Below are 114,916 nucleotides of genomic sequence, written 5' to 3'. Positions count from 1 at the left end.
GCCGCATCGGCCGCCGCGGACATTTCCGACGGACTTCTCGCGGACCTCGGCCATATTCTTGAGAGAAGCGGCGTCTCAGCCGAAATCGAGTGGGAGAAGATTCCGACCTCGGTGGCGCTTCAGTCGATGACGCCCGCAAGGCAGCATGAGGCGGCGCTCGCCGGGGGCGACGACTACGAACTCATCTTCACGGCGCCGCCCTCGAGCGCCGAGCGGATTTACGAGGCGGGACTCCTTTCCGGGACGCCCGTCACGCGCATCGGCCGCGTGATCGAGCGCACCTCGCGCGCCGTCACGGTGAGAACGCCCGACGGGCTCCCCGTCCTCCTCGTGACGGAGGGGTTCGACCACTTTAGGAATGAGGAGTAACGCGTGAGCGCGACAGGAAAGTACGATCCTGCCAACCCGGCCAACCGGCTGAGGCTTAATCCCAAATGGGCCTTCGGATCCCTCTCCGGGCTGATTTCCACCTTCTTCGGCGTCGGGCTCCTCCGGCCCGCCCCGGGAACCTGGGGGTCCTTCGCCGCCATGCTCCTTTTCGGACTTCTCTCGCCCCTGGTCGGGCGGGAGGCGTGGCTCGTCCTCACCGTGCTTCTCTTCGTGCTCGGGTCCTGGGCCTGCGAAAAAGCCGGGCGCACCGTTGGCGTCATGGATCACGGCGGCTTCGTGGTCGACGAGGCGGTCGCCGTCTGGGCGATCTGCCTCGCGCTTCCCGCCGGCTGGGGCTGGTGGTTCGCGGCCTTTGCCGTCTTCCGCTTCTTCGACATCGTGAAGATCTGGCCCGCGTCGTGGATCGACCGGCGTCTGAAGACCGGGTTCGGCGTCATGCTCGACGACCTTTTCGCGGCGCTTTATGCGTGGGCGGCCATAGAGCTCGCCCTTGCGCTCTACTGGAGGATTTATGGATAAGCTTCGCAGCCAGGCGGAACTCGCCGCAGAGATTCTTGCCGCCCGCGCAAAGGAAAAGAAACGCGTCGTCGCGACGGCCGAAAGCCTGACGGGCGGACTCGTTTCTGAGCTCATTACGGGCGTTGCGGGGTCCTCGGCCTGGTTCGACCGCGGGTTCGTCACCTATCAGCCTGAAGCCAAGGTCGAAATGATCGACGTGCCTGCGGAAATGATCCGTACGGAGGGCGTCGTTTCCGAACCCGTTGCCGAAGCGATGGCGCGCGGGGCGCTCGCCTCCTCGAAGGCGGACCTTTCGGTCGCGCTCACGGGCGTTGCGGGCCCCTCGGGCGGGACGCCGGAAACGCCCGTCGGCACCGTCTGCCTCGGCTGGGCCGAGCGCACCGATTCGGGCGCGATCGTCACCTCCGTGCGCACGATTCATGCGCCGGGCGACCGGAGAGCCGTGCGGCTTGCCGCCGCCATTACGGCGCTCCAGGGGCTCATTGCCCTCATCGACGGGGCTGATCCCATGCGGATGCCTTCGGAATACGATTAAAGTCTTCTGATTCCCGCTCCCAGCTCTTCATCCCTATCCCTCTTTGATTTCCCCACGGAACCCATCATGTCGAGTTCGCTGGACATCCTGATCCTTCTCATCCTGATTCTCCTCAACGGCGTTTTTGCCATGAGCGAAATTTCGCTCGTCACGAGCCGCCGCGCGCGGCTCGCGCGCATGGCCGAGGAAAAAGCGACGGGCGCCGCCCGCGCGCAGGAACTGAATGCCGACCCCACGCGGGCCCTGTCCACCATCCAGGTGGGCATCACCTCGATCGGCATTCTTTCGGGCATCGTGGGCGAATCCGCGCTCGCGCAGCCGATGGCCGCGCTCCTGATTTCCTTCGGCATGAGCCCGGAGAGCGCCAAGGCGATCGGCGTAGTGATCGTGGTGGTGCTCATCACGTACTTCTCGATTGTGCTCGGCGAACTCGTCCCGAAGCGCATCGGCCAGATGTCGCCCGAGCGGATTGCCTGCCGCATCGCGCCCCCGATTCATTTCCTCTCCGTCATTGCAGCCCCCTTCGTGAAGCTCCTGTCCTTCTCGACCAAGTGGCTGCTCGAACGCTTCGGCGTGAAGGACACGGGCACCTCGCAGGTGACCGAGGAGGAAATTCACGCCATGATCGAGGAAGGGAAGGAGTCCGGCGTGATTGAAACGGCCGAGCGCGACATGGTGCGCAACGTCTTCAGGCTCGACGACCGTCAGGTGGCCTCCCTCATGACGCCGAGAGCCGACATCAGCTGGATCGACATCGATGATCCGGTTGAGGAGAACGTGGAGAAAATCCGCTCCTCGCGCCGCTCGCGCCTCCCGGTCTGCGAGGGCGGGCTTGAAAACGTTAAGGGCGTCTGCTCGACGAGGACGCTTCTGCAGCAGATTCTTGAAAACGGCAAGCCTGACTTCAAGAGCAACCTCTCGCCCGTCAACTACGTGCCTGAGTCCCTCACCGGCATGGAGCTTCTCGAGCACTTCAGAAAGACGGACGTGCCGCTTGCGCTCGTCGTCGACGAATACGGCGAAGTGATGGGGCTCGTCACTCCCCGCGACGTTCTCGAGGCCATTGCCGGCGAATTCAAGCCTGAACTCCCGGGCGACGGCTGGGCAAGCCGCCGCGAGGACGGCTCCTGGCTTCTCGACGGCATCATTCCGGTGCCGGAACTGAAGGACGTATTGAATCTGAAGCGCGTTCCCGAGGAAGAGCAGGGCCGCTACAGCACGCTCGCCGGCATGATGATGCTCCTTCTCGGAAGGCTCCCGCGCGAGGGCGACACCGCCGAATGGGGCGGCTGGAAGCTCGAGATCGTCGATATGGACGGCCGGCGCGTCGACAAGGTGATCGCGTTCCCGGCGGGCGGCCGCCCGCGTCAGGGCGCTCCCCGTCCGGGCGTTCCCGCGGGGACTCCTGAAGTTGTCCCCAGTGCGGTTCCGGAAGCGCCTCAAAAGGAAGAAAAGAAGGCTTGAAACGCCTGAGAGAGAGGTGATTCAGTATTTTTCGAACCTGTGGATAACCCTGTGGAAGAAAAAGAGGGAGACGGCTCGGCCTGTGGATAAGTCGACGGCCTCTCCCGGCAGAAAGAGAGAAGAAGCAGGCGGGCGACGCCGCTCGCCTCGATAAACCCAAAAAAGAGAAAAAAGAATGACGACGACAAAACGCATTGGCATTGCCGCCGGCGTCCTGGTGCTCCTCGCAGGGAGCGGCTTCGGCCTGGTGCATTGGGAAGGCCGCATGTGGGATGAGCGGGTGGCGCAGATTGCCGCCAATCCTCCGCAGGGCCTCAGGGTGACCTACGAGGAAACGGGCCGCACCTGGAGAACCCGCACTTTCCGGGTGCGCGCGCAAGCCGAGGGCCTTCGCGCGGTCTGGGACGGGAGTGCGGAAATGGGCTGGGGCACGCGCACCGTGCTCACCCTCAATCTGGATGAAGGCCTCGGGAGATCCATCCGGGATTCGGGCGTCTCGGGCTACCGTGATTCGATGGTGGTGGAAACGTCCGTTTCGGGCGCGATGAAGCCCGTTCTCTGGCGCCTTGACGCGCTCGAATTTAAGGACGCCGCCTCGGGCGACGTCTGCACGACCGAACCCCTTCTCGTTACGGCGCACGAAACCGACGGAAAGACCGCCGTCACGGGATCGCTCGGCGGCTTTGTCTGCCGCTTCGGCGACGGCACCGCGGCTTCCATCCGGGATCTGGTCTTAGACTTCGCCGCGCACGAGGACCGCCCCATTGCCGATTTTTCGCTCTCGGGCGGAACGTTTGATGCGGGCGAACTCAAGGGCGACAGCTTCTCCCTGAAGCTCACCTCGCGCCGGATGGACGGTGCGGACAAGTCAGCGGCACCCGCCGAAGTCCGCTGGGAAGAGCGCGCGGACGTTGAGGTAAGGAAGCCGCGAATCGAGGGCGAGGCCGCCGACCGCGTGGGATTCTCGGTGCGGCTCTCGGGCCTCACGGGCGCCTTTATTGAGAAAGTGAATCAAGCCTCCGAAGCCGCGGCGCTTGACCCGCTCGCCGGCTGGCGCGTGCTCGGCCTCTGGCGCGATGCGTTCCTCAAGAACGAAATCGGCGTGACGCTCGACGACGCCTTCTATGAAGCGAAAGGCAAAACCGCGCACCTCACGGGCACGCTTCGCCATGAAGCGTCGCCTCAGACGGGCATTCCGAAGTACGGGCAGTTCGAACTCCGGATCCCCGAGGCGCTCGTTCAACCCGCGACCATTGCCGACGTCGTGGCGAGCGGAGAGCTCAAGCTCGTGAACGGCGAATACACGACGAAGATTGAAATCACGGCGGGCGGCATTTTCGCCAACGACCAGCCGCTTGCCGGTCCCGGGATCTATCAGCTCCTGAGGTGATCCTTACTCAATGCCGCAGATGATTGCCCGTTTCTCTCAGCGTGAGAGATTCGGGCAATTCTTTTTTGAAGCGCTGATATGCTTTTGAAGAGAAAGAATCCATTCCTCTTCATGGAGAAAGGCATCATGACGGAAAGCCGGACGCAATCTATTCTGGAAGAGCTCGCACGAGAGGCGGCGGCAAGGCTTCCTCATCCGGGCGCGCTCAAAATTCAGGTGAGCGGCCTCAAAATCATCCGACGCGAGGAATCGAACCGCCTGATCGACTGCGTTTCCTCCACTTCTGTGGGGTTCATCGTTCAGGGACGAAAGGCTGCCCGCATGCTCGGCGCCAATCTTGCCTACGGCGCGGGTTCGGCCATCGTGACGAGCGTGGAACTCCCGGATTCCTTTGAGGCGATCGGCGCCGCGCGGGAAAATCCTTTTTTCGGGATCGTGCTCGATCTCGAGGAAGACGTGATGACGACGGTGCTCGCGCGCCTGCGGGACCGCCCCGTGCCCGAATGCATGTTTGGCTCTGGCGGCATTCAGGGTTCGAGAGCGGCCACCGTTTTCCCGGCAACCGAGCAGATGCTCGATGCGCTCCTGAGGCTCCTTCGGCTTGCCGACGAAGGCGCGGGCGCGGCCTTCATGGCGCCGCTTGTGAAGGAAGAGCTTTATTTCCGGCTTCTCATGAGCCCGGCCGCAGGTGCCTTCCGGGCACTCTTCAGTTCCGGGACGCCCGAGAGCCGGATTCGCGAGGCCGCGGCCTGGATGCGCGCCAACTACCGCAGGGACTTCGACGTCGCCGACACGGCTTCGCGCTTCGGCATGAGCGCGGCGACCTTCTACCGGTACTTCCGCGAAATCCTCGGCGCGAGCCCGAGGCAGTACGTAAAGACGCTCCGCCTCTATGAAGCCAAGCGCCTCATGATGGACGAAGGCATGGATGCGGCGGCCGCCGCCTTCGAAGTGGGCTACGAAAGCGCCGCCTATTTCTCGCGCGAATATAAGCGCGCCTTCGGCCTTCCGCCGAAGGCCCACGTCGAAGCCTGCCGGGCTCAGGCCGCGGATGCGGCGTAAGACTTCCCCGGTCCTTCCGAAACCGGGGAAAAGCAACGGAAGCACGGGATCCCTTCCGTCAGGATCCCGTGCGATTTTTTTGGGGGCTTAATCCTTCAGCACGTCGTTGACGACGGCAAGCGCATTGAGGGTTCTCGGGAACCCGAGGAAGGGAAGGCCCACCTCGAGCGCATCGATGAGGTTCTGCTTCAGGGCGCCGACGGCGACGTTGCCGTTCACATGGGCGCGCACCTGCGCTTCGCAGCCGCCGAGCGCGACGATGGCCGAGAAGGTGATGAGCTCGCGCTCGCGAAGGTCAAGCGCCTTGCGCGTGTAGTAGTCGCCGAAGCACCAGCCGGTGAGGTCTCTCACGAGGAGCGCCTTCTGGCTTTCGGGCGCAGTCTCATGCATGCGGCGGATGGCGTCGCCGAAGATCCCGCTCTGAACTTTGAAGCCTTCCGTAAAGCGCGTTTCGTCGGTGACGGTGCCTTCGCTCGGGATGGGGAGCTTCACGCCGCTCTCGGAGAGCGCCTTGTTGGCGGACCTGAGAACGGAAGAAACCCGCGCGAAGCCGACATAAGGCGTTGTCTGGTAAAAGGCTTCCTTCACTTCGGCGGGCGTGAGGCCGTCCCGGAGCGCAGCCTTCACGGCCGATTCGACATGCTCGGGGAGGCCGATCGCTGAGAGCGTGGCGAGCATCACCAGGTGGCGGGATTTGAGCGGGAGCGAAGCGCCGCGTTCCGAGAGCTTCGTCATGCGCGTGAGGACGGCGTCGGCATCGGGGTCCGGAGATGGTTTCGTTTCGGCTCTTGCCGGAGCGCCGGCGGCAAATGCGCCGGCCGCAACGGCGGCGCTAGAGAGAACCTTGCGGCGGGAAAGAATGGAATGCATGGTGGAAGACCTCAGAGAAGAAGACGAAAAGGCCGCAGAGCGCTTATCGGGAATGCATTCCCGGAGGCGCCGGCTTTCCATTGAAGTTTCGCCGCTCAACGTCTTTCCCCGATATCGAGGTTCTTCCAAATTCTTGCCCAAATGAATCGATCTCACCGCGCGGAAATGCTTCTCCTCTCTTCGCGCGCGAGAATGAATTCCGGAAAGAAGCACGCGGGAATCGGTCTGAAGCCGATGAATCCGCTATTAGAGGAGGAATCCATCCATGAAGATGAAGAGAATGGTCGCTGCCGCAGCGGCTGCCGGCATTGCCGCGGTCTCGGGCGCCGCAGGAGCCGAAACCATTTCAATGACGATCGGCGCCAAAACTTTTGATGTTGAAATGAACGGCACAGAGGCGGCAGCGAACCTCGTGAAGCGCCTTCCGCTCTCGCAGCCTTTCGAGAATTTCGGGAAGCTCGAGCGCATCACCTATCTGAAGCCGGCGCTCGACACGGGGAAGGACGCCCTTGCGGCGTCGCCGAAGCGCGGCGACCTCGCCTACTACATCCCGTGGGGAAATCTCTGCGTCTTCCTCATCGGCGGCAACGCCCCGAGCGACGATCTGGTGATCCTCGGTCATATGGGGGAAGACGCTCTCGCTGCACTTGAAAAGAGCGGAACGAGCCGCGTGGAGCTTCATGAGAAGAAATAACCGGATCGGCAGAGCTGAACGGATAAAGAAAAGTCCCGGAACCTCTTGAAGGCTTCGGGACTTTTTTTCGCACCGGCTCGGAGTGAGCCGGCCTCATGCGCATCGATCAGGCGCCGCGGGCCGCATTGATGGCGTCGCGGGTGGCTTCGGCAGCCTTTCTGGCGGCATCCTGCCAGTCGGCGCCCTTGCTCGCATAGAGAATGGCGCGGCCGGAATTAATGACCATGCCGGCTCCGCGGGTATCCATGCCGGCCGTGACGGCGGCCTGAATGTCGCCGCCCTGGGCGCCGACGCCCGGAACGAGAAGCGGAATGTCCGGCGCAACGCGGCGAACGGCAGCGAGCTCATCGGGGTAGGTGGCGCCGACGACGAGGCCGAGTTCGCCCGTGCGGTTCCACTTTTCCGCCGTGAGGCGCGCAACGCGCTCGAAAAGGCGTTCGCCGCCGACGTCGAGCATCTGCAGTTCGTCGCCGCTCTTGTTCGACGTGCGGCAGAGGAGGAAGATGCCCTTATCTTCGTATTTGAGGTACGGCGTGATCGTGTCCTCGCCCATGTAGGGCGAGAGCGTCACGCAGTCGGCCTTGAAGCGCTCAAAGGCTTCGCGGGCGTAGTGCTCGCAGGTCGAGCCGATGTCGCCGCGCTTCGCGTCGAGAATCACCGGGATGCCGGGATGGTTGGCATGGATGTACTCGATGATGCGCTTCAGGGCATCCTCGGCGCCTTCGGAGGCAAAGTAGGCGATCTGAGGCTTGAAGGCGCAGACGAGGTCGGCGGTGGCGTCGACGATGCCGCAGCAGAAGTCGTAGATGGCGTTGGGAGAGTCAGCGAGCTCTTCGGGGAAGCGGCTCCTGTTGGGGTCGAGCCCCACGCAGAGAAGCGTATTCTGATTGCGCCAGCGCGCCTCAAGCATTTCAGTGAATTTCATGCAAATTGCCTTTTACTCTCTCAGGACGCTCCGGACGGAAAAAGCGGAGCCCCATATGTTCAGGCGGGTATTTTCGGGGGGAGACGCTCCTTTGGTCAAGGCTCGATATCCTTTAGGGCCTTTAAGTCCCTGAGGCGCTCGCAGACGCGGAAAAACTCATGACGGTAAGACTGATGCTCCTCAAGAGTCAATTGTCCGCAAAAGTATCCGCGGCCTTCGAAGGAGACGCGCCCGCGCTAGGATGACTGAAGGATGCGAAAAGGGAGGTGAGCCCCGGGGACCCGTTCCTTTTTCTTCATCCCAGAGTTTCTAAAAGAAAAGGAGACATTATGAAGGCTCTTACCCGTCGATCCCTGATGCTCGCTGCCGGCATGCTCGCCTGCGCCGCAATTCCGACTGCCCGCGCGGCAAAGAAGCGTGAATGGCCGGCGCTGCCGGAAGTTCCTACGGATCTCAATGCTGAACGCCTTTTCGTGGAGCTCGCTGAAAACGGCGAAGGCGTGCGCTTTGAAGGCCCCAAGGGGGCGCCCGTCGTCAACATGGTCTTCGATCCGCAGTGCCAGTGGTGCGTGTGGGAGTTTGAGCAGTTCCGGCCCTTCATGGACCGCGTCACCTTCGTCTGGCACCCCGTCGCCGTTCTCAACCCCTGGAGCGAACTCCAGGGCGCCGCGATTCTTGCCGCCAAGGACCCGAAGGCGGCCTTCATGGAGCACGAGAAGCATTACCGCGATGAGTCCTTCAAGGGCCTTGACGTGAGGAAGATGACGCTCCCCTTTGAAAAGCGCGAGAAGGTCTGGGACAACTCCAAGATCTTCCGCCGTGCGGGAGGCAATTCCGTGCCCTTCGGCGTGCTGAAGACGACGGACGGCCGCTACGTGCCGATTCCGCAGGTAACGACGGCGGACTTCGCCCGCCTCTCCGGCCTGAAGGCCTGATGAGTCCTGCGTCCTGACGGGAAAATTTCTCCCCAAAAGAAAACCCGCGGCATCGCTGCTGCGGGTTTTCTTTTGGGTTTTAGAGCGGCGGCCGCTCTGCGGTCCGCCGCTTTAAGCCTCGCATGAGGATTCAGGAACTTAAGCCCTGAATTACATCATGCCGGGCATGCCGCCCATCGCGTCCATGCCGGCCGGGGCGCCCTTCTCCTCAACGGGGAGGTCGGCGACCATGCAGTCGGTCGTGAGGATGAGGGAGGCAACGGAAGCCGCGTTCTGCAGAGCCGTGCGGGTCACCTTCGTCGGATCAAGAACGCCCATTTCGACGAGGTCGCCGTACTGAGCGGACTGAGCGTTGTAGCCGAAGTTGCCTTCGCCCTGAGCAACGGTGTTCACCACGACGCTCGGTTCGTCGCCGGCGTTGGCGACGATCTGGCGAAGCGGCTCTTCCATGGCGCGCAGAACGATGCGGATGCCGGCGTTCTGTTCGTCGTTGTCGCCCTTCAGATCCTTGATGGCGAGCTTGGCGCGGATGAGCGCAACGCCGCCGCCCGGGACGATGCCTTCCTCAACCGCAGCGCGGGTGGCGTGGAGGGCGTCTTCAACACGGGCCTTCTTTTCCTTCATTTCGACTTCCGTCGCGGCACCGACCTTAATGAGGGCAACGCCGCCGGCGAGCTTGGCAACGCGTTCCTGGAGCTTCTCGCGGTCGTAGTCGCTCGTGGCAACCTCGATCTGGGTGCGGATGTTCTTCACGCGGTTTTCAATCGCGGCAGCATCGCCGGCACCGTCGATGATCGTGGTGTTTTCCTTCGAGACTTCAACCTTCTTCGCGGAGCCGAGCTGAGCAAGCGTGGCCTTGTCGAGCGTGAGGCCGACCGTGCTCGAGATGACCGTGCCGCCCGTAAGAACAGCGATGTCCTCGAGCATGGCGGTGCGGCGGTCGCCGAAGCCGGGAGCCTTGACGGCGACAACCTTGAGGATGCCGCGGATCGAGTTCACGACGAGGGTGGCGAGCGCTTCGCCGTCGATGTCCTCAGCAATGATGAGGAGCGGACGAGCAGCCTTGGCAACCTGTTCGAGCACCGGGAGAAGTTCGCGGATGTTGCTGATCTTCTTGTCGTGGAGCAGGATGAAGGGGTTGTCGAGAACAGCGGACTGCTTCTCGGGCTGGTTGATGAAGTAGGGCGAGAGGTAGCCGCGGTCGAACTGCATGCCTTCGACGACTTCGAGTTCGTTCTTGAGGCTCTTGCCGTCTTCGACGGTGATCACGCCTTCCTTGCCGACCTTGTCCATGGCTTCGGAAATGATTTCGCCGATTTCATGGTCGGAGTTGGCCGAAATGGCGCCGACCTGGGCGATTTCCTTGTTGGTCGTGGTGGGCTTCGATATCTTCTTGAGCTCGGCGATCGCAGCGGCGACAGCCTTGTCGATGCCGCGCTTCAGATCCATCGGGTTCATGCCGGCGGCGACGAACTTCATGCCTTCGTCAACGATCGCCTGGGCAAGAACGGTGGCCGTGGTCGTGCCGTCGCCGGCGTTGTCGCTCGTCTTCGAGGCGACTTCGCGGACCATCGCGGCGCCCATGTTCTCGAACTTGTCCTTGAGCTCGATTTCCTTGGCGACCGAGACGCCGTCCTTCGTGACCGTCGGGCCGCCGAAGGAGCGTTCAAGGACGACGTTGCGGCCCTTCGGGCCGAGCGTCACCTTGACGGCGTTGGCGAGAACATTGATGCCGCGAACCATCTTCGTGCGGGCATCATCACCGAAAAGAACCTGCTTAGCAGCCATTTCTGTAATCCTTAAATTTGTACTTGAAAATCTGTCTGAGATTGTCCCGAGGGCGCTTATTCAAGGACGCCCATGATGTCTTCCTCGCGCATGACGAGGAGCTCTTCGCCGTCGACCTTCACGGTCTGGCCGGAGTACTTGCCGAAGAGAACGCGGTCGCCCACCTTCACGTCCGGGGTGATGATGCGGCCGGCTTCGTCGCGCTTGCCGGGACCGACGGCGATCACTTCGCCCTGATCGGGCTTCTCGCCGGCCGAGTCCGGAATGACGATGCCGAAGGCGGTCGTCGTTTCGGCTTCAAGGCGCTTGATGATGACGCGGTCATGCAAAGGACGAATCTGCATCTTGGAAATCTCCATTTAATGAATCTTGCCGGTCGTCTGCGGGGCAGCTTTAAACCCTCTGGCAGCCGGCCGAAATGAAAAATTGCATTGCTGAGAAGCGAACGCCGCTCTAGGGGTTCGCTACCATTTACTCCCCATATGGGGACGGTCCCCGGGATTTCAAGAGGACCGGGAGAAAAATTTTTATCCTGACGTCTGAAAATGCGGAAAGGCTCAATTTTTTATAGAAAAATCATTGCTTATTCGTTGATGCTCTCGGTGCTTTCCCTGCCGGCCCTTTCGCTCTCAGCAGGGGCTGCGGAAGCGCCCGCCGCAGCGGAGGCCTCCGCCGGGGAGCCGGATGCCGGTCCGCAGAAGGAAGACGACGGGGCAGAACCCGAAGCGGCCGGAGCGCGCGCGCTTCCCCGAAGACAGGCCCTCGGGCGAACCGCGGCGCCGGAGCGCCGGGCGGAGCTTACGAAGCTCCCAGACAAGCTCCTTCAGGCCGCAAGGCGCCTGCGGGTCGATCCGGCGGGCATTGCCGTTTCCGTGGTGCCGGTTGAGGACCCGAAGCGGCCGGTTCTCAGCTGGCGCGCCGACGCGATGGAGCCTCCCGCCTCCACGGCGAAGCTCGTGACGACCCTCGCCGCGCTCGAGGTGCTCGGTTCGAGCTACCGCTGGCGCACGAACTTCTACGTGAGGGAGATGCCCGACAGGAACGGCCTCCTCAGGGGCGGCCTCTTCATACGCGGCGGCGGCGACCCGGCGCTCGTGCTCGAGGACTTTGCGCTCGAGGTCGACCGGCTCGCTCAGAAAGGGATCCGGCGCATTGACGGCAACATCGTCATCGACCGTTCGCACTTCAATATTCCGAATGTGGATCCGGGAGCCTTCGACGGCAGACGCTCCCGTCCCTACAACCTGCAGCCCGATGCGGCGCTCCTCAATTACCGGAATCTGAGCTTTGAACTCACGCCCGACGTGAAGGCGGGCGTTGCGCGCGTCGTCGTCTTCCCGCCCCTCGCGGGCGTTTCCTATCCGAAGACCATCCGGCTCGGGAAAGGCGGCTGCGGCGACTGGAAGTCGGCTCTTGCCTTCAGGGTGAATGATCTGGGGAAGGGAAAAAAGCGCGTGGTCTTCAACGGGCGCTACCCCTCCGCCTGCGGCGTGAAGAACTTCAACGTGATCGCTTTTGAGGCGAATGAATATTTTGAGCGCCTTTTCCGCGCGCTCTGGGAAAGGGACGGCAGAACCTGGCGGGGAAAGGTCGTCTCCGGAAAGGTTCCGGAGGACGGAAAGCTCTTTCTCACGCGCCTCTCGCCCACGCTCGGCGAAATAACGGCCCTCACGAACAAATGGTCCAACAACCCCATGGCGCGGCATATCTTCCTCACGCTCGGCGCTCGCCGTGTTGAGGAGGAGCTTGAGGCGAAGGCTTCTGAGGAAGAGGAGGCAGCGAAGGCCTCAGGCGCTTCCAAAAAGGACGCCAGGTCCGGGGACGACAAGCGGCTTCAATTCCCGCGCGGCGCGACGCTCGGGGATGCCCGCGCAGAGCTCTCCGACTGGATGACGAGCCGCGGCATTCCGGCTTCAGAGATCATCATCGACAACGGCTCGGGCCTCTCGCGCACGAGCCACGTGTCGGCGCGCGCCATGACGGATCTCCTTTCCGCCGGCTGGAACGGCCCCTACATGCCTGAATATCTGGCGTCGCTTCCCATCACGGGCCGGGACGGCACGATGGTGCGCCGCAAGGCGGCGCCCGAGGAAGGCCGCATCAAGACAGGGTACCTCGAAAATGTCCGCAGCATCGGGGGCTACGTGCATGCGCTTGACGGGCGCCGCTATGCGGTCTACGCGAGCGTGACGGGCGCAAAGAACGTCCCGGGCGGCATTAAGTTCCTCGATGCCGTGATTGAGTGGGTCTACGCTGGCGAGTAGCAAAAGGCATGAAAAAACGCCATAGCCTGGGGAGAGATCTCTGTAGGAATCTCTCCGGCAGCAATGGCGTTTGGCAGGAGGAAAAAGCGTCAGAAACTATTTTTCCTCAAGGGATTCCAACACGATGCCGGGCGTGAGGAGCTCGGGCAGCACCTTCACCTCGCCGTTCGGACGGTAGATGAGATAAAGCGGAACGCCGCTTCTGCCGAATTTGGAGAGCACCGCGGCAATCTCTGCATTGCGGTTCGTCCAGTCGCCCTCGAGCTTCACGTAGCCGAGCGCATTCATGCGATCGAGCACTTCCGCGCGATCGAGCGCTGCGAGCTTGTTGGCCTGGCAGGTGATGCACCAGGCGGCCGTGAAGTCCACAAAAACGGGGTGCCCTTCGGCGAGCGCCGCTTCAACCGCCTTTTCACTCCACGGGGCCCAGCCGGAATCTGCGCGGGATTCGGCCGCCGTCCGCTCGAAGAGGGAGCTTCCGGCAATGGCGGCAGAGGCTACGGCAATGACGAGCATGATCCCCATGATGGGCGTCGAGGAGGCGCGGCCCCACTGACGGCGGCCGAGAAGCCAGCAGAAGACGCCGAGCGCGCCCATGCCGCAGAGAATCAGCAGCACGCCGCGGTAGTCCGTCTGGTGCGACAGCACCCAGCAGAGCCAGAGGACGGCGAGCGCCATCGGAATCGCCATGATCCGGCGGAAGGCGTCCATCCAGGGGCCGGGCTTCGGGAGCCGTCTGGCCCACGAGGGGAAGAGGCAGAGAACGAGCCAGGGCGCGGCCATGCCGAAGCCGAGCGCGAGGAAGATGAGAAGCGCCTCAATGGCGGGCTGCGTCAGGGCGTAGCCGAGCGCGGCGCCCATGAAGGGTGCGGTGCAGGGGCTCGCGACGATAACGGCGAGGACGCCCGTGAGGAAGGAGGCGGCGAGGCCCGTCTTAGGCGCCTTGCGGACGCTTTCGGCGTCGGCAATGCGGCTGCCGAACGTGAATTCGTAAAAGCCGAGGAGATTAAAGGTAATCGCGGTAAAGAGAAGAATCAGTGCGGAGACGACCCATGCGGACTGAAGCTGGAAGCCCCAGCCGAGGGCGTGCCCCGCGCCTCTCAGCGCGAGAAGAAGCCCCGAGAGCGCGAGCATCGTCGCGAGAACGCCGCCCGTAAAGGCAACGCCGTGCCCCATCAGGTTTGTTGACGACTTCGCTCCCTTCACGAGGTCGAGGAGCTTTAAGGAGAGCACCGGGAAGACGCAGGGCATCAGGTTGAGGATGAGGCCCCCGAGGAAGGCGGAAAGAAGCGCCGACCAGGCCGTGAAGGAAAGCGAGGCGCCCGTGTTCTGAGCTGCGTCTCCCTGCGCATCGCCGGCGGAAATCGTGCGCACGTTGGCGGGCGGGAGCGGCACGGCTTCCGCTTTGAGCGGAATCCGGGTTTCGACTGCCCAGCCGCCCTTCTGAGGTCCGCCGTCCGCGACGAGAACGCCCGGGATGACATCAGCGGGCTTCGCGGCAAACTTGTCCGTTGCCGTGAGCCAGAGACGCTGGGCGCCGTTTTCCCCGGGCGCGAATTCCGGCGGCTCGGAGAGCTTCACGACGTTCTTCTCGAGCGGGAAGAAGTCGAGGCTCTTCTGAACGGCGGCGTTTCCCGCCACCGAGATCATGATGCGGTTGGCTTCGATTGAAGCCGAAACAGTGCCTGCGTCGGCGACCGTTTCAGGAACCCTCGAGAGCGATTCCGCGATATCGGCCGCTTCGGGCGTGTCTTTCCCTGCAACGTCAATCGGAAGCCTGAGCGAAACGTCCGCGGACTCCGGAACGCACATCTCGCGGCAGGCGAGATATTCGACATGGAGCCTTACCGTAGCGTTTCCGTACGCGCCGCGCGGAACCTCAACGCGGAAGGGAAAGAGCGTCGTGCCGCCGTAGCCGAAGCTCGTGAGGCCGGAGGTAATGGTGCGCGCAGGGAGCGGAAAGAGCGGATCGGTTGCCTTGAGATCCCCTGGCAGCGTGAAGGTGAATTCGGGCGGAAGCCCGGCATCGCCCGGCATCTTCCAGTAGGTGTGCCAGCCTTCCTCATGCGTGAAGCGGACCGCGAGCTGATTGACCGCCTGGGGCGTCAGCGCCGTTTTGGCGGAAACGAGGTCCACCATCACGTGAGGCGCCTGCTTCCCGCCTCCCTTGGCGGCATCAATGGCATTGATCCAGCCGTCGGAAGAGGCGGCATTGGCGCTTAAGCCCGCGGCGCAGACGAGGCCTGCGGCGAGCGTACTGAGCGCCCGCCTGAGGAGATTGGCAGCATGAAGCATGGCGTTTTGTCGGGGAATCAGATACGGGAACGGCGCGTTCTCTCAAGGCTCCCGAATGCGGGCGGAGGAACGCGCCGGACGACAGGGTGTCCGAGGCAGGCTTGCCGCCTGCCTCTGAAGCCACTGAAGATTACTTCGCCATGGAGGCGAAGACCTCCCGGGCAGCGGCGATGGTCGAATCGATCACTTCGTCGGTGTGAGCAATCGAGACGAATCCCGCTTCGAAGGTCGACGGCGCAAAGTAGCAGCCGCGGTCGAGCATGCCGTGGAAGAACGTATTGAAGGCGTGCTGGTCGGCCTTCATCACGTCGGCAAAGCCGTGCGGACGCTCGGGGAGGAAGTAGATGCCGAACATGCCGCCCACGGAGTCGGCCGAGAACGGGACGCCCGCATCCTTCGCCGCGGCGGCGAGGCCGTTGACGAGGCGCGAGGTCTGGGCGCCGAGACGATCGTAGAAGCCCGGAGCCTGAATCTTCCTGAGGGTCGCCATGCCGCAGGCGACGGCGACGGGGTTCCCCGAGAGCGTGCCCGCCTGATAGACCGGGCCGCAGGGGGCGATCTTCTGCATGATGTCGGCGCGGCCGCCGAAGGCGGCGACCGGCATGCCGCCGCCGATCACCTTGCCGAGCATGGTGATGTCGGGGGTGACGTTGAAGAGCGACTGCGCGCCCTTCAGTGCAACGCGGAAGCCCGTCATCACCTCGTCGACGATGAGGAGCGCCCCGTGCTCGGTGCAGAGGCGGCGCATCGTATCGATGAATTCCTGGCTGCCGCGCACGAGATTCATGTTGCCGGCAAAGGCTTCAACGATCACGCAGGCGATTTCGTCGCCGTACTTGCGGAAGGCGTCCTCGAGCTGCTGGGGGTTGTTGTATTCGAGAACGAGCGTGTGTTCGGTGACGGAGGCCGGAACACCGGCGGACGAGGGATTGCCGAAGGTGAGAAGGCCCGAGCCCGCCTTCACGAGAAGCGCATCGGAGTGGCCGTGGTAGCAGCCCTCGAACTTGATGATGCGGTTGCGGCCCGTGAAGCCGCGGGCAAGGCGAATGGCGGACATGCCCGCTTCCGTGCCGGAGCTCACGAGGCGCACTTCTTCCATCGAGGGAATGAGGCGCGTGATCTCCTCGGCGATTTCAACCTCGGCGCGCGTGGCGGCGCCGAAGGAAAGACCGCGGTCGACCGCGGCGTGGACGGCCTCGACGACATCCGGATCGTTGTGGCCGAGGATCATCGGACCCCAGGAGCACACATAGTCGGTGAAGCGCTTTTCCTCAACGTCCCACATGTAGGGGCCCTTGGCGCGCTCGATGAAGCGCGGGGCGCCGCCCACTGAACGGAAGGCGCGGACGGGCGAGTTGACGCCGCCGGGGATGACTTTCTGTGCGCGCTCGAGGAGCGCCTGATTGCGGTCCATGGAAATTAACTCCGGAAAGAAGAATTCGGGCGGCGTAAGCACGCGCCGCCGGGAAAGCTGGTGTTCTTTTGGTCCGCATTTTAAGTGCGGACTCTTTCTTTGTTATTAACGGCGATCCCGGAGGCGTATCAGAATGCAAGGCCCGCGCCGATCGTGAAGCTCGTCGGCATCGAGCGGACGGTGTAGCCGTCGCCGCGGTCCTCGAGGACGCCCTTGAAGCGCGCGAAATTCGTATCCATCGACCCCGTGATGAAGAAGTTCTCCGCCGCGGCCCAGGTGAAGCCGAGCGTAAGGGCCGGATGAAGGCTCCAGTCCGAGGCGTAGGCGGTTTCGCCCTTCGAGTAGCCGAAGCCCGCGCCGGCAAAGAGCCGGAAGGTCTTCGTCCAGTCCATGTTGTAGGCAAGGGTCAGGGTGTAGGACTCGATTCTGAGGTCGTTCCTTCCCGGGCCGTCCGCACGGGTGACTTCATGCGAGGAGCGCGAATACTTGAGGTCCGTCTGCCAGCTGCGGCCCGAATAGCGCCTCAGGCCGGCATTCCAGACCGTGTCGCTTCCCACGCGGCTCGGCGAATACTTCTCTCCGTTGTCGGTGTACTGCCACCCCCAGCTGCCGTAGAGGAGGTTCGGGGTCTTCACCCACGGGCTCTCGGGCGAAAGCGGCATTTTGCGGCCCTTCGCGTCGTCGAGCGTAATGGTCGAGAAGAAAAAGAAGACGTTCGTGAAGGGAATCCAGGTGCCGTAGAAGGAAACCGTGTCGGTCCCCACCTTGGCGAGCGGCAGCGGGAGCGGCACCGGAGCCCACATGTAGTCGCCCCTCATCGTGATCCCGGCGAGGTAGCCTGCGCCCACATGGAATCCGGAATTCCCGAGCGGCCAGCGGGCGACCCACGTATAGCCCGCCATGGGTTCCGGGCGATAGTTGGAGTCGACGAAGGTGATGAGGTAGAGCATGCGCTCGTTGCCCCTCTCGTCAATGATGCCGCGCGCGAGCCCCATGCCCATCGGCCAGCCGTTTTCCTCGTCGCGCTGCGGCCAGTCCCATCTCGGGTGGTTCGTGTAGGTGGGAAGAATCCAGATGGAATTCCCGTCGCTCATGATTTTTTCTGCGCCCGCCCTGGTGTCGCTCCAGAAGGAAGCCCAGTCGCCCGGGCGGTCTTCGGAGTTGCGTGCGATGCCCGCAGGGGTCGTGTCGATCAGGGAGGACCAGAAGCCCGCATGAGCGGGAAGTGCAGCGGCAAAAGCGAGCGAAGCGAGCGCGATGCGCAGTGAAGAGCGTCTCAGCATGGCCGAAAAAAGAGTGAAAACAAATAAGAGGAAAAAGGCCCTCATTTTGGCACAAGGCATCTGCCTGCGCACTTGCCTTGGCGCCGCGAGATCGTTAAAGTAGCGCTCCTGCAGCAGCTCCCCTGACGGGAGTTCCCCGGGCGGTCGTCGGCGGCATTCATGCCGCGGGAGGAAAGTCCGGACTCCGCAGGGCGCCGTAGGAGGTAACACCTCTCCGCCGCAAGGCGCGGATCAGAGCAACAGAGACGAGCCGGCTTCGGGCCGGGTGAAACGGGCAATCTCTACGGGGAGCAACATCAAATAGGCAGCCGATGGACCGGCCCGGTCCGGCTGCGGGTAGATGGCTTGAGGCGGCGCGCGAGCGTCGTCCTAGACGAATGGCCGCCGGCAGGGGACTTTCGGGTCCTTTGCCGACAGAATCCGGCTTACACGGGAGCTTCTCGGGAGCTGCTGCTCCTAATTCTTCATATGGCTTCAGAAGCCGCTCACGGGACAACGCTTTCCCCGGGGCGGCTTTTTTCGTTCTCCGCGCCTTTTTGCCCGGAGCTTTTCTCCGATCAAACTTCTATACATATCAAAGGCGAAATCTCCCTCCGTTCTCCGCAGGGTGTGGGAAAATGTGGGATTAAGTGGAGGTGTCTCTTAGGGGGAGGCCTCCCCGTCTACAGGCTTTGATCGGAAATCTCAGGTGTTTCAGGGAACTTCGCTCGTTACGCTCGACAGCAAGGGAAGGCTCGCTCTTCCCAGGCGCGTTCGGGATGAGCTTGAAGCGCAGGGCGGCGAAATCGTCGCGGCCCGCCATCCCGACGGATGCCTGCTCATTTATCCGGCTGAAGCCTGGGCGCCGCGGCGCGAGAAGCTTCTTTCGCTCCCCTGGAGCGCGAGAGGGTTCGTGCGCCTTGTGCTCGGGAGCGCTCTGGAACTCAAGCCCGATGCCGCCGGCCGCATTCTCATTCCGAAGGATCTGAGGGAGCTCGCCGGGCTCGGGCGCGACTGCGCGCTGGTGGGTCTCGGCGAACATCTCGAACTCTGGGATCGGGCTGCGCTCAGGGCGAATGAGGAAGCGTCGCTCGCCGAAGGGTTTGATCCGGCCGGATTCAATTTCTGAACGCCCGGGGCTCTCTTCCTCTCACACTCCTCGAAGCTTCTGCTTCCGTATTACTTATTTCCTTGCCGTCCGGAATCGACTCCATGTCCGCCTTTCTCCATCTCCCCGTTCTCAGTCAGGAAGCCCCGGAAGCGCTGGTGCGTTCTCCCGACGGACTTTATGTGGACGGCACTTTCGGACGGGGCGGCCACAGCCGGCTGATTCTGAAGCGGCTCTCTCCGAAAGGACGCCTCATTGCGTTCGACCGCGATCCGCAGGCGGTCGCGGCTGCGGCTGAAATCCGCGACCCGCGCTTTGAGATCATTCATGCGCCCTTCTCCTCCATGAAGCCGTCTCTTGCCGCCATCGGCATCGATGCGGTCGACGGGGTATTCCTCGACATCGGCGTTTCGTCGCCTCAGATCGACGACCCGGAGCGGGGCTTCTCCTTCCGCTTCGACGGGCCCCTCGACATGAGAATGGATACGTCTGCGGGAGAAACCGCGGCGGAGTGGCTCATGCGCGCCGATGCGGACGAGATCGCGCGGGTGATTTCAGACTTCGGCGAGGAGCGCTTCGCCCGGCGCATTGCGGGCGCGATCGTCGCGCAGAGAAAAATTGCGCCCCTTGCCACGACGGGTGAGCTCGCGCGTCTCGTTGAGGGCGCGGTGCCCAAAAACCGCCGCGACAGCGCGCAGCATCCGGCCACGCGAACCTTTCAGGCGATACGCATTCAAATCAATCACGAGCTCGACGAGCTCCGGGAGGCGCTCGACGCTGCTGCGTCGCTTCTTTCTCCCGAAGGAAGGCTCGCCGTCATCAGCTTCCATTCGCTCGAAGACCGGATCGTGAAGCGGTTCTTCGACCGCGCGCGGAATCCCGGACATGCGCTCGATCCGCGGCTCCCCGTGCCCGCAGGCTTCAACGAGGAGCCCTGGTTCCGCGATGTGGAAAGAATCCTCCCCTCGAAGCGCGAGGCGGAGGAAAACCCGCGTGCACGCTCCTCGGTGCTTCGCGCCGGCACCCGCACGGCCCGTCCCTGGGAGTCGGAGGAGACGCGATGAAAAGCGTTGCGCGCGCGGAAATCATCTGGGCGGCGGTGCTCGGCGTCGCGCTCTTTCTGAGCGCGCTCGGCCTTGTTGAGCTTCACTGGCAGGCGCGGCAGCTGTTCGTCGCGCACGAGCACGAGGCGGATGTGCACCGGAGGCTTCTGGATGATCAGGCGAACCTCGAGATGCAGGTCCGCCGTGCGTCGCTTGCGGGCAATATCGGCGCGGGCGCGGCGATGCTCGACCTCGCGGGCGCAACGGGCGTCGATACCGTGACGCTTGTGGAGGCCCCGGACGGGAGGATTGACTTCCTCCCTGAGCTTCGCCGCGAACTCGATGCGGCGAAGGCTGCCGGGGCTGCGGCCGGTTCGTCCGGCGCGTCCGGACAGGGAGCGAAGCCGTGAACCGCGTGAAGGATCTTATTTCGGCCGCCGCGCAGTCCGTCTGGAATTTCCTGAAGACGGTCATTCAGCGCGACCGGGCTGCGCGCGAGGCGCAGCCCCAGAGCGCCGAGAGCCCGCTCATCGTCATTCCGATTCCGCGCTGGCGCACGTACGTGCTCTTTCTCGGCATCACGGTCGCCTTCTTCGGCCTTGCCGGGCGCGCCTTCTGGCTGCAGGTGGTCTCGAACGACTTCCTTCAGGACGAAGGCGAAAAGCGCTATGCGCGCACGCTCACGATTGCGGGCGAGCGGGGCGAAATTCTCGACCGCAACGGCGTCGTCCTTGCGGCTTCTCAGCCCGTACGCAGCATCTGGGCGGATCCGCAGCTCTCGCAGGGGGTCTCAAAGGAAGACATCCGGAAGCTCGCCGACGTGCTCGGGCTCGATCCCGCCTATGTGGGCGGAAAGCTCAAAGCCGAGAACACGCGCTTCGTGACGATTGAGCGCAACTGCGACGTGCGCACTGCCGAAGCCGTGAGAAAGCTCGGCCTCCCCGGGGTCGGCATCAAGCCCGAGGTGCTTCGCGAATACCCGGACGGCCCCGTGACGGCGCATGTGGTGGGCTTTACCGGGCGCGACGACCGCGGACAGGAAGGCATTGAGCTCGCAAGCGACCGCCAGCTTGCCGGGAGCCCCGGCGCGCGGCGCGTGATTCGCGATGCGCGCGGCCGCATCATCGACGACATCTGGCAGAAGGAGGCCGTGCCCGGGCGCGACATTACGCTCTCGATTGATTCGCGCGTGCAGTTCCTCGCCTATGAGGCGCTGCGCGCCCAGGTTGAGAAGACCGGGGCGCTCGCGGGCGCCGTGGTGGTCGCGGACGTGGATACGGGCGAGGTGATTGCGCTTGCCAATGTGCCGACCTACGACCCGAACGACCGCTCGACCATGCTCTTCGAGCAGATGCGAAACCGCGTCCTCACCGATCAGTTCGAGCCGGGCTCGACCATGAAGCCCTTTGCTATCGCGAAGGCGATCGACCTCGGCCTCATCGATCCGACGACGACCATTCAGACGGCGCCGGGGAAGCTCACCATCAACGACCGCACGATCGGCGACACGCACGATTACGGCCTGCTGACGGTGGCGGAAATCGTCGCCAAGTCGTCCAACATCGGCACGGCGAAGATCGCGCTCGAGATGGCGCCGCAGACGCTCTGGGATATGTATACAGCTCTCGGCTTCGGACAGCCGCCCAAGATCGGCTTTCCTGGCGCGACGGCGGGGCGTCTTCGTCCGGCCAAATCCTGGCGCCCGATTGAGCAGGCGACGATCTCCTACGGGCACGGCGTTTCGGTGTCCCTCATGCAGCTCGTGCGCGCCTATACGGCGATTGCGAGGAACGGCGACGTGATCGACCTCACGCTCTACAAGCGCCGTCCCGGCGAAACGGTGACGGGCGAGCGCGTCTTCCGGCCAGAAACCGTGCGCCTCATCCGCGCCATGATGATGAAGACCATGAGCCGCGGCGGCACGGGGTCGCAGATCCGCGTCGCCGGCTACTCGGTGGCCGGGAAGACCGGTACGGCGAACAAGGTGAAGAACGGCAAGTACACGAAGGACACCGTGGCGAGCTTCGTGGGCATCGTGCCCGCCGTGAATCCGCGCTTCATCGTTGCCGTCATGATCGACGAACCCAAGAAGGGAAGCCGCTACGGCGGCACCGTGGCGGGACCTGTTTTCCGCGAGGTGGCCGAAGGGGCGCTCCGCACGCAGATGGTCTCGCCCGACGAGGAGCCCCTCTCCGGGGGCGGCGGATTCCTTACCCGCATACGGAACTGAACGAAGAAAAGAGTGAATTGAAGAAGGAGCTCCGGCATATATGACCAGAACCAACAGGGAAGTCGTCGACTGGATGCATAAGCTCGTCCACGAAGGGGCGGAAATGAAGCTCGACAGCCGCGAAGTGCGCCCGGGCGACATCTTCTGCGCCATTCCCGGCACAAAGTCGGACGGCCGCGCCTTCATCCGCGTGGCGGCCGCCCGCGGCGCCGCCGGCGTGATCTACGAGGCCGACGGGACGCCGCAGGGCGAGCACTATCCGGTAGCGTCGCTCGCGGTTTCGCACCTTGCCTCGCGTCTCGGCGAAATCGCGGCGCTCTTTTACGGCGACGCCTCTAAGGAAATGACGGGCGTTGCCGTTACCGGCACGAACGGGAAGACGACGAGCACGTTCTGGCTCGGGCAGCTCCTCACGAAGCTGGGCGCCCCGGCCGCCGTGATCGGCACGGTGGGGGTCTTCTTCAACGGCCGGCAGATTCCCGCGCCGCACCTCACGACGCCTGATGCCGTGACGCTCGAGAGCCTTTACGCAAGGCTCGCGCGCGATGGCGCAAAGGCCTTTGCCGTTGAGGCGAGCTCGGTCGGCCTCGAGCAGGGGCGGCTTTCGGGCTCGCACTTTCGCGTCGGGATCTTCACGAACCTCTCGCGCGACCATCTCGACTACCACCACACCATGGAAGCCTATGCGGATGCGAAGGAAATCCTTTTCCGCTGGCCCGGGCTCGGCGCGGCGGTGTTGAATGCCGAAGACCCCTTGAGCGCGCGCTTTGCGGCGACGGCTCAGGCGCACGGCATTCCCGTCTGGACGACGGGCCGCGAAGGCAAGGGCGAGGCGCTCTGCAAAGCGGTTTCGGCCGCGCACGCGCTTGACGCCTGCAACTGCCGCTCGACCGGCCGCGGGATGGCCTTTACGCTCCGGGCGGAGGGCGAAACCCGGGAAGTATCGCTTCCTGCGGTGGGGCTCTTCAACGTCGACAATGCCCTCGAGGTCATTGCCGCCATGCTCGCGCTCGGCTATCCCCTTGACGATGTCGTCGAGGGAGTCGCGGCGCTCGAACCCCCTCCCGGGCGCATGCAGCCTGTTTATTCGGAAGGGATGCCGCTCGGCGTCGTCGACTTCTGCCACACGCCCGATGCGCTCGAAAAGGCGCTCGAAAGCCTCCTTCCCGGCGTGCACGCCCGGGGCGGGAAGCTCTGGACGGTATTCGGCTGCGGAGGCGACCGCGACCCGGGGAAGCGCCCCATCATGGGGGCCATCGCCGCAAGGCTTTCCGACCATGTGATCGTGACGAGCGACAACCCGCGAAGCGAGGACCCTGAAAGCATTGTCCGCCAGGTAGCGGCGGGCGCCGGGGACGCAAAAAACGTGCGCATCGTGACGGACCGTCGCGAAGCCATTCATGAAGCGATTCTCGGGGCGGCGCCAGAGGATCTCGTTCTCGTCGCCGGCAAAGGCCACGAAAGCGAACAGATTCTGAAGGACGGCCCGCACCACTTCCTCGATGCGGAAGTGGTCCGGGAAGCCCTGAACGAGCGCCGCACGCGCGAGCTTTAAGCCTTCAGGCGGAGAGAAGAAATGGAAATGGATCATCCGGAAACGCTCGGCTGGCTGAAGGACGCGCTCGCAGAGGAAACTGCGGGCCTGAGGCTTCATCACCACCATCTTGAATGGAGCTGGAAGCGCATTACGACCGATTCGCGCGAAGCGGGCGAAGGCGACGTCTTCGTCGCCATCCCCGGCGAGCGCTTTGACGGCCACGACTATGCGAGGAAGGCTTCCGAGGCGGGAGCCGTCTGCCTCGTGGTTGAGCATGAAATTCACGGCGCGGATGCCGCGCAGATCATCGTGAGGAACGCGCGGCGCGCGCTCGCGCGGATCGCGCGCGCCTGGCGCGCCCGCTTTTCCTGCAATCTCACCGCCGTGGGCGGCAGCAACGGCAAAACCACCACCACGCAGATGGTGGCGGCCATTCTGCGCGAACGCTGGGGTGCGGACGAGATGCTCGCGACCGAAGGGAACTTCAACAACGACATCGGCGTATCGCATACGCTCATGGGCCTGAGGTTCCGGCACCGCGCGGCGGTGGTTGAGGCCGGCATGAATCACCGGGGCGAGATGGCGGTCCTTGCCGACATGATCCGCCCGACGGTTGCGGTCCTCACCAACGCGCAGCGCGAGCATCAGGCGTTTCTAGAAACGGTTGCCGAAACGGCAAGCGAAAACGGGCTCCTCATTGCCGCGCTTCCCGAAAGCGGCCATGCGGTCTTCCCGGCCGACGATCCGTGCTCCGACGTCTGGGCGTCGCTCGCGCTTGCGCGCGGCGTGAAGTCCTTCACCTTTTCCTTTGACCCGGCCGTTCCTGCCGACCTCATGTGCAGGCTCGATGCCGACGGAGCGCTCGCGCTCGAGGGAGAGAAGCAGAGCTTCCAGATTGCGCTCAGAATCGCAGGCCTTCACAACGCGAGGAATGCCGCTGCGGCCGCTGCCGCCGCGCTCATTCAGGATATTGATCCGGAAATCATCCGCAAAGCGCTCGAAAGCTTCGAAGCCCTTCCCGGGCGCGGCGCCCGCATGCATGCGGCGGAGCGCTTCGGCGGGGCGATCCTGATCGACGACGCCTACAACTGCAACCCCGACAGCGCGATCGCGTCGCTCAGGATGCTCGCCCGCGAAAAGGCTCCGCGGATCTTCATCTTCGGCGACATGGCCGAGCTCGGTCCCTCAAGCGAAAAGTGGCATGCCGAAGTGGGTGCGGAAGCGAAGCGCCTCGGCATTGATTATTTCTGGACGGCGGGCGAAAAGGCGCGCGCCGGGGCCCTTGCCTTCGGGACTGACGGCGACCGGTGCCGGGCATTCCGCGACCGCGACGAGCTGATTGAAGCCCTGCCGGAACTTAAGGCGGAAGGCGGCACGATCGTCGTCAAGGCGAGCCACAGCGCGGGATTCTCAAAGATCGTGGATGCGCTCAGCGGCAAATAACCGATTCCCTGACGGGAAAAGAATTTACAGACAAAACCAATCGCACTGGAATCATGCTTCTTGAACTTTTCCGCTCGCTCTCCTCGAGCTGGTCGGGCTTCGGCATCTTCAACTACCTGACGCTGCGCGCCCTTCTTGCCTGCTTTACGGCGCTCGTGATCGGCTTCGCCTTCGGTCCCTGGATGATCCGGGAACTTAAGAAGCTCCATTTCGGACAGGCGGTGCGCACGAACGGGCCGCAGACGCACCTCGTGAAGGACGGGACGCCCACCATGGGCGGCGCCCTCATCCTCTTCGGCATTACGGTCTCGACCCTTCTCTGGGCGGATCTCTCGAACCGCTTCATCTGGGTCGTGCTTTTCGTCACGCTCGGCTACGGGGCGATCGGCTGGATCGACGACTACCGCAAGGTCGTGCACCACAACCCCAGAGGCATGAGCGCGAAGGAAAAATTCGGCTGGCAGTCCGTGATCGGGCTCGTCGCCGCCTTCTACCTTGCGCTCGCGCTCTCGGTCGAGCCGGGCGGCACCTTCGCCGAGGCGCTCTCGAAGTGGTACGACGCGCGCTTCCCGCTCGACCTCACGCCCAACATCCATCTCCTCATTCCGTGCTTCAAGGACATTGCGCTCCCCTTCGGGCTGATCGGCTTCATGGTCTTCACGTACGTCGTGATCGTGGGCTCGAGCAATGCCGTGAATCTCACGGACGGCCTTGACGGCCTCGCCATCCTCCCGACCGTGCTGGTCGGCATGGCTCTCGGCGTCTTCGCCTACGTGGTCGGACGCCCCGACTTCTCCTCCTATCTGATCTTCCCCTACATTCCGGGCGCGGGAGAACTCGTCGTCATTGCGGGGGCGCTCGCGGGCGCGGGACTCGCCTTCCTCTGGTTCAACGCGCACCCGGCGCAGGTCTTCATGGGCGACGTGGGGGCGTTGGCGTTGGGCGGCTGCCTCGGCACCATGGCGGTCATCGCCCGTCAGGAGCTGGTGCTTGCCGTGATGGGCGGCGTCTTTGTGGCGGAGACCCTCTCCGTCATGATTCAGACCACCTACTTCCGGCTTTCGCACGGCAAGCGCGTCTTCCTCATGGCTCCCATTCATCACCACTTTGAACTGAAGGGCTGGAAGGAAACGCAGGTGGTGACCCGCTTCTGGATCATTACCTTCATTCTTGTTCTGATCGGACTTTCCACGCTCAAAATCCGCTGATTTCCTTTTCGAAGAGACGCATCATGTTTGATTCTTCCGATGAGGCCTATCTGAAGCTTGACGCCGCGAACGGCAGGGGCCGCCGCGCGCTTGTCGCGGGGCTCGGCGCCTCCGGGCGCGCTTCGCTCGAATACCTCCTGAAGCGCGGCTGGCTGGCTTCGGCCTGCGACTCCCGCGAGAAAGTGCCGGGGCTTCACGGGTTCCTCTGCGCGCATCCGGAAATTTCGGTTTCGCTCGGCGGCATCCCGGAGTCTCTCCCCGAGGGCGTCGACCTCGTCGTGATGTCGCCCGGCATTTCGCCGTGGTTCGGTCCTGCGGCGGCGCTCTGCGCAGCCGCCAGAAGCGCGGGCGTTCCGGTTGCGGGGGAAATTGAACTCTTCGCAGAGGAACTCGCGCACCTCCGGGAGACTTCCGGCTACGCGCCGAAAGTGATCGGCATTACCGGCACGAACGGCAAGACGACCACGACGAGCCTCACGGCAAAAATCGGCGAAGCGGCGGGCCTCAGAACCATTGCTGCCGGGAACATCGGTCCCAATGCCGTGACGGAGCTTCTGAAGGCCGAGGACGCGGGGGAACTCCCCGACCTCTGGGTGCTGGAGCTCTCAAGCTTCCAGCTCGATACGACGCATACCCTCCGGTGCGATGCGGCGGCGCTCCTCAACATCACGGAAGACCACATCAACTGGCACGGCTCCATGGAAGCCTATGCGGCGGCGAAAGCAAGAATTTTCTCGCCCGACACCGTCCGCGTCGGGAACCGCGAGGATCAGCTCGCGCTCGAATGGACGAAGAAGGGACTTGAAAACCCGTCGCTTTTGAGAATCTTCGGCGCCTCGAAGCCCGCCCGGCCCGGAGAATTCGGGCTCGAGATGGCGGCGCACGCCTCCCAGGGACTCTGGCTTTCCTCCATGGACGAAATGGAAGTGGAGATTCTCTATCTGCCGGAGTCGGAACTTCAGATCAGAGGCCGCCACAATGCAATGAATGCGCTCGCGGCCCTCGCCCTCACGGGCGCCGTCGGCGTGAGCCAGCAGGCGGCGATCGGAACGCTCAGAACCTATAAGGGCGAACCTCACCGCGTGGAGCTCGTCTCTACGGTAAAGGGACGCGACTTCATCGACGACTCGAAAGGCACCAATGTCGGCGCCGTTGCGGCCGCCGTCACGGGGCTCGCGGCTCAGGGAAGGCGAATCCTCATTCTCCTCGGGGGCGACGGCAAGGGACAGGACTTTGCACCTTTGGCCGATGTGCTCAAGGGCCGCGCCGCCTCGGCGGCGCTCATCGGCAAGGATGCGGATGAAATCGGCCGGGCGGCCGCGTCCGCGGGCGTGCCGGCTCAAAAATTCCCGACTCTGGAAGCGGCCGTCGACTGGCTCTGGAGCGAAAGCCGCGAGGGCGACGTCATTCTTTTGTCGCCCGCCTGCGCCTCCTGGGACATGTTCCGCGACTATGCGGAGAGAAGCGAGCGCTTCAGGGCTGAGGCTGCTCGGATCAGAGAGCGCGAGGAGAGTGAAGCGTGACGCGCTTTGAGGAGTTCGACGACTTTCGCCTCTCCGCGCCCGGCGTCGACTGGGAAACGATCTTCTGCGTCGCGGCGCTCCTTGCCTTCGGGACGGTAATGGTCTTTTCGGCCACGTCGTCCTCAGGGGCCGGGGATGCGCTCGCCGCCGCGAACACCGGGGAGCTCAAGCGCCATCTGGCAAGCATCGGGCTTGCCGGAGCGGCGGCGCTCGTCGTCTACCGGGTGCCGCTTTCCTTCTGGTTCCGGTGGTCCGGCATCATCGGGGGCTTGTGCATCATTCTCCTCTGCATCGTCTTTTTCCCTGTTGTCGGAAAGAGCGTCAACGGCGCGCGGCGCTGGATTCAGATTGCAGGCCTCTCGATTCAGGCGTCGGAACTCGTAAAGGTGGGCGCGCTCATCTTTGCCGCCGCCTTTACGGTGAAGCGTCAGGAATTCATGCATTCCTTCTCGCGGGGCTTTGCGCCGATTGCCATCCCGATGGTCGTCGTTGCCTTCCTTCTGATGCAGCAGCCCGACCTCGGCGCCACCGCGGTCGTGGCGGCGGAAATCATGGGGGTGCTCTTTCTGGGCGGCCTCTCCATGAACATCTTCCTCTCAGTGGGCGCGGTCGTCATCGGCTTTGTGGGGATCATGATCTACATGACGCCCTGGCGGCTTTCGCGCGTCTTGGCCTACCTCGACCCCTGGAGCGAGGAGTACGTGCTCGGGCAGTCCTATCAGCTCTCGCACTCGCTCATTGCCTTCGGGCGCGGGGAGCTCTTCGGCGTGGGCCTCGGCGGTTCGGTGGAAAAACTTAATTACCTTCCCGAGGCGCATACGGACTTCATCATGGCCGTGATCGCCGAAGAGACCGGTTTTGCCGGTGTTATCCTTGTCCTTTTCATTTTTTACTGGCTCATTCGCCGGGCGTTTGAAATCGGGCGCCAGGCAATCAAGCTCGAGCGCTACTTCGCGGGACTTCTCGCGCAGGGCGTGGGGCTTTGGTACGGCGTGCAGGTGATCATCAACGTGGGCGTAGCCTCAGGGGCGCTTCCGACGAAGGGGCTCACGCTTCCCTTCGTGAGCTTCGGCGGCTCGGCGCTCCTCTCTTCGATGATCGCCATCGGGCTCCTGCTGCGCGTCGACCGCGAAAACAAAATTCTGATGCGTGGAGGTCAGGTGTGACGACGGAAAAGAATACAAATAAAGAACGCGTTCTCGTTATCGCCGCAGCCGGCACGGGCGGGCATGTGATGCCCGGCCTTGCCGTGGCGCGCGTAATGAAGGAGCGCGGCTGGAAGATCGTCTGGATCGGCACGACAACGGGCATGGAAGGCGGACTCGTCGGGCGCGAGGGCATTGAATTCCATGCGCTCAACTTCCAGGGCGTGCGCGGCAAGGGGCTTGCAGGCGCCGTCAAGGGCGGCATCAAGATGCTGAAGGCGATCTGGGAGAGCCGGGCGCTCATCAAAAAAATCAAGCCCGATCTCGTCTTCTCGACCGGGGGCTACGTCGCCGTTCCGGTGGGCTTTGCCGCACAGAATCTGAAGCGTCCGATCGTTCTCATGAACTGCGACGCCGACCTTCTCATGTCCACCAACACGCTCATGCCGTTTACGAGCGCGCTTGCCTGCGGCTTCGCGGGAGGCGCGCGCACGTTTGCGGGGACGAAGGGCCACACCACCGGCAACCCCGTGCGCGCTGAAATTGCGGCGCTTCCGCCGCCCGCGGAGCGCCTCGCCGGCCGCTTCGGGCCGCTTCGCCTCTTTGTTTTCGGCGGGAGCCTCGGCGCTCAGGTTCTGAACGACGTTCTCCCCGAAGCGCTTGCGAAAATTCCGCCCGAAAGCCGCCCGATCGTCCTTCATCAGACCGGCCGCGGCCGCGATGAAGCCGTGCGAGAGCACTATGCGCGCTTAGGCGTCCAGGCCGAAGTCGTGCCCTTCATCGACGACATGGGCGCGCGCTACCGCGAGAGCGACCTCGTCATCTGCCGCTCCGGGGCGACGAGCTGCTCGGAACTCTGCGCCGCGGGCGCTGCCGCCGTCCTCGTTCCCTTCATTGCGAAGACGACGAAGCACCAGCTCGGGAATGCAAAGTACCTCGCCGACCGTGGCGCCGCCTGGCTCGTCGAGCAGCCGCAGTTCACGGCCGATCATGTGGCCGAACTCATTGCCGGCATGACCCGCGAAAAGATTCTCCCGGTGGCTGAAGCCGCCCGCAGCATTGCGGTGCCCGATGCCGCCAGAAACGTCGCCGACCTGATCGAAGAGACGCTCGCCGCGCGCGAAGGCGCAAAGCACTGAAGGCCGCAGAAAGACAATCATCAAAGGAAAGAACGTGAAGTTTCTCGTTAATCACCTCCACTTCGTCGGCATCGGCGGCGCGGGCATGAGCGGCATCGCCGAGGTGCTCCTCAATCTCGGCTACGTCATCAGCGGCTCGGACATTGCCCGCACGCCCGTCACCGAGCGCCTGCAGGAGCTCGGGGCCCGCATTTTTCTCGGGCACGACAAGAAGCACATCCGCGGTGCGGATGCCGTGATTGTTTCCTCGGCCGTGAAGGCCGACAACCCGGAAGTGGTCGCCGCCCGCGAGCTCGGCATTCCCGTCGTGCCGCGCGCGGTGATGCTCGCTGAACTGATGCGCCTGAGGCGCGGCATCGCGATTGCGGGCGCGCACGGAAAGACCACCACGACGTCGCTTACCGCGTCGCTTCTTGCTGCGGGCGGGCTCGACCCCACCTTCGTGATCGGCGGGAAGCTCAATTCCGCGGGCGCGAACGCCCGCCTCGGAACCGGAGAGTTTCTCGTCGCGGAAGCGGACGAATCGGATGCGTCCTTCCTCAACCTCACGCCCGTGATCTCGGCGGTCACCAACATCGACGAAGACCACATGGATACCTACGGGCATGATTTCGAACGCCTGAAGAGCGCCTTCGTCGACTTTCTCGAGCGCCTTCCCTTCTACGGCGTTGCGGTCCTCTGCATGGACGACCCCAACGTGCGCGAGATCCGCCCCCGGGTGACGAAGCCCGTGATCGGCTACGGCCTCACCCCGGAAGCGAGCGTGCGCGCGATCGACGTTGAGGCCTCGGGCACGCAGATGCGCTTTACGGTGCTGCGGCCCGATCATCCGCCGCTTCCCGTGACGCTCAATCTTCCGGGCGTGCACAACGTGAGAAATGCGCTCGCGGCCATCGCGATTGCAACGCTTGCGGGCGTGAAGGATGCCGACATCGTGCGGGGCCTTCTTGAATTCCGCGGCGTCGGCAGGCGCTTCGCGCAGTACGGCGACATTCCGATCAAAAATGCGGAAGGAAAAATCACGGGAAGCTTCACGCTGATCGACGACTACGGCCACCATCCGCATGAAATGGCGGCGACGCTTGCGGCAGTGCGGGGCGCCTTCCCGGGCCGGCGCATCATCGTGGCCTTCCAGCCCCACCGCTATACGCGCACGCGCGACTGCTTCGACGCCTTCGTGAAGGTGCTCGAGGACGTCGACGGCCTCGTCCTCGCAAACGTCTATCCGGCGGGCGAGGATCCGATCGAGGGCGCCGACAGCGAGCATCTCGCCCAGGCGATCGCCGCGCAGGGGTATCACGAGCCCGTGGTCGTCAACGTTGAGGATGTGCCTGCGAGCGTGCGCGCCCTTGCAAAGGACGGCGACGTCGTGATCACGATGGGCGCGGGTTCGATCGGCAAAGCGGCGCCGAAGATCGCCGGTCTTGCCTGATCAGAGAATTTAAGGAGAGGAATCATGGCCAGTATGCTCAGCCGCGTGGTGGTGCTTCAGGGCGGCATTTCGTCCGAGCGCGAGGTGTCGCTCCTTTCGGGAAAGGGCGTCGCGGACGCGCTTCGCGCGAAGGGTCTTGAAGTGGACGTCTGGGATCCGGCATCGGACAGCGTCGGGATGCTCGAGGAAGGCGGCTACGACGCGGCCTTCATCGCGCTTCACGGAAAGCTCGGCGAGGACGGCTCCATCCAGGGGCTTCTCAACTGCCTCGGGCTCCCCTATACGGGTCCGGGCGTTGCCGCTTCCGCGATTGCAATCGACAAGGAAATGACGAAGGCGCTCTGGGTCGACGCCGGCATTCCCGTGCCGGCGGGCGCGAGGCTTTCCGCCCGCTCGGGCGATGCGGAGCTTCTTGCCGCAATCGACGCCTTCGGGAAAACCGGGCTTGTGGTGAAGCCCGGGCACGACGGCTCCTCGATCGGCGTCACGAAGATTCTTCCCGAAGCGCTGACGCTCGACGTCCTGCGCGATGCCGTCAGGGACGCGGCCAGGCGCGATGAGGACGAGGTGCTCGCCGAGGAATACATTCAGGGCCGCGAATTCACGGTTGCGGTTCTCGACGGCGAGGCGCTTCCCGTCATTGAAATCATTGCGCCCGAAGGAAGCTACGACTTCCAGAACAAGTACTACACCGATTCGGTGCGCTACGAATGCCCGGCAAAGCTCTCCGACGAAGAGTCGAAGGCGCTTCGCGAAGCCTGCGAAAAGGCCTTCCGGACGCTCGGCTGCCGCGGCTGGTCGCGCATCGACGCCATGCGCCGTCCCGACGGGGGCTTCGCGCTCCTTGAGATCAATACGTCGCCCGGGATGACCCCGCACTCGCTCGTGCCGATGGCCGCGAGAAGCGTGGGACTCGATTACGGCGAACTCTGCCTCAGGGTGCTCGGGCTCGCTCAAACGGATTAATCGGGAAAGCACGGGGCCGTGGAGGATTTCGAAAATACGCCGAGAAGCATCTCCTACAAGGGAGAAGCGCTCGAGCAGATCCCGCTCACCGGTACGACGAGCGTGCCGGAGGACGGCGCTCATCCTCAAAAAAGGCGTTCGGGGAGCCTGATCCGGGTCCTCGCGGCTCTTCTTTTTGCCGCCGCGCTCGCGGGCGCCTATCTGGCGGCTCCTGCCGTGACGGGACTTGACTACGTCAGGATCCACCGGCTTGAGATGAAGGGCGATACGGCGAAAGTGCCGCTTCCCCGCCTCAAGGAAGTCGTCGAGCCCGAGCTCGCGGGGAAGTCCTACTTCACGACCGACATCGCGGCCGTGCGCGCGGCTGCGGAAACCGTCCCCTGGGTGAAGCATGCGTCCGTGCGGCGCATCTGGCCCGACCGGATAGAAGTCGACATCACGGTTTATGAGGCCGCGGCTCAGCTCGAGGACGGACGCCTCATCAGCATTGAGGGAAAGCTCTTTTCGGCCAACCCCGAGGAAGGCGCGGAAGCCCGGAATCTTCCGACCTTTTCCTGCGCGGCCGAGGACGTGCCGGAACTTCTGAGGCGCTACCGCCGCTTTACGTCGCTCTTCGGCGACCTCCCTTTCCGCATTACGGCGCTTTCGCTTTCTGACCGGGGCAGCTGGTCGCTCGTCATTCAGGGGCCGAGGATTCCGCCGACCAAGGTGGAGCTCGGGCGCGATACGGCGGGGGCTCCCGTTGAGGAGCGCGTGCGGCAGGTGGCGGCAGCCTATCCCCGGATGGAAGAGCTCCTGGGCGGCCCGCCCTCATCCATTGACGCGCGCTACCGGCGCGCCATTGCCGCGGGCAAGGTGGACAAAAAGGCGCTGGAAGCCTATCTGGAGGAAAATGCCCGGGCGGAGGAGAAGAAGGAGCCCGCCGCCCTTCCGGCTGAAAATCCGGCTGAAGTCCCTGAAGCTCCTCAGTCTCCTCAGGCCGGATCGGAAGCGCAGTCCCCGGACAGCGATCAGGAAGGCGCCCCGGATGCGGATGATTCCGCCGACAGCACGGAGCTTGAAGCGCAGGAAAACACTCCCACGGAACGTTCAGAAGTGAGCCATGAAGCAGCAGAAGGAAAATAAGGAATTTTTCGCCGCCCTTGATGTCGGTTCCGACAAAGTGCTCTGCCTTGTCGCCCGCCCGGGGGATGAGCCGGAAATGCTGCGCGTGATCGGCATCGGCAATACGCCGTCGTCAGGCATCAGGAACGGCTGCGTGGTGGACGTCACGGCTGCCGTGGGGTCGATCCGGCAGGCCGTGAGGGAAGCGGGCTTCACGGCGGGCGTCGAGATTACGGGCGTCTGGGCGGCGATCGGCGGCCATACGCTGAAAAGCGCCAACTGCACGGGACAGACGGTGCTGCGCGGGCGCGAAGTCACGCGCGAGGACGTCGAGCAGGCAGAATTGAATGCCCGGCAGTCCGCGCTTCGCGACATGAAGGGCGAGAGCCTTCTCAAATTGATCCCGCAGGGGTACCGCTGCGGCGATCTGGTGACCGACAAGCCCGTGGGGCTCGTCGGGCAGAAGCTCGAGGCCGACGTGCATGCGCTCTACGGCTCGAGAACGAACGCCAATAATCTGAAGCATGCCATCCAGCGCGTGGGGCTCGAACTCATCAATTACGAGCCTCACCCCTGGGCGGCCGCACAGGGAGTGCTCTCGGAAACCGAGAAGACGTGCGGCACCGCGCTCATTGACATCGGCGCGGAGACGACCTCCCTCATCGTCTTTCGCGAGGGCAGGATTCTCTTCACGGACGTTCGTCCCTGGGGGGCGGAGCACTTCACGCGCGACCTCGCAATCGTTCTCGGCATCAGCCTTGAGGACGCCGAGGCGCTGAAGCTCCGCTCGGGCGAATGCCGGCTGTCGCAGGTGCTTCCCGGCGAAATCGTGCAGATCGAGGTGCACGGCCGCACGACCAGACCTTACGCGCGGGATCTACTCGTCAAGACCCTTTCCTCGCGCGTGCGGCAGTTTTTCGGCATTTACCGCAAGATGCTCGCCGACGCGGGCGTGCTCGACCAGATCGAGCTCGTGGTGCTCACGGGCGGAGGCGCGATGCTGCGCGGCATTGGCGAGGAAGCGGAGATTATTCTCGACAAGCACGTGCGCATCGGCATCCCGGATCGGGTCGAGGGCGAAAGTCCGCTTCTGCAGCGCTCCGACGCCGCCGTCGCCGCCGGACTCGCGGTCTGCGCCCTGAAGGAAAGCCTCTCCGGCCCCGAGCGCGCGTTCGGAATGCGGCGGAGCATGAGCTTCCTCGGGGGGCTCAAGACCTTCTTTCTCGGCGACTATTGAGGAAAGGCGCCCCCTCGGAAGAGATTCCCTTCAACGGACACACAGTTTTTTTCGGCAGCGGCGGGAGGCTTCCCGCCATCCTCAGAATTCGTAGATAATTTGCAGACTTTTCCATCAGAGGTTGAAATGGCTTTCGAAGTTCTCCCTGAATTTGATCCCCTGAAAACCGTCATCAAGGTGATCGGCGTGGGCGGCGGCGGCGGCAATGCCGTCGAGCACATGATTACGCACGGCGCCAAGAGCATTGAGTTCATTGCGGCCAATACGGATCATCAGGCCCTGCAGCGCTCGAAGGCGCACGTCAATATTCAGCTCGGCAGCACCGGGCTCGGCGCCGGCGCCCGTCCTGAAATCGGCGCCGCCGCCGCGCAGGAAAAGCGCGAGCAGGTGGCCGAGGCGATCCGCGGGGCCAATCTTCTCTTCATCACCGCCGGCATGGGCGGCGGCACCGGAACGGGCGCAGCGCCCGTGATCGCCGAGATCGCGAAGGAAATGGGAATTCTCACCGTTGCCGTCGTGACGAAGCCCTTCAGCTTTGAAGGCGCCCGCCGCATGCGCACGGCCGAGCAGGGCATTGAAAACCTGAAGGCCAAGGTCGACTCGATGATCGTCATCCTCAACGAGAAGCTCGAGGAGGAATGCCCGCCCAATGCGACGATGAAGGAGTGCTTTGAGACTTCGAACGAAGTGCTCTACAAGGCCTGCGTCGGCATTGCCGAGATCATTCACACGCCGGGCACGATCAACGTCGACTTTGAAGACCTGAAGACCGTCATGAGCGAACGCGGCAGCGCCATCATCGGCCTTGCCACGGCCTCCGGTCCCGACCGCGCGCGCGTTGCCGCCGAAAAGGCCATCGCCTGTCCGCTTCTCGAAGGCGCAAACCTTCAGGGCGCCCGCGGCATGCTCGTCTACTTCACGGGCAACGACAGCCTCACGCTTGCGGAAATCCGCGAGGCGATGGGCGTGCTCAATACCTTCGTCGCCAAGCAGGCGAACGTCATCTTCGGTTCCGCCATTTCGGAAGAAATGGGCGACGAGGTGCGCGTGACCGTGGTGGCAACCGGGCTCGACCGTCCGTTCGAGCCGGGCGAAGCGCCCGATACGTCGAACGGCACGGAAGCGCCCGACGTGGGTCAGGGGCTTCCCGCCGGCGCCATTCCGCAGATTGACGGCGCGGCCTACACGGCGCCCACGCTCGGCGGGGCTTCCATTCCCGCTGAGAAGAAGGCTGCTTCCGGGACCGACGCCTCTCAGGGCGAGCGGAAGGTTCCCGAACCCGTGACCGTTCCTTCGGGCAGCGGCTATGCGATTCCGACCTATCTGCGCTCGAGCGGGAGCTAAGACCAAATGTTTTCTCAGCGCACGCTCGGCGAATCGGTTGCCGCCGTCGGCATCGGGCTTCACAGCGGCAGAAAGATCCGCCTTGTTCTGAGGCCCGCTCCGGCCGATACCGGCATCGTCTTTCGCCGCGTGGACCTCGAGCCTCCCGTCGACATTCCCGCCGAGCCCCTCAATGTGAACGACACCCGCATGGCGACGACCGTCAATGTGGGGCGCGCCGCGGTGGCGACGATCGAGCACCTGATGAGCGCCTTCAGCGGACTCGGGGTCGACAACTGCATTGTTGAGGTGAATGCCCCCGAGATTCCCGTGATGGACGGTTCGGGTGCAAGCTTCGTCTACCTCCTTCACAGCGCCGGGATCGTCGAGCAGAATGCCGCGAGAAAGTTCGTGCGGATTCTGAAGCCGATTGAGGTGCGCGAGGGCGACAAGCTCGCGAGGCTCGAACCTCATGAAGGCTTCCGGCTTTCCTTCCGGATTGCGTTCGGGCATCCGGCGATCGATGCGACCGACCAGTACGCCGACATCGACTTTTCGCGCGTCAACTACGAGCAGGCGGTTGCGCACTGCCGCACCTTCGGCTTCGTGCAGGACGTGGAAATGCTGCGCCGCATCGGCCTCGCTCAGGGCGGGTCGCTCGACAACGCCATCGTGATGGACGAATTTCGGGTGCTGAATCCCGGGGGACTGCGCGAACAGGCGGAATTCGTGAAGCACAAGATCCTCGACGCGATGGGGGACCTTTATGTGTTGGGAGCCCCGCTCCTCGCGCACTACATTGCCGAAAAGTCGGGGCACGGACTCAACAATCAGCTCCTGAGAAAGCTTCTAGCGACGCCCGATGCCTGGGAAGAAGTGACTTTCGAGCATGCGAAGGACTGCCCGGTCGACTTCTGGCCGCAGCCCGCAGCCGTCTCGCCCGAGGAAGACTCCATAAAGTCGGACCGCTCTGGCAATACGCCGCTCTGAGGCGTTGCGCTTTTGCGTTGAAAAAGGCCCGTACTCTTTCGATGAGCGCGGGCTTTTCCTTTTCCGGTTGATGGAATCGCGGGCGTCAGAGCTTTGCGAGGCGGGCGGAGAAGTCGTTCGCCCAATCATCGAGCTTTTGCGCGAGGCGCTCCGTTTCCGTCCCGTCGGCGAGCGGATTGGCCGCCATCCCCTCGACCTGAGCGAGAAGACCGGAGAGTTCGTCAAATTCCTGCGTGAAGGCCTCGTGGTTCGCGCGCCTGAGCAGCATGCGGCTGCGGATTTCCCTGAGGTCCTCCCGGCGTGCGGCATCGGCTTCAGACGGAATCAGATTCGGATCGGGCGCGCGCGGGAGGCGTTCCTTCCAGACCGGGAGAATATCCCGAAGGATCTGGAGCTTTTCCTCAAGGCTCCCGGGAGCCGCTTCAGGAGGCTTCGGCGCTTTTGCGGCCTTTTTGCTTTTTTCCTCTGCTTCGCGCTCCTTCGCGGCCTTTTCGGCTTCCTCGCGCCGGGTGCGTTCGGCATCCGCCGATTCGATCGTGAGCACCGGAATCTTCGGCGCCGCTTCACGGCGCGCGGCTTCCGCCAGCTCAAAGGCGTTGGCGAGCGACTTTTCGAGCGCAGAGAAGAGGATGCTCCGGGACGTTTTTTCGCCGGCATCCCTGGGCGACGAGAGGACGGACGAGAAATTTTTAAGCGCGTCCTCCGCCTTCTGAACGAGGGCGCGCCGTTCTCGCCAGAGACTGAGTCTTGCGAGCTGACGCTCCCTCAGCGCGCTCGTTTCGGGAGAGGCCGCCGCCTCCGCTTCGGTTGGAATGATGCTTTCGTTGGGAGAGATCCCGAGCGCGGAGAGAATGTTCCTCAAATGCTCGCGCAGGATTCCCGCGAGTGCTTCCAGCCGCACTTCGACGGGGTTTTCGCCCGGGAGCTCTCCATCCGGGAGGCTCGTGCGGAGCATCTCGGCCGCTTCCTGCAGGTATTCCGATTCGGAGGAGAGCGCATTGAGCGCGCTTTCATCCTCCGGGCGGCGAAGATCGATTTTGCGCAGTTCCGCAAAGTCCGAAGCGAGGGCCGAGGCGGAGAAGCTCCTCGGGACGCGCAGTTTCGGCCGGTCGCTCTCAAGGGTCTTTTCGAGCGCCCCGAGCTTCATGAAGGCTTCGGAGAGCTTCTCTTCAATTTCCGATCGGGAATTCCAGATGAGAAGAAGACGCGAACTCCGGGGCGAGAGCGCTTCCTCGGGCGCCTTTTCGCCTTTTTTGCGGGCTTCCGCGAGGCGCGCGACGTCGGCGGCCAGCGTTTCGTCGCCCGCAAGAATGTTGCCCGCAGGCGGAAGCCGGTCGCGGGCCTTCTCGAGGGCTTTCTTCGTGACGCGGATTTCGGCGAGGAGCCTTGCGAGACTCCCGCGGAGCTGTTCGCGAAGCGCCATATTGGGGGGCGGCGCGGAAAGGCCGGCGCGGAGCGCAAGCGCGCGCTCCTCATCGGATTCCTTTGAGGGTTCGTGCGCGCTCTCCTTCTTCTGCCTTTCCTCCTCGACCTGAGCGGTGAGGCGCTCCCTCGCGTCCTTTACGCTCCGCAGGGTGGCGGAAAGTCTGCGGGCGAACGCAATGACTTCGTCTCTGAGCGCAGGGAAGTCGACGGCTTCCTCTTCCTTTCCGGCCATTGCGCGCGACTCGAGCGCATTGAGCATGGGAAGAAGGGCCTTCCTTTCGGCATCCGCCCCGTTTGCGGCCTTTTCAAAGACCGCGCGGCGCGCGATGCGCTTGAGCATCCTCCCCCTTACGCCCGCGAGTTCCTCGCTTGCGGCTGCGGCGGCCTCTTCGGGAACAAGATGCGGGTCGGGAGCATGAGGGAGCTTTTCCCGGAGTCCCTTGATTTCGCTGCCGAGCTTCTCGAGCCGCTCGTGCTGGGCTGTAATGGCGGTGAGGACGGCGAGCGGAAGCTCTTCGGAATTGGGTTCGAGCGTATGCGCGAGCGCCCGGATCTGTTCGCGCAGTTCCGGGTTGATGAGCTTTTCGGCGGCGGAGAGAAGTTCCGCAGCGGCAATGATCGAGGGCGTTCTCACGGGGGAGGTCTTTTCGGCTTCCTCTTCCGCGGCGCGTCTGCCGCGGAGCCTGAATTCGACCCCGAGAACGGGCACCCCGTCGGCCACGAGCTTTTCAAGGAGGCGCTTTGAGAGGTTTCTTAATCGTGAGAGCTGTGCGGCGCTGTCGGTGATGAAGACCGCCTTGTTGTTCTCAATGCGCACGCCCCGGCCGGTCTCGTAGTCGAGCGCGAGTCCCATGGCTTTGATGACGGGCGCGACCGCTTTCCCGGCCCGCAGGGAGAGCGCATAGGATTCAACCAGTCCGGCCGTGCGGGAGCTTTGTTCGAGCGAGCGCTGCGGGGAACGGAAGCCCCGGCGCTTCAGCTGAAAATCGGCGGGCATTCGGCGCAATTTGGGCACGGTGGAACCTCAGAAAAAGATGCCTGAAAGAAAACTTTCCTTGCCAAATCCCGGATGCGTTAAGGTATTGATCCTCCGCAATCTGCGATAATCCTGCGGTTACGCTGTGGGAAGCTCTTGCCCGGCGGCAGGAAAGCTGCGGGCAGAGGAGACGATGAAAGCTCATCAAAGCCCGCTTCATTGAGGTGAAGAGTCTACCCAAAGTCTTCCATTCTTCCCTGAGCCGCTTCGCGGCAGCGCAACCCGTTACCGGTCCCCTTTGGCGTCCTGAGGATTCTCCCCGGACGGCCTTCTTTTGGTGCGGACCAGAGAATTCCGAGCTAAGAACAATGTTTGACGAACTTTTAACCAAGATCTTCGGCAGCCGCAACGACCGGCTGATTAAGCAGTACCAGCGCAAGGTGGCGCAGATCAATAAGCTTGAACCTGCCATCCAGGCGCTTTCGGATGCCGAACTCCAGGGAAAGACGCAGGAATTCCGCGACCGCATCGCCAAGGGGGCGACGACCGACGAGCTTCTGCCTGAAGCCTTCGCCGTGATGCGCGAAGCTTCCCGGCGCGTGCTCGGCATGCGCCACTTCGACGTGCAGCTGATCGGCGGCATGGTGTTGAACGACGGCAAGATTGCCGAAATGCGCACGGGCGAAGGCAAGACGCTCACGGCAACGCTCGCCGTCTACCTTAATGCCCTTCCCGGCAAGGGCTGCCACGTGGTGACGGTGAACGACTACCTCGCCTCGCGCGACGCGGACTGGATGGGGCGCGTCTACAACTGGCTCGGCCTCACGGTCGGCAAGATCCTCTCGCAGCAGGATACGGAAACGAAGCGCGCGGCCTACGCGTGCGACATCACGTACGGCACGAACAACGAGTTCGGCTTCGACTACCTGCGCGACAACATGGAGTACGACATCAAGGGGCGCCGTCAGAGAGGACTCTACTATGCGATCGTCGACGAAGTCGACTCCATTCTGATCGACGAGGCGAGAACGCCGCTCATCATTTCGGGTCCTGCCGACGACAATACGGACCTCTACATCAAGATCAACGAGATCCCGCCGCTCCTCACGCGCCAGACCGAGGAAAAGGGACCGGGCGACTACTGGGTGGACGAAAAGGCCCACCAGGTCTACATCTCCGAATCCGGCCACGAGAAGCTCGAGAAGATCCTTTCCGAGCGCGGTCTCGTTGCTCCCGGCGAATCGCTTTATTCGCCGAAGAACATCATCCTCATGCACCACCTGATGGCCTCGCTCAAGGCCCATACGCTCTTCCATCGCGATCAGCAGTACGTGGTGCAGAACGGCGAAATCGTCATCGTCGACGAATTCACCGGCCGTCTGATGCCGGGCCGCCGCTGGAGCGAAGGCATCCACCAGGCCGTTGAGGCGAAGGAAGGCGTGCGCATCCAGCAGGAAAACCAGACGATGGCGTCGATCACCTTCCAGAACTACTTCCGCATGTACGAGAAGCTCTCGGGCATGACCGGCACGGCCGATACGGAAGCCTACGAGTTCCAGGACATCTACGGCCTTGAGACGGTTGTGATTCCGACCCACCGGAAGATGATCCGCATCGACGAGCAGGACAAGGTCTACCGCACCGTTCAGGAAAAGTACAACGCGATCGTGAAGGACGTGAAGGCCTGCCACGAAAAGGGCCAGCCGGTGCTTCTCGGCACGACGTCGATTGAAAATTCCGAACTCCTCTCGAACCTCCTCACGAAGGAAGGCATTCCGCACAATGTCTTGAACGCCAAGCAGCACGAGAAGGAAGCCCAGATCGTTCTCGAAGCCGGCCGTCCCGGCATGGTGACGATTGCGACCAACATGGCCGGCCGCGGCACGGACATCGTGCTCGGCGGCGGCATCAACAAGGCGGTCGACGAGATCGAGCTCGATGAGTCCCTCACGCCCGAACAGAAGGCGGAGAAGATCGCCAAGGTGAAGGCCGAGTGGCAGGTGCTCCACGACGAGGTGGTGAAGGCCGGCGGCCTTCGCATCATCGGCAGCGAACGCCATGAATCGCGCCGCATCGACAATCAGCTCCGCGGCCGTGCGGGCCGTCAGGGCGACCCGGGGTCGTCGTGCTTCTATCTCTCGATGGAGGACCAGCTCCTGCGCATCTTCGGCGGCGACCGCATGCGCGCCATTGCCGACCGTCTGAAGCTCGAGCCCGGCGTCGCGATCGAATCGAAGATGCTGACCCGCATGATCGAGTCGGCGCAGCGCAAGGTCGAGGGCCGCAACTACGACATCCGCAAGCAGCTCCTTGAGTTCGACGACGTTCAGAACGACCAGCGTCACGAGATCTACGGGCTGCGCAACGAGATTCTTGAATCCCCGGATTCGTCCGAGATGGTGAAGAACCTCCGCGAGGGCTATTTCCAGGATCTCTTCAGAAGCTACGTGCCTGCCGATACGGTTGAGGAGCAGTGGGATCTCGACGGTCTCTCCGAAAAGCTCAAGAACGAATTCGGCATCGAGGTTCCGTTCCGGAAGATGCTCGACGAGAACGAGCAGACGACCGACGAGGATCTCCTCACGGCGCTTCTCGCCCGCGTGAACGAAATTTACGAAGCGAAGGAAAAGCTTGTCGGCCACGAAGCGTTCGCGAGCTTCACGCGCTCGGTGCTGCTGCAGGTCATCGACCAGCTCTGGCGCCAGCACATCGCAGCGCTCGACGCTCTGCGTCAGGGCATTTACCTCCGCGGCTACGCTCAGAAGCAGCCGAAGCAGGAATACAAGCGCGAAGCCTTCAGCATGTTCGAGCGCCTCCTCGACTCGATTCGCGAAACGCTCGTCTCGGTCGTCATGCGCGTTGAGATCAAGCTCCCTGAGGAAGCTCAGGCCGCGACGGACGCCAACATCGAGCAGGGCGAAGCGCGCGCGGATGCGGCTCGTCTCGCAGACGGCGGTTCGACCACCGATCCGATGCCGCAGGATGCGGGAAGCTCGCTTGACCTTCTTTCCGACGAGGAAAAGGAAGCACGTCTGCGCGAACTCTTCCGCCATGTCGGGCGCAATGATCCGTGCCCGTGCGGTTCCGGAAAAAAGTTCAAGGACTGCCACGGAAAGCTCCAGTAATCTGAAGCTTTTCAAGATGCCTTTCTGCGCCTGAACGAGGCGCATTCGTTCGCCCGGCTGGATTCCTGCAAAGAGGACCCGCCGGGCGATTTCATTTTCCAGAGGGGAATTTCTTCATGATCCGCATCGGGAGCAGCTTTCATGTGACGGGAATTCGGTTTCAGAGCGATCCCTCCGGAACCGTCTTCGCGGCGGATCTCAGGCGCGGAACGGAGTGGACTGCGCGCACAGCCGGCCGGACGCTTCCCGCCGGCGCCCCGCGCGAGGACGGATCTGCCGCTCGCATTCAATGGGCGGCCGCAGAGAAGCGCCGCGCATTTCCGGCAAAGCTCTTTATTTCGACATCCGTCGGCATTGCCGGGTTCGGGCCGCTTTCGGACCAGACGGCTTTGGCGCTCGAGGATGCTGCATCCGGGGTCCTGGGCGTGGAGAAGGAAAATCTTATTGCCGCAGCCGCCGGGCCGGTGCTTGAGCACTATCCCGTCGGAAGCCTGATGGAGGCGCTTCAGGCGGCCTGTGCGCAGTCCTTTCTCGACGAGCCCTGTGGCAGGGGCGCCGAAGCGCTCGGTCTCCCCTTTCGAATCGCCGAAGGGGCGCTTGAAATGGGGGCGGCGGTCTTCCATGCGGAGCGCGCCGGAGGAGAAGTCTGGATAGCGGCCGCAAGCGCGGGCATCGGGCGCGAGGTGCTGGAAGGCGTCCGGGATCGTCTCTGGCTTGCGGGGCCGGCAGCCTGGCGGGCGTCCTCCGGAATCCATCCGGGCGACGTGTTGATTCTCCTTGCCACGGGCGCTTCGCCGATCGCGGAGGTCGCTTCGGAAGAAGACCCAAGAACGGAATCGGTGATTGCGGGGCTCTCCACGGCCCTCTCGCAGCTCGTGCGGAAGCGCGCCCTCGCTGCAGGCGGGCGGATTCCCTTCGGGCTATTCGGTGCGGAAACAGCCAGGGAAGCAGAAGCCGCGGCAGGCGTGCTGGCGCGGTTTATACCCGGAATTCTTCGAAGTCTCTCCGCGGTTCAGGGAGAGAAGCGCTCAGGCGAAGCGCTCCTTGACGGCATCCGGTGCGCTCTTCTTTCTGCGCCTTTGCCGGGGCTCGAGCGCGCGCTTGTCCGCGTGACGATCGGGGAACTGATGCTTTCTCCCGGCCTCAGGGCGGCGGCGCCGCTTCCGGGGAGCCTCATCCAGGCCTGGCGCGAGGGAAGCGCAGAACTTCGGATAGACCTTGGACGCGGCGCCTGCGGCGCCGTCTTCTGGGCCTGAAGCGGCGGATCCGGAAGAGGCCGGATTACGACCTCCCGGTGCCGGATGCTTCCTTCGCCTCTTCCCGGCGTTCCTCGTTGGCAAGAACCTCCTTCATGGCGCGTTCGGCCTTTACTTCCCTCAGGAAATAAAGAAGTGCCGCGAGCGTGAGCGCGAACCAGAGCACGAAGCCGTAGGCGATGGCGTTGAGCCCGGCGCTCTTGCCGAAAATCATGATGACGACGTTTGGAATGCAGGTGCCCATGTAGCTGATGAGGTAGAGCGCGGCGAGAAGCCGCGCGCGCTCCATGATGCGCGAGCCTTCGAGCAGCATCTTGAAGGAGGCCGCTGTGAGCGCCCCCTGGGTGGCGCCGCAGACAAGCGCAAAGGCGATGAAGAGTTCCGGGAGCCGCCAGGCGACCGAGAGAAAAGTCCCGCATCCGGTGACGACGTAGAGAAGCCCCACCGGCGCAAAGACCTTGAGCGGCGGGAATTTGGCGGCGGCAAAGGCGCCGAGTGCGTTGGGGAGAACGAGCGAAATGTAGACGAGGCCCGAGAGGAGCGCGATCGGGGCGTCGGTCCCCCAGAGCCCTTCGGCAACTCTTGCGGAGAACCCCTGGAAGAAGCACGTGAGCGCAGAAGTGCCGACAAAGCCGGTTGCGGCGAGCGCTAGTCTCTTTCCGTAGCCCGGAGGCGGCATGACGGAGGGCTTCAGAATGCCTTTTTTCGCGCTTTTTGTCGTGACGGTTTCGCTTGCGAGAAATACCAGCAGCGAGACCAGGAGTTCAAGGACAAGCACGCAGAAGAAGAGCCCCCGGGTGCCTGCAATCTGCGTTTCAATGGCAACGCCCGCGCCGATGGTGGCAATGACGAAGCCCGCGAGCGGGCCCGATGAGCTTACGGCCGTGGCAAGCCAGCTGCGGCGGGGCGGCGCGCTGTCGACGCACCAGCTCATGGCGGCCGTCGTCGTGATGCCGCAGGCAAGGCCCTGAAGCAGGCGCCCGGCCATCAGAAAAGCGGGCGTATTCGCGAGAAGGAAGAAGGCGCAGGCGGCGAGTCCGAAAAGAAGGGAAACGAAAACCGCACCTCTGCGGCCGATCACTTCGGAGAGCCTTGCAAAGAAGAGGAGCGAACAGGCGTTCCCGATCACGTAGAGGAGCACCGTCATGCCGATGGCGGCAGTGGAGAGCCCGAACTCGCGCGTCCAGGTGCTCATGAGAGGCACCGGGAGCGCTGAGGCGCCGAAGGCAATAAGCACCGTAAGGGACGCGGCGGTAAAGGTCAGGCTCTGACGGGGAAGAAGGGAAGATGTCTGAGTAGACATTCAGGACTCCGGAAAAACGATTCCGGAAGTCTATGAAGGTATGGCGCCCCGGGAGTTGTCGAAAATCTCGAAGAATAGATCAAAAATCTCAATTTTCTGCCGGGCGCGCGACGAGCCTGGGGCAACTTGTTTACAGAAAGCCGTGAGGCACGCCTGCCTGAACGACATCTGCAGATCGTGCAGATTTGAACCGTCTTAAACTTGCAGAACGTGTCATTTTGATCTGTTTCATACTTGCAGATCGTGTATAAATTTTTATAGTTTATTGAAAAATATAGAAAAATAATAATAATCTGACAGAAGGTCATCCGGGACTTCAGGCATCGGCTGCCGTCATCGCTTTTATCTCGGTGAAGGGAGCTTCTCCGTCAGCTTCGCGGAGCGTGCTCTGGAGCGTGGCCTGGAGCAATTTCCGGGACTCTGCGCGGCTTTTCCTCGGCGTTATGCCTTCCTGCCGGCGGAAAGTTCTTGCTTGGAAAGAAGATCCGGCATCGCGGTACGGGAGTCGTCGTACTGAAAGACTGCGCAGATTACAGCAAGCAAAGTCGGCGCGGATAAGAGACAATGCATTCTGCGCGCGCGGAACAAATGATGCTTCCGCGCTCATCGTTGGAGAATATTGTGAGCGACAAGGTTGTTGATGTCGCCGTCGGCGTGCTGATTCGCGAAGACGGCAGAATGCTTCTCGGTTCCCGTCCTGAAGGCAAGCCCTATGCCGGCTACTGGGAATTCCCGGGCGGAAAGCTTGAAAAGAATGAAACGGTTCATCAGGCGCTTGCAAGAGAGCTTGAGGAAGAGCTCGGCATTGCGCTTGCGGACTCCACGCCCTGGTTCGTGAAGGAGCACATTTATCCGCATGCCCACGTGCGGCTCCATTTCCGCCGCTCCCACGATTTCGTGGGTACGCCCGTGCCGAAGGAAGGCCAGGAGTGCGGGTTCTACGCGGCCAATGAGCGGACCCCCGGCCTCATGCTTCCCGTTGATCAGGCGATCGTGAACCGCGTTGAGCTCCCCGAGGTTTTTGAAGAGTCTTCGGACCTCCTCACGCTGTCGCGCAACGCCCTTCAGGCGACGATCGTTCGCGACCGCAGCTACCGCTGGGTCGGCGCCCGCGCCGAAACGATGGACGATGTGTTGAAAGCCGTCGCCATGGATTACGACTTCGTCATCGTTCCGCCGGAAGCCTTTGACGGGCTTCTCGTGAACGGTGAACCGCGCATTCCGACCTATGTCGACGGTGCGCCCGCTGCCGACCTTGCGTTCTGGCAGGCGAAGGGCGCTCACGGCGTGAAGCCCGTGATTTAAAGAAAGAGCGAAAGATTCTTCCTCAACGGCGGCGCCTGCGGGCGCCGCTTTGCTTTCCGGCCTCGAGCCGATCCCGGAGTTCGTCGGCGCGCCGCGCCGCATCCTCGAATTCCTCCGGCGACATTCTGTCCGCGGATCCGGGCTCGCCCTGGATCCGGTAGCCGTCATTACCCCATTCGCCGAGGTCAATCATCTTGCAGCGCTCGCTGCAGAAGGGGCGCCAGGGATTTTCGCGGGAATATTCCGTCATCTTGCCGCAGATCGGGCAGGGAACTTTCATTTATTTCTTTCCTGAGACTTTCAGGTCTTATTGGCAAAGGCCAAGCTGGAAGGGAATGGTTTCATGCACTGCGTGAAGCTTGTGGCGCTCGTCGGGGAGCGAAAAGCGAATCCAGAGCATGTATTTGTTGGCGCTCACCTCAGGGATGAGCTTTGCTTCCTGCGGGAGCCAGACCCGCGCAAGGCTGTAGTTCTTCCCGGTGACGGAAAGCTGGAGCATCCCGTTGACGGCTTTTTCGTTCGTCACCCGGGTGCTCGAGCGCATGAGCCTGAGAATGAGATTCACGGCTCGAATGGTGGGCGCGAGCGATTCCGTGAGGGAAAGAAGTTCCTTCCTTCGTTCCTCGGGCGGGCGCGAGAGCCAGTAGTGAAGCTGCGGCATGTCGAATTCGCAGGTGCCGCCCGGCAGATGCTGGCGGGTGCGGATGAGCTGCAGCCATTCGTTGTCGCGGATGCTTTGACCCGAGCGCCCAACCACCTGAGAAACCTCGCGCGAGACGCTGCTCACTTCCTGAAGAAGTTCGGAAAGATCCTCGTCCGGAGATCCCTTTTCGCGGCACCTTGCTTCAAGCGCGCATTTCTGACGCAGAAGCTCCTGCACCAGGTCGTTTCTGAGGTCGCTTCTTGCCGCTACGTCGGCGAGATCGAAAATCGTGCCGATCGCGGCCTGATGCGCAATGGCGCAGTCCTGACTGCAGTACCAGTCAAAGCGCTTCGCGAGCGACTCGAACCGAAGAAAGAAGCGGTTCTTTTCGCTGCAGGGAAATTCGTAGAGAAGCAAGCCGGAGTTCTGCATTGGGCGGGGAGAAAATGCGTCGGGATAGCCGCGGCCCGGAGAGAGGCCGCCGTCGTCAGCACATCTTAACGGAGCCGCAATCGCGAGTGAAGCGCCGGCAAAAGATGGCAAAGATTCTTGCTCGGCTCCTTCTGAAGATGGCTCAGGCGCGAAGCTGAGGAAGAACCGCTCCAGCCCAGGAACGCACGCGTCTTTCGAAGCATTCCTTCGGGCAGTCATTCATGATGACGTCGTCTGCAGCGAGAAGCCTTTCCCGGCGCGACGCCTGAGCGGCCAGAAGGCGCTTGGCGGCTTCTGGGGAAAGCCCTGAACGCGTCCGAAGCCTTTCAATCTGAAGGGCTTCCGGCGCATCAATCACAAGAATGCGGTCGGCGCGCTCCCGTGCGGCAGGGCTTTCAATCAGAAGCGGGCAGTCGTAAATGACGACGGGGGCGTCCTTGTGCACTTCGTAGAGCAGGCGGTCCACCCTGACGGCGAGCTTCGCGTGCACGATGGCTTCAAGCTTTCTTCGGGCGTCCTTGTCGCGAAAGACAAGCTCGCGCATCTTCGGACGGTCGAGAGCGCCGTCGGGCGCTGCCATGGCGCTTCCGAACACCCGGATGATTTCGGGCATGGCCTCGCCGCCCGCAGCAGTGAGCGCGCGGGAAATCTGGTCGGCATCCACGACGGGGTAGCCCATCTCGGCCAAAATTGCCGCAGCGGTGCTTTTGCCTGATCCGGCGCCTCCGGTAAGTCCCAGAATCCAGCCCATGAAAATCCCCCGATGCAGATAAGAGAAAAGGCGCTGTTCCTTGCGAAACAGCGCCTTTGAAACCTGGTCGGGGTGAGAGGATTCGAACCTCCGACTCCTACGTCCCGAACGTAGTACTCTACCAGGCTGAGCTACACCCCGAGATCTTCATCGTTTGAACGCTTATCGATCACGTCTAACAGTGAAGGACAGCAATTCTAGCAGACTTGAATTAAAAATGGAAGGGGGAATTTGAGAAAGTGCCTTGCGGCCTCTTTCGAGTTCCTGTTCCGCTCGCGTCTTGCAACGATCAAGAGCGCCGGATCTTATCACAATGGAAGAGATTTTGTCAAAGTCTCCGTCGCCTTTTCGGACAGCCTCGTCAATGAGCGCCTGTTCCTCGGGCGTGGCGGAGGCCCTGGCATAGATGAGCGGAAGCGTCATCTTGCCTTCTCTCAGGTCGGCGCCGAGGTTTTTGCCGATGTCCTTGGCAACGCCGGTGTAGTCGAGGATGTCGTCGGCGATCTGGAAGGCGTTGCCGAGCGCGAGCGCGTATTCGGCGACGGCTTCCTCGGCTTCAGGCGAGCATTCCGCGATGGCGGCCGCCATGCGGGCGCCGGCCTCGAAGAGGCAGGCGGTCTTCCTCTCAATCACCCGGAAGTAGCGCGTCTCGTCGACCGACGGGTCGTGCGCGTTCACCATCTGGATGACTTCGCCTTCAGCGAGGCGGTTCGCGGCGTTCGAGAGCGCTTCCATGACGCGCAGGTTTCCTGCGCGGACCATCATCTGGAAGGAGCGCGTGTAGAGGAAGTCGCCCACGAGCACCGCCGCGCCGTTGCCCCAGCGCGCATTGGCGGTCGGACGGCCGCGGCGCATGGCGCTTTCGTCGACCACGTCGTCGTGCATGAGGGTTGCGGTATGCAGAAGCTCAATCGTGGCGCCGAGGTAGCAGCAGAGATCGCCCTTGTAGCCGAGCGCGCGGCATATGAGGATCAGGAGCGCCGGGCGCATGCGCTTTCCGCCAGCGCTCGTGATGTAGTCGCTGATTTCATGCATGCGGCTCACGTCGCTCGCGAGTTCGCTGCGGATCACGTCGTCGACCGCTTTCATGTCGGGCGCAATGGGGGCGAGAAGCCGGCGCACGAGCGCCTTCGGGTCTTCGGCAGAAGTGGTTTGAGTCATAGTGCTTGGTTGCTGCCTGTTTTCAGGTGTCCGGCAACATCGGAAGACGAAGCCGGAAAGAGAGAAACAAAGTATAACCAAGGGCATTGCGCCCGCCCTCTGCATGATCTCGGATAGTCGTGCGGAAAAATGGGAATTTCGCTTGACGCACCCTTCATGCGGGTGAAATAATGCGCCTCTTTCCACGCAATGGACGCGCCCAGAGTGTGTCTGCCGGGGATCCCCTCCGGCCGCACAGGCACGTCGAGTACAAAAAGGCTTCGCATAAACCTGGATTTTCAGGTTGAAGCGGGGCGGCGAGGTTTATTTACATGTACGCGATCATCAAGACCGGCGGTAAGCAGTACCGCGTCAGCGTCGGCGATTCCGTTCAGGTCGAGCTTCTCGGCCAGGACGCCGGCTCCCAGGTTACCTTCACCGAAGTTCTCGCTGTTTCCGGCGAGGACGGCCTCAAGGTTGGCAAGCCCGTTGTTGAGGGCGCCACTGTTACGGGCACCATCACCAAGCTCGGCCGTACCGACAAGGTTCGCATCTTCAAGTTCCGCCGTCGTAAGCACTCCATGAAGTCCGGCGGTCATCGCCAGCACTTCGCTGAAGTTCGCATCGACGCGATCAATGCTTGATTGGTTCTTAATTCCTCTCTTTGAGTAAAAGAAAATGGCACATAAGAAAGGCGGCGGCTCTACCCGCAACGGTCGTGATTCCAAGGCGAAGCGCCTTGGCGTGAAGGTTTTCGGCAATGCGGCCATCAACGCCGGCGGCATCATCGTCCGTCAGCGCGGCACGCAGTTCCATGCCGGCGACAATGTCGGCACGGGCAAGGACTACACCCTCTACGCGCTTGTCGACGGCGTCGTCAAGTTCGAAGTGAAGGGTGCGTTCCATCGCCACTACGTTCACGTCGAACCGACGGCCCTCTGATCTCCTCTGTATTTGAGATCAGCCGGCCGGACGAAAGCGGACTTCTGCTCCTTATGAAGCGGAGGTCCGTTCCGGATCGAAAAAAAGCCCAGTGCGGATCTCCCGGCTGGGCTTTTGCGTTATAAGCATCCTCAATCTTTTTTTATTCCCCGACATTTTTATCGAGGCCTATTGTGAAATTCGTCGACGAAGCCAGAATCGAGGTTCAGGGCGGCAAGGGCGGCAACGGCGCCGCGAGCTTCCGCCGCGAGAAGTTCATTCCGAAGGGCGGCCCTGACGGCGGCGACGGCGGCCGCGGCGGCTCCGTGTGGGCTGAGGCTGACCGCAACATCAATACGCTCGTCGACTATCAGTACACGAGAAAGTTCTTCGCTCCCGCGGGCGAAAACGGTCGCGGCGCAGACTGCTACGGCGCGGGCGGCAAGGACATCGTCCTGCGCATGCCCGTGGGCACGATCATCCGCGACACGGATACGGGCGAAACGGTTGCCGACTTGGCCGAGCACGGCGCCCGCGCGCTTCTTGCCGCCGGCGGCAAGGGCGGTCTCGGGAACCTTCACTTCAAGAGCTCCGTCAACCGCGCTCCGCGCCAGTTCACGCCGGGCGAACCCGGTCAGTACCGCTCGCTCGAGCTCGAACTCAAGGTGCTCGCCGATGTGGGCCTTCTCGGGATGCCCAATGCCGGCAAGTCCACCCTCATTTCGGCGGTGTCCAATGCCCGTCCGAAGATTGCGGACTATCCCTTTACGACGCTTCATCCGCACCTCGGCGTGGTGCGCGTGGGTCCGGAGCAGAGCTTCGTTCTTGCCGACGTCCCCGGTCTCATCGAAGGCGCGGCGGAAGGCGCCGGCCTCGGACACCTGTTCCTCCGTCATCTTTCGCGCACGAAGGTGCTGCTCCATGTGATCGATGCCTGCCCGATCGACGAATCTGTCGATCCCTTCGAGCAGGCGCACGCGCTTGTGGGCGAACTCGAAAAGTACGACCCGGAGCTTGCCGCCAAGCCCCGCTGGGTGGTCCTCAACAAGATGGACCTCGTCCCCGAAGAGGATCGCGAGGCGCTCATCAAGAAGTTCCGCGATGCCTTCGCCCGCGAGCATGAGCCGGTGTTTGCGGTCTCCGCAGCCACCCGCGAGGGGCTCCCGGAGCTTGTGAACAAGCTCGCTCAGAAGATCGACGAGGATCGTCGCGCCGAGCAGCAGTTCCTGGACGACGAGCGCTTCGACGAAGCGCGCAATACTCCCTTTGATCCGGCCGCCAATTAAAGACGCCTGACGAGATCCTCTTTCCCCCGGGCGGAGCTTTCAAGAGGGAAGCATGCGCCGCCCGAATTCTTCGAAGGTCGCAACATGACTTCACTCTTAGAGAATGCCCGCCGCATCGTCGTCAAGGTCGGCAGCGCGCTCGTCACCAACGAGGGACGAGGCGTCGACATCGAGGCGATCGAGCGCTGGGCGCATCAGATTGCCGAGCTGCGCGCCATGGGGCGCGAGGTTGTGCTCGTGAGTTCCGGCGCCATTGCTGAAGGCATGAAGCGCCTCGGCTGGACCACGCGCCCCTCGCGCGTGTGCGAGCTTCAGGCGGCCGCCGCCGTGGGACAGATGGGTCTCGTGCAGGCCTATGAGGAGCATTTCGCCGCGCACGGCATCGGGACGGCGCAGATTCTCCTCACGCATGCGAACCTCGCCGACCGCGAGCAGTATCTCAATGCCCGCATGACCCTGATTGAGCTTCTTTCCCTCGGGATCGTTCCCGTCATCAACGAGAACGACACCGTGGTGACCGAGGAAATCAAGGTGGGCGACAACGATACGCTGGGGGCCCTCGTCACGAACCTCGTTGAAGCTGATGTCCTCGTGATCCTCACGGATCAGAAGGGGCTCTATACGGCGGATCCTCGCTCGAACCCGGATGCGGAATTCGTCGCGGAAGCCGCTGCCGGCGACCCCAAGCTCGAAAAAATGGCAGGGGGCGCCGCGAGCCAGCTCTCAAAGGGCGGCATGATCACGAAGATTCTCGCCGCAAAGCGCGCCGCGCGTTCCGGCGCCGGTACCATCATTGCCTCGGGCCGGGAGGAAAACGTGCTGGTGCGTCTTGCCGAGGGCGAACTGATCGGCACGCATCTGAAGCCCGCTTCGTCGGTGCTTCACGCGAGAAAGCAGTGGATTGCGGACCATCTGCGCTCCGCCGGCCGGCTCGTGCTCGATCCCGGCGCCGTGCGCGCGCTCCGCGAAAGCCATACATCGCTTCTTCCTGTCGGCGTCAAGGCCGTTGAAGGCGACTTCGTGAGAGGCGAAATGGTGGTCTGCGTCGACGAGGAAGGTCATGAGGTCGCCCGCGGGCTCGTGAGCTACGCGAGCGATGACGCACGCCGCATCTGCCGCGCGCACACGGAGGACATCAGCCGCATTCTCGGCGCCTGCGATGCGCCCGAAATGATCCATCGCGACAATCTTGTCGTGCTCTGAATTTAAAATATCTCCCGCTTTTTTTGCCGCTTCCGCATGACTGCCAATCAGCGCTCACGAAAGCGGCTTCAACACTCCCAAACGCTTCCCGCAGGAGCACGAGAGGGCAGGACGCCCCCCCTGAAGCTCCTCGGAAGCCGGAATTGAATCCTATGCGAGCCCGTTCATTCTTTATTTCGACTCTCAAAGAAGCCCCCGCCGATGCCGACGTCATCAGCCAGCAGTACATGATCCGCTCCGGCATGATCAAGAAGCTTGCCGCGGGCGTCTACACCTACATGCCTCTTGGTCTGCGCGTCATCCGCAAGATCGAGAAGATCATCCGCGAGGAAATGGTCCGTGCGGGCTCGATTGAGCTCCTCATGCCGATGGTTCAGCCGGCGGAACTCTGGCAGGAAACCGGCCGCTGGGAAAAGTACGGCCCTGAGCTTCTGCGCATCAAGGACCGCCACATGCGCGACTTCGTGATTCAGCCGACTTCCGAAGAAGTGATCACGGATGTGGCGCGTCAGGAAATCAAGAGCTGGCGTCAGCTCCCCGTCAACTTCTTCCACATTCAGACGAAGTTCCGCGACGAGCGCCGTCCGCGCTTCGGCGTGATGCGCGGCCGCGAATTCACGATGAAGGACGCGTACTCGTTCGACCGCGACGAGGAAGGTGCCGGCAAGTCCTACGACAAGATGTACGAGGCCTATCAGCGGATCTTCAACCGCATCGGCCTCGTCTTCCGCGCCGTGCGCGCCGACACGGGTTCGATCGGCGGCTCCCGCTCGCACGAGTTCCAGGTGATCGCGAACGCGGGCGAAGACGTCATCGCCTACTGCCCGGATTCCGACTACGCGGCCAATATTGAGCTTGCGGAAGCTTCCTCCGTGCTTCCGGGCCGTGCGGAACCGAAGGAAAAGATGGAAAAGCGCGCGACTCCGGGTCAGGAAAAGTGCGAGCTCGTGACCGAATATCTCGGCATTCCGTTCCTTTCCTCGATCAAGAGCGTCGTGCTTGCCGCCGACCGCACGAACGAAAAGGGCGAGCCGCTCCCGGCGAAGATCGTTCTTGTGCTCCTTCGCGCCGACCATGAATTGAACGAAGTGAAGGCGGGCCATATTCCTGAACTGAAGGAAGGCTTCCGCTTCGCGACCGATCAGGAAATCCTTGCCTCCTTCGGCTCGAAGCCGGGCTACCTCGGCCCCATCGGCCTCAAGGGCGACGTGGCGGTGTATGCCGACAAGACCGCGGCCGACATGAGCGACTTCTGCTGCGGCGCCAACGAAGAGGGCTACCACTACACGGGCGTCAACTTCGGGCGCGACCTGCCGGAACCCGTCGTGATGGATCTGCGCAATGTCGTCGAGGGCGACCAGTCGCCCGACGGCAAGGGCGTGCTCCGTCTGCAGCGCGGCATTGAAGTGGGCCACGTCTTCTTCCTGGGCACCCGCTACTCGGCCCCGATGCAGGCCAACTTCCTCGACGAAAACGGCAAGCCTCAGCCCATGCAGATGGGCTGCTACGGCATCGGCGTCACCCGCGTGGCGGGCGCTGCGATCGAGCAGCGTCACGACGACAAGGGCATCATGTGGCCCGACGCCATTGCCCCCTTCGAAGTGGTGATCTGCCCGATGAACTACGCGAAGAGCGAAGCCGTCCGCGCTGCGGCCGACAAGCTCTATGAGGAGCTCCTCGCGAAGGGCGTCGACGTGATCCTCGACGACCGCGACATGCGCCCCGGCGTGATGTTTGCCGAGTGGGAGCTGATCGGCGTGCCGCACCGCGTCGTTATCGGCGACCGCGGCCTCAAGACGGGCGAAGTCGAATACGCCGACCGCACGAACCTCGCTGAAAAGACGATGGTGAAGGTTGAGGAAGCGGCTGACTTCGTTGCTTCCCGCGTTGCGCGCTGAGAGAAGAAGAGCACTCACCTGAGAGGTGAGTGCCTGAATTTTCTCCAATAAAAATTCGCCCGGTACGGCTGTGATTGCCGAACCGGGCGAAGTCGTTTCTGCAGGGCGCCTTTTAGCGAAAAGGCGCCTGGAGTGCGCTTACTGCTTGTCCTCAACCGGGTCGAAGCTGAGCGAAATCTCGCGCGGCATGTCCTCGCCTGCGCCGGGGCGCGGCAGCGGATTGCAGCGGCGGATCGCGCGGGCAACGGCGGCATCGTAAGCAGGCCACCCCGAGGGGGTAACGAGCTTCGGCGTTCCAACCTGCTCGCCCGTCGGGAGAAGCTGGAGGCTGTAGACCGCACGATACTGACCGGGCCGCGTGGTTGCGGGCACGTCGATCGTGATGTTGGGGCGGATGCAGCTGCGCACCTGGTTGGACCAGGTGGCGAGCGCCGAACCCGTGAGGGACCGCCGGAAATTCCTGCGGTCGCCCGTTGTGGTGCCGGAGCGCTGGGCGTTCGGATCCACCTTGGCCGAAAGGCGGGCGAGCTCCTGCTCGCGGAAGCGCTGCGCAACGCGGCGGCGCTCCTCGGCTTCCTCGCGGGCTTTCTTTTCGGCAGCAGCCTTCCTCGCGGCTTCCTCAGCCTGACGCTTTTCCTCTGCGACCCGAAGCTCTTCGGCAATGCGGCGGGCTTCGGCCTCAGCGGCCTGGCGCTTCTCCTCGGCGATGCGGGCTTCCTCAGCCTTTCGCTGCTCCTCAGCGATGCGGGCCTCTTCGGCGCGTCGAGCTTCCTCAGCCTTCTTCGCTTCCTCGGCCTTCCTCGCGGCTTCGGCGAGCCGCTCCTGAGCAAGACGCTCTTCCTCGAGGCGCTTTTCCTCTTCCTGAGCGCGGCGGCGTTCGGCTTCAATCGCTTCCTGACGCATGCGCTCGATTTCCTCGGCGCGGGCGCGCTCCTGAGCGATGCGCTCCTCTTCGGCCCTGCGGGCTTCCATTTCCTCGCGGGCCTGGCGCGCAATCTGCTCTTCCTCGAGGCGAGCAGCTTCACGGGCCTTTTCTGCGGCGAGCTCTTCCGGGGTGGGCCCGGCAGGTTCCGGCGGCGAAGCAGGTTCAGGTTCCGGTGCTGGTTCAGGCTCCGGCTTGGGCTCTGGCTGGGGCTCCGGTTCGGGCTCGGGTTCCGCGGCCTTCTTTTCCGGGGCGTCCGCCTCGTCGCGGCCCGTTTCCTCGGGGACCTTCTCCGCAACGCCCGAAGGGTCGCTGCCGCCCGAAACATCCTCGGGCGCCCAGAGTTCGGCATAAACCGTCTCAGGGGCCGTATTCCACTGGAATACGGTGAAGAGGCCCGCAAAGAGAGCGCCGTGCACCGCCACGGAAAGAATGGCGGCAGGGAAGGCGTCCCGCCGGTCTTCCCGGCGGAAGCGCTCGCGGGTGATCTCTTCTTCAGTGAGCTTGATCATGGGGCGCGCTCCTATCGCGCGGCGGCGGAACGCTCCACCTTGAGGGAGAGTCCGACGCGCTCGACGCTGGCAGCCTGAAGCGACTTCATGACGTTGACGACTTCCTCATAGCGGACGTTCTTGTCGGCCGCTATGACGACGGGGGTCTTGGGGTCGCCGGCCTGGGCTTCCCGCACGGCGGCGACGAGCCCCGGCATGTCGGTGGGCTTCATGTCCTTGCCGGAGCGAAGCGACATCCGGCCGTCCGGATAGACGATGACCTCGACCACCTTTTCCGGCGCATTCGAAGCCTTGTTGACCGAGGGGAGATTCACCACGCTCGGATTCACGAAAGGTGCGGCCACCATCAGGATGACGACGAGCACGAGCATCACGTCGATGTAGGGCACGACGTTGATTTCGGCCATCAGGCCGCGGCGGCGGTTGCTGGAGCGAAGCGGCATGGCAGATTAGCTCCGCGACTGGCGTTCGAGGATGTTGAGGAACTCCTCGCTGAAGCCCTCGACGCGGTTGGAAAGGCGGCCCGTGCGGTTGTTGAAGTAGTTGTAGGCGGCAACCGCGGGAATGGCGGCAAAGAGGCCGATCGCCGTAGCGACGAGCGCTTCGGCAATGCCCGGAGCCACGACGGCGAGGCTCGCGTTCTCAAGGCTCGAGAGCCCGGTAAAGGCGTTCATGATGCCCCAGACCGTGCCGAAGAGGCCGATGTAGGGCGAGGTCGAGCCGATTGAGGCGAGAAGCGGAAGCCCCCCTTCGAGGTGGTCCATTTCACGCGTGAAAACGGCGCGCATCGCGCGCGAAACGCGATTGACGACGTCGCCGCCCGAGGCCGGCGACTGGCGCTGCTTCATGAATTCATTCATGCCGGCGGCGAAGATGCGCTCCTCCATCCCGGCGGCATCGCGCGAGCGGTTGGCGGTCTCGAGGAGCTTCGTGAGCTCGGTGCCCGACCAGAAGCGCGACTCGAAGTCGTCCGTCTGGCGCGTGGCGCGGGTAATCGCAAAGAATTTGCGGAAGATCACGGTCCAGCTCGCAAGCGAGAGCACGATCAGGATGGCGAGAACGATCTTCACCACAATGCTCGCATTGGCAATGAGCGTGAGGATCGAAAGATCGGCGGTAGCGTTCATCTGAGGAAAAAATGAATGTTTAAAAGAGAAAAGGGAAATCAGTTCGCAGGGGCTTCGGCTTCATCGAGAAGCCGGCAGATGCGCTCGTAAAGCTCATCCTTCATGGCGGAAGGCGCGAGCGTCGAGCGGCTCACGCACCCGACGCGCACTTCGCCCTCGGTCACAAGCTCGCCCTTCGCGTTGACGACGTTCTGCTCGAAGACGATGGAGGCGCGCCTCAGCTGCTTCACGCGGGTGACGACCGTAAGGTCGTCGTCAAGGCGCGCGGCTCTCCTGTAGCGGATCGAGACGCTCGCCGCCACAAAGAGCTGCCCGTCGGGGTTCGTGAGCTCGCCCGCCTGCGAGACGGCAAGCCGGCGCATCAGGTCTGAGCGCGCGCGCTCCATGTATTTCAGGTAGTTGCTGTGGTAGACGATGCCGCCCGCATCCGTATCTTCCCAGTAAATATGAACGGGAAATCGGGCTGTAAACTGAGACATAGTGCCAAGAAAAAGCTGAGAGCGAATCTTGAAGTGGGTGCCGCGCTCATTGGGGGCGCAAAGCATCCCGTAGTATAGGGGGTTGACCGTGGTGGACGAGTCCCCAAAGGGCCCGGCGGCAACGTTTTGCAATAGAAGAGAGGCATCATGGAGGCTGGCGTAAAGCGTCGAGGATGGATTGAGCGGGCGGCGGGCGTGAGCCCGGCACTCTCCGCGGTGCTCTGCGCCGCTGCTGCAGTGCTCTCGGCCCTTCTTCTCGGCCTTCTGCTCCCGGAGGCTCCGACGAGTCCCCGGCCGCTTTCCGACTATGGGGAGAAAACGCTCTTTACGGCTTTCGGCTCGAGAAGCCCGAGAACGCTCGATCCGCAGAAATCCTATTCGTCGGACGAGACCGCTTATACCTATGCGGTCTATGAGCCCCCTTACCAGTATGCGTATCTGAAGCGCCCGTACGTGCTCGAACCCCGGACGGCCGAGGCCGTTGCGGCGCCGCTCTATTTCGACCGCGAGGGGAAGGAGCTCCCTCCCGACGCCGATCCCGCCCTGATTGCGGAGTCGCGCTACGAAATCCGCATCCGCCCCGGGATCCGCTATGCGCCGCATCCGGCCTTTGCGAAGGGACCCGACGGGAAATATCTCTATCACGCTCTCTCTGCTGAGGAAGCCTCGCGCGTGAGAAGTCCTTTTGACCTTCCGAAGGCGGATACGCGGGAGCTTGTGGCCGCCGACTACGTGAACGGCATCCGCCGCATCGCAAGCCCGCAGGTGGCAAGCCCCATTTTCGGCACGATGAGCGCGCGGATTGTCGGATTTCAGGAATTTCGCGAGGCGCTCCGTCAGAAATGGAAGGCCATGCGCGACGCGGGGGCTTCCTCCGATGCCTGGCTCGACCTCATGAGCATCCCGTTCGAGGGCCTTGAGGTTGTCGACCGCTATTGCTTTCGCATCCGCGTGAAGGGCAAGGACCCGCAGTTCTCCTACTGGCTCGCGATGACGTTCTTCGCGCCCGTGCCAGAGGAAGCAGAAAAGTTTTACGCCCAGCCCGGACTCCGGGCCAACAACGTGTCGCTTGACACCTGGCCCGTCGGCACGGGCGCCTTCCGGATGAAGACCTTCCTTGAAAACCGCCGCCACGAGCTTGAGCGCAATCCCCTCTATGCGCACGGGACCTACCCCTGCGAGGGCGAAGCCGGCGACAGGGAGGCCGGGCTTCTGGCCGATTGCGGCAAGCCTCTGCCCTTCGTCGACCGCGTGGTGTTTGAAATCGAGAAGGAAGCGATGCCGCTTCAGTCGAAGTTCCTCGCAGGCTACTACGACAGCCCCTTCATCGAGCGCGTCGATACGGGGCTAGGCTACCTCGTTGCCATGGAGGACGATCCCGGAAAGGCGAGCCTCTATCGGGAGCGCGAGCTCAAATTCCCGAAGACCGTTCAGACGGGACTCTGGTACCTGGGCTTCAACTGGCTCGATCCGGTGGTCGGGGGCGGGAGGACCCCGGAAGAGGCGGAGCGCCACCGGTACCTTCGTCAGGCGATCGCCATTGCGGTCGACTGGGAGGAAAACATAGCGATCTTCCAGAAGAACCAGGGGATGCCCGCGCACGGACCGATTCCTCCGGGGCTTTTCGGCTGGCGCGACGACGGCCCCTCGGCTTTTAATCCTGAGGTTTATGAGAAGGACGCTTCCGGAAGAGCCGTGAGGAAGCCGATCGAGGAGGCGAAGCGCCTTCTCGCGCTCGCGGGCTACCCGGACGGGCGCGATGCGAAGACGGGCGCGCCTCTTGTTCTCTATTTCGACTATCAGAATGCCGCCCAGGGCGGGAGCGCCTATCTCGAGTGGTATCAGCGGCAGTTCAAAAAGCTCGGCATTCAGCTTGAAATCCGGGCGACCGACTACAACCGCTTCCAGGAAAAGATGATGAAGGGCGCGGCCCAGATCTTCTTCTGGGGGTGGAATGCGGACTATCCGGATGCGGAAAACTTCCTCTTTCTCTTCTATGGTCCCAACGGGAAGGTGAAGAACGAAGGCGAGAATGCCGCGAACTATGAGAGCGAAGCATTTGATGCGGCGTTTCGCGAGATGCGCTTCCTTGAGGATGGTTCCCGGCGGGCCGAGCTCATCGACCGCATGATCCGGATTCTGCAGAAGGATGCGCCGATTCTTTTCGGCTACTTCCCGCCCGGAGCTGCGGCCTACCACGCGTGGGTGGGAAATGCGAAGCCCTCGGGCATGGTGCAGAACAGCCTTCAGTATCTCAAGGTCGATGAAAAGACCCGGGTCGAGCGCCTGATCGAATGGAATAAGCCCGTTCTCTGGCCGTTCGGACTTCTTGTCTTCTCGCTCCTGATGCTCCTGAGGGGCGCGGCGGGACTCATCGTGCGGCGCGAAAGCCTGAGAATGCGGCCGCTTGAAAGGAAGTAAAGAGACATGCTCACCTATCTCCTGAGGCGCATCGCCTACGGCGTGCTCATTCTTTTCGGCGTCAATCTCCTCACCTTCGTTCTCTTCTTTGCCGTCAATACGCCTGACGACATGGCGCGCCTCAATCTGGGCGGCCGGCGCGTGACGGCGGACGCGATCGAATCGTGGAAGGCGGCGCGCGGGCTCGACAAGCCCCTTTTCTACAATGGCGACAAAGAGGGCGCGGAAAAGCTCACCGACACGATCTTCTTTGAAAAGAGCGTCCCGCTCCTCGCGCTCGACTTCGGCAGAAGCGACAGCGGCCGCGACATCGGGTATGAGATCTCCACCCGCATGTGGCCCTCTCTTGCTCTTGCGCTTCCGACCTTCGTCCTCGGGCTCATCGTGATGGTCTCCTGGTCGCTTCTTGTGGTCTTCTTCCGGCGAACGAAGGTGGAGGCGGCGGCGATCGGACTTTCGGTATTCCTCATGTCCATTTCCGGGCTCTTCTACATCATCGTCGGGCAGTGGCTCTTTTCGAAGGTCATGCAGATCGCGCCCGTCTCGGGATGGACGGACGGGCCGGGGATGATCGCCTTTCTCGTCCTTCCGGTGCTGATCGCGCTCTTCTCGCGCCTCGGGAGCGATACGCTTCTCTACCGCGCCATGTTCCTCGAGGAAATGGGGCGCGACTACGTTCGCACGGCGCGATCGAAGGGGCTGACAGAAGGCGAGGTCCTGAGGCGCCACGTGCTCAGGAATGCCCTTCTTCCCATCATCACCTCGTCCGTTGCCGTGATCCCGATGCTCTTCATGGGAAGCCTCATCATGGAGAATTTCTTCGGCATCCCCGGGCTCGGGAGCTATACGCTCGACGCCCTCGGCGCGCAGGACTTTTCGATCGTCCGCACGATGGTGTTCCTCGGGACCCTTGCCTACATCGTCGGCCTTATTCTTACGGACCTCGTCTACGCGTGGGTTGATCCGCGCATCCGCATTTCCTGACCGAGATTCCCCCGAAGCAACCGAATCATGCTCCCCGTCATTCTTCCCACGGACATCGTCGCCTGGCTCCTCGTCGCCTTTCTCGTCTGGGCCGTCTATTTCGTGAGGCGCTCCGAAGACCTCTCGCGCCGCTGGAGGCGCGTCTTCGCGCGGCCGGCGGCCGCCGCTTCCGCCGCCATTCTCGGGGTCTTCCTCCTGACGGCGCTCGCCGACAGCATTCACTGGAGGGACGCCCTGCCTCCGGCTCCCGGCGCCTCTCAGGATGCGCCCGCGGCCTATTCAGCGGAAGTGAAGTCGCTCCTTGACGTCTTCATTCTCGAAAGGCTCGGCGCGGCAGGGGACGAACGAAGCTATTCGCGCCCCTTTGCCACGCATGAATTCGACCGCACGACCGTCATCCGGGACGGGAAGGCCGTTCGCGACTATCAGCCGCTCATCCATGCCGGAAAGCTCCCGCCCCATCGGACAAAGATGGTGGAGATCGCGAGAAGGACCCTCATTGCCGCAATTGCCGGCGGCGTGACGGCGATTCTCGGCTGGATCTTCATCGGGCTCTTCATTGCGCATCGGAGGGCAACGACGTTTGCCCAGGCCATGAAAATCATCGGAAACCGCGACGGGAGCTTCCCTTTGCGGCCGGCGCTTCTCACTCTCACCGTCTTCTGGCTTCTTTTCGTCTGGCTCCTTCTCGTCTGGCCGGGCTGGCACGTTTTCGGGACGGATGCCGTCGGGAACGACGTTCTCTACGAGGCGGTGAAGAGCATCCGCACGGCGGTCGTGATCGGAACGCTCGCGACGCTCGCAACGCTTCCCTTCGCCGTGACGCTCGGCATTGCCGCGGGGTACTTCAAGGGCCGCGTCGACGACGTGATTCAGTACATCTACACGACCATCTCCTCGATTCCGAGCGTGCTTCTCATTGCGGCCTCCGTCCTCATGGTGCAGGTCTTCCTCGACAAGAATGACGGCTGGTACCAGACAAGCCTTGAGCGCGCGGATCTGCGCCTCATGCTCCTGGCCGTCATCATCGGCATGACGGGGTGGGCAACGCTCGCGAGGCTCCTGCGGGCCGAAACGATGAAGCTTTCGACCCTCGACTTCGTGACGGCCGCAAAGGCCCTCGGCGTCAGTCCCGTCGCGATCATGCGCAGGCACATTCTTCCCAACGTCATGCACATTGTCCTCATCGTGACGGTGCTCGATTTTTCGGGAATCGTGCTCTATGAGGCCGTTCTTTCCTATGTCGGGGTCGGCGTTGATCCGGCGATGCACTCCTTCGGCACCATGATTAATGCGGCAAGAAGCGAACTCTCGCGCTCACCGATGGTTTGGTGGAACCTCGCGGCAAGCTTCATCTTTCTTGTTGCGCTGGTGCTTCCGGCCAATCTTTTTGCCTCTGCCGTAAGGGATGCCTTTGACCCGCGCGCCGCGGCGAAAAGCGCTCCTCAGGAAGAAAAGAACGAGAAGGAGGAATCGTGAGCGAAAAGCCGCTGATTTTCGTCAGGGACCTCTCCGTCGACCTTCCGCTTGAAGGCGGAACGCTCCATGCGGTGAGGCGCGTTTCCTTTGATCTGAAGCGCGGCGAGACGCTCGCGCTCGTGGGCGAATCCGGCTGCGGCAAAAGCATGGTCGCCTCCGCTCTGATGCGGCTGCTCCCGGAAGATGCACGGACTCCGACGGGACGCATTGATTTTGACGGGACGGAACTCCTCTCCCTGATGGAGTCCGAAATGCGCGCCTTCCGGGGCGCGCGGATCGCGCTTATTTTTCAGGAACCCGCAACGAGCTTCAATCCTGTGATGACCGTTGGCGCGCAGATCGTGGAAATGATCCGGGCGCACCGGAAAATGACTTCGGGCGAAGCCCGGGCAACTGCCGTCGAGTGGCTTCGGCGCGCAGGCGTTCCCGAGCCCGGGCGGCGCTTCGACGCCTTCCCGCATGAACTCTCGGGGGGCCTGAAGCAGCGCGTGATGATCGCGATGGCGCTTTCGGCCGAACCCGACATCGTGATTGCCGACGAGCCTACCACGGCGCTCGACGTGACGCTCCAGGCCCAGGTGCTCGATGAACTGAAGAGGTTGAAGAGCGAGCGCGGGCTCACGCTCCTTCTGATCACGCACGACCTCGCGCTCCTTCCCGGAATCGCCGACCGGGTGGCCCTCATGTATGCGGGCGAAATCGTTGAGACCGCGCCTACGGAGGATTTCTTCCGTTCGCCGGAGCACCCCTATGCCCGGGCGCTTCTCAAAGCGCTCCCGCAAGCCGGGAATCGGGAGGGAAGGCTTCACCCCATTGAAGGGACGGTGCCGCTCCTCACGCGCAAGCCTCAAGGCTGCGCCTTCGCGCCCCGCTGCCCTTATGCGGAGGACCTCTGCAGACGTGCGGCGCCTTCGGAGAGAGCGAGAAGCGACGGCCGGGGAACCGTGCGCTGCCGGCGTGCGGGAGCACATTGGGATCCACAGTCCCGCAATTCCGGCGAAGCGCTGTCTGAAAGTTCTGAAAGGGAAGCGGACGGAGCGCTTCTTGAGATCCGGCATCTCTCAGTGAAGGTTGAGCCCAAAAGCCTGAGGGAAAAAGCGGCGGAGCTTCTGGGAAAGGAGAAGCCCCGCGTGATCCTTCCGGACCTAAGCCTCGAAATCCCCCGCGCCCGCACGCTCGCTCTCGTCGGCGAATCGGGAAGCGGAAAGACGACGGCGGCGCTTGCCGCGCTCGGGCTCCTCGGGAACGGCCTTCGTGCGGAAGGCTCTGTTCTCCTTAAGGGCGAATCCTTCCGCGCAGGTGCGCCGAGACCGCTCCGCTTCCGGCGCGCCGTCCAGGTAGTGTTTCAGGATCCTTTCTCCTCGCTCGATCCCCGCATGACGGTCGAGGAACTCATCGGCGAAGCGCTCATCGCCCTTTGCCCGGAGCTCAATGGAGAAGCGAGAAGCGCCCGCATCGGGCGGCTTCTCGACGAAACGGGGCTTCCAGCCGGAAGCCGCACGCGCTATCCGCATGAATTTTCGGGCGGGCAGCGCCAGAGAATTGCCGTCGCCCGTGCGCTTGCCGCCGAACCCGAAATCATTCTGCTTGACGAACCCACGTCGGCGCTTGACGTCTCCGTACAGGCGCAGATTCTCAATCTCCTTCTGAGGCTTCAGAAGGAGCGCGGGCTTTCCTATCTCCTCATTACGCACAACTTCGGCGTCGTCGAATATCTCGCGCACCGGATCGCCGTGATGGCAGGCGGCCGGATCGTGGAGGAAGGACCGGCGGCGCAGGTGATGAATTCGCCGCGGGACTCCTATACGCAGAGGCTTCTCGCGAGCGTGCCGAGGATCCGGTTTCCTTAGCTCTGCGCGAAGAGCGAGGCGTTCCCGGGCGCCGTCGGCGGCGTGAGTCCGAAGTGCTGCCAGGCAAGGAGCGTCGCCACGCGTCCGCGGGGCGTTCTCTGCAGGAACCCCTGCTGAATGAGATAGGGTTCGACCACGTCCTCGAGCGTTTCGCGGTCTTCGCCGATCGCGGCCGCAAGGTTGTCGATGCCGACGGGGCCCCCTGCGAATTTTTCAAGAATCGTGAGAAGAAACCGCCTGTCGATGAAGTCGAGCCCCACCGGGTCGACGTCGAGCATCGTAAGGGCGGCTGACGCCACCTCGCGCGTGATCGTGCCGTCGTGCTTCACTTCCGCATAGTCGCGAACGCGCCGCAGAAGTCTGTTGGCGACGCGGGGCGTGCCGCGGCTTCGGCCGGCGATTTCGGCCGCACCCTCCGGTTCAATCGCCACATTGAGGAGCTTCGCCGACCGCCGCACGATCGTGGTGAGCTCGTCCTTATCGTAAAACTGAAGCTGGTTGACGATTCCGAAGCGCGCGCGAAGCGGGTTGGTGAGCGAACCTGCGCGGGTGGTGGCGCCGATCAGAGTGAAGGGCGGAAGGTCGAGCTTGATCGAGCGCGCGGCGGGGCCCTCGCCGATCATGATGTCGATCTGGTAGTCCTCAAGCGCCGGGTAGAGGATTTCCTCCACAACGGGCGAGAGGCGATGAATCTCGTCGATGAAGAGCACGTCGTTCTTTTCGAGATTCGTGAGGATTGCCGCGAGGTCGCCCGGGCGCTCGAGCACGGGGCCCGAGGTCTGTCTGAGATTCACGCCCATTTCGGCGGCGACGATGTGCGCGAGCGTCGTTTTGCCGAGACCGGGAGGTCCGAAAAGAAGGAGATGATCGAGCGGCTCCCCGCGGCGGCGGGCGGCTTCGATGAAGATCTGAAGCTGCTCGCGCACGGCGCGCTGGCCGACGTAGTCGGCGAGCTTCGTCGGGCGAAGCGCCCGGTCGATGTTCTCTTCGTTGGGGCTTGCGCAGGCGCCTTCGATGATGCGGGTATCAGAGTCGGACATGGATTCAAGCGGCGGAAATCGTCGGTAAATTCTGGCTGCGGACAGGCGATCACAGAGCCCTGAGAAGAGGCTCAGATTCGATCGGCAGGCGGCGTCTCTTTTTCAGGCGGCCTGACAGGATCGAATAAAGATCTCAATCATTTTTTGTAATTGTTGCACAGACGAAAACAGGCGTTCGCGGCGAAATTAAAGTTGCACGTAAAAACCGGCCGGACGCCTCGCCATGCAGTATAGCAACCGCAGGGACAGCCTCCATTTCCGCCATTCCAATCCTGATAACTACCGGTTTACGGTCTGCAGATGTCGTCTGATAATCGATAAAACAGGCGGTTTTCAGAGGAGGCAGGCATGAGCTCTGCGCCTATTCGCAATCAAGCGCTCGAGAAGAGCGCGAACGCCGCGCTGCGGCGTATTTTCGGCTTTATAGCGTTTTATTCGCTTCTCATCCTTTGCGGCCTCATGGTCCTGATTGCCGCCTGCGGCCTCACGTGGTGGGTGCTGGGGACGCTCATTCCGGCTCTTCTCCTGCATCTCAAACTGGTGGTGCTCCTCCTCGTGATGCTTGCCGGCATCTGGGGCATTGCGCTTCTGGTCGGCGGGATCCTGATTGAGCCGCTCTTTCGGGTTGAGAAATCGAGGCCCGAGAGAGCCCGGATCGTGACGAAGCAGGAAGCTCCGGAGTTGTTCGGGCTGATCGAGGAAACGGTGCATGAGGTCGGCGCGTCCATGCCGAAGAAGGTCTATCTCACGCCGGAAGCGGACGCCTGCGTGTTCTTTGATGCGTCCTACTGGGGCCTATTCAAGGGCGCCGAAAAGAATCTGAGCATCGGCATGGGGCTGATGGCGGACCTGTCCCGGAGCGAATTCAAGGCCGTGCTGGCGCACGAATTCGGGCATGTCGCGCAGTCGGCCATGCGGTGCGGATCGGCTGTCTGGATTCTGAATCAGATGATTGACGCGCTCCTTTCGAGCCGAAGCCGCTTTGATGAGCGCATTGACGCATGGGCGCAGGCTGATTCAAGGCTTTGGCGCCTTTTCGGGAGCGCTGCCAGGCGGCTCCTGCGATTTATCCGCCGCCTTGTGCTCAATCGCTGGATTAAGCTCAAAAAAGCGGATCTTTCGCTTTCCCGTCAGATGGAGTTTGATGCCGACGCGGCCGCAGGGCGGACAGCCGGCATCGGGAACACGATTTCCATGCTTGCGAAGCTCCCCGTGGTCTCGCGCAGACAAACGCTCTGCGGCCGGCTTCTCAATGAGTTCTACCGAGAGAAAGGTGAACTTCTGACGGACTTTTGGGGAGCTTATCGGTCGCTGGAACATCTCTTTGAGCGCAATGACGGGGTCAGGCTCTCAGCCGCGCAGAAGCTCTCGGCGATTCCGGCGGGCTTTGAGGGAAGCGACGCACAGCTCACGCTTGAAGACGTCTGGGATACGCATCCGGTGATTGCTGACCGAATCGAAGCGCTGTGCCGGCTTGAGGGCGATGGGGCTGAGAATGATGCTCAAGGAGGCGGATCGCGTTCTCCGGCAATGTCTCTCATTCCTGCAGTCCTGGCGCTGACAGTGGGTGAGGAGGCCGTTTCAGCGGTGACGGGCGCTGAACCGACGCGGGCCGGGAAGGCGAAGGAATCCCTGGAGACATCGCAATTTGCCGCCTGGGCTCAAGGGGAGTTCTCGCGCTATATTCCGCCGATTTCTCTCGCGCCGTATGTTGATCGGGATCTTGTTGAGTTTGATTTGTCGACGGCAATAGAAAATGCGCTTCAGGCGCCGCAGCCGGATCCTTTCGTCTCTGCCAACGATGCGGACGTGCGGCAGTATGCCGCTGCGCTCGAAGACGCCGGCGCGCTCAGAGATATTCTGCTCGGCCGCCGCGAAGCGGAGGCGCTCCGCTACGGCTCCATTCGGCTCGTGGATTTGCATTCAAAGAACCTCGATGAGGCGCTCTCGCAGCCGATAGCGCTGGCTCATGAGCGGGTTCAATCGCTCGAGCCGCGCGTGAGGACGATTGACGAAGCGGTCTTCAAATGGCTTTACGCGCATGAGAAGCCGGCTGACCGCGGTGCGGTTGCGCGGGCCTACTGCGACATTTTCTATGCGCAGAGCTTCCTATCCTCGGCAGACACGCTTGCGGATCGCGGGGAGCGCCTTCAGGCCTGGCTCGACCGCGTGAACGAGCAGCTTCTCGACGCGAAGAAAGCGGAGGCGGAAGTCTTCATGAAGGAAACGTCGGCCTTGATGGACGACGTAACGGCATTGCTGCCCTACATCGACTGGGACGCGCTTGAAGATGTCGAAGATGCCTCCGGATTGGAGGAGCTGCGCCGGACGGCCGACACTTTCGTCGCCAAAGATGAGAATGAAGCTGAGGAAACTGTGGAAACGCGAACGCTCACCTCATTCGCGCAAAACATCGTGCATCTGCATGAAGCCCTGAGGCAGGCCGCAAGAGGCTTCATCGCGGATCGGGTTTATGCGCTCAGAGCGGGAGGTCCGGACATGACCGGGCTCGGGAGCTCCGGGAGAGATGCGTAGTCTTTTGCCTCAAGGCTCCGGGAAAGCGCTCCCGGCGGGTGCTGCAGCGAGAGTTACCGCGAAAGCGACTTGAGGGCAAGCCGGATGCCTTCGGAGACGCCCGTATCTTCGGGCACGCGCTTCGCGGCCGCCTGCGCTTCCCGGTCCGAATAGCCGAGCGCAATGAGGGCGGCGGCGATGTCCGCACGGGCGCTTCCCGGGGCGCCTGCAGGAACGGAGAGCGTGCCGCCCGAGAGCTTCCCCTTCAGTTCAAGAATGAGGCGCTCCGCGGTTTTCTTGCCGATTCCGGGAACGCGCGTGAGAAGACCCGTTTCTCCCGATTCGATGGCGCTCGCAAGCTGATCGGCCGTCATTCCGGAAAGCACGGCGAGCGCAATGCGGGGGCCGACCCCGGAAACGCGGATGAGCGTGCGGAAAGCCGTCTGTTCGGCTTTCGTGGCAAAGCCGTAAAGAAGCTCCGCATCCTCGCGCACCACGAGGTGCGTGAATAGCGTCACGTCACCTCCGAGATCCGGGAGATTGCAGAAGGTCGACATGGGAACGTCGACTTCGTAGCCGACGCCGCCCACGTCAATCAGCACCTGCGGGGGATTCTTTTCAATGAGTTTTCCGTGAAGGCGGCCGATCATGGCTTTTCTCCTTTCTTGGCGAGAAGGCTCGTCCAGGCGGCGCGTGCGCCGCGCCCGGAGGCGCCCCGGCGCGCCGTGGCGTAAATGCGGCTCGTGCCGCCTGATTTTTCAAGCGCCCGCATGCGATGCATGCTTGCCGAGCAGATGGCGCAGGCAAGCGCGTCGGCTTCGTCGGGCCTCGGCGCATCAGGAAGCGCGAGAAGCCGCATCACCATCTCCTGAACCATGAGCTTGTCGGCGCGCCCCGAACCGGTAACGGCCTGCTTGATTTCGCTCGGCGTGAATTCCTCCACGCGAAGGTCTGCGAGGTCGGCGGCGCAGAGCGCCGCGCCTCTTGCCTGACCGAGGAGCAGCGTGCTCTGCGGGTTCACGTTGACGAAGACGCGCTCGCAGGCGGCTTCGGTCGGCGCATGGCGCGAGATGATTTGGGTGAGTTCGCGCGCAATGGTTCCGAGGCGTTCCGCCGTCTCTCCCTTCGGAACATCGATGACTCCGGAGGCGACGCGGCGGCAGGAAGAGCCTTCCGCATCAACGATTCCCCAGCCCGTATGGTTGAGGCCCGGATCGATGCCGAGAATGCGGATCATCGCGGATTATTTCGGCATGCCGGGGAAGCCGCCCCCGAAGCCGGGGAAGCCTCCGCCCATGCCGGGGAGCCCCGAGCCCCCGAACATGCGCATCATGCGCGAAAGCCCGCCCTTCTTCATGCGCTTCATCATGTCCTGGGTCTGCTCGAACTGCTTCAGGAGCCGGTTGACTTCCTGCACCGGGACGCCCGCGCCCAGCGCAATGCGCTTCTTCCTGCTCGCCTTGATGAGTTCGGGCTTTCTTCTTTCCTGCGGGGTCATCGAATCGATGATGCCGAGCGTGCGCTTCAGGCTCTTCTGCACGTCCTCGTCCTTCACCTTGCTCGCGGCCTGCTGGAACTGCGCGGGCATCTTTTCAAGGATCGAGGAGAAGCTGCCGATGTTGCCCATCTGCGCGAGCTGCGCGCGGAAGTCCGTGAGGTCGAACCGGTCGCCCGTGGAGAGCTTCTTCGCGAGCTTCTGGGCTTCGGCAATGTTGATCGACTTCGTCACGTCCTTCACGAGGCCGACGATGTCGCCCATGCCGAGGATGCGCGAGGCCATGGCTTCCGGGTCGAAGGGCTCGAACCCGGTGAGTTTTTCGGCCGTGCCGATGAACTTGATGGGCTTGCCCGTGATGTAGCGCACGGAGAGCGCCGCGCCGCCGCGGCTGTCGCCGTCGGCCTTCGTGAGCACGATGCCCGTGAGCGGCAGGCGTTCATTAAAGGCGCGCGCCGTATTGACCGCATCCTGACCGAGCATGGCGTCGATCACGAAGAGCGTTTCGGCGGGCTTCAGGAACGTGTTGAGCTCAGCCACTTCCTGCATCATCGCTTCGTCGATTGCGAGGCGGCCCGCCGTATCGACGATCAGCACGTCGTAGAAGCGCCGGCGGGCTTCGGAAACCGCGCGCGAAGCAATGTCGAGGGGCTTTTCGCCCACCGTGCTCGGGAACCAGTCGGCGCCCGCCTGTTCGGTGACGGCCTTCAGCTGATCAATAGCGGCAGGGCGGTAGACGTCGCAGGAAACGGTGAGGACCTTCTTTTTCTGGTCGGTCACGAGCCAGCGGGCGAGCTTGCCGGCGGTTGTTGTTTTACCGGCACCCTGAAGACCGGCGAGGAGAATCACGGCAGGAGGCTGCACGCGGAAGTTGAGTTCGCGCTCCTCGGGCGGGAGGTCGCCCCCGATGATCGCGGTGAGTTCGCGCTGCACGACGCCGACCAGGGCCTGGCCGGGATTGAGGTTCCCGACCACCTCTTCGCCCATTGCCTTTTCCTTGATGCGCGCGAGCACTTCCTTCACGACAGGAAGCGCAACGTCGGCTTCAAGGAGCGCCAGGCGCACCTCGCGGAGCATGTCCTTGGTGTTGGCTTCAGTAAGGCGCGCCTGGCCGCGCATTGTCTTGACGATCTTGGAAAGACGCTGGCTGAGTGAATCGAGCATGGAGATGTCGGCGGTTGCCGCGTTGCGGCTGGCGGTCTCGGGCAGAGCGCTATGGAATGCCGGTGACGGGAGCCCCTCTGAAGGGGGACCCGGGCATTCAAATTCAGCGCTTGATAAGGCGCAGCCTTAGAATGAACAGACACTGACCCGGAACTTCAATTTCCAATATTGAAAAGAGGCTCAACGGGTCAGAAGCGAACGCATTATTTTAGAAGAGCGCCGCGTTCTTTGCGCCCGGACCGCTCTTCCTCGGGAAAATTTTCTATTGCGAAGCTCCAAATGTCAGTTCTCCTCATTTCCACCGGATTCGCCGCGCTTCTCTACCTTCTGAGCGGCATCTGCATCGTCACCGCGATGAAGAAAGGTGCGGACGCGAAGGCGTCGAGCCTTCTGCGCTGGCCGGTGCTTCTCGGCCTCATTCTTCATGGATACGCCATTCAGGGAGAAATGTTTCAGTCCGAAGCCGTGCATTTCGGATTCGGCTACGCCGTCTCCGTGATGTTCTTCTTCGCGGTGATCATTCTGCTCATTGAATCCTGGGTGCACCGCCTGCACGGGCAGTTCGGCATCGTGCTGATCGCGGCCGCCTTCGGCGCCATCTTCCCGGTGCTTTTCCCGGGGAACGCGCTTCCCGCGGCGGACTGGACACCCTTCTTCCGCTTCCATCTCCTTGCCGCGCTCGCCGCCTACAGCTTCATGACGATTGCGCTCGTGCACGCCGTGCTGATGTACATGCAGAACAGGCACCTGAAGGAGCCGGGCGAGGGCGCGGGCTTCATCGATTCGCTTCCCGGCCTTGTCGTGATGGAGCGGATCTTCTTCCGGATCGTTGCCTGCGGGTTCCTGCTCCTTACCTTCGTGCTCGTGAGCGGCGCCTGGACGACGAAGGAAACCTACGGCGTCTTCTTCCATTTCGACCACAAGATGATCCTCACGTGGATCTCCTGGATCGTCTTCGGCATTCTTCTTCTCGGACGCTGGTTTGCCGGCTGGCGCGCGAAAACGGCGCTTCGCCTTTTCTGGGCGGGCTTCGTCGTCTTCGTCATCGCCTACTTCGGCTACAGCTTCATTCTGGAAGTCTTCTGATATACCGCTATGAGCCGCATTCTTTTCTTTCTCGGCATCTTCATCGTGATTGCCGTCGCCTGGGCGATCAGCCGCCGCCGGCAGTCGCTTTCCATTCAGGAGCGCGATGAGCTCGAGGAGCTCCGGCGCAACGAGCGCGGCCGCAAAAATGCCCAGGCCGTGATCGGCGAACCCATGGAAAAGTGCGAGGAATGCGGCACCTACTTCCCCCGCCGCGAGGCGGTGCGCCGCGGCACGCACATCTACTGCTCGGCGCGCTGCCGCGACAAGGCCTCAAAGCGGGATTAAGGCGTGCAGGAACTAAAAAATCCTTCCGGCTGGCTCGAGGGCGTGCATCGCCGCTCGAGCCCGTTTTTTGATGCCCGTCCGGAAAATACGCCGGTTTCGGTCGCCGTCATTCACTTTATTTCGCTTCCCGCCGGCGAGTACGGCGGCGACGAGGTGGACCGGCTCTTTACGGGGCGCATGACGCCCGAGTGCCCCGACTACGAGGCGCTGAAGGGCCTTCGCGTTTCGTCCCACTTCTTCATTCGCCGCACGGGCGAAACGATTCAGTACGTCAATATTTTCGACCGTGCCTGGCACGCGGGACTCTCCAACTTCCGCGGACGAAATGCTGTCAATGACTTCTCGGTCGGGATTGAGCTCGAGGGATGCGGCGAGGAGCCCTTTGAAGATGCGCAGTATTTGGCGCTGAAAAAGTTTCTCTTCGCGCTCTCGCAGCTTCTCCCGCTTCGCTATGCCACGGGACACGAGACCATTGCGCCCGGACGCAAAAAGGATCCCGGTCCCTTCTTCGACTGGGAGCGCCTTCGCGCCGCGCTCCCCGCCGGCATGTCGCTCGCCATTGCGCCCGAAGATTGCGACCGGGCGATGCTTAAAGCGCGCATGCGGGAACTCGGACTGGGTTAGGTGGTTCACCGGGCTTAGTGCATAATGGGCGCACCTCAATCATCAAACATCAAACGGATGCGTTGCCCATGCTTGGTTCCGTTCTTCAGTACGTGCTCGGTATTGTTTTCGGCTTTTTCGGAGCAGTGCTGCTCCTGAGAGCGTGGCTCTACTATTGGGCGCTTTCGCCGAGGCACCCGCTTTGCGAGCTGACCCGCAAAATCACCGACTGGCTGGTCGCTCCCCTCTCGAAGGCGCTGAAGCCGAAGGGCGGCATTGACTGGGCCTCCGTCGTAGCGGCCTTCTTCACGGCCATCATTGCGGTGCTTCTCCACCGCACGCTCGGGCAGCTTCCTGCCACGCCCGTGGGGCTTCTCATTGCTCCCTTCGCCATGCTTCTGCGCTGGGCGCTCGAGATGATTTCCTGGGGCGCGATCATCTGGGCGGTGCTTTCCTGGGTCAACCGCGGTCATCCGATGACCTATACCCTCGAGATGCTCCTGAATCCCTTCCTCGCCCCCATCCGGCGCGTTCTCCCCACGTTCCGCGGCATTGACTTCTCGCCCCTCGTGCTCATCGTCATCACGAACGCGCTTCTCATGCTCGTCGTTCCCCTCTCGCGCGGCTTCATTCTCCTTTAAAGCCCTGTCGTTTTCGTGAGGACTCTTTCATGAGAGACGCCGCGGAAGCGGCCGGCAGGTTGCAGCGCCGCAAGCCCGAATAAAGCCGCTCGACGCGAGCAGTCAGAGACGCCCTTGAAAAAGCGCGGCTTCAGAAGTTTGGGGCTCCCCACATCTCTTCATAGTCTTTGCGCACGCCGTCAAGCGTCAGCGGATAGTCCTGCGCGCTCGGCGACGCGACCTTCCGTGCGGCGACAATGGCGCCGATGCGGGCGCTCACGACCGGATCAAGGCCGCGCTCGAGCCCGTAAAGGAAGCCTCCCCGCATGGCGTCGCCCGCGCCGACGGGATTCTGTGCAGCAACAGGGAGGGGCTCAATGGGCACGGCGGCGCTCGCTTGCGGCAGGAAGAGGCTCGCTCCGCGGCTTCCGTGCGTGCGAAGAACGAGTTTTCCCGTCCGGCAGATGGCTTCGGAAGAGAGACCGGTCTTCGCTTCAAATCCTTCCGCCTCAAAATCGGAATAGGCGATTCCGAAGGAGCGGGAGAGAAGGCTTTCGAGTTCCTCAGCAGAAAAAAGACTCAACTCCTGACCCACATCGAAAAGATAGGGTATCCCGCGACGAACGCATTCATTCGCCGCGTTGAGCGTTGTCGTCTTCCCGCCGGGAGACAGAATGGCAAGCTTCGGGCGAAGGTCATTCCCTTCGCGCCGGGGCCAGGGGACTTCCCGGGAGCGGTTCATGGCTCCCGGATGGAAGACCGCCAGCTGAGAGCCGAGGCTGTCCGTAAAAATGACGCACTGAGCCGTATAGACGTCGGGGAAGCATTCGAGTCCTTCCGTTGAAATCCCGAAGGATCGGAAGCGCTCGAGATAGTCCTCTCCGTCCATGCCGAGCGCGCCCCAGATCACCGGATCTCCGCCGAGGCGCTTCAGGGCAAGAGCGATGTTGGCGGCGCAGCCGCCGAAATCGCGCCGCATGCCGCTCGCAAGGAACGTGGTGTTGAGGTTCCTGAGGTTGCCCGAAAGCTGACGCGCGAATTCGCCCTCATGGGCGAAGATCGTGTCGTAAGCGACGGACCCGGTGATGAGAACGCTCATAGGCCGAGTGAATCCGCAGAAATCGGACGAACCGTGATGCCGGCCGCTTCGTGGGGGAGCGCTTCCTTAAAGGTGATGGCGGTGCTGACGGATTCGCCTGCCGGGAGCACTGCAGGCTTCTGCGGGAAGCCGTATTCAGCGGGCTCCAGCACGCGGGAAGCGAGCGCGTCGCCCGCCGGATCGAGAAGCTTGATCTCAAGGATCGGAAGCTGCTGCGGAAGTGCGGAAGCGTTCGTGAGGGTCACGCGCGCGGTGGGCCTCAGGAGCCCGGCCTGAGCATCCGCCTCGAGCGAAGCTTCTGCGCGGAATGCCTTCACGTCCGCCCAGACGAAGCCCGGGCAGGGCAGCTTCGTGCAGACGTTTTCGTAGACGGGCCTCAGGAACGGGGCCTGCGCGAGCACGAAGCCGTGCATCATGAGAAAGGCGCTTGCGCACGCAGCAGCAAGAAGAATCAGCACCAGGACTGCGAGGAGGAACGAGCGAACGGGCGAGCGCTTCGGCACGTAGACGGCTGCGCGGGGATCCGCCGCAGGCGGCGTATCGTCGGCGAGGAGCGGCGCATCCGGCACGTTGTCTTCAGGGAGAACGGTGCGCTCAGCCTTTGCAAGCATGGCTTCGTCGAGCTTCCTGTCGGGAACGACGACGCTCTCAGCGGTCTCAGCGGCAAAAATCCGCCCGCACGCGCCGCACCGGTATTCGGGAGCGGCATCCTTCACGCGCCAGAGCGCGCCGCAGGCGGGACACTTGATGACCTCGGCCATGATGCTTATGCCTCCGCCTGAGTGCTGCGGGTGCCCGCGAGGCACACCCAGCCGTTTTCCTCGCGCCAGAGCTTGAGCGGAAGCCCGGGATCGGCGGCGCGGTAGGCGGCAATGACTTCGTCCGCCTGACGGGCAAGAATGCCCGAGAGGACGAGGCTCCCGCCCGGGGCGACGCGGCCCAGGAGCGCAGGCGCAAGGAGCTTCAGGGGATTGGCGAGAATGTTGGCGACAACGACGCTGAATTCGCCTTCCGGCATGGATTCAGGGAGATGGAAGTCCGCTTCGCAGCCGTTCCTTTCCGCATTGTCGCGGGCGGCCTCAACGGCCTGCGGGTCGATGTCGGTGCCGGTCACGCGGCCCGCGCCCAGCTTCTTCGCACCGATCGCAAGAATGCCCGTGCCGCAGCCGTAGTCGAGGACGTTGTCGGCGGGCTTCAGGTTTTCGTCGAGCCAGTTGAGGCAGAGGCGCGTCGTCGGGTGAGAACCCGTGCCGAAGGCGACGCCCGGGTCGAGACGGATGATGACGGCATCGGTCGCGGGCGGCTCGCTCCAGGAAGGAACGATCCAGAGCCGGGGCGACACGTGGGAAGGCTGGAACTGCGCCTGAGTGATGCGCACCCAGTCCTGGTCCTCGACGTCGCTCGTTTCAAGCAGCTTCGGCGCTTCGCATCCGGCCTGCGCGACCGCAGCGTCAAGCGCGCCCTGGAAGTCGAAGCCGTCGGCGGTAAGCACGGAAATGATCGAGCGCGGCCAGGCCTGCGTCTGAGGCTCGAGACCCGGCTCGCCGTAAAGCGGCTGCTCGTCGGTGCTGTCGGCATCGGCGTCCTCGAGGGCGGCGGAGAGTGCGCCGGCATCAAGAAGCAGATCAGAAATTTCCTCAGCGGATCGTTGGTCGGCGAGGATTCGGTATTCACGCATGACGGATCTTCCGGTAAGCCGGTTGTTGGTGCCGGCTATAAGAAACGAAAAAAAGAGAAGCGGAGCCGTTAAGCCGGCTTCCGCTTCCGCAGGATTCTAAATGAAGGAAGGATCCGAAGGCTCAGGGTTCCTTAAAGGAGCTTGTTTTCCCTGAGCCAGTCGCGCACGTCCGGATCGCTTTGGCTTACGCCGCCGTAGGAGAGGAAGTGCGTGCCGAGCTTCACGCCGGGAAGGAGCGACTCGAATTCCGAGCGCACGTCCATCAGTCCGCCGCCGCCGTGGGTGCTCATCGTGAGGACGAACTTCTTTCTGAGATCAACGGTCTCCATCCAGGTTTTGAGGGGCTGCGCCGGGCGGTGCCACCAGGTGGGAGTCCCGAGGATCACGACGTCGTATTGATCGAGATTGATGCCGAGAGGCTTGATCGGGCGCTTCACGTTCTTTTCAATTTCTTCCTTCACGACTTCGGTCGTCGCACGGTATTCATCCGGGTAGGGCTCAACCGTTTCAATGTGAAAGAGGTCGGCTCCCGTCATGCTGCGGACGGCTTCAGCCACGCTCCGGGTGTGCCCGGTACGGGAGACGTAGACGACGGCAATACGGGGCTTCTTGCCGGCGGCAGAGACGACAAGCGGGAAAAGACCTGCAAGAGCGATGGAGCAGAGATTGCGGCGGGTGATCATGACTCAAATCCTCCGGACTGAAGAAGCGTTCTGATGTGATGGAAAAAGTCTAGAAGCGCCGTGCGCCTCCTGATTGACGGAAACTCCCCGGCGCTTGCCTGATCATCTCGATTCGCGAAAAGAAAAAGCCGGCAGGAGAACTCTGCCGGCTTGGGTGAAGCGCTTGAAAGTGCTTTCAATCAGGCGACGCCGCCGTCCTTGCGCTTTCTCAGCTTTTCCTCGAGGTAGTGAATGCTCGTGCCGCCGCTTGCGAAGCGTTCGTCGGCAAGAAGCAGGCGATGAAGCTTCACGTTCGTCTTGATCCCCTCGCAGGCGAATTCCGAGAGCGCGATCCGCATGCGGGCAATGGCCTGCTCGCGGGTATCGCCGTAGGCGATGAGCTTGCCGATCATGCTGTCGTAGTAGGGAGGAACCGTGTAGCCCGCAAAGACATGGGTGTCGATGCGGATGCCGGGGCCGCCCGGAAGGTGCCAGGCCGTGATCTTTCCCGGGCAGGGCGTGAAGGTGAAGGGATCCTCGGCATTGATGCGGCATTCGATCGCGTGACCGCGGAACTCGAGGTCGCGCTGCTTGAAGCGCAGGCGCTCGCCCGCAGCAATGCGGATCTGCTCGCAGACGATGTCGACGCCCGAGATGAGTTCCGACACGGGGTGCTCGACCTGCACGCGCGTATTCATCTCAATAAAGTAGAACTCGCCGTTTTCGTAGAGGAACTCGAACGTGCCCGCGCCGCGGTAGCCGATGCGGCGGCAGGCCTCAACGCAGCGGTTGCCGAGCTTTTCGATCGCGCGGCGGGGAATGCCGCAGGCCGGAGCCTCCTCGAGCACCTTCTGGTTGCGGCGCTGCATCGAGCAGTCGCGCTCGCCTAAGTAAACCGCATTCTGGAAGTTGTCCGAGAGAACCTGAATCTCAATGTGGCGCGGATTTTCGAGGAACTTTTCCATGTAGACGGTGGGGTTCCCGAAAGCCACTCGGGCTTCCTCGCGCGTCATGCTGACGGACGTGAGGAGCGCGGCCTCCGTGCGCACGACGCGCATGCCGCGGCCGCCGCCGCCGCCCGAAGCCTTGATGATGATCGGGTAGCCGATCCTGCGGGCGATCTTGACGATCTCCTCGGGATCATCGGGGAGCGCGCCGTCGGAGCCCGGAACGCAGGGGACGCCCGCTTCCTTCATGGCCTGCTTGGCGCTCACCTTGTCGCCCATGAGACGGATGGTTTCGGCGCGCGGGCCGATGAAGGCGAAGCCTGAGCGCTCAACCTGCTCGGCAAAGTCGGCGTTTTCCGAAAGGAACCCGTAGCCCGGGTGAATCGCTTCGGCGTCGGTGACTTCGGCCGCCGAAATGATGGCCGGGATGTTGAGGTAGGAGAGCGAAGAAGAGGCCGGTCCGATGCAGACGCTCTCGTCGGCGAGACGCACGTACTTGGCGTCGGCGTCTGCGGTGGAGTGCACGGCAACCGTTTTGATGCCCATTTCGCGGCAGGCGCGCTGGATGCGCAGGGCGATTTCGCCGCGGTTGGCGATGAGAACTTTTCCGAACATGTGGGTCTTTCCCCGTCGTCCTTATTCCAGAATCACGAGGGGCTGACCGAATTCGACGGGCTGACCGTTCTCGGCGGCGAAGGCCTTGACGACGCCGTCCTGATCGGCTTCAACCTCATTCAAAAGCTTCATGGCTTCGATGATGCCGATCACCTGCCCCTTCTTCACATGGTCGCCCACTTCGATGAAGGGAGCGGCTCCGGGCGAGGGAGCACGGTAGAAGGTGCCGACCATCGGACTCGTGATGGAAAGCGCGGCCGAGGGTGCCGGAGCTGCGGCAGGCGCGGGCTGGGCAGCAGGAGCGGCGGCAGGGGCGGCAGCCTGGGGCTGGGGAGCAATGGCAATCGTGCTCTGCACGGGCTGCGCAGGGGCGCTCGTACGATTGACGATGCGCACGCGATCCTCGCCTTCCGTGATTTCCAGTTCGGCTACGCCGCTTTCGCTCACAAGGTCAATGAGTGTCTTGAGTTTACGCAGATCCATATTCTTGATGACGGTTGGTTGCAGAGGACGAGCTTTGGGGGCGGCCGGGGATAGGGAGCCTTGAAGCGCTCCGCGTCTTCCGGATTTCCGGGCCCGCAAAAGAGGAAAAGGCCGCGTCCGCGGCCTCAAAACGCTCTAATGAATGCTCATCAGCGGACAAATTATTCTAATTCTGAGGAAACGGCATTCACCTTGTCAAAGGTTTTTACACATGCCTTCTGATCTTTCTTCCGGGAAACTGCCGCTATCGGCTTGGAAAGCGGCATATTTCCGGGAATGCCGGAAGCTCAGAATAGCTTGCAGTTTATTGATTGCACGATTCTCCGGAATGCCCTTAATGAGCTAATCCTTTTCTTCCGGAAGGATGACATTCGGACTCTTTTCCGAAGCAGAGGGCTTCGAGCTCCTCCGGGCCCGCACTTCCGAGCGCTTCCGCTTCCCTCTGCCATTCGTCGGCCTTCTCGGGCGCGGGAAGCGTTGTGCCGAAAGGAACGACGCGTATGAGAATCTCCTCTCCGTCGATTTCGGTGAGGAGCGTGAAGGCTTCCTTATGCCGGCGCATGAAGGCGGTCGGGTAGGACGCTTCAAAGGGTTCGGCCATGAGTCCGGCATTGAGGAGCGTAATGGCGGCATCCTTTTCGCTTTCGCCCCGGGCGACGGTTTCGGGAAGCGAATTCTCCGTGGCAGCCCCGGAGAGCACGACCCCGACGAGCCTGAGTCCGAGTTCGGGCACGCGGCGCATGAGGGAGAGCGCCGCGCGGCGCTTGCGGAGAAGCGTTTCGGCGTGGGCATCGGGCGCAAACAAGGCCTGCCAGCGGCGGATTTCGCTCGCGACCAGCTTTTCGTCGGGATTTGCGCCGCAGAAATCTCTGGCGGCGCGGAAGGCTTCCTTCCAGGTCCTGAGGTCGGCGCAGATGATGCGGGCGGCGAACGCGGCGGCTTCACGGCTTTCGCGGACGGAATTTTGCGGCATGGCGAACCTTCGTCAAAATAGGGAGTCCCGGATGGAAAGCATTCTACGAGGAAGAACGCAGCTCTCCGGCGGATGGGCGAAAATGCGCTTCAAAGAAAAATTCTCTTGAGTGAGAGGCCATTCATGCATATTCATATTCTCGGCATCTGCGGCACCTTCATGGGCGGCGTCGCGCAGCTCGCGCGCGCAGCAGGCCACCGCGTCACCGGGTGCGACCAGAATGTTTATCCGCCGATGAGCGACGCGCTTGCCGCGAACGGAATTGAAATTACCCAGGGCTACGGCGCTGAGCAGCTTGAGCTTTCGCCCGACCTCTGGGTCGTGGGAAATGCCATTTCCCGCGGGAACCCGCTCCTCGAAGCCATTCTCAATGCTGGGCTCCCCTATACCTCGGGCCCCCAGTGGATGAGCGAAAACATCCTTCAGGGCCGCGAGGTGCTCGCCGTTGCCGGCACGCACGGGAAGACCACGACCACATCGATGCTCGCCTGGATTCTGAAGGAAGCGGGCTTGAACCCGGGCTACCTCATCGGAGGGCTCCCCTGCTGGGGAGAAAAATCGGCCGAGCTCGGAGACCCTTCCGCGCCCTTCGTCATTGAAGCGGACGAATACGACACGGCCTTCTGCGACAAGCGGAGCAAATTCGTGCACTACCGTCCGAGGATCGCGATTCTCAACAACCTCGAATACGATCATGCGGACATCTTCCCCAATCTCGCGGCCATTGAAACGCAGTTCCATCATCTGGTGCGGATCATGCCGGGCGAAGGAACGGTGATTGCGAACGCAAAGAGCCCGGCGCTCGACCGGGTTCTCGCGCGCGGCTGCTGGTCGCGGCTCGAGCGCTTTGATGCGGATTTCGGCGCTGAGAACGGGTGGTCCCTCTCGGAGGGCGGCGAAGCCGCCTTCGAAGGCGAGGCGGTCGGGCGCATTGAAATCGCCATGCCGGGGCGCTACAACGAACTGAATGCGCTCGCGGCCGTCGCTGCGGCGCATGCCGCAGGCGTCTCGCCCGAGGCGGCGATTGAGGCCTTGAAGCGCTTCCCCGGCGTCCACCGCCGTCAGGAAGTGCGCGGCGAAGAGTACGGCTGCGTCGTCATCGACGATTTCGCGCACCATCCGACCGCCATTCGCGAGACGATTGAGGGCGTTCGCTCGAAGTACCGCGGCAGACGCGTCCTGGCGGTGCTCGAACCCAGAAGCAACACGATGAAGCTCGGCACCATGAAGGGAGAGCTCGCCGGAGCGCTTAAGGACGCGGACGAAATCTTCTGCTTTGCGGGCGCGGGCGTGCGCTGGTCGCCCGAGGAAGCGCTCGAGGCGCTCGGAAGCCGCGCCTTCGTGACGCACGACTTCAATGTCTTGGTCGACACGGTCGCGGCGGAAGCGAAGCCCGGCGACGTCATTCTCTGCATGAGCAACGGCGGCTTCGGCGGCATTCACGGGAAGCTCCTCGCGAAGCTCGCCGAGAAGGCCGTCCGCCTTCAGGGAATCCGGGAATGACTGAAGTCAAGCCTCTCGCCGTCTACCTCCACGGCTTCCTCTCCTCTCCCGGTTCGGCGAAGGGCCGGGAGCTCCATGAGGAGGCCGTCTCCGCCGGCTGGGATTTTCTGGCTCCCGATCTGAATATTTCCCCTCTGGAAGTTGACCGGCTCCTTGTCGGCCTGATGGATTCGGTTCCGGAGGAAAGACGGCGGCGGACCCTGGTTCTCGGCTCCTCCCTCGGGGGCTTTTATGCGCTGAGGCTCGCCCGCCGCTTTTCCCTCACGGCGGCAACGGTCAATCCCTGCCTCAATCCCTGGGAATTTGTTGCCGGGCAGACGGGAGAGCGGGAGGTTTACGGAACCAACAGAAAAGTTGTCGTCAGGGAAACGTTTGCCGACGAACTTCTCGCCTTAAGCCGTGAAGTTCCGCCAAAACCCTTGGATCCCGCTGATGCGCTGACGCTTCTCTCAACCGCCGACGAAGTGCTCGACTACCGGTTTGCGAGAAATGAGCTCATTCAATCGCCCGCGATCCTTTCCGTCGGCGACGACCATCGGATGCAGCGCTTCGCGCGCTATCTTCCGGCATTGAGAGCCTTCTTTGAAAGGCGGATGGCGGCAAAAGTTCGGGCACAATAACGCCCTCAGGAAATTTCAGAGAATTTAGTTTTCCGGCGTTCACCTCCGATACGGGCGATAAGGGCGCGGGATGCAGGTTTAATCGTTATGTATCTCTATTTTGAAGATGACGGCGCCTTCAAGGCGGGTACGGTGCTCTCTCAGGCGGGAAGCGCCTATCAGGTGGAGCTCACTACCGGCCGCCGCAGCAAGATCAAGGCGTCGCACGTCTTTTTCTCCTTTGAGTCTCCCTCGGCGTCGGAGCTGATTGCCCGGATTCCGGAGGCGGCTGCGGAGCTCGATCCCGCCTTCCTCTGGGAAGCCGCGCCCAAGGAGGAGTTTTCCTACCTCGACCTTGCCCAGGAATACTGGGGCGAAAACCCCGGGCCCGTCGAAAAAGCGGCGCTCATCACGACGCTCCATGCGAATCCCGTCTATTTCTACAGGAAGGGCCGCGGCGTCTACCGGAAGGCTCCGGAAGACATTCTTCAGAAGGCGCTCGAAGCCCTCGAGCGCCGCCGTCGTCAGGAAGAGCAGAAGAAGGCCTGGATCGAGGAGATGGTCGAAGGGAAGCTCCCCGAGGCGATCGGACGCCAGGCGCTCATGCTCCTCGTTGCGCCCGACAGGAATTCAATCGAATGGAAGGCGCTCTCCGACGCCGCTGCCGAAACGCGGCAGACGCCGCTCCGCCTCATGCTTGCTCTGGGCGGCATTGCGTCGCCCTGGCGCTGGCATGTCGACAGCTTCTATGCGGCCAATTTCCCGCGCGGCCGCGGGTTCCCGGCGGATCTCCCCGAACCCCCGAAAAATGCCTGGGATGATCTTCCCGTTGCAGAGGTCGACGCCTTCTCCATCGACGATTCCGACACGACCGAAGTGGACGACGCGGCGAGCGTGAAGCACCTTGATGGCGGCGTCACGCGCGTGGGCATTCATATTGCGGCGCCCGCCCTCATGATCGAGCGCGGCTCTCGCCTTGACGACGTCGCCAAGGCGCGCATGAGCACCGTTTATGCGCCGGGCCTCAAGACGACGATGCTTCCGGAAAACTGGATCAAGGCGGCGTCCCTCGATGAAGGCGTGATGGTTCCCTGCCTCTCGCTTTACGCCTGGGTGAAGGACGATACCTTCGCCGTCGAAAAGACGGAAACGCGGCTCGAGCGCATTGCGCTGAAGGCGAACCTCCGCTACGACAAGATCGACGATCTCGTGACCGAAGAGGCCATTCAGGAAGGAAAGCTTGAGATTCCCTTTGCGGACGACATCGTCTGGCTCTGGCACTTCGCGAAGCACCTCCAGAAGGACCGCGAGGAAGTGCGCGGCCGCCCCGAACCCGTCGGCCGAGTCGACTGGTTCTTTGCGCTCGAGGGTGAAGGCGAAGACGCCGTCATTCACGTGCGCGGCCGCCGCCGCGGCGCGCCGCTCGACCTCCTTGTCGCTGAACTCATGATTTTCGCAAACAGCACCTGGGGACTCTGGCTCGAGGAGCACGATACCGCCGGCATCTACCGCTCCCAGAGAATGGGGCGCGTGCGCATGAGCACTTCTCCCGGACCTCACGACGGTCTCGGCGTTCTGCGCTATGCGTGGAGCACGTCGCCGCTCCGCCGCTACGTCGACATGGTGAACCAGCGTCAGATGATCGCGGTCCTCAAGGGTGAGCCTCCCGCTTACGCGAGAAACGATGTCGATCTTTTCGCCATCGTGAGCCAGTTTGAAAACATCTACGGGCTTTACGCCGACTTCCAGACCCGGATGGAGCGCTACTGGTCGCTGCGCTGGATTCTTCAGGAAGGCCTGAAGACCATTGAAGCGATCGTCGTCAAGGGCGACCTCGTGCGCATCGACCGGCTTCCCTTCATGCAGCGCGTGCCGGGGCTCCCCGAGGATCTCCCGCGCGGGAGGAAGGTTGAGCTTCGCATCCTCGGCTGCGACCTTGTCGATCTCGTGATGGATGCTCAGCTCGTGCGCATTCTCGACGATGCGCTGACGCCGGAGGAAGAAGGCGCGCTTGAGGAAGCGCTCGACGATGCGCAGGATGATGCTCCCGCCGAACAAGCGCCGGAAGACGCCGCAGAAGCGGCGGCTTCCGGGACGGCGGAGACGCCCGCGGAGGCTCCTCAGTCCTGACGGGAAAGCCTCTTTTCCCAAAAGAGAGGATTTCCTTCACCGGCGTCATATCCGTGTGATAACCTCTCGAGCGAATTTCTGCACCCCTCAGAGCGGCTCCTTCTGAAGACAATTCAGAGGAGCCTTTCGCCGGGGAATTTTTGCGGCGTGCGTGCCGGCCGATATTTTTTCCTCCACGCGCGACGCCAGCAGTCCGAATCAACCGCTTAAAGCCCAATCAGGGGGAGCTGACAATGAGCCGTGAGGAAGAAGCCGGAAAGCTCATTGAAGAGGACGAAAGCACGCCGACGCTCGATTCGGATGAAGCGAGCCGTGCGCTAGCGCGCGTCGAGCAGATCCTCGAAGAGGATGAGGACAAGGCGAAGGCGCTTGCTAAGGCGCGCGGCGGCGAGCACGAAGAGGCGCGCCCCATTACGCCCGAAGCGGCGCAGGAACTGAGGGACATTCTTGAACCCCTCCACCCAGCGGACATCGCCTGGGTGCTCGAAGCTCTGCCGCTCGATGACCGTCTGGCCGTCTGGAATCAGGTCCAGAGCGAGTCTGACGGCGACATTCTTCTTGAAGTCAATGAGGGCGTCCGCGAAACCCTGATCGACGCGATGGATCGCGACGAGCTCGTCGACGCGGTCGAAACGCTCGATACCGACCAGATCGCCGACCTGGTGGACGACCTTCCGCCCGACGTGATGGCGGAGGTTCAGGAAGGGCTTTCGCACGAAGAGCGCGCACAGCTGCGCGCCGCCATGTCGTACCCCGAGGAATCGGTCGGTGCGCGCATGGACTTCGAGATGGTCTCGATCCGCGAGGAAGTGACGGTCGACATGGTGCTCAGGTACCTGAGGCGCTTTAAGACGCTTCCCGACCACATGGACCAGATCTTCGTGGTCGACCGCCTCGGAAGACTGAAGGGCACGCTCTCTCTCGTTGAGATGCTCACGAACGACCCGGCGAAGCAGGTGAAGCGCATCATGCAGACGGAAGCCTTCACGCTGAATCCGCTCGATTCCGCGAGCGACGCCGCGCAGGCGTTCGAACGCTACGACCTCGTGAGTGCGGCGGTGGTGGATGAAGCGGGGCGCTTGGTCGGCCGCCTCACCGTCAACGAAGTGGTCGACGTGATCCGTGAGGAAAGCGAGGAAGACGCCTTCGGCGCGGTCGGTCTCGATGACGAACAGGATATCTACGGAAGCGTCTGGTCATCGGCCAAAAGCCGCTGGCTCTGGCTCGGCGTCAACCTCTGCACGGCCTTCTTTGCTTCGCGCGTGATTTCAGCTTTCGACGGCACGATCGAGCGCGTCGTGGCGCTCGCCGCTCTGATGCCGATCGTGGCCGGCATGGCCGGGAATTCCGGCAATCAGACGCTCACGCTTCTCGTCAGGTCCCTTGCCATGGGGCAGGTGACGGTCGCCAACACCATCGACATCTGGAAGAAGGAGATCGGCGTCGCCTTCATCAACGGCATCATCTGGGGATGCATTGCCGGTGCCTGCGCCTGGGCGCTCTACTGGGATTCGCCGCAGGGGAAGCTCCTCGGCTGCGTGATGGCGCTCGCGATGTTCTTCAACATTCTTCAGGGCGCGGTCGTCGGCATGGCGGTGCCGCTCATTCTGAAGCGCCTCGGGCGCGACCCTGCCATGGGCGGGTCGGTGCTCCTCACCTTTACGACGGACTCCGGGGGCTTCCTGATTTTCTTAGGTCTAGCAACGATCTTCTTTGCGCACTAGCGCTCAGACGAAAAGCGGCGCTTCGATGGAGCGCCGCTTCGCGTCGGAAGATCCCTCTATCGGGAGGCGCTTCTCTCAAAGGTCGCCGAAAAGGCGCTTCAGATCGTCGATGCTCTTTTTGGCGACGGGCTTCTCTTCGTCGCTTTCCTTCGCGGACACCTCGTGAATGGTGTAGACGTCCTCGATTTCCTCGCGCCAGTAGGTGATGGGGGAGCCGGAATGCAGAAAGCGGTCTGCTACTTCGGAGCCCACGGACTCGCAGCGCAGAATTCTCCCCGTATCGAATTCCACATCAAGATAGCGGCGCGTCGGGTCGTAGCCGGCAGAGACGATGCCTCCGCGATGAATGGGTTTGCGCTTCATTTTTTCTTTCTCCTGCCGCCTCCGGGAGGCTTCTGGTTGAAGGCATGTCCCATCATTCTATGCCCGGGGAAACAGGCCGGAACGGCGGCAGCGGGAAGCGAACGCAAAGGTATGGAAAGGAGGAATGATTTGATTTTTAAGGGAAACGGAATTATCTTTGTCCCTTTCCCATGGGTTTTCTGCTAATCTCCGGGCAGTTCCAGTCTTCGACATGCGAGAAAACCCTAAGAAAAACGGACTGGACATCCATTAGAAGGACCCAGGCAAAAGCGGTTCAGCCTGAAATAGCGGATGCACTTTGGCGCATCACGCTCTGAAGCCGCTTTCACGCAGACCGGATGCGTTTGTTTCCTGTCCCCGCAGGGCGCATCCAAACTTCTCCCTGGCGAAGTGCGATTCTTTTCTTCGTCTCGCTCAGAAGTCTGCCGCCGCCACGATTTATGAAGAAAAAAGTCAAAACTTCCCCATCCGCCATTTCTCACCAGGAAAAAAAGCCCGTTCTGGAGCGCTTCTGGCCGACAGGCGTCATTGCTTCGTTCGCCGTTGCGGCTGCCGTCGGCCTTCATTTTGCGGGCTATACGACAGCGCCCGTGAAGACCGAGGCTGCCGCTGAGGCGCTTGCGCTTGAGGCTGAGGAAGCCGAGGACGCAGGAGCCGAGGCGCTGATTGCACGGTGGGAAGAGGCTCACCCGAACGGCGTGCCGGCGGAAAAAGAGGACGCGCTCAGCGTCTCTGAAAGGGAAGTTGCGACTTATATTTCCCGCAGCTACCGCGTGCCCATGGCCGATGCCGAGCAGCTCACCACGTGGGCTGTGGAAATCGGTGCGGGCTTTGATGTCGACCCCCTTCTAATTCTGGCTGTCGCTGCAGTGGAGTCGAGCTTCAACCCCAAGGCGAAGAGCGGTGCAGGCGCTGAAGGCCTCATGCAGGTGATGACGCGCGTCCATGCGGAAAAGTTTCATGCCTTCGGGGGGCCTCAGGCGGCGCTTGAACCCTATCCCTCGATGGTTGTCGGCACCTCCATTCTGTCGCGTCTCATCACGCGCACGGGGAGCGTTCAGAAGGCGCTCAAATTCTATTTCGGCGCGGCAAATCAGCCGTCCGACGGCGGCTACTCCGAAAGGGTCTTCAAGGAACGAAGCCGCATGCGCGTTGCAGCCGGAGGCGACTCCGATCATGCCGTGCAGCTTTCGCGAAAGAAGCGCACGGGACCGGAATTTGCCAAAAACCGCGCCGGCGTGAAGCAGCTCGGCTTCAGGGAATGGACGGAAGTGACGGGGATCGTTGAGACGAAGCTCGCTCAGAAGGAAGGGAAGGTTCGTCAGCTCCAGGCGTCGAGCGACGACGCGCAGAAGATCCCTGCCGAGTCCCGTAAAGAGGCGTCCGGAGATGCGGGCGGCCCGACCCGGCTGAACTGAGGTTCGGACATGAAGCTGCGATCTCCGGCAGCGCTTCAGCGCGGAAAGTCCCCGGCAATCGTTTGAAGCCAGCAGGCGGCTGCAAGTCCTGCGGTTTCTGTTCTCAGCACGCGGGGCCCGAGGAGCATCGGCGTCCAGCCCGAAGCAGCAGCGAGTTCAATTTCCGCGCTGGTGAAGCCCCCCTCCGGGCCGACGGCGAATGCCGCCGAGCGAAGTCCCGGTCGAATGGCCTCCGGGATCCGGGGTTCCGCTCCCGGGGCGAGCATGAGGCGAATTTCGCCCTCAGCTTCAGCAAGCCCGCCCTGGAGCGTCGGCGCGGCAGAAATTCGCGGGACGACATTTCTCCCGCATTGCTCCGCCGCCGAGCGCGCAATGTCCGTGAGCCTTGAGAGGCGCTTTGCGAGCCGGTCTCCCGAGAGCTTAGTGACGGATCTTTCCGCCGGGACCAGAAGAATGGCGGAAATGCCGGTTTCGACGGCCTTCTCCACGATCCACTCCATTTTTTCCGGGGCAACGAGGCTCTGCACGAGAGTCATGAAGACCGGGGATTCGTTGGCCTTCTCCGTCACGGCATCAATTTCCACCCATGCGGCATCGGCCGAAAAGCCAATGGGACCCGACCAGGCGAAGCCCGAGCCGTTGAAGACCTCAACCCGTTCGCCCGCGGCAAGCCTCAGCGCCCGGCCGGCATGGTGCGCGGCTTTGGCGGGAAGCGTGAAGGAGGAGCCTGGGGAGAAGGCATCGGTCGGAGCATCAACGAAAAAGCGCGGCAGAGACATGACGAACTGGGAGAAAACAGGATTCGGGAAAAAGGTCCCTGAATGTTAAAATATTAGATTCAGTGAGGGGCCTCCATTCCAATTGAGCGGCCCCTGCCATATTTTCTCTACTCACCGAGAACGACTTCACATGTCAAAGGTCTCTCCCCAGATGATGGCGAACGCGATCCGCGCGCTCGCCATGGATGCTGTTCAGAAAGCCAAGTCCGGCCACCCCGGCATGCCGATGGGCATGGCAGATATCGCCACGGCGCTCTGGTCGCGCCATCTGCGCTTCAATCCCGCTGATCCGAAGTGGCTCGGCCGCGACCGCTTCATTCTTTCGAACGGCCACGGCTCGATGCTGCAGTACGCGCTTCTGCATCTGACGGGCTATGACCTCTCGATGGAGGACCTCAAGGCCTTCCGTCAGCTCGGCAGCAAAACCCCGGGTCACCCCGAGGTGCATGTGACCCCGGGCGTCGAAACGACGACGGGGCCGCTCGGCCAGGGCATCGCGAACGGCGTCGGCATGGCGCTCGCCGAAAAGCTTCTCGGCGCGGAATTCAACCGCGAGGGCTTCCCCGTCATCGACAACCGCACGTATGTTTTCCTGGGCGACGGCTGCCTCATGGAAGGCATCAGCCACGAAGTCTGCTCGCTCGCAGGCGTCTGGCACCTCAATAAGCTCATCGCGATCTACGACGACAACGGCATTTCGATCGACGGCGACGTCCGCGGCTGGTTCCAGGACGACACGAGAAAGCGCTTCGAAGCCTACGGCTGGATGGTGATCGGGCCCGTCGACGGGCACGACATCGATGCCATGGACCGCGCGATCGCCGAAGCGAAGACCTCGGAAGATAAGCCCGTCCTCATCATCGCGAAGACGACGATCGGCAAGGGCTCTCCCAACCGTCAGGGCACGGCGAAGGTGCACGGCGAAGCGCTCGGCGACGAGGAAATCGCCGCCACGAAGGCTGCGCTCGGCTGGAACTACGGTCCCTTTGAGATCCCCGAAGAGGTCTATGAGGCCTGGGATCACCGCGAAGCCGGAAAGGCCCTTGAAGCCGAGTGGGACAAAATGTACGCGGCCTATGAAAAAGCCTACCCGAAGGAAGCCGCGGAACTCGCGCGCCGGCTCGCAGGCGACCTCCCCGAAAACTGGGACGAGATCGTGATGGACGCTGTCTGCGCGGCCGAGGAGGCGCAGGAAACTGTGGCGACCCGCAAGGCGAGCCAGAAGGCACTTAATGCCCTTGCTCCCGCACTCCCTGAACTCCTTGGCGGTTCGGCCGACCTTACGGGTTCGAACCTCACCAACTGGAAGGACGTGAAGAGCCTCAATACGGGCGACTTCCACGCCCGCCACATCAGCTACGGCGTGCGCGAATTCGGCATGTCGGCGATTCTGAACGGCATTGCGCTCTTCGGCGGCTTCATTCCCTACGGCGCTACCTTCCTCACCTTCTCCGACTATTCGAGAAATGCGCTTCGCATGTCGGCCCTCATGAATCTGCGCGCGATCAACGTCTTCACGCACGATTCGATCGGTCTCGGCGAAGACGGCCCGACGCACCAGTCGGTCGAGCACATTCCGTCCCTGCGCCTGATCCCGGGCATGGACGTCTGGCGTCCGGCCGACACCGTTGAAACGGTCGTTGCCTGGGCGAGCGCCATCGAGCGCCGCGACGGCGCTTCCTGCCTCATCTTCTCGCGCCAGAACCTTCCCTTTGTGGACCGCGACGAAGTGGATGCCGACGCGATTGCGATGGGCGGCTACGTTGCCGCGGAAGCGCCCCTCGGCAAGGGCGAGGCGCAGGTCATTCTCCTTGCAACGGGCTCTGAAGTGGGTCTTGCCATGGAAGCCCGCGCGAAGCTCGCAGCCCTCAACATCCAGGCCCGCGTGGTCTCCATGCCCTGCACGACGCGCTTTGACCGTCAGACGAAGGAATACCGCGAGTCGGTCCTCACGCCCGGCACGCCCGTCCTCGCGATGGAAGCGAGCCGTACGGACCTCTGGTGGAAGTACTTCACCGGTCGCGGCGACGTGCTCGGCGTCGATACCTTCGGCGAAAGCGCGCCCGCAAAGGATCTCTGGCAGAAGTTCGGCTTCACGGTCGAAAACGTGATTGCCAAGGTCGAAGGGCTCCTCAAGTAATTCAACCGTCACCACCACCATTATTAGGAAACAGAAAACATGACAATTCGCGTCGCTATCAATGGCTTCGGCCGAATCGGCCGCAATGTTCTTCGCGCCCACTACGAGTACGGCAAGAAGCACGACATTGAAATCGTGGCCGTCAACTCCCCGGGTGACGTGACGGTGAATGCGCACCTCCTTCGCTACGACACCGTGCATGGCCCCTTCGGCTCCAAGGTTGAGGTCGACGGCAAGGACATGATCGTTGACGGCGATCGCATCCATGTCTTCGGCACGCGCAATCCGCGCGAGCTCCCCTGGCAGGATCTCGGCATCGATCTCGTGATGGAATGCACGGGCGCCTTCAATTCGAAGGAGCTCTCGATGCCCCATATCGAGCAGGGCGCGAAGAAGGTTCTTCTTTCCGCTCCCGGCAAGACAGCCGATGCGACGATCGTCTACGGCGTCAATGAGAAGACCCTCAAGGCGACCGACATCGTTGTTTCGAACGCCTCCTGCACGACCAACTGCCTTGCTCCCCTCGTGAAGCCCCTGCAGGAAAAGATCGGTCTCGAGCGCGGCCTCATGACGACCATTCATTCCTACACGAATGACCAGGTGCTCACCGACGTCTACCACAAGGATCTGCGCCGCGCCCGCGCTGCGACCCATTCCATGATCCCGACGAAGACGGGTGCCGCGAAGGCCGTGGGCCTTGTGCTTCCGGAACTGAACGGCCTCCTCGACGGCTTCGCCGTCCGCGTGCCGACGATCAACGTGAGCTTCGTTGATCTCACGTTCCTCGCGAAGCGCGACACCTCGATCGATGAAATCAATTCGATCCTGCGCGAAGCGAGCGAAGGCGAACTGAAGGGCATCCTCGGCTACAACGATCTGCCGCTCGTCTCCTGCGACTTCAACCACAATCCGCACAGCTCGATCTACGACTCGACCCTCACGAAGGTCTCGGGACGTCTCGTCAAGGTGATGGCCTGGTACGACAACGAGTGGGGCTTCTCCAACCGCATGCTTGATACCGCCTGCGCCATGATGGCTGCGAAGTAAGCGTGCAGTTCTTTTTCTGAAACATGAAAGCCGCATTTCATTCGTATTGAATACGGATGATGCGGCTTTTTCTACATTGTATTTTCCTTTCTGGAGCATCAGAATGCATGTGAATACTCTTGAAAATCTGGCAGATAAGGGACTTCTTGCCGGTAAGCGCGTTTTGATCCGCAGCGACCTCAACGTGCCCCGCAACGACGAAGGCGCGATTACGAACGACGCCCGCATTGAGGCGAGCCTCCCCGCGATCCGCATGGCGCTTGCCGCCGGCGCTGCCGTGATGGTGACGAGCCATCTCGGCCGCCCGAAGGAAGGTCAGCTTCTGCCGGCCGATTCGCTGCAGGTGGTTGCCGACCGCATCGGCGAGCTTCTCGGTCGCGAGGTGCCGCTCGTTCAGAACTGGGTTGACGGCGTCGATGTGAAGCCGGGGGATCTGGTGATTCTCGAAAACTGCCGCTGCAACGTGGGTGAAAAGAAGTGCGACGAAGCGCTCTCGAAGAAGTACGCGGCGCTTTGCGACGTTTATGTGAACGACGCCTTCGGCACGGCGCATCGTGCGGAAGCGACCACGGTGGGCGTTGCCCGCTTTGCGCCGATTGCCTGCGCCGGTCCCCTGATGGCGAAGGAAATTGATGCGCTCACGAAGGCGCTCGAAGCTCCGAAGCGTCCGCTCGCTGCCATTGTCGCGGGCTCCAAGGTTTCGACGAAGCTTACGATTCTCTCGAACCTCGCGGAAAAGGTGGACCGCCTGATCGTTGGCGGCGGCATTCTCAATACGTTCCTTCTTGCCGAGGGTCATCCGATCGGAAAGTCCCTTGCGGAACCGGATCTCGTTGATGAATGCAAAAAGGTTCTCGCTATTCTGGAAAAGAAGGGCGCAGCCCTTCCGATGCCTGTCGACGTCGTCGCCGCCAAGGCCTTTGCGGCGGATGCGCCCAACCGCGTCTGCGGCGTTGATGAAGTCGAAGCCGATGAGATGATTCTCGATGTCGGCCCCGAAACGGCGAAGCACCTCGCGAAGGAACTCCGCTCGGCGGGCACGATCGTCTGGAATGGTCCGGTGGGCGTCTTTGAGATGGCTCCCTTCGCGAAGGGTACCGAGGCGCTTGCCTACGCGATTGCTGAAGCGACCGATCACGGCGCTTTCTCGATTGCGGGCGGCGGCGATACGGTTTCCGCGATCGACAAGTTCGGCGTTGAAGACCGCATTTCCTACATTTCCACGGGCGGCGGCGCTTTCCTTGAATTCCTTGAAGGAAAGACGCTTCCGGCTGTTGCCGTGCTCGAAGAGCGCGCGGACAAGTAAATAAAGCCCTACCGGAAAACGCGCCCGGCTTTCGGACTGCCCTTTGTTTGAGGGCAGCTGCCGGATGGGCGCGTTTTCTCATTGGGTCACACCAAGAGGAGACAATCAAAATGATCGATGTCAGGAAAGAGCTTCTTGAACGTTTTCTGCGTTATGCGGCTGTAACGAGCCAGAGCGACCCGAAGGCGAAGGTTGTGCCGAGCACGCCGGGTCAGCGCACTCTTGCCGAACTTCTTGCAAAGGAGCTCGAGGGCCTCGGGCTCGTTGACATCGCCGTGTCGGAATATTCCGTCGTGACGGCGCACCTTCCCTCCAACCTCCCTGCCGGCAGCAAAGCGCCCAAAGTCGGCTGGTGCGCTCACCTCGATACGGTGGATGCGGGGCTCTCGCCTGAAGTGCATCCCCAGGTGATTCGCAACTACCAGGGCGGCGACATCTGCCTCAATAAGGACAAGGATCTCTGGCTGCGCGTTTCCGAGCATCCTGAGGTCGAGCGCTATAAGGGCGACGACCTTGTCGTCTCGGACGGCACTTCGGTGCTCGGTGCCGACAACAAGTCCGCAATCGCCAACATCATGACGGCGCTCCACGTCATCCAGGAAGAAAAGCGCCCGCACGGCGACATCTGGGTGGCGTTTGTTCCGGACGAGGAAATCGGCCTCATGGGTTCGAAGAAGATCGACTTCACGAAGTTCCCGGTTGACTTTGCCTACACGATCGACTCGTGCGAACTGGGCGAAATCGTCTGGCAGACCTTCAATGCCGGCAGCGCCAGGCTCGAGATTCAGGGCGTGACGGCGCATCCGATGTCCTCGAAGGGCGTCCTCGTGAACCCGATTCTCGCCGCGCACGACTTCATGGGCATGCTTGACCGCACGCAGACGCCGGAATGCACGGCTGGCACCGAAGGCTTCGTCTGGGTGAACGGCATTTCGGGCGGCCCCTCGCGCTGCTCGGTCTCGCTCAAGATCCGCGACCACAACCTCGAAGGCTACAAGGCCAAGAAGGCGCTCATTGCTGCCGCCGTCGAATACCTGAAGGTCCGCTATCCGCGCGCCAAGTTTGCGCTCTCTTTTGAAGACGTCTACGGCAACATCGCCGACGCGATCAAGCCTGAGAACAGCGCCTGCGTGGATCTCCTGCGCGAAGCGATGGCGATTGAAGGCGTGAAGCCCATCAATCTCGCCATGCGCGGCGGTACGGACGGCTCCTTCATCTCGACGCAGGGCATCCCGACCCCCAACTACTTCACCGGCGCGCACAACTTCCACAGTTCCTGCGAATTCATGCCGATGTCTTCCTGGGTGAAGAGCCTTGCCGTGACGCTGCGCCTGGTGGCGCTCACGGCTGAAGCGAAGTAATGAAGTAATCCAAAGCTTCAGGCGAAAAAAGAACGCGCGGGAGATTCTCCGGCGCGTTCTGCTGAAAACATCAGACGGCGCTCTTCCCTGCGTGGAAAAGCGCCGCTTCTTTTGACGGGGTTATTCCGCCCAGCCGTAGTGCTTGGCAAGCACCGACTGGGAGTCGACGGCCTTGCCGTTCTTCGGCACCGAGAGGCGCTTGTAGCTTCCGTCGCTCAGGAGCTCCCAGCTCTGCACGTTGTCGGCAAGCTGCAGATCGAGCGTCGCCTTGATGCGGTCGCGGATGTTCTTGTCGAGCACTGGAGTCAGCACCTCAATGCGGCCGTCAAGATTGCGGGGCATGAGGTCGGCCGAGCCGATCAGCATGAAGGGATTCCCGCCGTGACGGAAGTAGTAGGCGCGGGCGTGTTCTAGGAACCGTCCGACAATGCTCTTCACGGTGATGTTTTCGCTCACCCCCGGGATGCCGGGACGCAGGCAGCAGATGCCGCGCACAATGATCGAAATCCGGACGCCCGCCTGGCTCGCTGCGTAAAGCGTGCGGATGATGGCGCGGTCGACGAGCTGATTGCACTTGAGGATGATTTCGCCCTTGCCCGACTTCTTGTGGCACTCGATCTCGCGCTCAATGTGGGCAATGATGGCATTGCGGGTGCTGTGGGGCGAGACGACAAGCTCGCGGTATTTCGTCTGATCGGAATACCCCGTCATCACGTTGAAGAGGTCGGAGACGTCCGAGCAGATGTCGCGGTTTGCCGTGAAGAGCGCATAGTCGGTGTAGATCTTTGCGGTTCCCGGGTTGTAGTTGCCGGTCGAAATGTGGACGTAGCGGCACATGCCTTCCGACTCGCGCCGCACAACGAGGCAGAGCTTCGCGTGGATCTTGAGGCCGGCAAAGCCGTAGACGATGTTGACGCCCGCCTTTTCCATTTCCTCAGCCCAGTTGATGTTGCGCTCCTCGTCAAAGCGGGCCTTAAGTTCAACAACCGCCGTCACCTGCTTGCCGCGTCTTCTCGCATCGATGAGGGCCGCGACGATGGGGCTGTTGCTGCCGCAGCGGTAGAGCGTCTGCTTGATGGCAACGACCTGCGGGTCGCTCGCCGCTTCGCGGATGAATTCAAGAACGCCGTTGAAGCTTTCGTACGGGTGGTAGAGGAAGACGTCGTGGCTCTTGATGGTCGGGAAAACATCGCCCTCGGCAATGAAGGCGGGTTCGAGCCCCTTATAGGGAGCGTCCTTCAGGTTCGGGCGATCGAGGCCGATCAGAGGCATGAATTCGCTCATCGCGAGCGGGCCCTTGATGCGGAAGACCTGGAAGGGGAGAAGATCGAGCTTTTCCGTAAGGAAGTTGGTGAGCGCCGGGTCCGAGCCGTGCTCCACTTCCAGGCGGATCACGTCGCCAAAGCGCCTCTGGTCGATGAAGTCCTTCACCGCTGCAAGGAGGTCGTCGGCTTCGTCTTCCTCAATCTCGAGGTCGGTATTGCGGGTGATGCGGAAGATGAAGGACTTCTTCACCTTGTGGCCGCTGAAGAGCTTGTCGAGATGCTCGCGGATCAGGTCCTCAATCAGAATGATGTCGTCGTCGCGTCCGTTCGAATTGAAGCCGAGCTCGGCATAGGCGGATTCCTTCGTGCGGGGCACGAAGATGAAGCGCGGCATGTTGTTCGGGCACTTGAGGCGCGCATAGCGGACGTTGCCGTCCTCAGATTCGAGCTCGATCAGAATGTTGATCGAAATATTCGAGATGGTGGGGAACGGGTGGCCGGCGTCGATCGCCTGAGGCGTGAGGATCGGATAGATCTCATTCAGGAAGTACCCCTCGAGGAAGTCCTTCTGCTTGACCGTCAGATCCTTGTATCGGACGATGTTGATGCCCTTCTTCGCAAGTTCCGGAAGGAGCTTCTGCTTCCAGTGGTTCTGGGCGCGCGTGAGCATGCCGAGAACGCGGCGGCGGATTTCGGCGAGCTGCTTCACGGGAGCGAGTCCGTCCGCAGAGGTCGAGGGCGCGCCGATCTTGAACTGGCGGATGATGTTTGCCACGCGAACCATGAAGAATTCATCAAGGTTGTTGTGGAAGATCGCGAGGAACTTGAGCTGTTCGAGGAGCGGCGTCTTCGGATCGCACGCTTCGTCAAGCACCTTGCGGTCGAATTCGATCCAGTTGAGTTCGCGATTGATGTAAAGAAGCGGGTCGTTCAGATCCGGCACGCCCTCAACGGGCGGGAGCGGCGGCGGGACGTCGTCGCTCTGGGCCTGAGGCGTGCGGCGGGCCGCACGGCTTTTTGCAGGGGCACGCTTTTTCTGAGCGGGAGCCTTCGCAGTCCCGGACGTTTTTTTGGTCGTCTGAGCCGCAGACGCCGCTTCGGGCGCAGGCGCTTCAGGGGCGGCTGTTTCCTTGGGGTTAACGGGCGTTTCCGCGGCCGTCTTCAGGTCGGCGGCAGCGGCTTCTTGATTTTGTTTTTCCGTCATCGGCATTCCGCAGAATAAGAGAAAATGATGTGATTTTCCTCTTATTCTAGGCTCAAAAATATGACGGATTAATGACGATTATCCCTGAGGAAAGGAGTTCCTCAGAACTTTGCCGCTTTGGATTCCTGGAACTTCTGGAACCACTTCCAGGCAAAGCCCACAATGATGGGACCCGAGATGGCGGCGAGGATGCCGAGGAGCAGAATCTTCGAGAGATTCTGCTGAATGAAGGGGATGTTGCCGAAGAGGTAGCCCGCTCCGACAATGGAGACCGCCCAGAGGACGGCGCCCGCGCCGCTGAAGAGCTCGAAGCGCAGCCCGTCCATGCGCGCCGCACCGGCGACGAGCGGCGCAAAAGCGCGGATGATGGGCACGAAGCGGGCGAAGAGAATGGTTTTGCCGCCGTGCGAGACGTAGAAGTCGTGCGCGTGCTGAAGCTTATTTGCGTCGAGCCAGCGAATGTTGCCGTCGTAAATCTTGTTCCCGAGCCATTTGCCCGTCGCGTAGCCCACGGAATTGCCGAAAATCGCGCCGAGGATGACGGCAAGCATGATCATCCAGGGGCTTGCCGTACCGGCGGCTGCAACGGTGCCCGCGACGAAAAGGAGCGAATCGCCCGGCAGAAACGACATGACGACGCATCCCGTTTCGAGAAAGAAGATGATGAACATCGCGACATAGATGAGCGTGCCGTAGTTTGTCGCAAGCGACACGAGAAAATGGTCGGCATTGGTGAAAAGCTCAACAATCAGTCCGAAGATGTCCATGGCCGGAAACGCAAAAAATCTATGAAGGAAAAAGGCTGAAGCCCGAAGGCCTCCCGCGGGCCCCCTATCATAACGGGATGACGCTTTAGAGCTCCTTAGCGCATGTCAGGATTTAATCCCGACATGTCAGAGTCGTAAATCTTTGCATTTGCTGCCAAGAAAAGCAGCGTACTTTTGGGTTCAACACATCCATGCCCCGCCGTTCCATTCAAGAACTTTCTTCCCAGCTTATCAGTCAGATCGCCGCAGGCGAAGTGATTGAGCGGCCGGCCTCCGTCGTCAAGGAACTCGTTGAAAATTCCGTCGATGCGGGTGCCGACCGTGTTGAAGTGCGCATTGAGGGCGGAGGACTGCAGCGCATACTGGTCTCCGACAACGGCTGCGGCATTCCGAAGGAAGAGCTTCCCCTCGCATTGAAGCGCCACGCCACGAGCAAGGTGAAGTCGCTCGAGGAGCTCGAGCATGTCGTGACGCTCGGCTTTCGCGGCGAAGCGCTCGCGTCAATCGATTCCGTCGCAGACCTGCGCATCCAGTCGAGAACTCCGGAGGAGAATCAGGCGTGGCAGATCCGCGAGGGAGCGATTGAGCCCGCACCCGGAATGGAGCCCGGCACGCGCATTGAGGTGAAGGACCTTTTCTATAAGACCCCTGCGCGGCGCAAGTTCATGAAGTCGGAGAGCACGGAGAATGCTCATGTGGTGACGCAGCTCGAGCGCATTGCGCTCGCGAATCCTTCAGTTTCGCTCACGCTCTTCACGAACGGCAGACAGACCATGCGTCTCGAGCGTGCGGATTCTCACGCCGAACGCATCGCAGACCTGATGCCGAAGGATTTCCGGGGCGCTTCCCGCGAAGTGGATGCGCAGTCAGGCAAATGGCGGCTTACCGGGCTGATCGGACTCCCCACCATTTCGAGGACCCGCACGGAGGCGCAGTACTTTTTCGTAAACGGCCGCTTCATCCGCGACCGCGTGATGGCGCATGCCGTGCGCGCGGCGTACGAGGACGTGCTTCACGGACAGGCGCAGCCGATGTACTGCCTTTTCCTCGAACTCCCTCCCGACGAGGTCGATGCCAATGTGCATCCGACAAAGACGGAAGTGCGCTTCAGGGAATCAGGTCGGGTGCATCAGTTCATTACGCAGGCTGTGAAGGCAGTCATTGCGCCGCCGCTCTCTTCTGACGAAGGGCGGCCGGCCTTTGCGGACAGCGCTTTTTCAGCAAAGTCCGGTGCCGTTCCGGAGCGGCGCGAAAGCTCTGTTTTCGGTGGGGACGCAGGGGAAAAGCCTTCGCCCGCCCAGGTGCCGGCGCAGAAGCCTGCAGCTGCGTCGATGCCCTTTGCCTATCCGTCGGTGCAAAGGCCTTCTCCTCAGGCGGTGGATCGGGCGATGGCGCTTTTCGGCGCGAAAACGCCTCTGACGCCGGAAAAGGACGCGGCTGAATCTGAAGAGATTCCGCTTGAGGAAAATACAAAGCGCGATGTGCCTGCCGTGCCGCCTTTCCCGTCCTTTGAGCCGGCAAAGGTTCAGGCGGCGCAGCCCGCGAGCGCGAACATGTTTGAGGAAGCCGACGGCAGCGACGGCGCGCAGACGGACGGCGCGGGCGAGCTTGGGCACGCCGTGGCGCAGATCGGCGGCGTCTACATTCTTGCGGAAAACGCGAGAGGCCTCGTCATCGTGGACATGCATGCAGCCGCGGAAAGAGTGCTTTACGAGCGCCTTAAAAAAGCAATGGATGAAAGCCGCATGGCGGTGCAGCCCCTGCTTATTCCGCTCGTCGTTCGCGTGACGCCTCTCCAGTATGCGGCCTTTGAGGAGCATGTCGAGGAGCTTGGAAAATTAGGCTTGGATGCTACCGGGGCGGATCAGCAGGCGGTGGTGCTGAGAAGCATCCCGGCCATGCTCTCGGACACGCCTGTGCCGGAGCTCGAGGCGCTTCTTCGGGAGGTGCTCGACGATCTCCATCAGTACGATCAGTCGGAAGCGATTGAAGTGCTCCGCAACCGGATTCTCGCGACGATGGCCTGCCACAGCGCCTTCCGAGCGAATAGAAAGCTCTCCATACCTGAAATGAATCAGCTTCTGCGGGATATGGAAAAAACCGAACGGGCGGACCAGTGCAACCACGGACGCCCCACCTGGACTGCGCTCTCCATGGAGGAGCTTGATCGCCTTTTCATGAGGGGACGCTGATGACGGAAAAACCGATTGCCCTGCTTCTTCTCGGACCTACGGCATCCGGGAAATCAGCGCTGTCGCTGAAGCTCGCGGAAAAGTATCCCGTGGAAATCATTTCCATTGACTCTGCCTTGGTCTACCGGGGCATGGATATCGGGAGCGCCAAGCCGACAGAGGAAGAGCTCCGCGTAGCACCCCACCATCTCATCAATATCCGTGAGATCAATGAACCTTACAGCGCCGCGGATTTTGTGACGGACTGCACGCGGCTCGTGCACGAAATCCGGGGGAGAGGCCGGATTCCGCTCATTGTGGGCGGAACCATGCTCTACGCGAAGGCCCTTCGCGAAGGGATAGACGAAATGCCGACGACTTCTCCGGAGGTCCGGGCAGGGGTCGCGGAGGAAGCGGAAAAGCTCGGCTGGCCCGCCATGCATGAAATCCTGAAGGCCTGCGATCCGGAGACTGCGGCGCGGCTCGCGCCCAATGACAAGCAGCGGATCGGCCGGGCGCTCGAGGTCTACCGCATGACGGGGAAGCCCCTCTCGAGCTTTCATCGGCGCGAAGCCCGGCCGGCATTTCCCATGGCGACAGCGGCACTGGTGCCCGAGGATCGCAAGCGCCTTCATGAGCTGATTGAAAAGCGCTTTGACGCCATGCTCGCAGCTGGATTCCTCGATGAAGTGAAGGGTCTGATGGCAAGACCCGATTTCGATCCCGAAAGTCCGGCCATGCGTGCTGTGGGGTACCGTCAGGCGATTGAATATCTCGAAGGCAGGCGCACGTACGATGAATTTAGACTGGCCGGCATCGCCGCAACACGTCAGCTCGCGAAGCGCCAGATGACGTGGCTCCGCTCAATGGAGAACATCACCCGGATCGACCCCTTCGAGCCTTCGTCAGCCAGGAAGATTCTGACGGTTATGGAAGAGTTGGCGGCGGGTTGAAAACAAAAAAGCCTCCCGGGAATGGGAGGCTTTTTGACGGTCTGAACTTCGGCTTACTTCACGATGCAGGGGGCTTCGCCCTCAGGAAGCGTTTCGATCGTGCCGATGCGGAAGACCTTTTCGCCTTCAGCTTCAAAGGCCTTCATCGCGCGGTCGGCATCCTCGGCCGAAACAATGACGACCATGCCGATGCCGTTATTGAAGACGCGGTACATCTCGTGGCGGTCAATGTTGCCCTTTTCCTCGAGCCACTCGAAGATGGCCGGACGCGTCCAGGACTTGCCGTCGATGCGGCACTGAGTGCCTTCAGGCAGAACGCGGGGCACGTTTTCGATGAGGCCGCCGCCCGTGATGTGAGCCATGCCCTTGATCTTCACCTGCTTCATGACGTTGAGGACCTGCTTCACATAGATGCGGGTCGGAGCCATGGCGCGGTCGGCAAGCGTAGCGCCGTCAAAGGGCATATCCCAGTCGGCCTTGGCGACTTCAACCACCTTGCGAAGGAGCGAGAAGCCGTTCGAGTGCGGGCCGCTCGAGGCAAGGCCGAGGACGACGTCGCCCGGGCGGATCGTCGTGCCGTCAATGATTTCATCCTTTTCGACAACGCCGACGGCAAAGCCGGCAAGGTCGTATTCGCCTTCCGGGTACATGCCGGGCATTTCAGCGGTTTCGCCGCCGATCAAAGCGCAGCCGGCGAGTTCGCAGCCCTTGGCAACACCCTTCACGACGCGCTCGGCGATATCCACATCGAGCTTGCCGCAGGCATAGTAGTCGAGGAAGAAGAGGCTCTTGGCGCCCTGAACGAGGATGTCGTTCACGCTCATCGCCACGAGGTCCTGACCGACCGTGTCGTGACGGCCGAGCTGGAAGGCGAGCATCAGCTTGGTGCCCACGCCGTCCGTGCCGGTAACGAGCACAGGGTTGCGGTAGTCGCGGCTCACCTCAAAGAGAGCGCCGAAGCCGCCGATGGAGCCGAGCACGCCGGGAATCAGGGTGCGCTTGGCAGCAGGCTTGATGCGTTCGACAAGTTCATCGCCGTTGTCAATGGAAACGCCGGCGGCGGCATAGGAAAGCTGGCTCATGGAATCACTCGTCAAGAGAGAATGGCGACCTTACTCTGCGGCTAAAAATTCCGTTCCTGCGGAGTTTTTCCGAAGAGAAGATCATCAGGGAAAAAAGAGTTGCGAAAGTATAAGTCAGGCGCCTCGTGAAGGCAGGGAAAAGAGGCAGTTTGGACGCTTATCTGATGCATCGAGGAAGGCCGTGGGGAACGGTCAAAAGAAGTACACTCTCGAGACGCCGGAATTGTGGCTTTGAAGGTGTCCTTCAGGAGCTTATTCCGCCTCCCGCTTCCATTCGTTTCCTTTCGTTTTTCTCTTCCTCCCTGTGGAATCTTCAAGCCTGCCGCCGGATCAATATCTTCTTGACCTTCCTGAACTTCAGGGAAGGGATCGGCCGACTTTCGCAAATTTCATACCCGGCGAGAATACAGAAGTGCTCGCAGTGCTCTGCAGCATGGCCGCCGGGAGAGGACCGAAATTTCTCTATATCTACGGTCCCCGCGGGGCCGGACTCACGCATCTTCTCGAAGCTTTCCTGCCGGGCTCCACGGAGTCGGATTTCCGCGTGCCGCTTTATCAGCCGGACGTGAAGAAGTATGCGGTCGACGACATTGAAACGCTCGATGAAGGCTATTCCCGGGAGCTTCTGCAGCTGCAGAATGCGGTCTATGCGGATCCGGATGCGAGACTCGTCTGCGCCGGGCGCTTCCCGCCCAAGGAACTCCCTTTGCCCGAGGGGGTGAAGAACCGGCTTCTCGGCGGCCCCTGCTACTTTGTTGCTCCGCTTAACGAAGAGGACCGATTCAGGGAGCTTTCCCGGCAGGCCGCCCTGCGCGGCATTCTCCTCACGCCCGATATGACGCAGTGGATGTCCCGGCATCTGCCGCGCGACATGCGGTCCCTCACGCGCATCATGGATGTGGCCAATCAGCTTGCACTTCATTCGAAGCGCCGGGTTACGCTCCAGATCATCCGGGAGGCCGTGAAGGTGTCCGGCGTTGAAGAAAAAGATCCTGAACTCTGAATAATCCCACCCCCATGAAGCTTGCCGTATTTGATCTTGACCACACGCTCCTGCCGATTGACTCCGGAGATGCCTGGTCATACTGGCTTGTGGAGAAGGCCGGACTCGATCGAGAAACGCTTGAAAAGCGCATTGAGGGCTACAGCGAAAGCTATCGTCAGGGCAATTTTGTGCCGCTCGACTTCATCCATTTTCAGTTTTCGCTCCTCGCGGCAGAGAAGCGAAGCGACCTTGATGCATGGCGAGCGGAATTTATTGACCGGATTATTCGTCCGGCGATTCACCCGGAAGCTCTTGCACTCCTCATGGAGCGCCGTCGTGCCGGTTACGAGCTCCTTCTGGCGACCGGAACCCACCGTTTTGTGACGGAGCCGATTGCGGAGCTTTTCGGCATCCGGTGGCTCGCGGCGGCGACGCCTGAGGAGCGCCCTGACGGTTCTTTTACCGGTGAGATCGTGGGTTCGGACTCCTATGGCGAGGGAAAACTTCTCCTCGTCAGGGAATGGATCGAAAAACTCGAGTCCCTTTATGGGAAGACCACTGCTTTGGAAGCCTGGTCCGACTCCATAAACGATCTTCCGCTTTTAAAATTTGCGGCGGGCTTTGAACCTGCCGGAAGAGCTGTTGCCGCCAACGCTGATCCCATGCTTTTAGAAGTTGCGCGCAGGCATGGCTGGGAGCAGGTGGAGCTCTTTGACAAGAAGAAGGAATAAAACCTCAATGTTTGACGCAATCGTAAGCCGCGTGAAGTCTTTTTTAGGCGCGGAAGAATCCCGGGAAACGCTGGTGCGCGAGCCGCGCATCATCCCGAAATCTGAGCACGGCATTGATCCGGAGCTCGTTTCCTGGCAGGCGAAGCGCTGCTGTGAAGCGCTGCAGCGCCGTGGATACCGCGCGTACATTGTGGGCGGCGCAGTGCGCGATCTGCTCCTCGGCGTGACGCCGAAGGACTTTGACGTGGCGACCGACGCGACGCCAGAGGAAGTGAAGCGCAGTCAGCGCCGCGCCATCATCATCGGACGGCGCTTCCGCCTCGTGCACGTGATCTTCGGGCAGGAAATCATCGAGTGCTCGACCTTCCGTGCGCTTGAGGGTGCAGGCGTGAGAAAGGACGGCAGCGGCCGCGTGATTTCCGACAACGTCTTCGGCGAAATGTGGGAGGATGCGGCCCGCCGCGACTTCACCATCAATGCGATGTATTACGACCCGGCAACGGAAGAGGTCTACGACTATCACCATGGCTTTGAGGATATTGCAAAGCGCCGCCTCAGAATGATCGGGGAGCCCGCGGAACGCTACCGCGAGGATCCGGTCCGCATGCTGAGAGCCGTACGCATTTCCGCGAAGCTCGGGTTCCAGATTGAACCCGCAACGGAACGGCCGATTTCTCGCATGGCGAAGCTCCTCAAAAACGTGCCGACGGCGCGCCTGGTCGATGAGGTGCTGAAGCTTCTTACCTGCGGTCATGCCGTGGAGTGCGTGAAGCGGCTGCGCGATGACGGGCTCTCAGCCGCGCTCCTCCCGGTGCTCGACCACCTGCTTTCCTCGCCCGAAGGCGAGGAATTCCTGATGCTTGCTCTGAGGCGCACGGATGAGCGGCTGGCGATCGGCAAAAAGATTTCTCCCTTCTTCCTTTTCGGCACGCTCCTCTGGCCTCAGGTGAAGCGCCGCTGGCAGTACAACGAGGAAACAAGAGGACTCTCGCGCATTGCTGCGCTCCATGAGGCTGCGGTCGAGGTGCTCGAGACCGAGTGCCACACCATTTCGATTCAAAGGCGCTTCCAGGCGGACATGCACGACCTCTGGCTCATGCAGGGACGGCTCGAGCGCCGTACCGGAAAGACGCCCTATTCGGTGGTGCAGCATCCGCGCTACCGGGCCGGCTACGACTTTCTGCTCCTGCGCAGTCAGGTGGGCGAGGTGCCCGAGTCTCTTCCCGAGTGGTGGGATGCATTTGCCAATGCCGACGACGATACGCGCATTGCCATGATTCGCGAGGCGCAGGCCGAGGCGCGACAGACGGCTGATCAGGCCCGCAGGGGTAGGGGAACTGAGGGTTCCGATGCTTTACAGCCTTCCGGAGAACGGCGTCGCCGTTCCCGCCGTCGTCCGCGCCGCCGCCCGGCGAGGGAAGGAGAGTCGTAATGGCCCGGGTCTGGCTGAGTCTCGGCGCAAACCTTGGGGAGCCGAGAGCTGCGCTTGAAGCGGCAATCAGGGAAATCAAGGCGATCTCCGGAGTCAGTAATTTTCGCAGCAGCAGCTTCTACCGGACGTCTCCGGTAGACTCCTCCGGTCCGGAATATGTGAATGCCGCGGCGGCGCTTGAATGGGAGGGCTCGCCGCTCAGTCTTCTTCATCTTCTGCAGAAGATCGAGCTCGCGCACGGGCGCGTGCGCCCGGCGGGCGTGCACAATGCGCCGAGGACGCTTGACATCGACATTCTTGCGGTTGAAAACGTGAGGAGCGGGACGCCGGAGCTTCTGCTGCCGCACCCCCGCATGAATGAGCGGCTTTTTGTGCTGGTGCCTTTGGAAGAGCTGGAGCCCGGCTGGACAGCGCCCGACGGCACGGGCATTCAAAAACTCATCGATCGGGTTAAAAAGATCGATCCGGAACAGCAGATAACGAAGCTTTCCGACTAAAGATGTGGCATACTCTGCCGGCTCCCCGGATGGCGGAATGGTAGACGCAGCGGATTCAAAATCCGCCGGGTAAAACCGTGAGAGTTCGAGTCTCTCTCTGGGGACCAGATTTTTAGAATCCTGCATTGCGTTTGCAATGCGGGATTTTTTACGGCCGTTCAATTGTGAAGTCTTGGAAAATCACACCATTAGGTTCGGGCGGGCTGCTCCTGATAGAACCTCCCGTCTATCAGGACGAGCGAGGCGAATTTTTTGAATCCTGGAATGAACGGGTGTTTGCCGGACTCGGCATTCCGGTCAGATTCGTTCAGGACAACCAGAGCCTTAGTCTTCGCCGTGGAACGCTTCGCGGCATTCATTTTCAGACGGGCGAATTTGCCCAGGCAAAGCTCATCCGTTGCACGAGCGGCGCGATTCAGGATGCGGCGGTGGACCTGAGAAAGAGAAGTCCCGATTATCTGCGCGTCTTTACCGTTGATTTGTTTGCAGAGGACGCGCGCATGCTTTTCATTCCGCGCGGGTTCGGGCACGGCTTTCTGACGCTTGCGGACCATACGATCGTCCAGTACAAGGCGGATGCCTTCTATGAGCCGGGATCGGAAGGAAGCATCCGGTGGGATGATCCGACCCTCGGCATCGACTGGAAATTGCCTCAGGGCATGACGCCCATCCTCTCTCAAAAGGATGCCGCGGCACCTTATCTCCACGGCTGAAATAAAAATCCCGCCAGAAGCTTTTGCTGCCGGCTCCAGGCGGGACTTTAAAGCGTCAAAAGACGGGAAGCGTTCTGATCAGCTTGCCGCGCGTTCGGCAATGTTTCTGAGGAACGCCGCGAGATCGTGCATTTCCTCCTGACAGAGCTCATGGTCCATCGGGTAGGTGCGGGCAATCATTGCCGGGTCGACCTGAGAAATCACTTCCGCGCTGCGGGCTGCTATGACGGGAGGCACGACCGAGTCGAATTCGCCGTGCGCCATGAAGATCGGGGTACGGCGTCCGCCGGGGGTCGCTTCCGAAAAGAGACGCCCGGCAAGGGGGAGGTACCCAGAAAGCGCGGCAACGCCGCCGATGGGGCGCTCCATCCTCAGCCCGGCAAAGAGCGAAATCGCCGCACCCTGCGAGAAGCCGCCGAGAACAATGCGGCTTCTGGGAACGCCCTGAGCTTCAATTTCATCGATCAGCTGAGCGACACGCTTTGCGCTCTCGCGAATGCCGCGGGCGTCCTCATTCTCATCAATGCTGCGTCCCGGGACGTCATACCAGGCGCGAAGCGGATAGCCCGGATGCATGGACATTTCGCGCATCGGCGCGTTGGGGAGAATAAAGCGGCAGACGGGGCCATCGAATCCCAGAATCTCATCCGGGAAAGGCGCAAAGTCCGTGTTGTCGACGCCCATGCCGTGAAGCCATATGACCGCAAGTTCCGGGTCGCCGCCCGTGCGCGGACGCACGACAAGCAGATCCCTCGCGTCGAAGGAGGGTTTTGCCGGAGGAACTTCCGGGGCCTGCTTCTCCTCTGAACGGGGCGCAGCTTCAGAAACCGTCGTCTTCGGAGACTCTTCCTGCCGGACCGGCTTCTTCTCGACCGCAGGCGGTGCGGGAGGCACGGCGGCTTCCTGAGGCTTTTCAGCATGCTTTCTCGCGCTCTTGGGACGGAAAGCTTTGACGACCTCTTCATTCGTTTCAATGTAGGGGCCCCCGATCAGGTCGATGCAGTAGGGAACGGCCGAAAAAATGCCGTTGACGGAAGGGTTGCCGTCCTTGTCCTTCAGGCCTTCGAGCGTTTCGGCAATGGCCTTGGGCTGTCCGGGGAGATTGAGAATCAGCGCGGCATGATCCGGCGTTTCGCGCAGCACCCCGACCTGACGCGAAAGAATCGCGGTCGGAACAAAGTGTCCGGAAATGGCGCGCATCTGTTCGCCGAAGCCCGGCATTTCGCGCGTCGCAACCGCAAGCGTCGCCTCAGGCGTCACGTCTCGGCGGGCCGGACCGGTGCCGCCGGTCGTGAGGATCAGGTCGCAGCCGATGATGTCCACGAGTTCGCGAAGCGTCTTCTCAATATCAAAGCGTTCATCGGGAATGAGGCGCTTGTGGATTTTGAGGGGCGTCGTGATGGCTTTGCGGCACCAGGCTTCGAGCGTAGGGATGCCTTTGTCTTCATATTCGCCGCGGCTCGCCCGGTCGGAGATCGAAACAAGCCCGAGGATGAGTTCATTTTCAACGCTGCGCGGTGGCTTCATGGAATTTCTCGGAGAAAAAATCAGGAATTGGGCGTTTCGGCTTCTTCAAAAGCCTCTTCTTCCTTCGCCATCAAATCGAGGGGCTCGTCGAGATAGTCGTGAAGGAGCCGATAGAGTTCCCGGGCGCTCTTCGGGGGCTTCGCCTGATCGCGTTCGCGGCGCGCAAAGCGCACGAGCTCGCGCAGACGACGGATGTCGATGTCGCTGTGTTCGTCGATGAAGGAGCGCACCACGTCGTCGGATTCAATCATGCGGTCGCGAAGCGTCTCGCAGCGGTGAAGGAGCGCAACGGCGGCGCGGGATTCGCCCGTCGCGCGGGCGATTGCCTCGCGTACGGCATCCGGATCCATGTCGCGCATCTTTTTCCCGATCAGCTGAAGCTGCCGGCGCTGCGCGCCGAAGCTCTTCATGCGGCGGAATTCAATAATTTCAACGAGCACGTCTTCGGGGAGCCCGATTTTGGCGAGCGTCTCGTCGCCCATGCGGGTCATGTCGCGGCCGAGAGACTGCAGATCAAGCTGAACGCGCTTCAGGTGCGACTTGGAGGGGCCGCGGAATTCTTCTTCTTCGTCTTCTATTTCGTTAGGGCGCATAGGGTCCTCATATTCGATGGACGCCAATGATAGCGGCTCTAGTCCATGATTTTTAGTTAGAATGCGGCTCCTTTTCCATTCATTACTGGCCGGTCAAGCCATGACTGAACAACATCTTTCTGATTTCGACTTCGAGCTCCCGCCGCAGCTTATCGCGCAGTACCCTCTCGCAGACCGTTCTTCCTCGCGTCTTCTTCACATCACTGAAGACGTGATTGAGGACAAGACCTTCCGCGACATTGAAGAATTCCTGCGCCCGGGCGACCTTCTCATCGCCAACGATACGAGGGTCATCAAGGCCCGTCTTCTCGGACGCAAGGAAACCGGAGGCGCCGTTGAAGCGCTGATTGAGCGCGTTACCGGACCGGATACAGCCATTTCCATGCTTCGCGCTAGCAAGAGCCCTAAGCCTGGAACCAAGATCTACTTCCGCGCTCAGACGGAAGATGCAGCGGGCAGGGAAGCCGAGGCTGAGGTTCTCGGACGCGAAGGCGAATTCTATTCGCTGCGCTTCGAGGGGCCCGTGCTCAGCATTCTCGAGGAATTCGGCCGCGTGCCGCTTCCTCCCTATATTGAACACGCTCCTGAAAAAAGCGACGAAAGCCGCTACCAGACGGTCTATGCGCATCATCCGGGTGCGGTTGCCGCGCCCACGGCAGGGCTTCACTTTACTGAAGACCTTCTCACCAGGATCCGCAATAAGGGCGTCGACATCGAATATGTGACGCTTCACGTGGGTGCCGGCACCTTCCAGCCCGTGCGCGTTGAAAACCTTTCTGAACATCACATGCACTCGGAATGGTTCTCCATGCCTGAGGATGTGGCCGCGAAAATCAATGCGGCAAAGGCCGAAGGCCGCCGCGTGATCGCCGTCGGCACGACGTCGCTTCGCACCCTTGAGAGCGCTGCGGACCGTCCGGGGCATGTTGAAGCCGGCGCGCGCGATACGACGCTCTTCATCATGCCGGGCTACAAATTCCGCATTGTGGATGCGCTCATCACGAACTTCCATCTGCCGAAGTCGACGCTCGTCATGCTCGTTTCCGCGCTGGTGGGCCGCGAACGCATTCTTGAAGCCTATGCGCATGCCGTGAAGGAGAAGTACCGCTTCTTCAGCTACGGCGACGCCTGCTTCATTGAAAAGGCGAAGAACGCCTGACCGTCCGCGACTATTCAAGAGGATTTTTTCACTCATGGCATTCAGCTTCAAAGTCAAGGCGACCTGCGGGAAGGCCCGCCGGGGTACGCTGACGCTCAATCACGGCACAGTCGAAACGCCCATGTTCATGCCTGTAGGCACATACGGCGCGGTCAAGTCCATGGCTCCTTATGAATTGAAGGAAGTGGGCTCTCAGACGATTCTCGGCAATACCTTTCACCTGTGGCTTCGTCCCGGCCTCGAAGTGATCCGCACGCACGGGGGGCTTCACGGCTTCATGCAGTGGGATCAGCCCATTCTCACGGACTCAGGCGGCTTCCAGGTCTTCAGCCTCGGGGAGCTGCGCAAGATCACCGAAGAAGGCGTGAAGTTCTCGAGCCCCATCAACGGCGACAAGCTCTTCCTTTCGCCCGAGATCTCGATGCAGATTCAGCACACGCTCAATTCCGACATCGTGATGCAGCTTGACGAATGCACGCCCTACAAGATCGGAGACCGTCCGGCGACGGAAGCGGAGGCGGGAGCCTCGATGCGCATGAGCCTCCGGTGGGCGAAGCGCTCAAAGGACGAGTTCGACCGCCTTGAAAACCCCAATGCGCTCTTCGGCATCGTGCAGGGCGGGATGTTCTCGCACCTGCGCGAGGAGTCGCTCGAGGGTCTTAAGAAGATCGGCTTTCATGGCTATGCGCTTGGCGGACTCTCAGTCGGCGAACCCAAGGAAGAGATGCTTCGCGTTCTTGACGAAATCGCGTGGAAGCTCCCTGAGGATCATCCCCGCTATCTGATGGGCGTCGGGACGCCTGAGGATCTGGTGGACGGGGTCTCGAGCGGCATCGACATGTTCGACTGCGTGATGCCGACGAGAAACGCCCGCAACGGGTGGCTCTTCACGCGCTTCGGCGACATCAAGCTCAAGAACAGCCGCTACCGCAACGATCTGAGGCCGCTCGACCCGACCTGCACCTGCTACACGTGCCGCAACTTCAGCCGTTCGTACCTCCATCACCTCCACAAGGTGGGCGAGATGCTCGGCGCCCGGCTCAACACGATTCACAATCTTCACTACTACCTCACGCTCGCCGCTGAGATGCGCGCCGCGCTCGAGGAAGGACGCTTTGAAGAGTGGAAGAAAACCTTCCATGAGGATCGCGCCCGAGGCATTGAATAACGGAGCGTCCTTCAGGAATCAAAACTGAGAGAATCAGGCTCTTATTTGGGGCCGGCGTTAAGCAATGCTCCGGCCCATGCTCTTTATAATCTGCAGACTTCCCCCATTGTGGGGACTGAATTTTCCGCAAAAGACCGTTCAGGATTTTTGCTTTCTCTTTTGGAGTGCACATGCTTTTTGTAAGCGATGCCATGGCGGCGGGTGAAGCCGCTGCTGCCGGCGGTATGGAAGGTTTCCTCGTCCAGGTCGTCCCGCTTATCGTCATCTTCGCCGTTTTCTGGTTCTTCCTTATTCGCCCGCAGCAGAAGCGCCAGAAGGAGCACGCCAAGATGTGCGAAGGCCTCACGAAGGGCGATGAGGTCATGACCATGGGCGGCATCTCCGGCCGCATCGAAGGCGTCGACGATCAGTCGATCAGCCTGCAGGTCGCTGCCGTCGACGGCAAGCCCGTCGTCATCCGCATGCAGCGCGCTGCGGTGCAGATGGTTCTCCCCAAGGGATCCATCAAGTTCTGATTGAGCGATTCATCCGGAATCCGGAGGCTCGGCGCACACGCTGCCGGGCCTCTTCTTCCGGAAGCGCCACAAGCGAACGCGCACGATTCTCTCAATCCGGGCGAAGGGCTTCGAAAGACATGATGTCCGTCTTTCGAAGCCTTTCTCTCAATCAATAGGGATGACGGTGCGGCTCCTGAAGTCCGGAGTTTTTTGGTAAGAACGGAGAAGAGCGAATGAATCGCTATCCTCTTTGGAAATACATACTGATCGGCATCGTGCTCGTCATCGGGCTCGTTTATACGCTGCCGAATTTCTACGGCGAATCGCCTGCCGTGCAGGTAACGTCCGGCAAGGCTACGGTCAAGGTGACCGAGCAGACGCTCGCACAGGTGGAAAGTGCGTTGAATGCCGCCAACCTGAAGCCCAACGGCGTCTTCTTTGAACAGGGCGCGCAGCAGAACACCATCCGCGTGCGCTTCGACCCGACCCAGACGGAAGAGCAGCTGAAGGCCCGCGAAGCGATCGATCACGCGCTCAACAGCGATCCGAAGGATCCGACCCACATCGTGGCGCTCAACCTGGTCCCCAATACGCCGCAGTGGCTGCTTTCGATCAACGCGCTTCCGATGTACCTGGGCCTTGATCTTCGCGGCGGCGTGCACTTCCTCCTGCAGGTCGACATGCGCGCGGCCATCACGAAGCGCGCCGAGGCGATTGCCGCCGACCTGCGCACGCAGCTTCGCGACAAGCGCATCCGCCATACGGGCATCAACCGCGTCGGCAACGATGTTGAAATCAGCTTCGGCACCGCAGAGGAACGCGAACGCGCGAACGACCTCCTGAGAAATACTCAGCCTGATCTCGTTCTCACCCTTCCGGAAGCCACGAAGGCGCCCTTCATCATTCACGCCGCACTCTCGCAGCGCGCTGTTCAGAACGTTCAGAACTACGCTCTGAAGCAGAATATTTCGACCCTTCACAACCGAATCAATGAACTCGGCGTTGCGGAACCCGTGATCGCCCAGCAGGGTGCGGACCGCATCGTCGTCCAGCTCCCGGGCGTTCAGGATACGGCCAAGGCCAAGGACATTCTCGGTCGTACGGCAACGCTCGAAGTCCGTCTGGTTGACGATTCTCCTGAAGCCCTCGCTCAGCTCGCTCAGGGCAATGTCCCCTTCGGCGACGAACGCTTCACAGATCGCGACGGTCGTCCGATTCTCGTCAAGCGCCGCGTGATCCTTACCGGCGAAAACCTCAACGACGCTCAGCCTGGGTTTGACAGCCAGACGCAGGAACCGACCGTCAACCTTGAGCTCGACAACCGCGGTGCACGCATCTTCCAGGAAGTCACCCGCGAAAACGTCGGCCGCCGCATGGCGATCCTGATCTTTGAAAAGGGCAAGGGCGAAGTGGTGACGGCTCCTGTGATCCGTCAGGAAATCGGCGGCGGGCGCGTGCAGATTTCGGGCCAGATGACCACGATTGAAGCTACCGATACGGCGCTCGTGCTCCGTGCGGGTTCGCTCGCTGCCCCGATGGAAATCGTTGAGGAACGCCTGATCGGCCCGAGCCTCGGCGAAGCCAACATTGAGGCGGGCTTCCGCTCGACCCTCTACGGCTTTGTGGTGATCGCGGTCTTCATGGCGGTCTACTACCAGGTCTTCGGCATCGTGAGTGCGATCTCGCTCATCTGCAACGTCATGATGCTGATCGCGATCCTTTCGCTTCTCCAGGCAACGCTGACGCTTCCCGGCATCGCGGCTATTGCGCTCACGCTCGGCATGGCAGTCGACTCGAACGTGCTCATTAACGAGCGCGTGCGTGAGGAACTGCGCATCGGCCGACTCCCGCAGACAGCCATCAGCGAAGGCTACGACCGTGCGTTCAATACGATTCTCGACTCGAACATCACGTCGCTGATTGCCGGTCTTGCACTTCTTATTTTCGGTTCCGGTCCGGTCCGCGGCTTCGCCGTGGTGCACTGCCTCGGCATCGGCACCTCCATCTTCACCTCCGTCATTGTTTCGCGCGCGCTGATCAACCTGATCTACGGCCGCAAGAAGAAGCTGACGGCCGTTCATATCGGTCAGATCTGGCGTCCGGATCCCGATAAGGCGAATGCGAAGTAATCGAGGGAGAGGAAAGAAAAATGGAATTTTTCCGCATTCATCGCACGATTCCGTTCATGCGCTATCGCCATATCCTGAACGGAATTTCCCTTGTGAGCTTCCTGGTTGCCGTGTACTGGCTCTTTGCCCACGGGCTGGCCTTCTCAATTGAGTTCACGGGCGGCACGCAGCTCGAGGTGAATTATCCTGAGGCGGCCAATACGGAGCAGATCCGTACGGATCTCGCCCAGGTCTCCAATGAGGTGCTCGTTCAGACCTTCGGTACGGCGCGCGACGTCGTGATCCGCGTCCCGACTAAGGAAGGACAGACGTCCGGCCAGGTCGCCGCTGAAGTCATGAAGGTGCTTTCGGCGAAGACGCCCGGCGTGCAGCTCAAGAGTACGGAGTTCGTCGGTCCTCAGGTGGGCGATGAGCTCGCCCGCGACGGCGGCACGGCGCTTGCGCTCGTGGTCTTCGGCATCATGGTCTACCTGGCCTTCCGATTCGAATGGAAGTTCTCGGTGGCGGCCATCATCGCCAACCTCCACGACGTGGTGATCGTGGTCGGCATCTTCTCCGTGATGCACTGGGAATTCACGCTTCCGGTGCTCGCGGCAGTGCTTGCTGTTCTCGGCTACTCCGTCAACGAGTCCGTGATTATTTTCGACCGCGTGCGCGAACACTTCCGTACGATGCGCCGCGCCGACACCATGGAGGTGATCAACTCCGCCATTACGGCGACGATCTCCCGTACGGTGATCACGCATACGTCGACGCTCTGCATGACGCTCTCGATGTTCTTCTTCGGCGGCCCGGCGCTCCACTACTTCTCGCTTGCGCTGACGATCGGCATTCTGCTCGGCGTTTACTCGTCGGTATTCGTTGCCGCAGCGATCGCCCTCTACCTTGGCGTCAAGCGTGAAGACCTCGTGAAGCCGAGAAAGAAGGAAGAGATTGAAGAAATGGTTCCGTAACCGGAATCCTTTAGTTTCCTTTCCGCTTTGAAGAAAAGCTCCGTCAGACCAAAATCTGCGGAGCTTTTCTCATATGCGTGGAGCGGTGGGGGCCAGAAAGTCACTCAACAGAAGGGTGACTGAGTCCGATTTTGGGAAGAAAGCGCTCCCAGTGACGCAGAATTTTCAGCCGGGCGAGGTGCGGAAAGTAGTGGCAGACAGGGATGAAGTCCGTCGTCCCGAAGCCGTCAATCATGACTGCCCGATTTAGTCCATTTTTTTCTCTTCGAATCAAAATATTGTTTGGGCTCAGATCAGAGAGCGCAATTCCGTAGCGATAGAGATAACAATGGAGATCTTCAAGTAAATCGGAAAGTTGATGGAAAATCAGGTTCTTATGATCCGTCAGATAATGCTGAAGTGATTTTGATGGAGTGCCGTCAAAATCACGCACAAGCTGTTGTTCAAAGCCAACATACCCGGGTATATTTACGCGCCCGTAATAGCGCGGAATATGGGTGGCGGGAACTTTCTGCTTTTTGAGCTGCGTGAAATACTCGATCTCACGCAGAGACTGCCGTGCGTGATCCTCGGCGCTGAGCTTGATGATGGTGCTACTGTTCCTTGGATTGATATAGCAGGATCGCTCTTCTCCTCGCGAAAGAAGATAGGGCTGAAGATCGGCATAGGAAACGGGGAGATCCATAGCTGACTACTCAATAAGAAGAATCTTCCTATTGTTGCACTCAGGGCGATCGCACGGGGCCAGTTCACAAAAAGTAGCTGAATCGTGAATTTTTC

Annotated in this window: 99 protein-coding genes, 2 tRNA genes and 1 other RNA gene (1 of these 102 cut by a window edge); 65 read left to right on the top strand and 37 right to left on the bottom strand. The window is 61.9% G+C overall.

The features are described from left to right. The 6 genes from thiL to Q0106_RS09710 form a co-directional block, all read left to right on the top strand. On the top strand, positions 1-369 hold the final stretch of the coding sequence (gene thiL, locus Q0106_RS09735) for a thiamine-phosphate kinase (protein WP_297612197.1). 633 nt of this gene lie to the left of the window's left edge; 369 of the gene's 1,002 nt are visible here — the last part of the coding sequence; the start codon falls outside the window, past its left edge; it ends in the stop codon at positions 367-369. Between the two features lie 3 nt (positions 370-372). Beyond that, positions 373-909, top strand: coding sequence for a phosphatidylglycerophosphatase A (locus Q0106_RS09730; protein WP_297612194.1), 537 nt, complete (start codon positions 373-375; stop codon positions 907-909). Then, positions 902-1,444, top strand: coding sequence for a CinA family protein (locus Q0106_RS09725; protein ID WP_297612191.1), 543 nt, complete (start codon positions 902-904; stop codon positions 1,442-1,444). The genes Q0106_RS09730 and Q0106_RS09725 overlap by 8 nt, the downstream gene beginning before the upstream one ends. A gap of 66 nt (positions 1,445-1,510) precedes the next feature. Then, complete coding sequence (locus Q0106_RS09720) at positions 1,511-2,908, top strand: hemolysin family protein (RefSeq protein ID WP_297612188.1); 1,398 nt, start codon at positions 1,511-1,513, stop codon at positions 2,906-2,908. A gap of 175 nt (positions 2,909-3,083) precedes the next feature. After that, positions 3,084-4,298, top strand: a complete 1,215-nt coding sequence (locus Q0106_RS09715; protein WP_297612186.1) for a hypothetical protein — start codon at positions 3,084-3,086, stop codon at positions 4,296-4,298. 126 nt (positions 4,299-4,424) lie between these two features. Beyond that, positions 4,425-5,360: an AraC family transcriptional regulator gene (locus Q0106_RS09710; protein WP_297612184.1), complete on the top strand. Its 936-nt coding sequence runs from the start codon at positions 4,425-4,427 to the stop codon at positions 5,358-5,360. A gap of 87 nt (positions 5,361-5,447) precedes the next feature. Here the strand turns inward: Q0106_RS09710 and Q0106_RS09705 are convergent, their stop codons facing one another. After that, positions 5,448-6,230 (bottom strand): carboxymuconolactone decarboxylase family protein, encoded by a 783-nt coding sequence (locus Q0106_RS09705; protein WP_297612182.1) that lies wholly within the window; start codon positions 6,228-6,230, stop codon positions 5,448-5,450. A 265-nt stretch (positions 6,231-6,495) separates the two neighbouring features. On the opposite strand from Q0106_RS09705, the gene Q0106_RS09700 reads away from it, so the two are divergent. Further along, positions 6,496-6,924 (top strand): cyclophilin-like fold protein, encoded by a 429-nt coding sequence (locus Q0106_RS09700; RefSeq protein WP_297612180.1) that lies wholly within the window; start codon positions 6,496-6,498, stop codon positions 6,922-6,924. A 106-nt stretch (positions 6,925-7,030) separates the two neighbouring features. Here Q0106_RS09700 and pyrF read toward each other — a convergent pair whose 3' ends face one another. Next, positions 7,031-7,849 (bottom strand): orotidine-5'-phosphate decarboxylase, encoded by an 819-nt coding sequence (gene pyrF, locus Q0106_RS09695; protein WP_152157913.1) that lies wholly within the window; start codon positions 7,847-7,849, stop codon positions 7,031-7,033. 329 nt (positions 7,850-8,178) lie between these two features. Here pyrF and Q0106_RS09690 point away from each other — a divergent pair, with 329 nt between their 5' ends. Beyond that, positions 8,179-8,784 (top strand): hypothetical protein, encoded by a 606-nt coding sequence (locus Q0106_RS09690; protein ID WP_297612177.1) that lies wholly within the window; start codon positions 8,179-8,181, stop codon positions 8,782-8,784. A 150-nt stretch (positions 8,785-8,934) separates the two neighbouring features. Here Q0106_RS09690 and groL read toward each other — a convergent pair whose 3' ends face one another. Both groL and Q0106_RS09680 read right to left on the bottom strand, forming a co-directional pair. Further along, complete coding sequence (groL, locus tag Q0106_RS09685; RefSeq protein ID WP_152157914.1) at positions 8,935-10,572, bottom strand: chaperonin GroEL; 1,638 nt, start codon at positions 10,570-10,572, stop codon at positions 8,935-8,937. Positions 10,573-10,628: 56 nt separating this feature from the next. Further along, complete coding sequence (locus Q0106_RS09680) at positions 10,629-10,916, bottom strand: co-chaperone GroES (protein WP_152157936.1); 288 nt, start codon at positions 10,914-10,916, stop codon at positions 10,629-10,631. A 258-nt stretch (positions 10,917-11,174) separates the two neighbouring features. On the opposite strand from Q0106_RS09680, the gene Q0106_RS09675 reads away from it, so the two are divergent. Next, complete coding sequence (locus tag Q0106_RS09675; protein ID WP_297612173.1) at positions 11,175-12,836, top strand: D-alanyl-D-alanine carboxypeptidase; 1,662 nt, start codon at positions 11,175-11,177, stop codon at positions 12,834-12,836. Positions 12,837-12,932: 96 nt separating this feature from the next. Here Q0106_RS09675 and Q0106_RS09670 read toward each other — a convergent pair whose 3' ends face one another. The 3 genes from Q0106_RS09670 to Q0106_RS09660 all read right to left on the bottom strand — a co-directional run bounded on the left by Q0106_RS09670 (position 12,933) and on the right by Q0106_RS09660 (position 17,828). Then, entirely contained in the window at positions 12,933-15,131 is a 2,199-nt protein-coding gene (locus Q0106_RS09670; RefSeq protein ID WP_297612171.1) for a thioredoxin family protein, read from the bottom strand. Positions 15,132-15,261: 130 nt separating this feature from the next. Further along, positions 15,262-16,545 (bottom strand): glutamate-1-semialdehyde 2,1-aminomutase, encoded by a 1,284-nt coding sequence (hemL, locus tag Q0106_RS09665; RefSeq protein WP_297612170.1) that lies wholly within the window; start codon positions 16,543-16,545, stop codon positions 15,262-15,264. Positions 16,546-16,673: 128 nt separating this feature from the next. Further along, on the bottom strand, positions 16,674-17,828 hold the full coding sequence (locus Q0106_RS09660) for a hypothetical protein (protein WP_297612167.1): 1,155 nt from the start codon (positions 17,826-17,828) through the stop codon (positions 16,674-16,676). 128 nt (positions 17,829-17,956) lie between these two features. On the opposite strand from Q0106_RS09660, the gene rnpB reads away from it, so the two are divergent. From rnpB to lpxC, 17 genes are all read left to right on the top strand, one after another. Beyond that, positions 17,957-18,272: RNase P RNA component class A (rnpB, locus tag Q0106_RS09655), an RNA gene on the top strand. 244 nt (positions 18,273-18,516) lie between these two features. Next, positions 18,517-18,936 carry a division/cell wall cluster transcriptional repressor MraZ gene (gene mraZ, locus Q0106_RS09650; protein WP_297612165.1) on the top strand — a complete coding sequence of 140 codons (420 nt, stop codon included), beginning with the start codon at positions 18,517-18,519 and terminating at the stop codon, positions 18,934-18,936. Positions 18,937-19,019: 83 nt separating this feature from the next. Continuing rightward, entirely contained in the window at positions 19,020-19,979 is a 960-nt protein-coding gene (gene rsmH / locus Q0106_RS09645) for a 16S rRNA (cytosine(1402)-N(4))-methyltransferase RsmH (RefSeq protein ID WP_297612162.1), read from the top strand. Continuing rightward, positions 19,976-20,368, top strand: a complete 393-nt coding sequence (locus Q0106_RS09640) for a hypothetical protein (protein WP_297612159.1) — start codon at positions 19,976-19,978, stop codon at positions 20,366-20,368. The genes rsmH and Q0106_RS09640 overlap by 4 nt, the downstream gene beginning before the upstream one ends. After that, positions 20,365-22,188 (top strand): penicillin-binding protein 2, encoded by a 1,824-nt coding sequence (locus tag Q0106_RS09635; protein ID WP_297612156.1) that lies wholly within the window; start codon positions 20,365-20,367, stop codon positions 22,186-22,188. The genes Q0106_RS09640 and Q0106_RS09635 overlap by 4 nt, the downstream gene beginning before the upstream one ends. Before the next feature lie 40 nt (positions 22,189-22,228). Continuing rightward, a complete protein-coding gene (locus Q0106_RS09630; protein WP_297612151.1) occupies positions 22,229-23,743 on the top strand; it encodes a UDP-N-acetylmuramoyl-L-alanyl-D-glutamate--2,6-diaminopimelate ligase in 1,515 nt (504 codons plus the stop codon). Positions 23,744-23,764: 21 nt separating this feature from the next. After that, a complete protein-coding gene (gene murF, locus Q0106_RS09625; RefSeq protein WP_297612148.1) occupies positions 23,765-25,168 on the top strand; it encodes a UDP-N-acetylmuramoyl-tripeptide--D-alanyl-D-alanine ligase in 1,404 nt (467 codons plus the stop codon). A 53-nt stretch (positions 25,169-25,221) separates the two neighbouring features. Then, positions 25,222-26,376, top strand: a complete 1,155-nt coding sequence (mraY, locus tag Q0106_RS09620) for a phospho-N-acetylmuramoyl-pentapeptide-transferase (RefSeq protein WP_297612145.1) — start codon at positions 25,222-25,224, stop codon at positions 26,374-26,376. Positions 26,377-26,399: 23 nt separating this feature from the next. After that, positions 26,400-27,899, top strand: a complete 1,500-nt coding sequence (gene murD / locus Q0106_RS09615; RefSeq protein ID WP_297612142.1) for a UDP-N-acetylmuramoyl-L-alanine--D-glutamate ligase — start codon at positions 26,400-26,402, stop codon at positions 27,897-27,899. Beyond that, on the top strand, positions 27,896-29,065 hold the full coding sequence (ftsW, locus tag Q0106_RS09610) for a putative lipid II flippase FtsW (protein WP_297612139.1): 1,170 nt from the start codon (positions 27,896-27,898) through the stop codon (positions 29,063-29,065). The genes murD and ftsW overlap by 4 nt, the downstream gene beginning before the upstream one ends. Beyond that, positions 29,062-30,183: an undecaprenyldiphospho-muramoylpentapeptide beta-N-acetylglucosaminyltransferase gene (gene murG, locus Q0106_RS09605; protein ID WP_297612136.1), complete on the top strand. Its 1,122-nt coding sequence runs from the start codon at positions 29,062-29,064 to the stop codon at positions 30,181-30,183. The genes ftsW and murG overlap by 4 nt, the downstream gene beginning before the upstream one ends. A 34-nt stretch (positions 30,184-30,217) precedes the next feature. Further along, entirely contained in the window at positions 30,218-31,615 is a 1,398-nt protein-coding gene (murC, locus tag Q0106_RS09600; RefSeq protein ID WP_297612133.1) for a UDP-N-acetylmuramate--L-alanine ligase, read from the top strand. A 24-nt stretch (positions 31,616-31,639) separates the two neighbouring features. Next, complete coding sequence (locus tag Q0106_RS09595; protein ID WP_297612130.1) at positions 31,640-32,581, top strand: D-alanine--D-alanine ligase; 942 nt, start codon at positions 31,640-31,642, stop codon at positions 32,579-32,581. 18 nt (positions 32,582-32,599) lie between these two features. Next, positions 32,600-33,706 carry an FtsQ-type POTRA domain-containing protein gene (locus tag Q0106_RS09590; RefSeq protein WP_297612127.1) on the top strand — a complete coding sequence of 369 codons (1,107 nt, stop codon included), beginning with the start codon at positions 32,600-32,602 and terminating at the stop codon, positions 33,704-33,706. Continuing rightward, a complete protein-coding gene (gene ftsA / locus Q0106_RS09585) occupies positions 33,684-34,922 on the top strand; it encodes a cell division protein FtsA (RefSeq protein WP_297612124.1) in 1,239 nt (412 codons plus the stop codon). Before Q0106_RS09590 ends, ftsA begins: the two co-directional genes overlap by 23 nt. Positions 34,923-35,048: 126 nt before the next feature. Further along, on the top strand, positions 35,049-36,266 hold the full coding sequence (gene ftsZ / locus Q0106_RS09580; RefSeq protein ID WP_366139503.1) for a cell division protein FtsZ: 1,218 nt from the start codon (positions 35,049-35,051) through the stop codon (positions 36,264-36,266). Positions 36,267-36,272: 6 nt separating this feature from the next. Then, positions 36,273-37,235, top strand: a complete 963-nt coding sequence (gene lpxC / locus Q0106_RS09575; protein ID WP_297612121.1) for a UDP-3-O-acyl-N-acetylglucosamine deacetylase — start codon at positions 36,273-36,275, stop codon at positions 37,233-37,235. Positions 37,236-37,320: 85 nt separating this feature from the next. On the opposite strand, the gene Q0106_RS09570 is transcribed toward lpxC, so the two are convergent. Then, on the bottom strand, positions 37,321-39,657 hold the full coding sequence (locus tag Q0106_RS09570) for a hypothetical protein (RefSeq protein ID WP_297612118.1): 2,337 nt from the start codon (positions 39,655-39,657) through the stop codon (positions 37,321-37,323). A gap of 347 nt (positions 39,658-40,004) precedes the next feature. Here Q0106_RS09570 and secA point away from each other — a divergent pair, with 347 nt between their 5' ends. Both secA and Q0106_RS09560 read left to right on the top strand, forming a co-directional pair. Beyond that, on the top strand, positions 40,005-42,761 hold the full coding sequence (gene secA, locus Q0106_RS09565) for a preprotein translocase subunit SecA (RefSeq protein WP_297612115.1): 2,757 nt from the start codon (positions 40,005-40,007) through the stop codon (positions 42,759-42,761). A gap of 116 nt (positions 42,762-42,877) precedes the next feature. Further along, positions 42,878-44,017 (top strand): hypothetical protein, encoded by a 1,140-nt coding sequence (locus tag Q0106_RS09560; protein ID WP_297612112.1) that lies wholly within the window; start codon positions 42,878-42,880, stop codon positions 44,015-44,017. A 25-nt stretch (positions 44,018-44,042) separates the two neighbouring features. Here the strand turns inward: Q0106_RS09560 and Q0106_RS09555 are convergent, their stop codons facing one another. Further along, positions 44,043-45,320, bottom strand: coding sequence for an MFS transporter (locus Q0106_RS09555; protein WP_297612108.1), 1,278 nt, complete (start codon positions 45,318-45,320; stop codon positions 44,043-44,045). 591 nt (positions 45,321-45,911) lie between these two features. Here Q0106_RS09555 and Q0106_RS11905 point away from each other — a divergent pair. Beyond that, positions 45,912-46,625, top strand: a complete 714-nt coding sequence (locus Q0106_RS11905; RefSeq protein WP_366139504.1) for an NUDIX domain-containing protein — start codon at positions 45,912-45,914, stop codon at positions 46,623-46,625. A gap of 22 nt (positions 46,626-46,647) precedes the next feature. On the opposite strand, the gene Q0106_RS09545 is transcribed toward Q0106_RS11905, so the two are convergent. The 5 genes from Q0106_RS09545 to Q0106_RS09525 all read right to left on the bottom strand — a co-directional run bounded on the left by Q0106_RS09545 (position 46,648) and on the right by Q0106_RS09525 (position 49,612). Then, positions 46,648-46,905 (bottom strand): DNA gyrase inhibitor YacG, encoded by a 258-nt coding sequence (locus Q0106_RS09545; protein WP_297612105.1) that lies wholly within the window; start codon positions 46,903-46,905, stop codon positions 46,648-46,650. A gap of 27 nt (positions 46,906-46,932) precedes the next feature. Continuing rightward, on the bottom strand, positions 46,933-47,700 hold the full coding sequence (gene zapD, locus Q0106_RS09540; RefSeq protein ID WP_297612102.1) for a cell division protein ZapD: 768 nt from the start codon (positions 47,698-47,700) through the stop codon (positions 46,933-46,935). A 142-nt stretch (positions 47,701-47,842) separates the two neighbouring features. Next, entirely contained in the window at positions 47,843-48,451 is a 609-nt protein-coding gene (coaE, locus tag Q0106_RS09535; protein WP_297612099.1) for a dephospho-CoA kinase, read from the bottom strand. A gap of 64 nt (positions 48,452-48,515) precedes the next feature. Further along, a tRNA-Pro gene (locus Q0106_RS09530) sits at positions 48,516-48,592 on the bottom strand. Positions 48,593-48,613: 21 nt separating this feature from the next. After that, positions 48,614-49,612 carry a polyprenyl synthetase family protein gene (locus Q0106_RS09525; RefSeq protein WP_297612096.1) on the bottom strand — a complete coding sequence of 333 codons (999 nt, stop codon included), beginning with the start codon at positions 49,610-49,612 and terminating at the stop codon, positions 48,614-48,616. Between the two features lie 311 nt (positions 49,613-49,923). On the opposite strand from Q0106_RS09525, the gene rplU reads away from it, so the two are divergent. From rplU to Q0106_RS09500, 5 genes are all read left to right on the top strand, one after another. Next, positions 49,924-50,235 carry a 50S ribosomal protein L21 gene (gene rplU / locus Q0106_RS09520; RefSeq protein WP_139688518.1) on the top strand — a complete coding sequence of 104 codons (312 nt, stop codon included), beginning with the start codon at positions 49,924-49,926 and terminating at the stop codon, positions 50,233-50,235. A 34-nt stretch (positions 50,236-50,269) separates the two neighbouring features. Further along, a complete protein-coding gene (rpmA, locus tag Q0106_RS09515) occupies positions 50,270-50,533 on the top strand; it encodes a 50S ribosomal protein L27 (RefSeq protein WP_139688519.1) in 264 nt (87 codons plus the stop codon). Between the two features lie 173 nt (positions 50,534-50,706). Then, positions 50,707-51,798 (top strand): Obg family GTPase CgtA, encoded by a 1,092-nt coding sequence (gene cgtA / locus Q0106_RS09510; RefSeq protein ID WP_297612091.1) that lies wholly within the window; start codon positions 50,707-50,709, stop codon positions 51,796-51,798. 84 nt (positions 51,799-51,882) lie between these two features. Continuing rightward, positions 51,883-53,001, top strand: coding sequence for a glutamate 5-kinase (gene proB / locus Q0106_RS09505; protein WP_297612088.1), 1,119 nt, complete (start codon positions 51,883-51,885; stop codon positions 52,999-53,001). Positions 53,002-53,153: 152 nt separating this feature from the next. Continuing rightward, positions 53,154-54,899 carry a proline--tRNA ligase gene (locus tag Q0106_RS09500; RefSeq protein WP_297612085.1) on the top strand — a complete coding sequence of 582 codons (1,746 nt, stop codon included), beginning with the start codon at positions 53,154-53,156 and terminating at the stop codon, positions 54,897-54,899. A 138-nt stretch (positions 54,900-55,037) separates the two neighbouring features. On the opposite strand, the gene tolA is transcribed toward Q0106_RS09500, so the two are convergent. From tolA to Q0106_RS09480, 4 genes are read right to left on the bottom strand one after another with little or no spacing between them, the layout of a single operon-like run. Further along, positions 55,038-56,333, bottom strand: coding sequence for a cell envelope integrity protein TolA (gene tolA / locus Q0106_RS09495; RefSeq protein WP_297612082.1), 1,296 nt, complete (start codon positions 56,331-56,333; stop codon positions 55,038-55,040). 11 nt (positions 56,334-56,344) lie between these two features. Beyond that, positions 56,345-56,776 (bottom strand): ExbD/TolR family protein, encoded by a 432-nt coding sequence (locus Q0106_RS09490; RefSeq protein ID WP_297612079.1) that lies wholly within the window; start codon positions 56,774-56,776, stop codon positions 56,345-56,347. A 6-nt stretch (positions 56,777-56,782) separates the two neighbouring features. Further along, positions 56,783-57,460 (bottom strand): protein TolQ, encoded by a 678-nt coding sequence (gene tolQ, locus Q0106_RS09485; RefSeq protein ID WP_152158302.1) that lies wholly within the window; start codon positions 57,458-57,460, stop codon positions 56,783-56,785. 38 nt (positions 57,461-57,498) lie between these two features. After that, a complete protein-coding gene (locus Q0106_RS09480) occupies positions 57,499-57,939 on the bottom strand; it encodes a YbgC/FadM family acyl-CoA thioesterase (RefSeq protein WP_297612075.1) in 441 nt (146 codons plus the stop codon). A gap of 147 nt (positions 57,940-58,086) precedes the next feature. On the opposite strand from Q0106_RS09480, the gene Q0106_RS09475 reads away from it, so the two are divergent. Genes Q0106_RS09475 through Q0106_RS09460 form a run of 4 tightly spaced genes read left to right on the top strand, consistent with a single transcriptional unit; the run spans position 58,087 to position 64,673 of the window. After that, on the top strand, positions 58,087-60,360 hold the full coding sequence (locus tag Q0106_RS09475; RefSeq protein WP_297612072.1) for an ABC transporter substrate-binding protein: 2,274 nt from the start codon (positions 58,087-58,089) through the stop codon (positions 60,358-60,360). 6 nt (positions 60,361-60,366) lie between these two features. After that, positions 60,367-61,344 carry an ABC transporter permease gene (locus Q0106_RS09470; protein WP_297612069.1) on the top strand — a complete coding sequence of 326 codons (978 nt, stop codon included), beginning with the start codon at positions 60,367-60,369 and terminating at the stop codon, positions 61,342-61,344. A gap of 27 nt (positions 61,345-61,371) precedes the next feature. After that, complete coding sequence (locus Q0106_RS09465) at positions 61,372-62,823, top strand: ABC transporter permease (protein ID WP_297612066.1); 1,452 nt, start codon at positions 61,372-61,374, stop codon at positions 62,821-62,823. Further along, entirely contained in the window at positions 62,820-64,673 is a 1,854-nt protein-coding gene (locus Q0106_RS09460; RefSeq protein ID WP_297612063.1) for an ABC transporter ATP-binding protein, read from the top strand. Before Q0106_RS09465 ends, Q0106_RS09460 begins: the two co-directional genes overlap by 4 nt. On the opposite strand, the gene ruvB is transcribed toward Q0106_RS09460, so the two are convergent. Continuing rightward, the gene (gene ruvB, locus Q0106_RS09455) at positions 64,670-65,713 is read right to left on the bottom strand and encodes a Holliday junction branch migration DNA helicase RuvB (protein ID WP_297612061.1); all 1,044 of its coding nucleotides are present in this window, start codon (positions 65,711-65,713) and stop codon (positions 64,670-64,672) included. The genes Q0106_RS09460 and ruvB overlap by 4 nt on opposite strands. Before the next feature lie 348 nt (positions 65,714-66,061). Between ruvB and Q0106_RS09450 the strand changes: the two genes are divergently transcribed. Further along, complete coding sequence (locus Q0106_RS09450) at positions 66,062-68,248, top strand: M48 family metallopeptidase (protein ID WP_297612058.1); 2,187 nt, start codon at positions 66,062-66,064, stop codon at positions 68,246-68,248. 53 nt (positions 68,249-68,301) lie between these two features. Here Q0106_RS09450 and ruvA read toward each other — a convergent pair whose 3' ends face one another. The 3 genes from ruvA to ffh are packed head-to-tail and all read right to left on the bottom strand — an operon-like array spanning position 68,302 to position 70,886. Then, positions 68,302-68,877 (bottom strand): Holliday junction branch migration protein RuvA, encoded by a 576-nt coding sequence (ruvA, locus tag Q0106_RS09445; protein ID WP_152158295.1) that lies wholly within the window; start codon positions 68,875-68,877, stop codon positions 68,302-68,304. Beyond that, positions 68,874-69,464, bottom strand: a complete 591-nt coding sequence (gene ruvC, locus Q0106_RS09440) for a crossover junction endodeoxyribonuclease RuvC (protein WP_297612054.1) — start codon at positions 69,462-69,464, stop codon at positions 68,874-68,876. Before ruvC ends, ruvA begins: the two co-directional genes overlap by 4 nt. Positions 69,465-69,470: 6 nt before the next feature. After that, on the bottom strand, positions 69,471-70,886 hold the full coding sequence (gene ffh, locus Q0106_RS09435; protein ID WP_297612051.1) for a signal recognition particle protein: 1,416 nt from the start codon (positions 70,884-70,886) through the stop codon (positions 69,471-69,473). 279 nt (positions 70,887-71,165) lie between these two features. Here ffh and ccsA point away from each other — a divergent pair, with 279 nt between their 5' ends. The 4 genes from ccsA to Q0106_RS09415 all read left to right on the top strand — a co-directional run bounded on the left by ccsA (position 71,166) and on the right by Q0106_RS09415 (position 73,504). After that, positions 71,166-71,972, top strand: a complete 807-nt coding sequence (gene ccsA, locus Q0106_RS09430) for a cytochrome c biogenesis protein CcsA (protein WP_297612048.1) — start codon at positions 71,166-71,168, stop codon at positions 71,970-71,972. A 9-nt stretch (positions 71,973-71,981) separates the two neighbouring features. After that, positions 71,982-72,260: a PP0621 family protein gene (locus Q0106_RS09425; RefSeq protein WP_152158292.1), complete on the top strand. Its 279-nt coding sequence runs from the start codon at positions 71,982-71,984 to the stop codon at positions 72,258-72,260. A gap of 3 nt (positions 72,261-72,263) precedes the next feature. After that, positions 72,264-72,884: a 1,6-anhydro-N-acetylmuramyl-L-alanine amidase AmpD gene (gene ampD / locus Q0106_RS09420; RefSeq protein WP_297612046.1), complete on the top strand. Its 621-nt coding sequence runs from the start codon at positions 72,264-72,266 to the stop codon at positions 72,882-72,884. Positions 72,885-72,952: 68 nt separating this feature from the next. After that, on the top strand, positions 72,953-73,504 hold the full coding sequence (locus tag Q0106_RS09415) for a YggT family protein (RefSeq protein WP_152158291.1): 552 nt from the start codon (positions 72,953-72,955) through the stop codon (positions 73,502-73,504). A 130-nt stretch (positions 73,505-73,634) separates the two neighbouring features. Here Q0106_RS09415 and Q0106_RS09410 read toward each other — a convergent pair whose 3' ends face one another. From Q0106_RS09410 to Q0106_RS09380, 7 genes are all read right to left on the bottom strand, one after another. Further along, the gene (locus tag Q0106_RS09410) at positions 73,635-74,582 is read right to left on the bottom strand and encodes a carbohydrate kinase family protein (protein ID WP_297612043.1); all 948 of its coding nucleotides are present in this window, start codon (positions 74,580-74,582) and stop codon (positions 73,635-73,637) included. Then, complete coding sequence (locus Q0106_RS09405) at positions 74,579-75,343, bottom strand: zinc-ribbon and DUF3426 domain-containing protein (RefSeq protein ID WP_297612040.1); 765 nt, start codon at positions 75,341-75,343, stop codon at positions 74,579-74,581. The genes Q0106_RS09410 and Q0106_RS09405 overlap by 4 nt, the downstream gene beginning before the upstream one ends. A gap of 5 nt (positions 75,344-75,348) precedes the next feature. Further along, the gene (prmA, locus tag Q0106_RS09400) at positions 75,349-76,260 is read right to left on the bottom strand and encodes a 50S ribosomal protein L11 methyltransferase (protein WP_297612038.1); all 912 of its coding nucleotides are present in this window, start codon (positions 76,258-76,260) and stop codon (positions 75,349-75,351) included. 131 nt (positions 76,261-76,391) lie between these two features. Then, positions 76,392-76,943: a flavodoxin gene (locus Q0106_RS09395; protein ID WP_297612035.1), complete on the bottom strand. Its 552-nt coding sequence runs from the start codon at positions 76,941-76,943 to the stop codon at positions 76,392-76,394. Positions 76,944-77,122: 179 nt separating this feature from the next. Continuing rightward, a complete protein-coding gene (gene accC / locus Q0106_RS09390) occupies positions 77,123-78,484 on the bottom strand; it encodes an acetyl-CoA carboxylase biotin carboxylase subunit (RefSeq protein ID WP_297612032.1) in 1,362 nt (453 codons plus the stop codon). Positions 78,485-78,505: 21 nt separating this feature from the next. Next, the gene (gene accB / locus Q0106_RS09385; RefSeq protein WP_297612027.1) at positions 78,506-78,967 is read right to left on the bottom strand and encodes an acetyl-CoA carboxylase biotin carboxyl carrier protein; all 462 of its coding nucleotides are present in this window, start codon (positions 78,965-78,967) and stop codon (positions 78,506-78,508) included. Positions 78,968-79,301: 334 nt separating this feature from the next. Then, entirely contained in the window at positions 79,302-79,940 is a 639-nt protein-coding gene (locus tag Q0106_RS09380; RefSeq protein ID WP_297612024.1) for a hypothetical protein, read from the bottom strand. 123 nt (positions 79,941-80,063) lie between these two features. On the opposite strand from Q0106_RS09380, the gene mpl reads away from it, so the two are divergent. The 4 genes from mpl (at position 80,064) to mgtE (ending at position 85,896) form a co-directional block, all read left to right on the top strand. Continuing rightward, positions 80,064-81,443 carry a UDP-N-acetylmuramate:L-alanyl-gamma-D-glutamyl-meso-diaminopimelate ligase gene (gene mpl / locus Q0106_RS09375; RefSeq protein ID WP_297612021.1) on the top strand — a complete coding sequence of 460 codons (1,380 nt, stop codon included), beginning with the start codon at positions 80,064-80,066 and terminating at the stop codon, positions 81,441-81,443. Continuing rightward, on the top strand, positions 81,440-82,063 hold the full coding sequence (locus Q0106_RS09370; protein ID WP_297612016.1) for a YqiA/YcfP family alpha/beta fold hydrolase: 624 nt from the start codon (positions 81,440-81,442) through the stop codon (positions 82,061-82,063). Before mpl ends, Q0106_RS09370 begins: the two co-directional genes overlap by 4 nt. A gap of 87 nt (positions 82,064-82,150) precedes the next feature. Continuing rightward, complete coding sequence (locus Q0106_RS09365) at positions 82,151-84,172, top strand: RNB domain-containing ribonuclease (RefSeq protein ID WP_297612013.1); 2,022 nt, start codon at positions 82,151-82,153, stop codon at positions 84,170-84,172. Positions 84,173-84,405: 233 nt separating this feature from the next. Next, positions 84,406-85,896 (top strand): magnesium transporter, encoded by a 1,491-nt coding sequence (gene mgtE, locus Q0106_RS09360; RefSeq protein WP_297612010.1) that lies wholly within the window; start codon positions 84,406-84,408, stop codon positions 85,894-85,896. Between the two features lie 75 nt (positions 85,897-85,971). Here mgtE and Q0106_RS09355 read toward each other — a convergent pair whose 3' ends face one another. Next, positions 85,972-86,259: a KTSC domain-containing protein gene (locus Q0106_RS09355; RefSeq protein WP_152158067.1), complete on the bottom strand. Its 288-nt coding sequence runs from the start codon at positions 86,257-86,259 to the stop codon at positions 85,972-85,974. Positions 86,260-86,699: 440 nt separating this feature from the next. Here Q0106_RS09355 and Q0106_RS09350 point away from each other — a divergent pair, with 440 nt between their 5' ends. Continuing rightward, complete coding sequence (locus Q0106_RS09350) at positions 86,700-87,677, top strand: transglycosylase SLT domain-containing protein (RefSeq protein WP_297612005.1); 978 nt, start codon at positions 86,700-86,702, stop codon at positions 87,675-87,677. Positions 87,678-87,712: 35 nt separating this feature from the next. Here Q0106_RS09350 and Q0106_RS09345 read toward each other — a convergent pair whose 3' ends face one another. Beyond that, on the bottom strand, positions 87,713-88,456 hold the full coding sequence (locus Q0106_RS09345; protein ID WP_297612001.1) for a 16S rRNA (uracil(1498)-N(3))-methyltransferase: 744 nt from the start codon (positions 88,454-88,456) through the stop codon (positions 87,713-87,715). Between the two features lie 130 nt (positions 88,457-88,586). Between Q0106_RS09345 and tkt the strand changes: the two genes are divergently transcribed. The 4 genes from tkt (at position 88,587) to pepT (ending at position 94,310) form a co-directional block, all read left to right on the top strand. After that, positions 88,587-90,596: a transketolase gene (tkt, locus tag Q0106_RS09340; RefSeq protein WP_297611998.1), complete on the top strand. Its 2,010-nt coding sequence runs from the start codon at positions 88,587-88,589 to the stop codon at positions 90,594-90,596. A 39-nt stretch (positions 90,597-90,635) separates the two neighbouring features. Next, positions 90,636-91,643, top strand: coding sequence for a type I glyceraldehyde-3-phosphate dehydrogenase (gene gap / locus Q0106_RS09335; protein WP_297611995.1), 1,008 nt, complete (start codon positions 90,636-90,638; stop codon positions 91,641-91,643). Between the two features lie 103 nt (positions 91,644-91,746). Further along, positions 91,747-92,949: a phosphoglycerate kinase gene (locus tag Q0106_RS09330; RefSeq protein ID WP_297611992.1), complete on the top strand. Its 1,203-nt coding sequence runs from the start codon at positions 91,747-91,749 to the stop codon at positions 92,947-92,949. A gap of 110 nt (positions 92,950-93,059) precedes the next feature. After that, complete coding sequence (pepT, locus tag Q0106_RS09325; RefSeq protein ID WP_297611989.1) at positions 93,060-94,310, top strand: peptidase T; 1,251 nt, start codon at positions 93,060-93,062, stop codon at positions 94,308-94,310. A 120-nt stretch (positions 94,311-94,430) separates the two neighbouring features. Here the strand turns inward: pepT and ppk1 are convergent, their stop codons facing one another. Further along, on the bottom strand, positions 94,431-96,779 hold the full coding sequence (ppk1, locus tag Q0106_RS09320; RefSeq protein ID WP_297611986.1) for a polyphosphate kinase 1: 2,349 nt from the start codon (positions 96,777-96,779) through the stop codon (positions 94,431-94,433). 101 nt (positions 96,780-96,880) lie between these two features. Then, positions 96,881-97,546: a VTT domain-containing protein gene (locus Q0106_RS09315; protein WP_152158060.1), complete on the bottom strand. Its 666-nt coding sequence runs from the start codon at positions 97,544-97,546 to the stop codon at positions 96,881-96,883. Positions 97,547-97,737: 191 nt separating this feature from the next. Between Q0106_RS09315 and mutL the strand changes: the two genes are divergently transcribed. Together mutL and miaA are read left to right on the top strand one after the other, a co-directional pair. Continuing rightward, positions 97,738-99,738, top strand: a complete 2,001-nt coding sequence (gene mutL / locus Q0106_RS09310) for a DNA mismatch repair endonuclease MutL (RefSeq protein ID WP_297611982.1) — start codon at positions 97,738-97,740, stop codon at positions 99,736-99,738. Beyond that, a complete protein-coding gene (gene miaA / locus Q0106_RS09305) occupies positions 99,738-100,670 on the top strand; it encodes a tRNA (adenosine(37)-N6)-dimethylallyltransferase MiaA (protein WP_297611979.1) in 933 nt (310 codons plus the stop codon). The genes mutL and miaA overlap by 1 nt, the downstream gene beginning before the upstream one ends. Before the next feature lie 53 nt (positions 100,671-100,723). On the opposite strand, the gene purM is transcribed toward miaA, so the two are convergent. Beyond that, positions 100,724-101,752, bottom strand: a complete 1,029-nt coding sequence (purM, locus tag Q0106_RS09300) for a phosphoribosylformylglycinamidine cyclo-ligase (protein ID WP_297611976.1) — start codon at positions 101,750-101,752, stop codon at positions 100,724-100,726. Positions 101,753-102,164: 412 nt separating this feature from the next. Here purM and Q0106_RS09295 point away from each other — a divergent pair, with 412 nt between their 5' ends. The 6 genes from Q0106_RS09295 (at position 102,165) to rfbC (ending at position 106,110) form a co-directional block, all read left to right on the top strand. Beyond that, positions 102,165-102,755 (top strand): DnaA regulatory inactivator Hda, encoded by a 591-nt coding sequence (locus tag Q0106_RS09295; RefSeq protein WP_297611973.1) that lies wholly within the window; start codon positions 102,165-102,167, stop codon positions 102,753-102,755. 14 nt (positions 102,756-102,769) lie between these two features. Further along, entirely contained in the window at positions 102,770-103,468 is a 699-nt protein-coding gene (locus Q0106_RS09290) for an HAD-IB family hydrolase (protein WP_297611970.1), read from the top strand. 7 nt (positions 103,469-103,475) lie between these two features. After that, positions 103,476-104,900 (top strand): polynucleotide adenylyltransferase PcnB, encoded by a 1,425-nt coding sequence (gene pcnB / locus Q0106_RS09285; RefSeq protein WP_297611967.1) that lies wholly within the window; start codon positions 103,476-103,478, stop codon positions 104,898-104,900. After that, positions 104,900-105,397: a 2-amino-4-hydroxy-6-hydroxymethyldihydropteridine diphosphokinase gene (gene folK, locus Q0106_RS09280; RefSeq protein WP_297611964.1), complete on the top strand. Its 498-nt coding sequence runs from the start codon at positions 104,900-104,902 to the stop codon at positions 105,395-105,397. Before pcnB ends, folK begins: the two co-directional genes overlap by 1 nt. A gap of 23 nt (positions 105,398-105,420) precedes the next feature. Next, positions 105,421-105,504, top strand: a tRNA-Leu gene (locus Q0106_RS09275). Positions 105,505-105,561: 57 nt separating this feature from the next. After that, on the top strand, positions 105,562-106,110 hold the full coding sequence (rfbC, locus tag Q0106_RS09270) for a dTDP-4-dehydrorhamnose 3,5-epimerase (RefSeq protein WP_297611962.1): 549 nt from the start codon (positions 105,562-105,564) through the stop codon (positions 106,108-106,110). A gap of 78 nt (positions 106,111-106,188) precedes the next feature. Here the strand turns inward: rfbC and mog are convergent, their stop codons facing one another. Both mog and yjgA read right to left on the bottom strand, forming a co-directional pair. After that, on the bottom strand, positions 106,189-107,637 hold the full coding sequence (gene mog, locus Q0106_RS09265) for a molybdopterin adenylyltransferase (RefSeq protein WP_297611960.1): 1,449 nt from the start codon (positions 107,635-107,637) through the stop codon (positions 106,189-106,191). A gap of 20 nt (positions 107,638-107,657) precedes the next feature. After that, positions 107,658-108,230: a ribosome biogenesis factor YjgA gene (yjgA, locus tag Q0106_RS09260; protein WP_297611957.1), complete on the bottom strand. Its 573-nt coding sequence runs from the start codon at positions 108,228-108,230 to the stop codon at positions 107,658-107,660. Positions 108,231-108,330: 100 nt separating this feature from the next. Here yjgA and queA point away from each other — a divergent pair, with 100 nt between their 5' ends. The 5 genes from queA (at position 108,331) to secF (ending at position 114,136) form a co-directional block, all read left to right on the top strand. Continuing rightward, positions 108,331-109,389 carry a tRNA preQ1(34) S-adenosylmethionine ribosyltransferase-isomerase QueA gene (gene queA, locus Q0106_RS09255; RefSeq protein ID WP_297611953.1) on the top strand — a complete coding sequence of 353 codons (1,059 nt, stop codon included), beginning with the start codon at positions 108,331-108,333 and terminating at the stop codon, positions 109,387-109,389. Positions 109,390-109,423: 34 nt separating this feature from the next. Beyond that, positions 109,424-110,557 (top strand): tRNA guanosine(34) transglycosylase Tgt, encoded by a 1,134-nt coding sequence (gene tgt / locus Q0106_RS09250; protein WP_297611950.1) that lies wholly within the window; start codon positions 109,424-109,426, stop codon positions 110,555-110,557. 170 nt (positions 110,558-110,727) lie between these two features. Continuing rightward, entirely contained in the window at positions 110,728-111,072 is a 345-nt protein-coding gene (gene yajC, locus Q0106_RS09245) for a preprotein translocase subunit YajC (protein WP_139688569.1), read from the top strand. 215 nt (positions 111,073-111,287) lie between these two features. Next, positions 111,288-113,183, top strand: a complete 1,896-nt coding sequence (gene secD / locus Q0106_RS09240) for a protein translocase subunit SecD (RefSeq protein ID WP_152158915.1) — start codon at positions 111,288-111,290, stop codon at positions 113,181-113,183. Between the two features lie 20 nt (positions 113,184-113,203). Then, positions 113,204-114,136 (top strand): protein translocase subunit SecF, encoded by a 933-nt coding sequence (gene secF, locus Q0106_RS09235; protein ID WP_139688571.1) that lies wholly within the window; start codon positions 113,204-113,206, stop codon positions 114,134-114,136. Positions 114,137-114,236: 100 nt separating this feature from the next. Here the strand turns inward: secF and Q0106_RS09230 are convergent, their stop codons facing one another. Beyond that, complete coding sequence (locus Q0106_RS09230) at positions 114,237-114,821, bottom strand: YrbL family protein (protein ID WP_297611945.1); 585 nt, start codon at positions 114,819-114,821, stop codon at positions 114,237-114,239. Between the last annotated feature and the right edge of the window lie 95 nt (positions 114,822-114,916).

The sequence above is a fragment of the uncultured Sutterella sp. genome (assembly GCF_937923675.1).
GTDB lineage: Bacteria > Pseudomonadota > Gammaproteobacteria > Burkholderiales > Burkholderiaceae_F > Sutterella.
The sequence above is the reverse complement of the archived record's forward strand: the minus strand, read 5'-3'. Positions and strand labels throughout refer to the sequence as shown.

Coding starts and splice junctions, on each gene's coding strand:
- tgt (WP_297611950.1), top strand. CDS start 109,424: ATGGCATTCAGCTTCAAAGTCAAGGCGACCTGCGGGAAGGCCCGCCGG.
- prmA (WP_297612038.1), bottom strand. CDS start 76,260: ATGCGTGAATACCGAATCCTCGCCGACCAACGATCCGCTGAGGAAATT.
- Q0106_RS09365 (WP_297612013.1), top strand. CDS start 82,151: ATGTATCTCTATTTTGAAGATGACGGCGCCTTCAAGGCGGGTACGGTG.
- pcnB (WP_297611967.1), top strand. CDS start 103,476: ATGTTTGACGCAATCGTAAGCCGCGTGAAGTCTTTTTTAGGCGCGGAA.
- Q0106_RS09450 (WP_297612058.1), top strand. CDS start 66,062: ATGAGCTCTGCGCCTATTCGCAATCAAGCGCTCGAGAAGAGCGCGAAC.
- ffh (WP_297612051.1), bottom strand. CDS start 70,886: ATGCTCGATTCACTCAGCCAGCGTCTTTCCAAGATCGTCAAGACAATG.
- gap (WP_297611995.1), top strand. CDS start 90,636: ATGACAATTCGCGTCGCTATCAATGGCTTCGGCCGAATCGGCCGCAAT.
- folK (WP_297611964.1), top strand. CDS start 104,900: ATGGCCCGGGTCTGGCTGAGTCTCGGCGCAAACCTTGGGGAGCCGAGA.
- Q0106_RS09630 (WP_297612151.1), top strand. CDS start 22,229: ATGACCAGAACCAACAGGGAAGTCGTCGACTGGATGCATAAGCTCGTC.
- Q0106_RS09490 (WP_297612079.1), bottom strand. CDS start 56,776: ATGCCGCTTCGCTCCAGCAACCGCCGCCGCGGCCTGATGGCCGAAATC.
- rpmA (WP_139688519.1), top strand. CDS start 50,270: ATGGCACATAAGAAAGGCGGCGGCTCTACCCGCAACGGTCGTGATTCC.
- Q0106_RS11905 (WP_366139504.1), top strand. CDS start 45,912: ATGCTTCCGCGCTCATCGTTGGAGAATATTGTGAGCGACAAGGTTGTT.
- tkt (WP_297611998.1), top strand. CDS start 88,587: ATGTCAAAGGTCTCTCCCCAGATGATGGCGAACGCGATCCGCGCGCTC.
- Q0106_RS09560 (WP_297612112.1), top strand. CDS start 42,878: ATGATCCGCATCGGGAGCAGCTTTCATGTGACGGGAATTCGGTTTCAG.
- Q0106_RS09660 (WP_297612167.1), bottom strand. CDS start 17,828: ATGCTGAGACGCTCTTCACTGCGCATCGCGCTCGCTTCGCTCGCTTTT.
- secD (WP_152158915.1), top strand. CDS start 111,288: ATGAATCGCTATCCTCTTTGGAAATACATACTGATCGGCATCGTGCTC.
- rsmH (WP_297612162.1), top strand. CDS start 19,020: ATGTCCGCCTTTCTCCATCTCCCCGTTCTCAGTCAGGAAGCCCCGGAA.
- accB (WP_297612027.1), bottom strand. CDS start 78,967: ATGGATCTGCGTAAACTCAAGACACTCATTGACCTTGTGAGCGAAAGC.
- groL (WP_152157914.1), bottom strand. CDS start 10,572: ATGGCTGCTAAGCAGGTTCTTTTCGGTGATGATGCCCGCACGAAGATG.
- Q0106_RS09410 (WP_297612043.1), bottom strand. CDS start 74,582: ATGAGCGTTCTCATCACCGGGTCCGTCGCTTACGACACGATCTTCGCC.
- Q0106_RS09640 (WP_297612159.1), top strand. CDS start 19,976: ATGAAAAGCGTTGCGCGCGCGGAAATCATCTGGGCGGCGGTGCTCGGC.
- miaA (WP_297611979.1), top strand. CDS start 99,738: ATGACGGAAAAACCGATTGCCCTGCTTCTTCTCGGACCTACGGCATCC.
- Q0106_RS09715 (WP_297612186.1), top strand. CDS start 3,084: ATGACGACGACAAAACGCATTGGCATTGCCGCCGGCGTCCTGGTGCTC.
- rplU (WP_139688518.1), top strand. CDS start 49,924: ATGTACGCGATCATCAAGACCGGCGGTAAGCAGTACCGCGTCAGCGTC.
- Q0106_RS09720 (WP_297612188.1), top strand. CDS start 1,511: ATGTCGAGTTCGCTGGACATCCTGATCCTTCTCATCCTGATTCTCCTC.
- zapD (WP_297612102.1), bottom strand. CDS start 47,700: ATGCAGAACTCCGGCTTGCTTCTCTACGAATTTCCCTGCAGCGAAAAG.
- proB (WP_297612088.1), top strand. CDS start 51,883: ATGACTTCACTCTTAGAGAATGCCCGCCGCATCGTCGTCAAGGTCGGC.
- Q0106_RS09725 (WP_297612191.1), top strand. CDS start 902: ATGGATAAGCTTCGCAGCCAGGCGGAACTCGCCGCAGAGATTCTTGCC.
- Q0106_RS09380 (WP_297612024.1), bottom strand. CDS start 79,940: ATGCCGCAAAATTCCGTCCGCGAAAGCCGTGAAGCCGCCGCGTTCGCC.
- Q0106_RS09555 (WP_297612108.1), bottom strand. CDS start 45,320: ATGTCTACTCAGACATCTTCCCTTCTTCCCCGTCAGAGCCTGACCTTT.
- Q0106_RS09330 (WP_297611992.1), top strand. CDS start 91,747: ATGCATGTGAATACTCTTGAAAATCTGGCAGATAAGGGACTTCTTGCC.
- accC (WP_297612032.1), bottom strand. CDS start 78,484: ATGTTCGGAAAAGTTCTCATCGCCAACCGCGGCGAAATCGCCCTGCGC.
- ruvC (WP_297612054.1), bottom strand. CDS start 69,464: ATGATCCGCATTCTCGGCATCGATCCGGGCCTCAACCATACGGGCTGG.
- ruvA (WP_152158295.1), bottom strand. CDS start 68,877: ATGATCGGCCGCCTTCACGGAAAACTCATTGAAAAGAATCCCCCGCAG.
- yajC (WP_139688569.1), top strand. CDS start 110,728: ATGCTTTTTGTAAGCGATGCCATGGCGGCGGGTGAAGCCGCTGCTGCC.
- secF (WP_139688571.1), top strand. CDS start 113,204: ATGGAATTTTTCCGCATTCATCGCACGATTCCGTTCATGCGCTATCGC.
- tolA (WP_297612082.1), bottom strand. CDS start 56,333: ATGATCAAGCTCACTGAAGAAGAGATCACCCGCGAGCGCTTCCGCCGG.
- pepT (WP_297611989.1), top strand. CDS start 93,060: ATGATCGATGTCAGGAAAGAGCTTCTTGAACGTTTTCTGCGTTATGCG.
- Q0106_RS09230 (WP_297611945.1), bottom strand. CDS start 114,821: ATGGATCTCCCCGTTTCCTATGCCGATCTTCAGCCCTATCTTCTTTCG.
- Q0106_RS09500 (WP_297612085.1), top strand. CDS start 53,154: ATGCGAGCCCGTTCATTCTTTATTTCGACTCTCAAAGAAGCCCCCGCC.
- Q0106_RS09690 (WP_297612177.1), top strand. CDS start 8,179: ATGAAGGCTCTTACCCGTCGATCCCTGATGCTCGCTGCCGGCATGCTC.
- Q0106_RS09415 (WP_152158291.1), top strand. CDS start 72,953: ATGCTTGGTTCCGTTCTTCAGTACGTGCTCGGTATTGTTTTCGGCTTT.
- murF (WP_297612148.1), top strand. CDS start 23,765: ATGGAAATGGATCATCCGGAAACGCTCGGCTGGCTGAAGGACGCGCTC.
- Q0106_RS09705 (WP_297612182.1), bottom strand. CDS start 6,230: ATGCATTCCATTCTTTCCCGCCGCAAGGTTCTCTCTAGCGCCGCCGTT.
- Q0106_RS09475 (WP_297612072.1), top strand. CDS start 58,087: ATGGAGGCTGGCGTAAAGCGTCGAGGATGGATTGAGCGGGCGGCGGGC.
- Q0106_RS09570 (WP_297612118.1), bottom strand. CDS start 39,657: ATGCCCGCCGATTTTCAGCTGAAGCGCCGGGGCTTCCGTTCCCCGCAG.
- Q0106_RS09470 (WP_297612069.1), top strand. CDS start 60,367: ATGCTCACCTATCTCCTGAGGCGCATCGCCTACGGCGTGCTCATTCTT.
- Q0106_RS09545 (WP_297612105.1), bottom strand. CDS start 46,905: ATGAAAGTTCCCTGCCCGATCTGCGGCAAGATGACGGAATATTCCCGC.
- Q0106_RS09680 (WP_152157936.1), bottom strand. CDS start 10,916: ATGCAGATTCGTCCTTTGCATGACCGCGTCATCATCAAGCGCCTTGAA.
- mgtE (WP_297612010.1), top strand. CDS start 84,406: ATGAGCCGTGAGGAAGAAGCCGGAAAGCTCATTGAAGAGGACGAAAGC.
- mpl (WP_297612021.1), top strand. CDS start 80,064: ATGCATATTCATATTCTCGGCATCTGCGGCACCTTCATGGGCGGCGTC.
- Q0106_RS09290 (WP_297611970.1), top strand. CDS start 102,770: ATGAAGCTTGCCGTATTTGATCTTGACCACACGCTCCTGCCGATTGAC.
- Q0106_RS09670 (WP_297612171.1), bottom strand. CDS start 15,131: ATGCTTCATGCTGCCAATCTCCTCAGGCGGGCGCTCAGTACGCTCGCC.
- Q0106_RS09355 (WP_152158067.1), bottom strand. CDS start 86,259: ATGAAGCGCAAACCCATTCATCGCGGAGGCATCGTCTCTGCCGGCTAC.
- lpxC (WP_297612121.1), top strand. CDS start 36,273: ATGTTTTCTCAGCGCACGCTCGGCGAATCGGTTGCCGCCGTCGGCATC.
- Q0106_RS09480 (WP_297612075.1), bottom strand. CDS start 57,939: ATGTCTCAGTTTACAGCCCGATTTCCCGTTCATATTTACTGGGAAGAT.
- Q0106_RS09710 (WP_297612184.1), top strand. CDS start 4,425: ATGACGGAAAGCCGGACGCAATCTATTCTGGAAGAGCTCGCACGAGAG.
- ccsA (WP_297612048.1), top strand. CDS start 71,166: ATGTCAGTTCTCCTCATTTCCACCGGATTCGCCGCGCTTCTCTACCTT.
- yjgA (WP_297611957.1), bottom strand. CDS start 108,230: ATGCGCCCTAACGAAATAGAAGACGAAGAAGAAGAATTCCGCGGCCCC.
- coaE (WP_297612099.1), bottom strand. CDS start 48,451: ATGGGCTGGATTCTGGGACTTACCGGAGGCGCCGGATCAGGCAAAAGC.
- mutL (WP_297611982.1), top strand. CDS start 97,738: ATGCCCCGCCGTTCCATTCAAGAACTTTCTTCCCAGCTTATCAGTCAG.
- ftsA (WP_297612124.1), top strand. CDS start 33,684: ATGAAGCAGCAGAAGGAAAATAAGGAATTTTTCGCCGCCCTTGATGTC.
- Q0106_RS09345 (WP_297612001.1), bottom strand. CDS start 88,456: ATGTCTCTGCCGCGCTTTTTCGTTGATGCTCCGACCGATGCCTTCTCC.
- secA (WP_297612115.1), top strand. CDS start 40,005: ATGTTTGACGAACTTTTAACCAAGATCTTCGGCAGCCGCAACGACCGG.
- hemL (WP_297612170.1), bottom strand. CDS start 16,545: ATGGACCGCAATCAGGCGCTCCTCGAGCGCGCACAGAAAGTCATCCCC.
- murD (WP_297612142.1), top strand. CDS start 26,400: ATGTTTGATTCTTCCGATGAGGCCTATCTGAAGCTTGACGCCGCGAAC.
- mog (WP_297611960.1), bottom strand. CDS start 107,637: ATGAAGCCACCGCGCAGCGTTGAAAATGAACTCATCCTCGGGCTTGTT.
- Q0106_RS09395 (WP_297612035.1), bottom strand. CDS start 76,943: ATGATCACCCGCCGCAATCTCTGCTCCATCGCTCTTGCAGGTCTTTTC.
- Q0106_RS09465 (WP_297612066.1), top strand. CDS start 61,372: ATGCTCCCCGTCATTCTTCCCACGGACATCGTCGCCTGGCTCCTCGTC.
- mraY (WP_297612145.1), top strand. CDS start 25,222: ATGCTTCTTGAACTTTTCCGCTCGCTCTCCTCGAGCTGGTCGGGCTTC.
- Q0106_RS09315 (WP_152158060.1), bottom strand. CDS start 97,546: ATGGACATCTTCGGACTGATTGTTGAGCTTTTCACCAATGCCGACCAT.
- ftsZ (WP_366139503.1), top strand. CDS start 35,049: ATGGCTTTCGAAGTTCTCCCTGAATTTGATCCCCTGAAAACCGTCATC.
- purM (WP_297611976.1), bottom strand. CDS start 101,752: ATGAGCCAGCTTTCCTATGCCGCCGCCGGCGTTTCCATTGACAACGGC.
- Q0106_RS09595 (WP_297612130.1), top strand. CDS start 31,640: ATGGCCAGTATGCTCAGCCGCGTGGTGGTGCTTCAGGGCGGCATTTCG.
- Q0106_RS09405 (WP_297612040.1), bottom strand. CDS start 75,343: ATGGCCGAGGTCATCAAGTGTCCCGCCTGCGGCGCGCTCTGGCGCGTG.
- pyrF (WP_152157913.1), bottom strand. CDS start 7,849: ATGAAATTCACTGAAATGCTTGAGGCGCGCTGGCGCAATCAGAATACG.
- ppk1 (WP_297611986.1), bottom strand. CDS start 96,779: ATGACGGAAAAACAAAATCAAGAAGCCGCTGCCGCCGACCTGAAGACG.
- Q0106_RS09370 (WP_297612016.1), top strand. CDS start 81,440: ATGACTGAAGTCAAGCCTCTCGCCGTCTACCTCCACGGCTTCCTCTCC.
- ruvB (WP_297612061.1), bottom strand. CDS start 65,713: ATGTCCGACTCTGATACCCGCATCATCGAAGGCGCCTGCGCAAGCCCC.
- queA (WP_297611953.1), top strand. CDS start 108,331: ATGACTGAACAACATCTTTCTGATTTCGACTTCGAGCTCCCGCCGCAG.
- Q0106_RS09350 (WP_297612005.1), top strand. CDS start 86,700: ATGAAGAAAAAAGTCAAAACTTCCCCATCCGCCATTTCTCACCAGGAA.
- Q0106_RS09425 (WP_152158292.1), top strand. CDS start 71,982: ATGAGCCGCATTCTTTTCTTTCTCGGCATCTTCATCGTGATTGCCGTC.
- Q0106_RS09525 (WP_297612096.1), bottom strand. CDS start 49,612: ATGACTCAAACCACTTCTGCCGAAGACCCGAAGGCGCTCGTGCGCCGG.
- Q0106_RS09700 (WP_297612180.1), top strand. CDS start 6,496: ATGAAGATGAAGAGAATGGTCGCTGCCGCAGCGGCTGCCGGCATTGCC.
- tolQ (WP_152158302.1), bottom strand. CDS start 57,460: ATGAACGCTACCGCCGATCTTTCGATCCTCACGCTCATTGCCAATGCG.